We start from the raw sequence: 111961 nt of genomic DNA on the forward strand, positions 1-111961 counted from the left end.
GGGGGGCGGGCCCTCTCGTGTGTGCAGGGGTCCCCGGCCGGCCGGGTGTCACCCGGCCGGACGGTCCTCCCTCAGTGGCTGTGGCCGTGCCCGCCGCCGTGCCCGTGGGTGTGGTGGGCACCCTCGGACTCCTCCTCGGCGGGCTTGTCCACGATCGCCGAGTCGGTCGTCAGGACCATCGAGGCGATCGACGCAGCGTGCGACAGCGCCGCCTTGGTGACCTTGACCGGGTCGATGACGCCCTGGGCAGCCAGGTCGCCGTACTCGCCGGTGGCGGCGTTGAAGCCCTGCCCGGCACCGAGCTCGCGGACGCGGCCGACGACGACCGGCCCCTCGAACCCGGCGTTGGAGGCGATCAGCGCCAGGGGGGTGTCGATGGCCCGGCGGACCGAGCGCGCACCGATCTGCTCGTCACCGGTGAGCGTGAGCTCGTCGATGGCCGCGGCGGCGTGCACCAGCGCGGAGCCACCACCGGGGACGACGCCCTCCTCGACCGCCGCACGGGTCGCGTTGATCGCGTCCTCGATGCGGAACTTCTTCTCCTTCATCTCGACCTCGGTGGCCGCGCCGACCCGGATCACCGCGACGCCGCCGGCCAGCTTCGCCAGCCGCTCCTGCAGCTTCTCGCGGTCCCAGTCGGAGTCGGTTGCCTCGATCTCGTTGCGGATCTGGGCGACCCGGTCGGCGATCGCACCGGAGGTGCCGCCACCGTCGACGATGGTGGTGTCGTCCTTGGTGACGGTGACCCGGCGGACGGTGCCGAGCACCTCGAGGCCGACGGAGTCCAGGGACAGGCCGATGTCCTCGCTGACGACCTGGCCACCGGTGACGACGGCGAGGTCGGTCATGAACGCCTTGCGGCGGTCACCGAAGTACGGGGACTTGACCGCGACGACCTTGATCGTCTTGCGGATGGAGTTGACGACCAGGGTCGACAGCGCCTCACCCTCGACGTCCTCGGCCACGATCAGCAGCGGGCGGCCGCCGGTCGAGAGCACCTTCTCCAGCAGCGGGAGCAGGTCGGACAGCGCGCTGATCTTGCCGCTGACCAGGAGCACGAGGGCGTCCTCGAGCACGGCCTCCATCGACTCGGAGTCGGTGACGAAGTACGGCGAGAGGTAGCCCTTGTCGAACTGCAGGCCCTCGGTGACGTCCAGCTCGGTCGTCATGCCGTTGGCCTCTTCGACGGTGATGACGCCGTCGTTGCCGACCCGCTCCATCGCCTCGCCGATCAGCTCGCCGACCTCGGCGTCCTGGGCGGAGATGGTGGCGACGCCGGCGATGGCCTTGCGGTCGTCGACCGGGATGGCGACGGCGTCCAGCGCGGCGGAGACCGCGTCGACGGCGGCGCGCATGCCGGCGCCCAGCGCCATCGGGTTGGCCCCGGCGGCCACGTTGCGCAGGCCCTCGTGCACCAGGGCCTGGGCCAGCACGGTGGCGGTGGTGGTGCCGTCGCCGGCGACGTCGTTGGTCTTGGTGGCGACGTTCTTGGCCAGCTGCGCGCCGAGGTTCTCGTACGGGTCCTCGAGCTCGATCTCACGGGCGATGGTGACGCCGTCGTTGGTGATCGTCGGCGGACCGAAGTTCTTGTTGATGACCACGTTGCGGCCGCGGGGGCCGAGGGTGACCTTGACGGCGTCGGCGAGCTTGTCGACGCCACGCTCGAGGGCGCGCCGGGCGTCCTCGTCGAACAGGATGATCTTGGCCATTGCCAGACCTCTCTCAGGGTGTCGCGGGGAGTGCGAGGGCAGACGACGACCGCCCCGGGACCCGGTGGATCGGGTCGCCGGGGCGGAAGTGACGTGCTGGAACGGCCTCGTCCCAGGGGCCCGCGGCGTGCGAAGCGCGTCGTGGGGTGGGACGAGGTCCTCTACTTGGTGACGACGGCGAGCAGGTCGCGCGCGGAGAGGACGAGGTAGTCCTCGCCGCCGTAGCGCACCTCGGTGCCGCCGTACTTCGAGTAGATGACCACGTCGCCGACGTTCACGTCGAGCGGGACCCGGTTGCCGTTGTCGTCGACCCGGCCGGGGCCGACCGCGATGACGGTGCCCTCCTGGGGCTTCTCCTTGGCGGTGTCCGGGATGACCAGGCCAGAGGCGGTGGTGGTCTCGGCCTCGTTGGCCTGGACCACGACCCGGTCCTCGAGCGGCTTGATGTTGACCTTGGTAGCGGTCGTCACAGGTGACGCCCCCTTCACTGTCGGACGGGCTTCCGGTGGATGGTGCGGTACTGCGGTGGTGCTGATGCTGTGGCACGGGGGCCGGGCCTGCCGTCGCGGGGGTCAGGCTGCAGCTCGTGTCGATTGGCACTCTACCCACGTGAGTGCCAGCCGCTCAACCGGGGTCACCCGCTCGGCTGGACGGTGGTGCGCCAGGCTGTGCGGGTGTCCAGCGACCTCGAGCCCGCCGACCAGGGCGCGGAGACCGTGCGCCAGCTGCGCTCGCTGGCCACCCCGGCCGGCGCCGCCGCGCTCACCCGGGCCGGGCAGCTGCTGGCCGCCCGCACCGACGCGGTGAGCGCGCTGAGCCGGTTGCGCGCCGAGGTGGGCGTGGAGCTCGCCGGCCCGGCCTGGGGCATCGCCCGGCAGCGCGAGCGCGCCCGGCCGGTGTTCGGCGCCGACGCCGACCGGCTGCTGTTCACCTCCGACGCCCTGGAGCAGGCAGGCCGGCCGGTGCTCGCCGACCGGCGTGCCGCCCGGCTGCTGGCCGGCGGCGCCGCGAGCGTCGTCGACCTGGGGTGCGCCGCCGGCACCGACACGGTCGCGCTCGCGCGGGGCGGCGCCCGGGTGCTCGCCGTCGACCTCGACCCGGTGGCCCGCGAGCTGACCGCGCTCAACACCGCTGCCCTCGGCCTCGCCGACCGGGTGGAGGTGGTGGCCGGGGACGCCGTCGCGCTGGTCGCCGCCGCCGAGGGGGGCCGGGTGGCCGGCTGCGACGCCGCCGTCCTCGACCCCGCCCGGCGCTCCGGCGGGAAGCGCCAGCTCGACCCCGACCGGTGGTCGCCGCCCTGGTCGACGGTGCAGGCCCTGCTGGACGCCGTCCCCACCTGCGCGGTGAAGGTGGCACCGGGGCTCGACCACGACCGGGTGCCGGCCGGGGTCGAGGCCGAGTGGGTGTCGGTCGGCGGCTCGATCGTCGAGGCGCTGCTGTGGGGCCGCGCGCCGTCGACGACCTGGCGGCGGGCGACCGTCGTCTCCCGGGACGGCGCCGTGCACGAGCTGACCGCCGACGCCGACCCCGGCCCGGCCCCCGACGGCCCGGTGCGCGGCTGGCTGCACGAGCCCGACCCGGCCGTCATCCGCTCCGGTCTGGTGTCCCTGGCCGGGCGGGAGCTGGAGGCGGACCTGGTCGACCCGACGATCGCCTACCTGACCTCCGACCGGCCCGGAGACTCCCCCTGGGTCACCTCGTACCCGGTCACCGACGTGCTCCCGTTCAACCTCAAGAAGCTCAAGGCGCTGCTGCGCTCCCGCGGGGTCGGGCGGGTGGTGGTCAAGAAGCGCGGGTCCGCGATCGAGCCGGAGACCCTGGTCCGCCAGCTGCGCGGTCCCGGTGACGGGACGGCGGTCGTCGTCGTCACCCGCGTCGCCGGCGCCCCGACCGTGCTGGTGTGCGGCCCGCCCACCTGAGGGCGGACGTGGCCGTCTCCGTCCTCGGGGGTCAGCGGCTGACGACCTCGATCGGGAGCGAGCTGTCCGCGCCCAGGTCGATCGCCGACGGCGCCACCCCGGCCTCGACCAGCCGGGAGCCGAGCGCGGCGACCATGGCGCCGTTGTCGGTGCACAGCCGGCGGCTGGGCACCCGCAGCACGATGCCGGCGGCGTCGCAGCGTTCCTGGGCCAGCGCCCGCAGCCGGGAGTTGGCCGCGACCCCGCCGCCGATGACCAGGTGGTCGACGCCGTGGTCGCGGCAGGCCCGCACCGCCTTGGCGGTGAGCACGTCGACGACCGCCTCCTGGAAGGACGCCGAGACGTCGGCGACCGGCACCGGCTCCCCCGCCCGCTCGCGCGCCTCCACCCAGCGGGCCACGGCGGTCTTCAGGCCGGAGAAGGAGAAGTCGTAGGGGGCGTCGCGGGGGCCGGTGAGGCCGCGCGGGAACCGGATGGCCGACGGGTCGCCCTCGGCGGCGGCCCGGTCGATCGGCGGACCACCGGGGAAGGGCAGGCCCAGCACCCGGGCGACCTTGTCGAAGGCCTCCCCCGCGGCGTCGTCGACCGTCCGGCCCAGCTCCTGCACGTCCTGGGCGAGGTCGGGCACCAGCAGCAGCGAGCTGTGCCCGCCCGAGACCAGCATCGCGATCGAGGGCTCGGCCAGCCGGCCGTGCTCCAGCTCGTCGACGGCGACGTGCGCGGCCAGGTGGTTGACCCCGTACAGCGGGACGTCGAGCGCCAGCGCGTACGCCTTGGCCGCCGCGACGCCGACCAGCAGCGCACCGGTCAGCCCCGGGCCGGCGGTCACGGCGACCGCGTCGACGTCGGAGGCGGTGACCCCGGCGTCGGCCAGCGCGCGGTGCACCGTGGGGACCATCGCCTCCAGGTGCGCTCGGCTGGCGATCTCGGGGATCACCCCGCCGAAGCGCTCGTGCTCGGCCATGGAGGTCGCGAGCGCGTCGGACAGCAGGGTCCGCCCGCGGACCAGGCCGATGCCGGTCTCGTCGCAGGAGGTCTCGAACCCCAGCACCAGCGGCTGCTCAGCCACGCTTCATCACCACTGCGTCCTCGCCGCTCAACGGGTAGTAGTTCGGCCGGACGCCGATGGGGACGAACCCGCGGCGGGCGTACAGCCCCTGGGTGGCCTCGTCGGTGGCGCGGACCTCCAGCAGCACCACCGGGACGGAACGCCGGTCGGCCTCGGCCAGCAGCGCGTCCAGCAACCGCCCGCCGGTCCCCTCGCCCTGCCGGGAGCCGGTGACCCCGATGGTGGCGATGTGCGCCTCGTCCGGGTAGGCGATCAGCCCGGCGTAGCCCACGACGTCGGTGCCGTCGACGGCCACCAGGTAGTGCCGGGTGTCGGTCATGCCCAGCTCCTCCAGGTACATCGCCCGGGTCCAGGTGTCGGGGGCGAAGAGCTCCTCCTCCAGGACCATGACCGTGCGGAGGTCCTCGCGCGTCATCGGCCGCAGTTCGACCGTCACTGGCTGACCGCCTTGCGGGTCACGTTCGGGACGGCGTCGGGGCGGCGCAGGTACAGCGGCTCCAGCGGCGCCGGCGGGTGGCCGAGCAGCGGGGCGGCGGCGCGGAGCAGCCCGGCGGTGGTGACGTCGGCGGCGGTGACCGGGTGGCCCAACCGCTCGGCGAACCGCGCGTCGCCCACGACCGGGGCGGCGACCGGCGCCTCCTCGGGCCGGTCCACGCCGGGGCCGGTGAGCCGGGCCCCGGCGACGTCGTAGGTGGCCCAGTGGACCTCCTTGCGGCGGGCGTCGGTGACCACCGAGCGGGCGCCGCTGCCGATGGCGTCGAGCGAGCAGACGCCGTGCACCGGCAGACCGCGGGCGTCACCGAACGCCGCCGCGGTGACGATGCCGACCCGCAGGCCGGTGTAGGGGCCCGGGCCCAGCCCGGTGACCACGGCGTCCAGGTCGGCCATCGCGACCCCGGCCTCGGCGAGCACCTCGCGCACCGCCGGGGTGAGCAGCTCGGCGTGCCGGTTGCCCGACTCCACGGCCCGCTCGGCCAGGACCTCGGTCGCGCCGTCGGGCGTCCACCGCGCCACGCCGACGACGAGGGTCGGGGTGGCGGTGTCGAGGGCGAGGACCAGCACGACCGACGAGCCTAGGCGGGTCAGACGCCCTGTCCCTCGGTGTCGGGGTTCTCCAGCCGGAAGAAGGTGCTCGGCCGGCCGTCGGTGTGGTCCTCCTGGTAGATGAAGTTCAGCCGGCGCTCGTCGAAGGTGCGGAACCAGTCGTCCCAGCTGATGTCGACGAGCTGGCCGTTCTGCTCGTCGAAGTGGATCCGCAGCCGCCCCGGACGGCCGTCGTACTCGCTGTTCGGCACGGTCGCCGGCCGGCCGCCGCGCGCCTCGGCCCACTCGCGGATGACCTCGTGGTGGGTGGTGACCAGGCTGCGGCCCTGCCGCTCGGGGTCCTCGTCGGTCGAGGTGATGTTCTGCGAGTACTCCAGGCTCTTGGAGTTCTTGTCCCCGGTGCGCACCTCGCCGCCGTCCGGCCCGGCGCCCAGGTCGTCGTCGGAGGCCGTGTCCGACCCGCCGTCGGTGCTGTCGCTGATCGCGTCGACCAGCTCGCCCTTGTTCTTCGACGAGGGCGCCTTGACGCCCTCCTCTCGCGCCACGTCGCGCAGCTCGTCGACCTTCATGTCCTCGAGCGGCTTGTCGTCGGTCGCCATCGGTTCCTCCTCGGTCGGGGTGGACGTCGACGGACGACTACCCGGACCGACCGGCGGCATGCCGCTCAGTCGTGCGCGATCCGCTGTTCCCAGCCGGGGCCGACGGGCACGAGCCGGGCGGTGCGGACGTCGTCGTCGCGGCGGTCGAGCTCCACGACCAGGTGCTCGTCGGCCAGCTGCTCGGCCAGCCCGTGGCCCCACTCGACGACGGTGACCGCCTCCTCGGCGGTCGCGTCCAGGTCGAGGTCGTCGACGTCGGCCATGCTGCCCAGCCGGTAGGCGTCGACGTGCACCAGGGGCACCCGCCCGCCCCGGTGCACCCGGGCCAGCACGAAGGTCGGCGAGGTGACCGGCCCCCGCACGCCCAGGCCGGCGCCGATGCCCTGGGTCAGCGCCGTCTTGCCCGCCCCCAGCGGACCGGCCAGGACGACGAGGTCGCCGGGGCGCAGCAGGTCGGCCAGCTCGCGGCCGAACGCCTGGGTGTCGGCCACCGTGGGCAGCTCTCGCTCGCGCCTCACAGCGTGCCCGCGATCGTGGCGAGGTCGGCGGCCAGCGCGGCCCGCGGCGCCCCGTTCGGGCCGAAGCGGATCGCCGCCGACGGGTGGTAGGTGACCCACACGGCCCGCCCGTCGACCTCGTGCGGGCGGCCGCGCACCTGGCCGAGCACGGTCCTGGGGCCGAGGAACCACTTCGCCGACGACAGCCCCAGCGCGAGCACCGTGCCGGCGTCGAGCAGCTCCAGCTGGCGGCGCAGCCAGCCGCTGCACCGGGCGACCTCCGGCGTCTTCGGCGTCCGGTTCGCCGGGGGGCGGCACTTGACGATGTTGAGGACGGCGCACTCGGCGCGGTCCAGCCCGGCCTCGGTGAGCAGCTGGTCGAGCAGCGCACCGCTCTTCCCCACGAAGGGCCGGCCGGTCTCGTCCTCGGTCGCACCGGGGGCCTCCCCCACGATCACCAGCCGCGGGCGGCCGGTGGCCGGCACGTCACCGACGACGACGTGCCGGCGGGTGCTGGCCAGCTCGGGGCAGGCCACGCACGAGCGGGCGACGGTGGCCAGCGCGGCCCAGTCGGGGGCGAGGGCGGCGGTGCGGGCGACCTCGTCGGCGGCCGCGTCGAGGCGGGGCGGTCGGGGAGCGGCCACGTGCCCACCCTACGGGCGCTCGGCCCGGCCCGCCCCGACCGCCCGCAGCAGCTCCGACAGGGCCGCGGTGACCTCGTCCGGCCTCTCCAGCAGCACCAGGTGACCGGCGTCCGGGACGACGACGAAGCGCACCGGGCCCGACCCGCCGGCCTCCAGTTGCTCGACGATCCGCTCGCTGTGCGCCTTCGGGATCATCTTGTCCGCGTCGCCGGTGAGCACCAGCGTGGGCACCCGGCGCAGCGGCTCGATCGCCCCGCCGGCGTCGAGGCCGGCGATGGCCGGGTAGAACTCCGCGATCACGTCGACCGGCGTGCCGCCGATCATCGCGTCGACGTACCGGCCCAGCGCCGGGTCGACGTCGGTGGAGGAGAACGACAGCGACCAGGTGGCCGCGGAGACGATGCCCCGGGCCAGCCGGCGGGTGTGCTCGGCGAGCGCGGGACGGCGGCGCATGGTCCACGCGGCGACGGGGATGACCGCGGTGCGCACCCGGGTGAGCAGGTGCGGCAGCCCCAGGTCCAGGTCGGCCAGGTTGCCCGACGACGTGGAGACCAGCGCGACGCCCACCACCCGGCTGCCGAACAGCTCCGGCCGGCGCTGGGCGAGGGCGAGCACCGTCATGCCGCCCATCGAGTGCCCGACCAGCACCACCGGGCCGCGCGGCACCCGGGCGGTGAGCACCGACTCGAGGTCGGCGGCCAGCTGCTCCATCGTCGAGTGGTCGGCCGGCCCGCGGCCCGAGGAGCCGTGGCCGCGCTGGTCGTAGAAGACCAGCCGCGCCCGCGGCCGGTGCCCGTTGGCGGTGGCGAGCTCGGCCCCCAGGTTGCGGCGCTGGAAGGTCCACGAGGCCATCGACAGGGCGTAGCCGTGGACGAGGACGACGGTCAGCGGGGCGTCGGCCGGGCCGACCTCCTCCACCGACAGCGGCACACCGTCGTCGGCGTGCACCACCGCCGTGCGGTCGGCCGGGCGGCTCTGCAGGCCCAGCGGGTCCTGCTCGCGCAGCTCCGCGGCCGGGACGTCGCCCACCTCACGGCCGTCGTCCCCCGCCGCGCCGGCCAGCTGCCCGGCGCGGACCGCCGAGGTGGCCGACCGGGTGACCGCGACCCCGATGGCCGTGCCGGCGGCGGCCAGCCCGACCACGGCGCCGATGAGCCCCGCGGTGCGGCCCAGGTGGTGGTCGGCGAGCGGGTGCCGGGTCATCGCAGGACCCCGGCGGTGCCGACGTGCCGGCGGCGGAAGCGCCCGCCGACGCGGGTCACCAGCTCGTAGTGGATGGTGCCGACCGCGTCGGCCCACTGCTGCGCGGTCGGCTCGCCGTCGGTGCCCGGACCCCACAGCACGACCGGGTCGCCCGGGGCGATCGGGTCCTGGCCCACGTCGAGCACGAACTGGTCCATCGAGACCCGGCCGGCGATGGTGCGCCGGGCCCCGGCCGCGAGCACCGGGGCCACGTTCCCGGCGGCGCGCGGGACACCGTCGGCGTACCCGACCGGCACGAGGGCGAGCGTGGTCTCCCCGCCGGTGGTGTAGCTGTGGCCGTAGGAGACGCCGACCCCACCCGGCACCCGCTTGGTCAGCGCGACCCGCGCCTGCACGGTCATCGCCGGGCGCAGGCCGTGCGCCGCCGGGTCACCGCCCAGCGGGTCCAGGCCGTAGATCGCCACCCCGGGGCGGACGAGGTCGTACCAGGTCTCGGGCAGCGCGACCGTGGCGGCGGAGTTGGCCAGGTGCCGCACGGCGTCGGTCAACCCGGCCGCGCGGGCGAGGGCGACGGCCTCGTCGAACACCCGCACCTGCGCCCCGACCGCGGGCGAGCCCGGGACGTCGGCGGAGGCGAGGTGGCTCCACAGCCCGGAGACGACCACGTCGCCGTCGGCCTGCGCGCGGGCGGCGGCGGCCACCAGCCCGGGCCAGTCGGCCGGGGTGGCGCCCTCGCGGGAGAGGCCGGTGTCGGCGAACAGGTGCACCGACGCCGTCCGGCCGGTGGCCCGGGCGGCCTCGACGACCTCGGCCAGGCCCCACTCCGCGTTGACCGACACCTCGACGTCGGCGGCCAGGGCGGCGGTGAGGTCCTCGCCCGGCCCGTTGAGCCAGGCCAGCACGGGTGCGGTGACCCCACCGGCGCGCAGGGCGAGCGCCTCCTCGACGACGGCGACCCCGAGCCGGTCGGCACCGCCGGCCAGCGCGGCGCGCGCGGCGGGGAGCATGCCGTGCCCGTAGCCGTCGGCCTTGACCACCGCCATCAGCGGCCGGCCCACCCGCTCGCGCAGGACGGCGACGTTGGCCGCGATGGCGTCCAGGTCGACCACCACCTCGGCACGGTGGTCGAGCCCCCGCTGCAGCTGCGTCACGCCGACCACTCTCCCAGAGCCCCGGCGGTCAACGGCGCAGCCGGGCGATCGTCTCCGGCAGGCGGCGGACCAGGTCACCGGCGATCAGCGGACCGCGCTCGGCCGCCAGCTGCCCGGCGCGGCCGTGCAGGTGGGCCGCCGCCGCCGCGGCCTCGGCGGCGGGCAGCCCGGTCGCCAGCAGCGCACCGAGGACGCCGGCGAGCACGTCGCCGGTGCCTGCGGTGGCCAGCCACGGCGTGCCGGTGGCGTTGACGAACGTGCGGCCGGCGGCCTCGGCGACCACGGTGGCGTCGCCCTTGAGCAGCACCGTGCAGCCCAGCTCGGCCGCACCCCGGCGGGCGGCGGCGATCCGGTCGGTGCCCACGTCGCCGAAGATCCGGGCGAACTCGCGGTCGTGCGGGGTGAGGACCGTGGGGGCGCCGCGGTCGTGCACCAGCCCGGGGTGCTGGGAGACCAGGGTCAGCCCGTCGGCGTCCACCACGACCGGCAGGTCGGTGGCCAGCACCTCGGTGAGCACGCTGAGCGCGTCGTCGTCGGTGCCCATGCCGGGCCCGGCCACCCAGGCCTGCACGCGGCCGGCGTCCGCTGGTCGGCCGGAGGTGACGATCGCCTCCGGCCACGCGGCGCGCACGCCCGCGGCCGCGGTGCCCGCGTAGCGGACCAGGCCCGGGCGGGTGCGCAGCGCGGCCCCGGTGCAGAGCACGCCGGCACCGGGGTAGGTGGCGGAGCCCGCGAGGACGCCGACCACGCCGCGGGAGTACTTGTCGTCGCCGGCCGCGGGGGCGTCCAGGTGCGCGGCGACGTCGCCGTCGGTGAGCTGGACGGCGTCCGGCTCCGGCAGCACCGCGCCCAGGCCGATGTCGACCAGGTGCACGGTGCCGGCCAGGCCGCGGCCCGCGCCGACCACCAGTCCGGGCTTGAGCGCACCGAAGGTGACCGTGTGCTGGGCGGCGAAGGCCGCGCCGGGCACCTCGCCGGTGTCGGCCGCGACGCCGCTGGGGACGTCGACGGCGACCAGCAGTCCCGGCCCGGCGGTGGCCCGGGCGACGAGCGCGGCGGCCGCGGGGCGCAGCGGCCCGGTGCCGCCGATCCCGACGATGCCGTCGAGCACGAGGTCGGCCCGCTCGAGCCCGGCGCCCTCGGCGTCCACGACCCGCCCGCCGGCCCGCTGCAGCGCGGCCAGTCCCCCGGCGTGCGCCCGCTCCGGGGACAGCAGGACGGCGCGGACCTGCGCGCCGCGGGCGGCCAACCGGGCGCCGGCCAGCAGCGCGTCACCCCCGTTGTCGCCGGGGCCGACGAGCAGCACCACCCGGGCGCCGGCCACCCGGCCGAGCAGGCCGGCGCAGACCGTGGCCAGACCGGTGGCGGCGCGCTGCATGAGGGTGTCCGGGCGCAGACCGGCCAGCAGCGCCCGCTCGGCGGGCCGCAGCTGCGCTGCGGTGTAGAGCCCGTTCACGACGTCCCCTCGGCGATGACCACGGCCGAGGCGATGCCCCCGTCGTGGCTCAGCGACACGTGCCAGGAGGTGACCCCCAGCTCGGTGGCCCGGCGTGCGACGGTGCCGCGCACCTCGAGGAACGGCCGGCCGCGCTCGCCGACCACCACCTCCGCGTCGTGCCAGTGCAGGTCCCCCGGGGCGCCGAGCGCCTTGGCCAGCGCCTCCTTGGCCGCGAACCGGGCGGCCAGGGACTCCCCGGTGCGCTCGGCCCCCGACGGGGTGCGCTGCTCGGCGGCGGTGAACAGCCGGTCGCGCAGGCCCGGCGTGCGGGTGAGCGAGGCGGCGAACCGCTCGACCGGGCAGACGTCGATGCCGACCCCGATGATCACCCCGCCAGTCTGCCCCGCGACCGGGACCGCCGTCCCCCTGCACCAACGTCTGTCCTCCCTCGACAACGCTGGTGCGGGAGGACAGACGGTGATCAGGTCACCTGATCACCGTCTGCGGCGGACAGGCGGCTACTCGACGGTGACGGACTTGGCCAGGTTGCGGGGCTGGTCGACGTCCAGGCCGCGGGTGTCGGCGATCTCGCAGGCCAGCACCTGCAGCGGCACGGTGGTGACCACCGGGGCCAGCAGCGTGGGCGTGCGCGGCACCCGGATGACGTGGTCGGCGTAGGGCAGCACGTCGTCGTCGCCCTCCTCGGCGATCACGATCGTGCGGGCTCCGCGGGCGCGGACCTCCTGGATGTTGGAGACCACCTTGGCGTGCACCGACCCGCGGCTGCGCGGCGAGGGCACGATCACCACGACCGGGGTGCCCTGGTCGATGAGCGCGATCGAGCCGTGCTTGAGCTCGCCGGCGGCGAAGCCCTCGGCGTGGATGTAGGCCAGCTCCTTGAGCTTGAGCGCGCCCTCGAGGGCGACCGGGTAGCCGACGTGGCGGCCGAGGAACAGCAGCGTGCCCTCCGTCGCCAGCGAACGGCCCAGCTCGCGGACCGGCTCCATCTGCTCCAGCACCCGGGTGACGGCGGCGGGCAGCGCGCGCAGCTCGTCGACGATGGCGGAGACCTCGTCGGCGTACTTGACCCCGCGGACCTGGGCGAGGAACGCGCCGACCAGGTAGCAGGCGACGACCTGGGTGAGGAACCCCTTGGTCGAGGCGACGGCGACCTCGGGGCCGGCGTGGGTGTAGAGGACGGCATCGGACTCGCGCGGGATGGTCGAGCCGTTGGCGTTGCAGATGGCCAGCACGCGGGCCTTCTGCTCCTTGGCGTGCCGCAGCGCCATCAGGGTGTCCATGGTCTCGCCGGACTGGCTGATGACCACGACCAGCGTGGACCGGTCCAGCACCGGGTCGCGGTAGCGGAACTCGCTGGCCAGCTCGACCTCGACCGGGATGCGGGTCCAGTGCTCGATGGCGTACTTGGCGATCAGCCCGGCGTGGTACGCGGTGCCACAGGCGACGACGAACACCTTGTCGACGTCGCGCAGCTCCTGGTCGGACAGGCGCACCTCGTCGAGCACCAGCTCACCGGACTCGCCGAGGCGGCCCAGCAGGGTGTCGGCGATGGCCTGGGGCTGCTCGGCGATCTCCTTGAGCATGAACCAGGGGTAGCCGCCCTTCTCGGCGGCGGCGGCGTCCCAGTCGACGGTGCGCGTGCGCGGCTCGACGACGGTGCCGTCGAAGCCGGTGACGGTGACGCCCCCGGTGCGGTCGAGCAGGACGACCTGGTCCTCCTCGACGTCGAGCGCGGTGCGGGTGTGCCCGATGAACGCGGCGACGTCGGAGCCGAGGAAGTACTCGCCCTCACCGACGCCGACGACCAGCGGGCTGTTGCGGCGGGAGGCGACCAGCCGGTCGGGCTCGGCGGTGTGGGTGGCGACCAGGGTGAAGGCGCCCTCGAGCCGGCGGCTCACCACCCGCATGGCCTCGGCCAGCCGGTCGGGCCCGGCCGGGGTGTCGCGGTAGACGGCGGCCAGCAGGTGGGCGACGACCTCGGTGTCGGTCTCGGAAGCGAACTCGATCCCGGTCGCCTCGATCTCGGCGCGCAGCGGGGCGAAGTTCTCGATGATCCCGTTGTGGATCACCGCCACGGTGCCGTCGGCGGAGACGTGCGGGTGCGCGTTGCGGTCGGTGGGCCCACCGTGGGTGGCCCACCGGGTGTGGCCGATGCCGATGGTCGAGGGCGGGAGCTCCTCCTGGGCCAGCACCTTCTCGAGGTTGGCGAGCTTGCCGGCCTTCTTGGCCGTGCTCAGCCGCCCCTCGGTCAGCAGGGCCACCCCGGCCGAGTCATAGCCCCGGTACTCCAGCCGGCGGAGCCCCTCCAGGACGACGTCCAACGAGTTCTGCGGGCCGACGTACCCCACGATGCCGCACATTCTGGCGACGATACCGCCGCGGACGGCGTACGCCGCTCACCCGGCGGGGGGACGGTGGTCACCCGTCGCCGGTCCGGCCGCCGTGGGGGACGCCCGGACCCGGGCTCAGGAGGCGGCGGCGACGACCGCGGCGAGCCGTGCGGCGACGGCGTCGGCCTGCTCCTGGGTGGGGGCCTCGACCATCACCCGGACCAGCTGCTCGGTGCCCGACGGGCGCAGCAGCACCCGCCCGGTGTCGCCGAGCTCGGCCTCGACCTCGTTCACCGCACGGGCGACCTCGTCGCTCGCGGCGACGGCCAGCCGGTCGGCGACCGGGACGTTGACCAGGATCTGCGGCAGCTTGTGCACCACGGAGGCCAGCTCGGCCAGCGACGCGCCGGTGGCGCTCATCCGCGACAGCAGGGCCAGCCCGGTGAGCAGCCCGTCGCCGGTGGTCGCCCAGTCGAGGAAGACCAGGTGGCCGCTCTGCTCGCCGCCCAGCGACAGCCCGCGGGAGCGGAGCGCCTCGAGCACGTAGCGGTCGCCGACCGCGGTGGTGGCGACGGTGATGCCGGCCTCGCGCATCGTGTGGTGGAAGCCCAGGTTGCTCATCACGGTGGCCACGACGGTCGAGTCGGTGAGGTTGCCGCTCTCGTGCAGGGCGAGGGCACAGATGGCCAGGATCGCGTCGCCGTCGACGACGTCGCCGTCGGCGGTGACCGCCAGGCAGCGGTCGGCGTCGCCGTCGTGGGCGATGCCGATGTCGGCGCCGTGCCGGGCGACGGCGTCCTTCAGCGGACCCAGGTGGGTCGAGCCGATGCCGTCGTTGATGTTCCAGCCGTCGGGCTCACCACCGATGACGTGCACCTGGGCGCCGGCCCGCCGGTACACCTCGGGGGCGCAGCGGGAGGCGGCACCGTGCGCGCAGTCGACGACGACGCGCAGGCCCCGCAGCGGCTGGCGCAGGGCGGAGAGCACGTGGTCGATGTAGTCCTCGGCCGCGCCGGTGAGGTCGCGCACGCGGCCGACCCCACCACCGGTGGGGCGGTGGTCGTCGGGCTCGAGGCCGGCGACCCGCCGTTCGATCGAGGCCTCCAGCGCGTCGGGCAGCTTGTGGCCGCCCCGGCTGAAGAGCTTGATGCCGTTGTCGGGCATCGGGTTGTGGCTGGCCGAGATCATCACGCCGAGGTCGGCGTCCGTGCGCCCGGTCAGGTACGCCACGGCCGGGGTGGGGAGCACCCCGACGCGGAGGACCTCGGCGCCGGCGCTGGCCAGGCCCGCGACCACGGCCGCCTCCAGCATCTCCCCGCTCGCGCGGGGGTCGCGCCCCACGACCGCGACGGGACGCGAGGTCCCGTCGCGGTCGGAGAGCACGCTGGCGGCGGCGCGGGCCACGGACATGGCCAGCTCCGGCGTCAGGTCGGCGTTGGCCCGGCCACGGACGCCGTCGGTTCCGAAGAGGCGTCCCATGGGAGGACGTGCCGCCGGCGCGTCAGCGCTTGGAGTACTGGGGCGCCTTGCGGGCCTTCTTCAGGCCGTACTTCTTCCGCTCGACGACGCGGGGGTCGCGGGTGAGGAAGCCGGCCTTCTTGAGGGCCGGGCGGTCGTCGGCCTCGATCTCGATGAGCGCGCGGGCGATCGCCAGGCGGAGCGCACCGGCCTGACCGGAGACGCCACCACCGTGCAGGATGCCGACGACGTCGTACTGGTCGGCCTTCTCCAGGATCACGAACGGCTCACGGATGAGCTGCTGGTGCACCTTGTTGGGGAAGTAGTTCTCGATGGTGCGGCCGTTGAGCCGGAACTGGCCGGTGCCGGGGAGCAGGCGCACCCGGACGATGGCCTCCTTGCGGCGACCCACCGTCTGGATCGGACGCCCGTCGGCGTCGGTGATGGTCTGGGCGCTGGTCACTGGGACACCTGCTTGATCTCGAAGGGCTGGGGCTGCTGGGCGGCGTGCGGGTGCTCGGGCCCGGCGTAGACCTTGAGCTTGGAGAGCATCTGCCGGCCCAGCGAGTTGTGCGGCAGCATGCCCTTGATCGCCCGCTCGACGGTGCGGTCGGGGCGCGTCTTCAGCTCGTCGCCGACGTTGATCGTCGTCAGGCCGCCCGGGTAGCCGGAGTGCCGGTAGGCGAGCTTCCGGTCGTTCTTGGAGCCGGTCAGCGCCACCTTGCCCGCGTTGACGATGACGACGAAGTCACCGGCGTCCACGTGGGGGGCGAACTGGGGCTTGTGCTTGCCGCGCAGCAGGATCGCGGTCTGGCTGGCGAGTCGACCGAGCACCACGTCGGTGGCGTCGATGACGTGCCAGGCCCGGGTGATGTCACCGGGCTTGGGGGTGTACGTGCGCACGAGGCTCACTGTCCTTCGTCGTCGTCTGGCGGGTGGCTGGTGGGATCGCCTCACCGAGCACGGGAGACTTGGGCTTGTCCGGTCGAGAGACCGGGCCCCGGACACGCGCGCACCAGCCGGCGTCGCGCACCAACCGAGAACAGTACCAGCGAGCTAGGACGCCGGTCCCCGGCCCTGCTGCAGGGGCTGGGGGGCGGCAGGGTCCTCGATCTCGCGCAGCCGACCGGTGCCGACGTCGTAGACCGTGCCCCGGACCTCGGTGGACAGCAGGTACGGCGTCCGGCGGATCACCCGCATCGACTCCCGCACGTCCTCGTCCACGTCGGTGAACGCCTGCGCCACCCACGGCGGCCGGTACCCGGTGGCGCGCTCGACGACGTCGGCCAGGTCGGTGTCGGTCGTCTTCTGCAGACCGCAGTCGGTGTGGTGCACCAGCACCACCGACCGGGTGCCCAGCAGGTGCTGGGAGATGGTCAGCGAGCGCAGGGTGTCCTCGGTGACCACGCCGCCGGCGTTGCGGATGACGTGGGCGTCGCCGACGGCCAGCCCGAGCAGGCCGAACAGCGGCATCCGGGAGTCCATGCAGGCCACGACGGCGACCTTGCGCGCCGGGGCGACCGGGAGCTCCCCGGGGAACTCCGCGAGCCACGCGCCGTTGGCCGCCAGCATCTGGTCGATCTCGCTCATCGCCACCACCCTCTCCTCGCCGTGTGCGGGTGCACGGTAACGCCACGCGCCGTCCGTCCCGGTGCCCCCATCGGTGAGGATGGGGGCGTGCGCACCGTCGAGGAACACCAGGCCGTGGTCGCCGGGCTGCTCGCCCCGCTGCCGGTCGAGGAGGTCGCGCTGGCCGCGGCCGCCGGACGGGTGCTGGCCCGGGACCTGCCGGCGCTGGTCGGGCTGCCCGGGTTCACCAACTCGGCGATGGACGGCTACGCCGCCCGGCACGCCGAGGTCGGCGGGGCCGGTGAGGCCTCCCCCGTGCGGCTGCCGGTGGCCGAGGACGTCCCGGCCGGCCGCACCGACGTCCCGGCCCTGCAGCCGGGCACCGTCCACCGGATCATGACCGGCGCCCCGGTCCCCGCCGGCGCCGACGTGATCGTGCCGGTGGAGCGCACCGACGCGGCCACCGACGTCGTCACGATCACCAGCTCCCCGGCCGCGGGCACGCACCTGCGGCACGCCGGCGAGGACATCCACGCCGGCGAGCTGGCCCTCCCCGCCGGGACGGCGCTGGGCGCCGCGCAGCTCGGGCTGGCCGCGGCCGTGGGGTACGCGACCGTCCCCGTGCGCCGCCGTCCGCGGGTGCTGGTGCTCTCGACCGGCAGCGAGCTGGTCGAGCCCGGCCGGCCGCTGGCGACGGGCCAGATCTACGAGTCCAACTCGGTGCTGCTGGCCGCCGCCGTCACCGAGGCCGGCGGCGAGGCGCGCACGCTGCACTTCGTCCCCGACGACGTGGACCAGTTCATGGCCACGGTGCGCGCCGAGCTGTCCTGGGCCGACGTCCTGGTCACCAGCGGCGGGGTCAGCGCCGGCGCCTACGAGGTGGTCAAGGACGCCTTCCGCGGGCTCGGCACCGTCGAGTTCGGCAAGGTCGCCATGCAGCCCGGCGGCCCGCAGGGCGCCGGCACCGTGGACGGCGTCCCGGTGGTCACCCTGCCGGGCAACCCGGTGAGCTCGTTCGTGTCCTTCGAGGTCTTCGTGCGCCCCGCGCTGCGCCGGGCCCTGGGCCACGCCTCCCCCGACCGGCTGCGCACCACCGCGCGGCTCACCGCCCCCCTGCGCTCCCCCGCCGGACGCCGCCAGTTCCTCCGCGGCCGCTTCGACGGCGCCGTCGTCGACCAGGTCGGTGGTCCCGGCTCGCACCTGGTCGCCCACCTGGCGCGGGCCAACTGCCTGGTCGTCGTCCCCGAGGACGTCACCGAACTCCCCGAGGGCGCGCAGGTCGCCGTCGTCCTGATCGAAGGAGCGCTGCAGTGAGCGAGACCCGACTGACCCACCTCGACGAGTCCGGCGCCGCCCGGATGGTCGACGTGACCGCCAAGGCCGTCACCCCACGGGTCGCCACCGCGGCCGGGCGGGTGCTGGTCAGCCCCGAGGTCGTGGCGCTGCTGCGCGGCGAGGGCGTGCCCAAGGGCGACGCGATCGCCGTGGCCCGGATCGCCGGCATCGCCGGGGCCAAGCGGACGCCGGACCTGGTCCCGCTGTGCCACCCGATCGCCCTGCACGGGGTGACGGTCGACCTCCAGGTGACCGACGAGGCCGTCGAGATCACCGCGACCGCCCGCACCGCCGACCGCACCGGCGTCGAGATGGAGGCGCTCACCTCCGTCGCCGTCGCCGGGCTCACCGTGATCGACATGGTCAAGGCCGTCGACCCGCGGGCCACGGTCACCGACGTCCGGCTGCTGTCGAAGTCCGGCGGCAAGAAGGGCGACTGGGTCCGGTGAGCACCCCGCTGCCCGCCGGGGCCCGCGCCGTGGTCGTGACCGCGTCCAACCGGGCCTCGGCCGGGGTCTACGAGGACCGCAGCGGCCAGGTGCTCGCCGCGGGGCTCCGCGCGATGGGCTTCGACGTCGAGGGTCCGCACGTGCGCCCCGACGACGTCGCCGCGCTCACCGAGGTGTTGCGGGCGGCGGTGGCCGGCGGCGCGGACGTCGTCCTGACCACCGGCGGCACCGGCCTGTCGCCCACCGACGTCACGCCGGAGGCGACCCGGGCCGTGCTCGAGCGGGACGCCCCCGGGCTGGCCGAGGCCGTGCGCCGCTACGGCGAGCCGACGGTGCCGACGGCGGTGCTGTCCCGCGGGGTGGCCGGGACGGCGGGCCGCACGCTGATCGTCAACCTGCCCGGCTCGACCGGCGGGGTGCGCGACGGGCTGGCCGTGCTCGGCCCGCTGCTGCCGCACGTGGTCAGCCAGCTCCGCGGCGGCGACCACACCGGTTGACGGAGTCCCAGGGGTGCGTTCTCCGCGCCCTGGGACTCCACTAGTCGGGCAGGACCAGGCGCTCGGGGTGGGTGTAGACGTTGCAGCCGTCGCCGCGCAGGAACCCGACGAGGGTGACGCCGACCTCCTGGGCCAGCTCCACGGCCAGCGAGCTGGGCGCCGACACCGCGGCCAGCACCGGGACGGCGGCCATCGCGGCCTTCTGCGTCAGCTCGAACGACGACCGGCCGCTGACCATGAGCACGTGCCCGGCCAGGGGCACACGGCCCTCGCGGACGGCGTCGCCGACGACCTTGTCCACCGCGTTGTGCCGGCCGACGTCCTCGCGCAGGGCGACCATCTCCCCGTCGGCGGTGAACAGCCCGGCCGCGTGCAGCCCGCCGGTCTTGTCGAACACCTGCTGGGCGGCGCGCAGCCGGTCCGGTAGCGCGAGCAGCGTCTCCAGGGTCAACCGGGTGTCGTCGGCGGCGACGTCGTAGGCGGTCTTCGTGCGGATGGCGTCGATGCTGGCCTTGCCGCAGACGCCGCAGGAGCTGGTCGTGTAGAAGTTCCGGTCCAGCGCGGTGTCCGGGGCCTCGACGCCGGGCGCCAGGTCGACGTCGACGACGTTGTAGGTGTTGCGCCCCTCGTCGTCCACGGAGTTGCAGTAGCGCAGTCCGGCGATGTCGGCGGCCGAGGAGATGACCCCCTCGGTGGTGAGGAAGCCGTGCACCAGGTCGAAGTCGTCGCCCGGGGTGCGCATGGTGACCGCGAGCGGCGTGCCGTCGAGCCGGATCTCCAGCGGTTCCTCGGAGGCGACCGTGTCCGGTCGCCGGGTGTGCACGTCGCCTCGGATGCGCAGCACCGGGGTGCGGCTGGTCACTCGTCCCACGTGCCCGACGGTACTCACCACTCGCGCCCTACCGTTCCCCGCATGAGCACGCCGCCGCCCTTCGCCGCCGTCGTCCTCGCCGGTGGCCGGTCGGCCCGCCTGGGCGGGCAGCCCAAGCCGCAACTGGACGTCGGCGGGCGCACCATGCTGGCCGCCGTGCTCACCGCGGTCGAGGGCGCCGGGCAGCGCATCGTCGTCGGCCCGCCGCAGCTCGTCCCGGACGGCGTCCTGCTGGTGCGGGAGGCGCCGCCGGGAGGGGGCCCGGTGCCGGCGCTGGCCGCGGGCCTGGCCGCCGTGGCGCCCGGCACCGAGGTGGTCGCCGTGCTCGCGGCCGACCTGCCGTTCGTGACCCGCGACCTGGTCGACGAGCTGCGGGAACGGCTGGACGGCGACGGGGTGCTGGTCGTCGACGAGACCGGCCGCGACCAGCTGCTGCTCGGCGTCTGGCGGACGGCGTCGCTGCGGGCCGCCGCGGCCGGGGCGCGCCCGCACGCGCCGCTGCGCGGCGTCCTGGCCCCGCTGACCGTCACCCGCCACCGCCCGCTCGTGCCCGCCGGGGAGCCGGCACCGTGGACCGACTGCGACACCCCCGCCGAGCTGGCCCGGGCGCGCGCGTCGGCGGCCGGGCGACTGCCGGGGCCGCCCGCCGGGTAGGCGGCGGGCATGCGCGTCGTCATCGCAGGAGCCCATGGACAGATCGCCCGCCGCCTCGGCCGGCTGCTCAGCGGCCGGGGGGACACCGCCGTCGGCATCGTCCGCAACCCCGACCACCGCGCCGACCTGGAGTCCGACGGTGTCGAGCCCGTCGTGCTGGACCTCGAGCAGGCCTCCGTCGCGGACGTCACCGCGGTGGTCGCTGGTGCCGACGCCGTGGTCTTCGCCGCCGGGGGCGGGCCGAACAGCGGCATCGCCCGCAAGGACACCGTCGACCGCGGTGCCGCCGTGCTGCTCGCCGAGGCCGCGGAGGCCGCCGGCGTGCGGCCCTACCTGCTGGTGTCCTCCATCGGCGTCGAGCAGGTCGCCGACGGCGCCACCCCCGAGGGGATGGACGAGGTCTTCGTCGCCTACCTGCGCGCCAAGCTCGCGGCCGAGACCGACGTGCTGTCCCGCGCGGGCCTGTCCCCGATGGTCCTGCGCCCCGGCAGCCTCACCGATGCCCCGGGCACCGGCCGGGTGCGGCTCGAGCACGTCACCGAGCACGGGGAGGTCCCGCGGGACGACGTCGCCGCGGTCCTGCTCGAGCTGCTGGACCACCCGCAGGACGGGCTCGTCGTCGAGCTGCTGGCCGGTGACACCCCGGTCGCGGAGGCGGTCGCCGCCCTCCCCTGACGTGCCCGGCCGCGGGGTCAGCCGGCGGTCGGGTCCGTCGACCGCTTGGCCCGGGTCACCAGCGTGCGGGCGGCCAGCTGCGCGTCGTCCGGGTAGTCGACCCGGACGAGCGTCAGCCCCCCGGCCGGGGCCACCGGGACGTCGTTGGCGCGGCTGGTCAGCGACAGCAGGGACGCCGGCCACCCCGGCTCGCGGCGGCCCTCGCCGACGGCGATGAGCGCGCCGACCAGGCTGCGCACCATCGAGTGGCAGAACGCATCCGCCGACGCGCGGATCTCGATGACCTCGTCGTGCCGGTCGACGTCGAGCTGCAGCAGGGTGCGGATCGTCGTGGCGCCCTCGCGCCGCCGGCAGTACGCCGCGAAGTCCTGCTGTCCGAGCAGGAGGGCGGCGGCGACCCGCATCCGACCGGCGTCGAGCCGGCGGGCCCAGGCGGCGGTGTCGGCGCGCCGCAGCGGCGGGGGGCCGGCCTCGGAGTCGGTCAGCCGGTAGACGTAGTGCCGGGCGAGCGCGGCGAACCGGGCGTCGAAGTCGTCGCTGACCACCCGCACGCCGGTGACGGCGATGTCGGCCGGCAGGACCCCGCGCAGCCGGCGGACCAGCTTGCCGGCGTGCTGCTCCAGCAGCGCCGGTGGCAGGTCGGTGTGCGCGACCTGGCCGGTGGCGTGCACCCCGGCGTCGGTGCGGCCGGCGACGGTCAGGTCGACGTCCCGCCGCAGCACCGTGGCCAGACCCAGCTCCAGCTCGCCCTGGACGGTGCGCTGGCCGGGCTGGCGGGCCCAGCCGTGCAGCGCCGTCCCGTCGTAGGAGATGTCCAGGCGGACGCGGACGAGCCCGCCACCGGTGTCGGTGGCGGGCTCGTCGGCGTTCGGGTGCTCCACGGAGCGGACCGTCAGGAGACGGTCGAGGTCACTTGGGGTCGACCTCGGGCTCGCCACCGGGGGCCTGACGGCCCGCGGTCGCGGCGTCGCCGAGCTCGGCGGCCTCGACCTCGGCGGCGGCCGCGTTCGCGACCTCCGGCGACAGGGTCGGGTCGTCGACGACAGCGGCGTTCTCGGCGGTGGGCTGCGGGGTGACGTCGCCGTCGTCCTGCCGCTCGCCGTCGGGGTTGTAGACGTCGGTGACGATCTCCTCGGCGTCCTCGAGGCCCTCGGCCCCACTGACGACGGCCGGGCTGGTGTCGCCGCCCGGGCCGGTGGTCACGTCGGTGTCGACGAGACCGGGCTCGGTGGCGTCGGCGGTGACCTCACCGGAGGCTGCCGCAGCACCGGCGCCGGAGGCGAACCGGCTGCCGCGGGCGCGCTCGGCCTCGCCGACGGCCTGCTGCGCGACGGTCTGACCCTCGACCAGCTCGATGATCGCCATCGGCGCGTTGTCGCCCTTGCGGGGACCGACCTTGACGATGCGGGTGTAACCGCCCGGACGGTCCGCGAAGCGCGGGCCGATCTCGGCGAAGAGGTGGTGGACGACGGACTTGTCACGGATCGTCGTCATCACCTGACGACGGGCGTGCAGGTCGCCGCGCTTGGCGAAGGTGATGAGCTTCTCGGCCAGCGGGCGCAGCCGCTTGGCCTTGGTCTCCGTGGTGGTGATCCGGCCGTGCTCGAACAGCGAGGTGGCCAGGTTGGCCAGCATCAGCCGCTCGTGCGCGGGGGACCCGCCGAGACGAGGGCCCTTGGTGGGGGTGGGCATGTCGGTCCTTCCTCAGGCCGCCGGGAGTGTCCCTGCGCGCCGCGCGTTCACTGATGGGTGGTGCTCCGGTGCCGGCGGTGCCGGAACCGGCGGGACCCTGCCGCCCCGGGGGCGGCAGGGTCCGTCTGTCAGAGCTGCTCGGTCTCCTGGAAGGAGGTCTCGTCGAACTGCGCCGGGTCGCCGTAGGCGGCGTCGCCCTGGTAGGCGTCGGTCTCGTAGCCCTCGTCGTAGCTCTCCACCGAGGTGGGGACGAACCCGGGCGGGCTGTCCTTCAGGGCGAGGCCCATGGCGGCCAGCTTGAGCTTGACCTCGTCGATCGACTTCGCGCCGAAGTTGCGGATGTCGAGCAGGTCGGCCTCCGAGCGGGTGACGAGCTCACCGACGGTGTGCACGCCCTCGCGCTTGAGGCAGTTGTAGGACCGGACGGTGAGGTCCATGTCCTCGATCGGCATCGAGAAGTTCGCGATGTCGGCGGCCTCGGCCGGGCTGGGCCCGACCTCGATGCCCTCGGCGTCGACGTTCAGCTCGCGCAGCAGACCGAACAGCTCCACCAGGGTGGAGCCGGCGCTGGCGATGGCGTCGCGGGGCTCCATCGACGGCTTGGTCTCGACGTCGACCACGAGGCGGTCGAAGTCGGTGCGCTGCTCGACGCGGGTGGCCTCGACGGCGTAGGTCACCTTGAGCACCGGGGAGTAGATCGAGTCGACGGGGATGCGACCGATCTCCTGGCCGGGCTGCTTGTTCTGGGTGGCCGGCACGTAACCACGCCCGCGCTCGACGACCAGCTCGACCTCGAGGCGGCCCTTGGCGTTCAGCGTCGCGATGTGCAGCTCGGGGTTGTGCACCTCGACACCGGCCGGGGGCGCGATGTCGGCGGCGGTGACCTCACCCGGGCCCTGCTTGCGCAGGTACATGGTCACCGGCTCGTCGGAGTCGGAGCTGACCACGAGGCCCTTGAGGTTCAGGATGATCTCGGTGACGTCCTCCTTGACGCCCGGCACGGTGGTGAACTCGTGCAGGGTGCCCTCGATGCGGATGCTGGTGACAGCAGCGCCGGGGATCGAGGACAGCAGGGTGCGACGCAGCGAGTTGCCGAGGGTGTAGCCGAAGCCGGGCTCGAGCGGCTCGATGACGAACCGGGAGCGCTGGGCGTCGATGGTCTCCTCGGTGAGGGTCGGACGCTGTGCGATGAGCATGGTGGTTCTCCTTCGTGTCCTCCGGCGACCGCCATATGACGCCGTGAGGGAGGTGGTGCCGGCGGGGCGGACATCGGTCCACCCGCTCCGCCGTGGTGCACCCCGTCCCCGTCGCGAACTCGCGACGGGGACGGGGACGGGGACGGGCTGCTTACTTGGAGTAGAGCTCCACGATCAGCTGCTCCTGGACCGGGGTGTCGATCACCTGGCGCGCCGGGATGCTGTGGACCAGCACCTTCAGCTGCGAGGAGATGACCTCCAGCCACGGCGGGACCGGACGGGAGCCGGCCTTCGCCTGGGCGAGCTGGAACGGGACCATCTCGGTGGACTTGGCGGCCACCTCGAGGATGTCGTTCGCGGTCACCCGGTAGGACGGGATGTCGACCTTGCGGCCGTTGACCTTGATGTGGCCGTGGCGCACCAGCTGACGGGCCATGTCACGGGACTCGGCGAAGCCGGCCCGGTAGACCACGTTGTCCAGGCGCGACTCGAGGATCTGCAGGAGGACCTCACCGGTCTTGCCCTGCTTCTTGTTGGCCTCTTCGTAGTAGCCACGGAACTGCTTCTCCAGCACGCCGTAGATGCGGCGGGCCTTCTGCTTCTCACGCAGCTGGAGCAGGTACTCGCTGTCCTTGCTGCGGCCACGACCGTGCTCACCCGGCGGGTAGGGCCGGATCTCGATCGGGCACTTCGGGGACTCGCACTTGCTGCCCTTGAGGAACAGCTTCATCTTCTCGCGCCTGCACAGACGGCAGTCGGCTCCGGTGTAACGGGCCACGTCAAATACTCCTAGATCGTCTCGTCAGTGACCGGTCAGACCCGGCGGCGCTTCTTGGGCCGGCAGCCGTTGTGCGGCTGCGGCGTCACGTCCTGGATCTGCCCGACCTCGAGGCCGGTGGCCTGAAGGGAACGGATCGCGGTCTCGCGACCCGAGCCGGGGCCCTTCACGAAGACGTCGACCTTGCGCATCCCGTGCTCCTGGGCCTTGCGCGCGGCGCTCTCGGCAGCCATCTGCGCCGCGAACGGCGTGGACTTGCGCGAGCCCTTGAACCCGACGTGGCCGGCCGAGGCCCAGCTGATCACGTTGCCCGTGGGGTCGGTGATCGACACGATCGTGTTGTTGAAGGTGCTCTTGATGTGCGCCGCGCCGTGAGCGACGTTCTTCTTCTCCTTGCGGCGCACCTTCTTGGTGCCAGCTGCCGCGCGAGCCCTGGGAGGCATCTCTCTCCGGTCTGAGTCTGTGTTCGTGGCCTGGTCGCCTCCCCCGCCGTGGCGAGGGAGGCGGTCGTGCTCAGGCGCACCGTCGGTCCGGCCCTACGGACCAACGACGGTGCGCCGACGTGCTGGGATCAGCGGGCCTTCTTCTTGCCCGCGATGGTCTTGCGCGGGCCCTTGCTCGAGCGCGCGTTCGTCTTCGTGCGCTGCCCGTGCACCGGCAGGCCGCGGCGGTGCCGCAGGCCCTGGTAGCAACCGATCTCCACCTTCCGGCGGATGTCGGCGGCCACCTCACGGCGCAGGTCACCCTCGACGCGGAAGTGCTCGTCGATGTAGTCGCGCAGCTTGAGCAGGTCCTCGTCGGTCAGGTCCTTGGCGCGCAGGTCCGGGCTGACGCCCGTCGCGGCCAGGGTCGCCTTGGCCGAGGTCGGCCCGATCCCGTAGATGTAGGTGAGCGCGACCTCCATCCGCTTCTCGCGGGGAAGGTCAACGCCAGCAAGTCGAGCCATTGTCCGGTACTCCCTCAGCCCTGGCGCTGCTTGTGCCGGGCGTTCTCGCAGATGACCATGACCCGGCCGTGCCGGCGGATCACCTTGCACTTGTCACAGATCTTCTTCACCGACGGCTGGACCTTCACCGGTGCCGCCCTCATTCCTGTAGATCGTGGCCGGTCCGCAGGCGTCGGTGGACGCCGGACCGGCGGGGGTCACTTGTAGCGGTAGACGATGCGGCCGCGGGTCAGGTCGTAGGGCGACAGCTCCACGACCACGCGGTCCTCGGGCAGGATGCGGATGTAGTGCTGCCGCATCTTGCCGCTGATGTGGGCGAGCACTCGGTGCCCGTTCTGCAGTTCGACCCGGAACATCGCGTTGGGCAGCGGCTCGACGACGCGACCCTCGACCTCGATGGCCCCGTCCTTCTTTGCCACGCCTACACGGCCTCCTCGTTCGATCGGACTGCATTCGCCCATGCCGCAGCGGCAGGGCGGTGGTTCTGGGTTCGGTGCAGCGCGCAGACCCGGGTTCTCCAGGGGCTGGGCGCGGTGGTGCGGGCGATCTCGCAGAGGGCGTCCGTCAGCGTACGGCCACAGCACGACGACGGGCGGCGCGAACGCCAACGGTCACTGTACTCCCTGGGCGGCCCGGGCTCCAACCCGGTCCAGGGTGACGCTGACCCCTGCCGTCAGGAGCGTGGTGTCACGCCGAACGGCGCGAGACCCGCGACGCCGCCGTCCTCCGCGGTGAGGACCCAGGGACCCTCCGGGGTGATCGCCACGCTGTGCTCGAAGTGCGCGGCGCGCGACCCGTCCTTGGTCACCACGGTCCAGCCGTCGTCGAGCTCGGCGGTCGCCGGGTCGCCCACGGTGACCATGGGCTCGATCGCCAGGGCCAGGCCGGGCACGAGCTTGGGCCCGCGGCCGGCGCGGCCGTAGTTGAGCACGTGCGGGTCCTGGTGCATCTCGGTGCCGATGCCGTGGCCGCCGTAGTGGTCGACGATGCCGTACCGGTGCGGGTGCGCGGTGATCGACTGCTCGACCGCGGCGCTGATGTCGGTCAGCCGGCCACCGGCGATCGCGCGGGCCAGCCCCGCCCACATGGAGCGCTCCGTCACCTCGATCAGCTCCAGGTCCTCGGCGCGCGCGGTGCCCACGGTGAGCGTCACGGCGGAGTCGCTGTGCCAGCCGTCGAGCACGGCGCCGCAGTCGATGGAGATGTTGTCGCCGTCGGCCAGGACCCGGTCCGGGGACGGGATCCCGTGCACGACCTCGTCGTTGACCGACGCGCAGATGGTGCCGGTGAAGCCGTGGTAACCCAGGAAGTTGGGCACCGCGCCCCGGGACCGGATGTGGTCCTCGGCGATGGCGTCGAGCTCACCGGTGGTGACACCGGGGGCCACGGCGGCCTTGACCGCCGCGATGGCCCCGGCCGTCACCAGGCCCGAGGCCCGCATGAGCTCGATCTCGTGCGGTGTCTTGATCTGGATCATGCGTCCACTCCACTTCGCCAGCACGGGCAGGCGTGCCAGGAGGGCGGCGCCACGGTCACCGTGCACCTCGCCCCCGCTTCCTCAGCTCGCGGCCGGGGCCCCGGCAGCGCCGTCGTCGGTGAAGCCGAGCGCCGTCAGCGCGCGATCGGTGACCTCGTCGATCTCGCCGATCGCGTCGATCTGGCTCAGCAGCCCGGCCTGACGGTAGAACCCCGACAGTGGCGCGGTCTGTTCCCGGTAGACCTCCAGGCGGTGCCGGACGGTCTCGGGCTTGTCGTCGTCACGCTGGACCCACTCGCCGTCGACGAGCATCCGGCGGCCCGAGAGCCGGCGCACCAGCTCGTCCTCGTCGACCACGAGCTCGAGGCAGCGGTCGAGCTGGTGCCCGAGCTCGGCCAGCGAGTCGCGCAGCTGCTCGGCCTGGGCGATGGTGCGCGGGAACCCGTCGAGCAGGAAGCCCGCCTTGGCGTCGGGCTCGGCCAGCCGGTCGGTCACCATCGCCACGGTGATCTCGTCGGGAACGAGGTCCCCGGCGTCCATGTACGCCTTGGCCTGCCGGCCGAGCTCGGTGCGCCCGCTGACGTTCGCCCGGAAGATGTCTCCGGTGGAGATCGCGGGGACCGACATGCGGCCGGCGATGATCTGAGCCTGGGTGCCCTTGCCTGCTCCGGGAGGGCCCAGCAACACGACGCGCACTAGCGGAGGAACCCTTCGTAGCTGCGCTGGTTGAGCTGTGTCTCGATCTGCTTGACCGTCTCCAAGCCCACTCCCACCATGATCAGCACCGCGGTCCCGCCGAACGGGAAGTTCTGGTTGTTCCCCGGCTCGGTGATCGAGAGGAACAGGTTGGGCAGCACGGCCACCAGTCCCAGGTAGATCGACCCGGGCAGGGTGATGCGCGACAGCACGTACTGCAGGTACTCCGCGGTGGGACGTCCGGGACGGATGCCGGGGATGAAGCCGCCGTAGCGCTTCATGTCGTCGGCCCGTTCCTCGGGGTTGAACGTGATCGAGACGTAGAAGTACGTGAAGAACACGATGAGCGCGAAGTAGATCGCGATGTGCACCGGGCTGCTCTGGTTGATCACGTAGTTTTCGAAGAACCGGCGCACCGGGCCGCTGGTGTCGCCCTGGAGCTGGCTGACCAGCTGCGGCAGGTAGAGCAGCGACGAGGCGAAGATGACCGGGATGACGCCGGCCTGGTTGACCTTCAGCGGCAGGTAGGTCGAGGTGCCGCCGTACATGCGCCGCCCGACCATGCGCTTGGCGTACTGGACCGGGATGCGTCGCTGGGCCTGCTCGACGTAGACGACCGTGCCGATGATCAGGACCGCGAAGACGCAGACGATCGTGAACACGGCCGCGCCGCGGGTCTGCAGGATGGACCCGCCCTCGGCCGGGATGCGCGCCGCGATCGAGGTGAAGATCAACAACGACATGCCGTTGCCGATCCCCTTCTCGGTGAGCAGCTCGCCCAGCCACATGATCACGGCGGTGCCGGCGGTCAGCGTCACGACGAGCACCACCGTCGTCCAGACCGAGTCGGACGGGATGATGTCCTGACCGCAGTTGGGGAACAGCTGGCCGCTGCGGGCCAGGGCGATGATGCCGGTGCTCTGCAGCACGGCGAGCGCGATGGTCAGGTAGCGGGTGTACTGGGTCAGCTTCGCCTGACCCGACTGCCCTTCCTTCTTCAGCTGCTCGAACCGTGGGATGACCACCACCAGCAGCTGCACGATGATGCTCGCGGTGATGTACGGCATGATGCCGAGCGCGAACACCGACAGCCGCAGCAGCGCGCCACCGGAGAACAGGTTGACCAGCGAGTAGACGTCACGCTGGTCGGAGGCGTTGGCCTGCTCCAGGCAGCTGTTGATCGCCTCGATCGAGACGCCCGGCCCGGGCACGCTGGCGCCCAGCCGGTAGACCGCGATCAACGCCAGGGAGAACAGCAGCTTGCGCCGGAGATCTGGCGTCCGGAACGCAGCGGCGAACGCCTGCAGCACGTGCCCTCCCCAAGTCGGTTCATCGAGGCTATCAACAACGGAGCGGCCCTCCGGCCCCCCACCGCTGTCGCTCTCGCGGTGGGGCCGGGCGGACGGGCCGGTAACAGCAGAAGGCCCCTCCGCCGTCCGCCACGAGCTGGCTCGCGGCGGTCGGCGGAGGGGGCCTCCCTCAGAGCGGGGTGGTGCTGCCCCCGGCAGCGCCGCTCTTCTCCTCGGCGGACTTGGAGAAGGCGTGCGCCTGCACGTCGACCTTCACCCCGCCGAGCTCGCCGGCGCCCAGGACCTTGATCGGCTGGCCGCGCCGGACGGCGCCGGCGTCAGCCAGCGTGTCCGGGTCGACACGGCCGCCCTGCGGGAACAGGGAGGCGATCCGGTCCAGGTTGACGACCTGGAAGACGACCTTGTTGTTGTTCTTGAAGCCCGAGAGCTTCGGCAGCCGCATGAAGAGGGGGGTCTGGCCACCCTCGAACCGTGCAGAGACCTGCACGCGGGCGCCGGAGCCCTTGGTGCCGCGACCGGCGGTCTTGCCCTTGGAGCCCTCACCACGACCCAGGCGGGTCTTCTTGGTGTGGGCGCCGGGGGCCGGACGCAGGTGGTGGACCTTGAGAGTCATGACGTTCCCCTGCTCAGACGATCTCTTCGACGGTGACCAGGTGCGGCACCGTCGCGACCATCCCGCGGATCTCGGGACGGTCCTCCTGGACGACCGAGTCGCTGATCCGCTTGAGCCCGAGCGAACGCAGCGTCTGACGCTGGTTGGGCTTGGTGCCGATCGCCGACTTGATCTGGGTGACCTTCAGCTGAGCCATGTCAGACCCCCTGTCCGGCCCGGGCGCGCAGCATGGCGGCCGGGGCGACGTCCTCCAGGGGCAGACCGCGGCGGGCCGCGATCTCCTCGGGACGGACGAGGTCCTTCAGCGCCTGCATGGTCGCGTGGACGATGTTGATCGGGTTGGAGGACCCGAGGCTCTTGGAGAGCACGTCGTGGATGCCGGCGCACTCGAGCACGGCGCGCACCGGACCACCGGCGATCACACCGGTACCGGGGCTGGCGGGCTTGAGCAGCACCACACCGGCCGCGGCCTCACCCTGCACCGGGTGCGGGATGGTGGCGGCGATGCGGGGCACCTTGTAGAAGTGCTTCTTGGCCTCCTCGACGCCCTTGGCGATCGCCGCGGGCACCTCCTTGGCCTTGCCGTAGCCGACACCCACGGTGCCGTCGCCGTCGCCGACGATCACCAGCGCGGTGAAGCTGAAGCGCCGGCCGCCCTTGACGACCTTGGACACGCGGTTGATCGCGACCACGCGCTCGATGAACTGGCTCTTCTCGACGGGGCCGCCGGGGCCACGCCCGCCGTCCCGGCGGTCACGCCGGTCGTTGCCGCCGCCGCTGTTGCCGCCGGCGCCGGGGCCACCCGTACCGCCGGCGCCACCGCCGCGTCGCTGGGGTCCTGGCATCAGACGTCCCTCTCGATCGTGTTCGAAGTCGTGGAAGTGGTGCGCATCAGAAGTCCAACCCACCCTCGCGGGCGCCGTCGGCCAGCGCGGCGATGCGGCCGGCGTACCGGTTGCCACCGCGGTCGAAGACGACGGCGGCGATCCCGGCGGCCTTGGCGCGCTCGGCCACCAGGGCACCGACCCGACGGGCCAGGGCGCTCTTGTCGCCCTCGACGCCCTTCAGGCTGGCGTCCATGGTCGAGGCGCTGGCCAGGGTGCGACCGACGGTGTCGTCGACGACCTGGACGTGGATGTGCCGGCTGCTGCGCTTGACGACCAGACGGGGACGCTCCGGCGTGCCGCCGACGCGCTTGCGCAGGCGGTTGTGCCGGCGCAGCCGCGAGACGCGGCGCGCGGTGCTGATGTCGGTCCCGACGGGCTTGTGCACCCGGGGGCCCTTCGCGGTGTTCGCTGCAGTGGTCATCACTTGCCCGTCTTCCCGACCTTGCGCTTGACGACCTCGCCCTGGTACCGCACGCCCTTGCCCTTGTACGGGTCGGGCTTGCGGATCTTGCGGATCTTGGCGGAGACCTCGCCGACCTGCTGCTTGTCGATGCCGCTGACGCGCAGGCGGGTGGGGGCCTCGACGGTGAAGGAGATCCCCTCGGGGGCCTTCACGACGACCGGGTGGCTGAAGCCCAGCGCGAACTCGAGGTCCGCACCACGGGCCGCCACGCGGTAACCCACGCCGACGATCTCCAGGGTCTTGTCGTACCCCTGGGTGACGCCGGTGATCATGTTGGCGATGAGGGTGCGGGAGAGGCCGTGCAGGGCACGGCTCTCGCGCTGGTCGTCGGGACGCTGCACCTGCAGCGTGCCGTCCTCACCGCGCTCGACGGTGATGGGAGCGGCCACCGTGTGGCTCAGCTTCCCCTTCGGGCCCGAGACGTTGACCGTGCGCCCGTCGATGGCGACGTCAACCCCACTGGGCACCGGAATCGGGAGTCGTCCGATCCGTGACATGTCTGAGTCTCCTCTTACCAGACGTAGGCGAGGACTTCCCCACCCACGCCCTTCTTGTTCGCCTGCTTGTCGGTCAGCAGTCCGGTGGAGGTGGAGATGATCGCCACCCCGAGGCCGCCGAGGACCTTCGGCAGGGAGGTCGACTTCGCGTAGACCCGCAGGCCGGGCTTGGACACCCGGCGGATGCCGGCGATGCTGCGCTCACGGTTGGGGCCGTACTTGAGGGAGACCACGAGCTCCTTGCGGACGTGGCCGTCCACCTCGACGTCATTGACGGTCCAGCCGCCGATGTAACCCTCCTTCTGGAGGATCTCGGCGACGTGCGTCTTCAGCTTCGACGACGGCATCGCAGCTGTGTCGTGGTACGCCTGGTTGGCGTTCCGCAGCCGCGTGAGCATGTCCGCGATCGGGTCGGTCATCGTCATGTGTCGGTCGTGCCTCTCTCACCGCGGTTCCGCACGCGCTGGGTCACGGGGACTTGGCGCAGGGCCTTCGGCGATCGGTGGTGCGTCTTCAGGTGACCGGTTGGTCGGTGGTGCAGAGCCGTGCCGGCCCCGTCCCAGGGCGGTGCCCTGGGACGGGGGACGTCACCAGCTGGACTTGGTCACGCCCGGCAGCTCGCCGGCGTGGGCCATCTCGCGGACGCAGATCCGGCACAGGCCGAACTTGCGAAAGACCGCGTGCGGACGACCGCACCGCTGGCAGCGGGTGTAACCGCGCACCTTGAACTTCGGGGTGCGGGCTGCCTTGTTGACAAGAGCCTTCTTGGCCATATCTGTGTCTCCCGGGACTTCTACGCAGACCGCGTCAGCGGGTCGCGTTGACGACGGTCTGGCCGGCGAAGGGGAAGCCGAGCAGCGTGAGCAGCTCGCGACCCTCCTCGTCATTGGTGGCGGTGGTCACCAGGGTGATGTCCATGCCGCGGGGACGGTCGATCTTGTCGACGTCGATCTCGCGGAACATCGACTGCTCGGTCAGACCGAACGTGTAGTTGCCGTGCCCGTCGAACTGCTTCGGGTTCAGGCCACGGAAGTCGCGGATGCGGGGCAGGGCCAGCGAGAGCAGCCGGTCCAGGAACTCCCACATGCGGTCGCCGCGCAGGGTGACCTTGGCGCCGATGGGCATGCCCTCGCGCAGCTTGAACTGGGCGATGGACTTGCGGGCCCGGACGACGGCCGGCTTCTGGCCGGTGATGGCGGTGAGGTCGCGGACCGCGCCGTCCATCAGCTTCGCGTCGCGGGTGGCCTCGCCGACGCCCATGTTGACCACGATCTTGACCAGACCGGGGATCTGCATGACGTTGCTGTAGCCGAACTCCGACATCAGGGCCGGTGCGATCTCCTCGCGGTACCGGGCCAGCATGCGGGGCAGTTCACGCGTGGGTGCGCTCATGATCAGAGGTCCTTACCGGTGCGCCGGGAGACCCGGATGTTGCGGCCGTCTTCGTCCTTGCGGTACCCGACGCGGGTGGGGTTGCCCTCGGAGTCGACGACCATCACGTTGCTCACGTGGATGGCGGCCTCCTGGGTCACGATCCCGCCGGACTGGGCGCCGCGCTGGTTGCTGCTGACCCGGGTGTGCTTCTTGACCCGGCCGATGCCCTCGACCAGGACCTTCGACGTCTTGGGGAAGGCGGCGATGACGCGGCCCTTGGCACCCTTGTCCTTGCCGGACAGGACGACGACGGAGTCGCCCTTCTTGACCTTCATCGACGGGGTCTTCCCCTTGCTCTGCTGAGCCATGATCACAGCACCTCCGGCGCGAGCGAGATGATCCGCATGAAGCGCTTGTCACGCAGCTCGCGGCCCACGGGGCCGAAGATGCGGGTACCGCGCGGGTCGCCGCTGTCGCGGATGATGACCGCGGCGTTCTCGTCGAAGCGGATGTAGGAGCCGTCGGGACGACGACGCTCCTTCACCGTGCGCACGACGACGGCCTTGACGACGTCGCCCTTCTTCACGCCTGCGCCGGGCAGCGCGTCCTTCACGGTGGCGACGATGACGTCACCGATGCCCGCGTAGCGTCGACCCGACCCACCGAGAACCCGGATGCACAAGATCTCCTTGGCCCCGGTGTTGTCGGCGACTCGCAGTCGCGACTCCTGCTGGATCACTACCTGCTCCTGTGTCTCAGTGTCGACAGCCGGACCGGATCGGTGAACCGGCTGTCCGGCGCCCATGTGCGGACGCACCGGCAGCGATCGCCGCCGGTGCGTCCGTTCACGGGTGCCGGGATGTGGCGCGCACCCGGAGGGCGCGCCAGTCGTCCAGGGTACTCCCTGCTCACCGACCTGGGGAGGTCGGTGGTCAGCTGCTTACTTGGCCTTCTCCACGACCGACACCAGACGCCACCGCTTGGTGGCGGAGGTGGGGCGCGTCTCCATGATCTGCACCCGGTCGCCGATGCCGGCGCTGTTCTGCTCGTCGTGCGCCTTCAGCTTGCTGGTACGGCGCAGGACCTTGCCGTACAGCCCGTGCTTCACGCGGTCTTCGACCTCGACGACGATGGTCTTCTCCATCTTGTCGCTGACGACGAGCCCCTCGCGGACCTTGCGGTCCGCGCGCTCGACCGGTGCGTTGCTGGCCTCGCTCATGCCACACCCTCGTTCGGGGCGACCGAGAGACCCAGCTCGCGCTCGCGCATGATCGTGTAGATCCGGGCGATGTCGCGGCGGACGGTCTGCAGTCGCCGGTTGTTGTCCAGCTGGCCGGTGGCCACCTGGAACCGCAGGTTGAACAGCTCTTCACGCGACTCGCGCAGCCGGGTGGCCAGCTCGTCGACGGAGAGCTCGCGCAGCTCGGGCGCAGTGAGACCGGCGGCCATCACGCCTCTCCTTCTCGCGAGATGAAGCGGCACTTCATCGGGAGCTTGTGGATCGCACGCCGCATCGCCTCACGGGCGATCGGCTCGTCGACACCGGACAGCTCGAACATGATCCGGCCCGGCTTGACGTTGGCCACCCACCACTCGGGCGAGCCCTTGCCGGAACCCATGCGGGTCTCGGCCGGCTTCTTGGTCAGCGGACGGTCCGGGTAGATCGAGATCCACACCTTGCCGCCACGCTTGATGTGGCGGGTCATGGCGATACGAGCGGACTCGATCTGCCGGTTCGTCACGTACGCCGGCTCCAGGGCCTGGATGGCGAAGTCACCGAAGTTGATCTCGGTGCCGCCCTTGGCCTTGCCCGAACGGTCCGGGTGGTGCTGCTTGCGGTGCTTGACCCGACGGGGGATCAGCATGATCAGGCCTCCGTGTTCTCGGCACCGGCGGCCTGAGCCACCGCGGTGCCCTCGGCGCCGGCAGCCTCGCCGACGCTCTGCTCGGGAGCGACCTCGCCGGAGGTGGCAGCCACGGCGGTGACCGTGGTGTCCTCCACCGGGCCGGTGCCCTCGGCGGCCGCGCGACCGGCCTCGGTGCCGCCGGCGGTGGTGCCCGACGAACCCGACCGGCGCTGCGGGCGCTGGGCCCGCTCGCGGCGCTGCTGACGCTGGGCGAGGGCCTCGAGGGCCTCCCGCTCGGCGCGCGAGCCACTGGCGTCGCCCTTGTAGATCCAGACCTTCACACCGATGCGGCCGAAGGTCGTGCGGGCCTCGTAGATGCCGTAGTCGATGTTCGCCCGGAGGGTGTGCAGCGGCACGCGACCCTCGCGGTAGAACTCCGACCGGCTCATCTCGGTACCGCCCAGGCGACCGGAGCACTGCACCCGGATGCCCTTGACCTGCGGGCTGCGCTGCGCGGACTGCATCGCCTTGCGCATCGCACGACGGAAGCTGACCCGGCTGGACAGCTGCTCGGCGACACCCTGGGCGACCAGCTGCGCGTCGGACTCGGGGTTCTTGACCTCGAGGATGTTCAGCTGGACCTGCTTGCCGGTGAGCTTCTCGAGCTCACCGCGGATGCGGTCGGCCTCCGCGCCGCGGCGGCCGATGACGATGCCCGGCCGGGCGGTGTGGATGTCCACGCGGACGCGGTCACGGGTGCGCTCGATCTCCACCTTCGAGATGCCGGCGCGCTCCATGCCCTTGCCCATGAGCTTGCGGATGGCCACGTCTTCCTTGACGTAGTCCGCGTACAGCTTGTCCGCGTACCACCGGGACTTGTAGTCGGTGGTGATGCCGAGCCGGAACCCGTGCGGGTTGACCTTCTGACCCACTAGCGGGTCCCTCCCCTCGTGTTGCTGGTCTGCTGCGTGGCCGGGCCGGACTGCCCGGTCTCGCGCCGTGCCTTGCGAGACCGCAGGGCGAGCTCGGCGCTCGAGCTCACCTCGGAGACCTCGACGGTGATGTGGCTGGTCCGCTTGTTGATGCGGAACGCCCGGCCCTGGGCCCGCGGACGGATCCGCTTGAGCGTGGGGCCCTCGTCGACGAACGCGGCGCTCACGACGAGCGCAGCAGGGTCGAGGCGGAGGTTGTGCTCGGCGTTCGCGACGGCGCTGGCGACGACCTTGGCCACCGGCTCGCTCGCGGTCTGCGGGGCGAAGCGCAGCAGCGCCAGCGCCTCGTCGGTGGGCAGGTAACGGATCATGTCCACCACCCGCCGCGCCTTCATCGGGGTGACACGGACGAACCGGGCGGTGGCCCGGGCGACCGGCGTCTCCTGTCCCAACTGGGAAGTCATCTGATGTCTTCTCTCTACCTGGTCAACCGCGCCGCGAGCGACGGTCGTCCTTGATGTGCCCACGGAAGGTGCGCGTGGGCGCGAACTCGCCGAGCTTGTGCCCGACCATCGCCTCGGTGACGAACACCGGGACGTGCTTGCGGCCGTCGTGCACGGCGATCGTGTGCCCGAGCATGTCGGGGATGATCGTCGAACGCCGCGACCAGGTGCGGATGACGTTCTTGGTGCCCTTGTCGTTCTGGACGTCCACCTTGGCGAGCAGGTGGTCGTCGACGAACGGGCCCTTCTTCAGGCTGCGTGGCATGTCTGTCGGCTCCTCTACCCGCTCAGCGCTTCTTGTTGGTGCGCCGGCGGCGCACGATCAGGGCATCACTGGCCTTGCGCTTGCGCGTGCGGCCCTCCGGCTTGCCCTTCGGGTTGACCGGGTGCCGGCCACCGGAGGTCTTGCCCTCACCACCACCGTGCGGGTGGTCGACGGGGTTCATCGCGACACCGCGGACGGTCGGGCGCTTGCCCTTCCACCGCATGCGGCCGGCCTTGCCCCAGTTGATGTTCGACTGCTCGGCGTTGCCGACCTCACCGATGGTGGCGCGGCAGCGGACGTCGACGTTGCGGATCTCACCGGAGGGCATGCGCAGCTGCGCGAATCGACCCTCACGGGCGACCAGCTGGACGCTCGTGCCGGCCGAACGGGCGATCTTCGCGCCGCCACCGGGCCGCAGCTCGATGGCGTGGATGACCGTGCCGACCGGGATGTTGCGCAGCGGCAGGTTGTTGCCCGGCTTGATGTCGGCCGCGGGGCCGCACTCGACGGTGTCGCCCTGCTTCAGCTTCGCCGGGGCGATGATGTAGCGCTTCTCCCCGTCGGCGAAGTGCAGCAGCGCGATGCGCGAGGTGCGGTTCGGGTCGTACTCGATGTGCGCGACCTTGGCCGGCACGCCGTCCTTGTCCGCCCGGCGGAAGTCGATCAGCCGGTAGGCGCGCTTGTGCCCGCCGCCCTGGTGCCGAGCCGTCACACGTCCGTGGACGTTGCGACCGCCCCGACCGTGCAGCGGCCGGACCAGCGACTTCTCGGGGTGGTCGCGGGTGACCTCGGCGAAGTCGGCGACCGACGAGCCGCGGCGGCCCGGCGTCGTCGGCTTGTACTTACGGATGGCCATGGTTCCTCAGAGTCCTCTGGTCCGATCGGTGGTCCGGGGCCGTCAGGCGCCCGGGCCCCCGAAGAGCTCGATGCGGTCGCCGGGGGCCACGGAGACGATGGCGCGCTTGGTGTCCTTGCGCTTGCCCATCAGAGCGCCCTTGGAGCGCTTCCTCTTCCCCTGACGGTTGATCGTGTTGACGGCGAGGACCTTCACGTTGAAGACCTGCTGCACAGCGATCTTGATCTGGGTCTTGTTGGCGTCGGGACGCACGATGAACGTGTACTTGTTCTCGTCGAGGAGCCCGTAGCTCTTCTCGGAGATCACCGGGGACAGCAGGACGTCCCGGGGGTCGCGGACGCTCATGCCTTCTCCTCAGTGTCATCGGTGCTGACGTCGGCCCGAGCGGCCTCGGCCGGCGTGGTCACGTCGGCGACCGGCACGGTGGTGGTCGCCTGGGCGACCGGCGTGGGGTCGACCGGGGACTCCCCCAGGTCGAGGTCCGTGGTGCCCTCGCCCTCGATGGAGGGGATGGCACCCGGGATGCTCGGCGTGGTCAGGTCGGGCAGCTCCACGGAGGCACCGTCCTTGCCACCCCGGGCCGGCCCGGAGACGAACTCGGCCAGTGCGACCTCGGTGAAGACGACCTCGTCGGCCACCAGCACGTCGTAGGTGTTGAGCTGACCGGCCTCGATCAGGTGCACGCGGGGGACGTTGCGCAGGCTGACCCAGTTCAGGACGTCCTCGCGGTCGAGGACGACCAGCACGCGCTTGGCGGTGCTGATGGAGTCCAGGACCTTCAGCGCGGCCTTGGTCGACGGGGCGTCGCCCTCGACGAAGGCGGTGACCACGTGCACGCGGTCCTCGCGGGCCCGGTCGGAGAGGGCACCGCGCAGCGCGGCGGCCTTCATCTTCTTGGGCGTGCGCTGGTCGTAGTCGCGCGGCTTGGGGCCGTGCGAGATGCCACCGCCGGAGAACTGCGGCGCCCGCAACGAGCCCTGACGGGCGCGGCCGGTGCCCTTCTGCCGGTACGGCTTGGCACCGGTGCCGCTGACCTCGGCGCGGGTCTTGGTCGAGTGCGTGCCCTGGCGGGCCGCGGCCAGCTGGGCCACGACGACCTGGTGCATGAGGGAGACGTTGGCGTTGGCATCGAAGAGCGCACCGGGGAGCGTGACGCTCCCGGAGGTCTCCCCCGCCGGCGTGCGGACCGGGACCTGACGGTCGGTCCGCGCCTGCGCCTTGGACTCGGCGATCGACTGGCTCACTTGGTGTCACTCCCCACGGGCCCGCCCTTGACCGCAGAGCGGACGAGGAGGAGCCCACCACGCGGACCGGGGACGGCGCCCTTGATGAGCACCAGCCCGTTCTCCGCATCGACCTTGTGGACCTTCAGCGACTGGGTGGTCGTGGTGACGTGACCCATGCGCCCGGCCATGCGCACGCCCTTGAAGACGCGACCCGGGGTCGAGGCCCCGCCGATCGAGCCCGGCGCGCGGTGCTTGCGGTGCGTGCCGTGTCCGGCGCCCAGGCCCTTGAACCCGTGGCGCTTCATGACACCGGCAGTTCCCTTGCCCTTGCTGGTACCGGTGACGTCGACCTTGGTGACGTCGGAGAGGACCTCGACGGTCAGCTCCTGGCCCACCGTGTAGTCGGAGGCGTCCTCGGTGCGCAGCTCGACCAGGTGCCGTCGCGGCGTGACGCCCGCCTTGGCGAAGTGCCCACCCTCGGGCTTGTTCACCTTGCGGGGGTCGATCGCGCCGAAGCCGAGCTGGACGGCGGAGTAGCCGTCCTTCTCAGGCGTGCGGACCTGCGTGACCACGCACGGGCCCGCCTTGACGACGGTCACCGGCACGATGCGGTTGTTCTCGTCGAAGACCTGGGTCATCCCCAGCTTCTCGCCGAGGAGACCACGGAATGTGCTCGCCATGTCTGGAAACAGCCCTTACTGGATGTTGACGTCGACGGAGGCCGGCAGGTCGATGCGCATGAGCGCGTCGACCGTCTTCGGCGTCGGGTCGAGGATGTCGATGAGCCGCTTGTGCGTACGCATCTCGAAGTGCTCGCGCGAGTCCTTGTACTTGTGCGGCGAGCGGATGACGCAGTACACGTTCTTCTCCGTCGGCAGCGGCACGGGGCCGACGACGCGCGCACCGGTCTTCGTCACCGTCTCGACGATGCGACGAGCCGAGGCATCGATCGCCTCGTGGTCGTAGGCCTTCAGCCGGATGCGGATCTTCTGTCCCGCCATCGGTTGTCTTCGCTCCTGCCGATCGGTTGTGAAAGTTCGTGTGGGTCTGCTGACCCTGGGTCGGGTGTCCCGACCCGGCTGACGGGCGGCGGCCGGTCCGGCCGCCGCCCGTCAGGGTGTCACTTGTTGATCTTGACGACCCGGCCGGCGCCGACGGTGCGGCCACCCTCACGGATGGCGAAACGCAGGCCCTCCTCCATGGCGATCGGCTGGATCAGCTCGACCGACATCTCGGTGTTGTCACCGGGCATGACCATCTCGGTGCCGGCGGGCAGGGTCACCACGCCGGTCACGTCCGTGGTCCGGAAGTAGAACTGGGGACGGTAGTTGTTGAAGAACGGCGTGTGACGGCCGCCCTCGTCCTTCGAGAGGATGTAGACGGAGCCCTCGAAGTTCGTGTGCGGGGTGATCGAACCCGGCTTCACGACGACCTGGCCGCGCTCGACGTCCTCGCGCTTGATGCCGCGCAGGAGCAGCCCGACGTTGTCGCCGGCCTGGCCCTGGTCGAGCAGCTTGCGGAACATCTCGACGCCGGTGACCGTGGTCTTGGTCGAGGTCGGGCGGATGCCGACGATCTCGATCTCCTCGGACACCTTGACGATGCCGCGCTCCACGCGACCGGTGACGACGGTGCCGCGACCAGTGATGGTGAAGACGTCCTCGACGGGCATGAGGAACGGCTTGTCGATCTCACGCTCGGGCTCGGGGATCGCCGAGTCGACGGCGTTCATGAGCTCCATGAGCTTGTCGCCCCACTCGGCGTCGCCCTCGAGGGCCTTCAGCGCGGAGACGCGGACCACGGGGACGTCGTCGCCCGGGAACTCGTACTCGCTGAGGAGCTCACGGACCTCCAGCTCGACGAGCTCGAGGATCTCCTCGTCGTCGACCATGTCGGACTTGTTGAGCGCCACGACGATGTAGGGGACACCGACCTGGCGGGCCAGGAGCACGTGCTCCTTGGTCTGCGGCATCGGGCCGTCGGTGGCCGCGACCACCAGGATGGCGCCGTCCATCTGCGCCGCACCGGTGATCATGTTCTTGATGTAGTCGGCGTGCCCGGGGCAGTCGACGTGCGCGTAGTGGCGGTTCTCGGTCTGGTACTCGACGTGAGCGATCGAGATCGTGATGCCGCGGGCCTTCTCCTCGGGCGCCTTGTCGATCTGGTCGAACGCAGACGCCTCGTTGAGGTCCGGGTACTTGTCGTGCAGGACCTTGGTGATCGCCGCGGTCAGCGTCGTCTTGCCGTGGTCGATGTGCCCGATGGTGCCGATGTTGACGTGCGGCTTGGTCCGCTCGAACTTGGCCTTGGCCACTGGGATCCTCTCTCCGTGTCTTCGCAGTCGTGCGCGTGTCTGGGGGTGCGGGCGGTACTACCGGCCGCGGGTCGTCAGACCCGCGGCCGGCGGGGGGTCATTCGCCTGTCGCCTTGGCGATGATCTCCTTGGCGACGTTGGCAGGAACCTCAGCGTAGGTGTCGAACACCATGGTGTAGCTCGCCCGTCCCTGGGTGCGGCTGCGCAGGTCGCCCACGTAGCCGAACATCTCCGACAGCGGGACCAGTGCCTTGACGACTCGGGCGCCGGAGCGCTCCTCCATCGCCTGGATGGTGCCGCGGCGGGAGTTCAGGTCGCCGATGACGTCGCCCATGTTGTCCTCGGGCGTGACGACCTCGACCGCCATGAGCGGCTCCAGCAGGGCCGGGCTGGCCTTGCGTGCCGCCTCCTTGAAGGCGATCGAACCGGCGATCTTGAAGGCCATCTCCGAGGAGTCGACCTCGTGGTACTGGCCGTCGAGCAGGGAGGCCTTGACGCCCACCATCGGGTAGCCGGCGAGCACGCCGTACTGCATGGCGTCCTGCATGCCCTGGTCGACCGAGGGGATGTACTCCTTCGGGATGCGACCACCCGTGACCTTGTTCTCGAACTCGTAGGTCGCCGAGTCGGCGCTCATCTCGAGCGGCTCGATGGCGATCTGCACCTTCGCGAACTGGCCGGAGCCACCCGTCTGCTTCTTGTGCGTGTAGTCGTAGCGCTCGACGGCCTTGCGGATCGTCTCGCGGTAGGCCACCTGCGGCTTGCCGACGTTCGCCTCGACGTTGAACTCACGCCGCATGCGGTCGACCAGGATCTCCAGGTGCAGCTCGCCCATGCCGGAGATGACCGTCTGACCGGTCTCCTCGTCGAGGCGGACCTGGAACGTCGGGTCCTCCTCGGCCAGCTTCTGGATGGCCGTGCCCAGCTTCTCCTGGTCGCTCTTGGTCTTCGGCTCGATGGCCACCGAGATGACCGGGGCCGGGAAGGTCATCGACTCGAGGATGACCGGCTTCTGCGGGTCGCAGAGCGTGTCGCCCGTGGTCGTGCCCTTCAGACCGTTGACGGCGACGATCTCGCCGGCACCCACGCCGGCGCGCTCCTCGCGCTTGTTGGCGTGCATCTGGTAGATCTTGCCGACCCGCTCCTTGCGGTCCTTGGTGCTGTTCAGCACCGGGGAGCCCGCGTCGAGCTTGCCCGAGTAGACCCGGACGTAGGTCAGCTTGCCGAGGTGCTGGTCGGTCTGGATCTTGAAGGCCAGCGCCGAGAACGGCTCGTCCTCGTCGGCGTGCCGCAGGACCTCGGTCTCGCCGTCGAGCGCGGTGCCGACGATGGCCTCGATGTCCAGCGGGCTGGGCAGGTAGTCCACGACGGCGTCGAGCAGGGGCTGGACGCCCTTGTTCTTGAACGCGGTGCCGGTGAGGACCGGGTTCACCTGGCCGGCGATGGTGGCCTTGCGGATGGCGGCCTTGAGCCGGTCCGTGGCGATCTCCTCGCCACCCAGGTAGTCCTCCATCAGCGAGTCGTCGAAGTCCGCGATGTTCTCGAGGAGCTTCTCGCGGTACTCGGCGGCCTGGTCGGCCAGCTCGGCGGGGATGTCCTCGACGGCGTAGTCCTCGCCCATCTTGGTCTCACCGCGCCAGGTGAGGGCCTTCATCTGGACCAGGTCGACGACGCCGATGAAGTCGGCCTCGGCACCGATCGGGAGCTGCAGGACCAGCGCGTTGGCGTTGAGCCGCTCCACCATCATGTCGACGCAGCGGAAGAAGTCCGCGCCGGTGCGGTCGAGCTTGTTGACGAAGCACATGCGCGGGACGCTGTACTTCTCCGCCTGCCGCCAGACCTGCTCGGTCTGCGGCTCGACACCGGCGACACCGTCGTAGACCGCGACCGCACCGTCGAGCACGCGCAGGGACCGCTCCACCTCGACGGTGAAGTCGACGTGCCCCGGGGTGTCGATGATGTTGATGTCGTGACCGTTCCAGGTGCACTTCGTCGCGGCCGACGTGATGGTGATGCCGCGCTCCTGCTCCTGCTCCATCCAGTCCATCGTGGCAGCGCCGTCGTGGACTTCACCGATCTTGTAGTTGATACCGGTGTAGAAGAGGATCCGCTCGGTCGTCGTCGTCTTGCCGGCGTCGATGTGCGCCATGATCCCGATGTTGCGGGTCTTGGCGAGTTGGGCCTGGTTCTGGGCCATTACGTCACTCCTCTTCTTTCTCGTCCGTGCACGGTGTCCGGGGGTCGCCCGTGATCACCGCGGGCAGCGGCTGCTGATGGACCGTCGTCACCAGCGGTAGTGCGCGAAGGCCTTGTTCGACTCGGCCATCTTGTGGGTGTCCTCGCGACGCTTCACCGCGGCACCGAGGCCGTTGCTGGCGTCCAGGAGCTCGTTCATGAGCCGCTCGGTCATCGTCTTCTCGCGACGGGCGCGGCTGTACTGGATGAGCCAGCGCAGGCCGAGCGTCGTGCTGCGGGAGGGACGGACCTCGATCGGCACCTGGTAGGTGGCGCCACCGACACGGCGGCTGCGGACCTCCAGGGCGGGCTTGACGTTGTCCAGCGCGCGCTTGAGCACCACGACCGGGTCGGTGTCGCCCTTGGCGCGGACGCCCTCGAGGGCGCCGTAGACGATCGCCTCGGCGACCGAGCGCTTGCCGTCGATCAGCACCTTGTTCACCAGCTGGGTCACCAGCGGCGACTGGTACACCGGGTCGGCGACGAGCGGGCGCTTCGGCGCGGGGCCCTTGCGAGGCATTAGCTCTTCTCCTTCTTCGCGCCGTACTTGCTGCGCGCCTGCTTGCGGCCACGGACGCCCTGGGTGTCCAGCGAGCCGCGGATGATCTTGTAACGAACGCCGGGGAGGTCCTTCACGCGACCACCGCGCACGAGCACCATCGAGTGCTCCTGCAGGTTGTGCCCGACACCCGGGATGTACGCGGTCACCTCGACGCCACTGGTGAGCCGGACGCGGGCGACCTTGCGCAGCGCGGAGTTCGGCTTCTTCGGGGTCGTCGTGTAGACGCGGGTGCACACCCCGCGGCGCTGAGGAGAGCTCTTCAACGCCGGGGTCTTGGTCTTCTCGACCTTGTCCTCGCGGCCCTTGCGGACCAGCTGGTTGATCGTGGGCATGGGTGGCCTGGATCTCCTACCTGCGCTGGGTCGTGCTGTGGATGTGATGCGGTGCTCGATGCGTGCCCGGTCTCCCGGCCGTTCGGGGCCGGCTGACCCGTCGTCCGGCCCCCGCGGTCGGGCGTGTCGCCCTTCCCGGGAACCGGCCGACTGACTCGACCGGACTCCGCACTCCTCGTCCGGCACCGGCCACCCCGCTTCGCAGCGGCCCCGCCGTCAGGCGGGAGGTGACCCCCGGCGGTCTGTCGATCCGGGGACCGACGGACGCTCAGGTGCACGACGAACAGGAGCAGGCCCAGTCATCCTGGGCACAGCTGACCACAGTACCCGGCCCCTTCGACCCGGTCAAAGCCGGGTCGACATGTGGGCCGTGCCGCAGGGTCGCTGCTCTGCCCGGTGCCAACCGCCGGTGACGGTGGCCCATTCCCGGCGCCCCCGGGCAGGCGCGAGGCCTGCCCGGGACCGTACACCCGACGGGCCGGCACGTCCCGGATCCGGCGCCCGGCCCGGCACGGTCCCACCACGCCCGCCGGCCGCTCGCGTCGCTCCTGTCGGTGGTCGGCCCTACGGTCGGTCGCGAACCGCTCACGTCCCGCTGCTGCCCGGAGGTACCTCGTGCTCCCCGACTCCGCCCGTGAACTCAAGGCACGACTGTCCCGGCGCCTCAGCGAGACACCACCCGGCGGGGTGGTCGCCAGCTCCGTCGGCGGCGCGACCGGCTGGAGCGGCGTCGCCCTGGGCCTGCGCCCGGTGGCACCGGACCAGGTGCACCTGGCGATCCGGCTCATCGACCAGCGGGACGCCGAGGTCGTCCTTGCTGGGCTGGGCGAGGCCGCGCTGGAGGAGGTCGACGTCCGGGTCATCGGGCCGGTGCACCTGTTGTCGTCCCCGGCGGACCCTGCTTCCCCGGACCGGCTGCAGCGCCGGGTCCGGCCGTTGCGCCCGGGGCTGTCGGTCAGCCACGAGGACGTCACCGCCGGCACGCTGGGCGGCTTCGTGCGCCGTCCGGGCACCGACGGCCTGCTGGTGCTCAGCAACAGCCACGTGCTGGCCGACAGCGGCGCGGCCGCACCCGGCGACGCGGTGCGACAGCCCGGCGTGGCCGACGGGGGCACGCCGGCCGACCGCATCGGCAGCCTCGCGGACTTCGTTGCCTTCACCGACGAGCCCGGCAACCTGGTCGACGCCGCGGTCGCCGCCCTGGACGCGGACGTCACCGCCGACCCGACCGCGTACCCCGGCGGGGCGCTGCGGGCCCAGGTGGCCGCTCCTGACGACGTCGACCCCGACGAGCTGGTGGAGAAGGTGGGGCGCACGACCGGCCACACCCGGGGCCGGGTCACCGCCGTGGAGGTCGACGGGGTGGGCGTGCAGTACGACGAGGGCGTGTACACGTTCGACGACCAGATCGAGATCGAGGGGCTCACCGGTGGGTTCAGCGCCGGCGGGGACAGCGGGTCGGTCATCTGGCGCAGCCGCGACCGGGCGCCGCTGGGTCTGTTGTTCGCCGGCTCGACCGTGGGCGGCAGCGCGGGGGGCGGCGTCACCTTCGCCAACCCGCTGGCGACCGTGCTCCACCGGCTGGGGGTCGACTGGTACGCCGGCTGACCCCTGCGGGCGGCCGCGACGACGACGGACCTGGGCAGGGAGCCTCCGCGGGGGCACCATGGGGGCATGACCGACCGCGCCTCCGCCCGGGCCGCCAAGAGCACGCTGGCCGCCCGGTTGTCGGCCGACCCCGCCGTCGCCGGTGTCGGGCTGGCGCGCCAGGACGCCGACTACGTCGTCCGGGTGGACCTGACCGAGGCCGACGCCGACGGCCGGGTGCCGCGGGACGTCGACGGCGTCCGCGTCGTCACCCACGTCGTGGGCACCGTCCGCGCCCTGTAGGCGCTCCGCTCCCCCGCCGCCGGACCGGTGCGGGAGCCGGGCGCCCGTTAGCCTCCGGCCATGCGGATCGGGATCCAGGCCAGCTACGCCGGGGACTTCAGCCAGACGGCGGAGGAGGTCCGCGACCTCGAGGTTGCCGGTCTCGACGTCGTCAGCGTGGCGGAGGTCTACACCTTCGACGCGGTGAGCCAGCTGGGCTACCTGGCCGCGGTGACCGAGCGGGTGGAGCTGATGAGCGGCATCCTGCCGATCTACAGCCGCACCCCGGCCCTGATGGCGATGACCGCGGCCGGCCTGGACCACGTCTCCGGCGGCCGCTTCACCCTGGGGCTCGGCGCCTCGGGCCCGCAGGTGGTCGAGGGCTGGCACGGGGTCCCCTACGACGCCCCGCTGCAGCGCACCCGCGAGATCGTCGAGATCTGCCGCCAGGTGTGGCGCCGGGAGCGACTGGTCCACGAGGGCCCCAAGTACAACGTGCCCCTGCCCGCCGACCAGGGCACCGGGTTGGGCAAGCCGCTGAAGCTGATCAACACCCCGGTGCGCGAGCGGGTACCGGTGCTGCTCGCCGCGCTGGGGCCGAAGAACGTCGAGCTGGCCGCCGAGATCGCCGAGGGCTGGGAGCCGATCCTCTTCCACCCCGAGCGGGCGGCCGAGGTCTGGGGCGCCCCGCTGGCCGCCGGCCGGGCCCGGCGCGACCCGGCGCTGGGCGACCTGGACGTGGTCGTCGGCGTGCCGGTGGCCGTCGGCGAGGACGTCGACCACCTCGTCGACGCGGTGCGCCCGGGGATCGCCCTCTACGTGGGCGGCATGGGCGCCAAGGGCCGCAACTTCTACAACGACCTGGCCCGCCGGTACGGCTACGGGGCCGAGGCGGAGACCATCCAGGACCTGTACCTGGCCGGCCGGACGGCGGAGGCGGCTGCGGCGGTGCCCGAGGAGCTGGTCCGGGCGACGTCCCTCATCGGCCCGGAGTCACACGTCGCCGAGCGGGTCGCCGCCTTCGCCGACGCCGGCGTCACCACCCTCGTGCTCCAGCCGCTGGACGACAGCCGGGCAGGACGTCTGCGCACCGTCGAGACCATGCGCCGCCTGGCGGGCTGACCCGCCGACGGCCCCGTGGACCCCGGTCGTTGCGTCACGTGACGGCCGGAGACGCAGAGAGGGCCCCGCCGACGCGCGTCGACGGGGCCCTCTCTCACTCACTCAGCGCGTCAGCGCCAGTCGTACTCCTCGAGCCGGACTGCCTCGCCCGTGCCCTGACCGAAGACGTCGGGGCTGTAGTACTGCCCGTCGTCGTAGCCGGCCATGGTGTAGACCGCGGCCCGCGCCTCCTCGGTCGGCTCGACCGTGATGTTGCGGTAGCGGCTGATCCCGGTACCGGCCGGGATCAGCTTGCCGATGATCACGTTCTCCTTGAGCCCGAGCAGGCTGTCGCTCTTGCCCTGGATCGCGGCGTCGGTGAGCACCTTGGTCGTCTCCTGGAAGGAGGCGGCCGACAGCCACGACTCCGTCGCCAGCGACGCCTTGGTGATCCCCATCAGGACCGGACGCGCCGAGGCCGGCTCGCCACCCTCGGAGACGACCCGACGGTTCTCGGTCTCGAACAGGGTCCGCTCGACCAGCGCACCGGGCAGGAACTCCGTCGCGCCCGAGTCGATGATGGTCACCCGCTTCAGCATCTGGCGGATGATCACCTCGATGTGCTTGTCGTGGATCGACACACCCTGGCTGCGGTAGACCTCCTGGACCTCGCGGACGAGGTGCAGCTGCACCTCGCGCGGGCCCATGATCCGCAGGACCTCGTGCGGGTCGACGGCACCCTCGGTCAGCTGCTCGCCGACCTCGACGTGACCGCCGTCCTCCACGCGGAGCCGCGAACGGCGCGACATCTTCTCGTAGACGACCTCGTCGGAGCCGTCGTCCGGGGTGATGGTGAGCTTGCGGAACTGCTCGCCGTCCTCGATCCGGACGGTGCCGGCGAGCTCGGCGATCGGGGCCTTGCCCTTGGGGACACGGGCCTCGAAGAGCTCGACCACACGCGGCAGACCGTGCGTGATGTCGGCACCGGCCACACCACCGGTGTGGAAGGTGCGCATCGTCAGCTGCGTGCCGGGCTCGCCGATCGACTGGGCGGCGATGATGCCGACCGCCTCGCCGACGTCCACCAGCTTGCCGGAGGCCAGCGACCGCCCGTAGCAGGTGGCGCAGGTGCCCAGCAGCGACTCACAGGTGAGCACGCAGCGGACCTTGACCTCGGCGACACCGGCGTCGACCAGCTGGGCGATGAGGACGTCGCCCAGGTCGGCGTTGGCCGGCGCGATGAGCGTGCCGTCCTCGGCGACCACGTCGGCGGCCAGCGCACGTGCGTACACGCTGGTCTCGACGTGCGCGTCCCGGGTGACCTTGCCGTCGACCAGGGTGCCGATCGGCATGATCACGCCGCGCTCGGTGCCGCAGTCCTCCTCGCGGATGATGACGTCCTGCGAGACGTCGACCAGCCGGCGGGTGAGGTAACCGGAGTCAGCGGTGCGCAGCGCGGTGTCGGCCAGGCCCTTGCGGGCGCCGTGCGTGGAGATGAAGTACTCCAGCACCGACAGACCCTCCCGGAAGTTCGCCTTGATCGGCCGCGGGATGATCTCGCCCTTCGGGTTGGCCACCAGGCCACGCATGCCGGCGATCTGGCTGATCTGCATCATGTTGCCTCGGGCACCCGAGTTGACCATGACCCAGACCGGGTTGGTGGTCGGGAAGTTGTCGACCATCGCCTGGCTGACCTCGGCCCGCGCGCGGGTCCAGATCTCGATGAGCTCGGAACGACGCTCGGCGTCGGTGATGACGCCGCGCTCGTACTGGCGCTCGATCTTGCGGGCCTCGTCCTCGTGACGCTCGAGGATGTCGGCCTTCACCGGCGGGGTGACGACGTCGTCGATGGCGATCGTGACGCCCGAGCGGGTCGCCCAGCGGAAGCCGGCCGACTTGAGGGCGTCCAGCGTCGCGGCCACCTGCACCTTGGGGTAGCGCTCGGCGAGGTCGTTGACGATCGCGCCCAGCGCCTTCTTCGGCACCTGGTAGTTGACGAAGGGGTAGTCCTCCGGCAGGGCCTCGTTGAACAGGACCCGGCCCAGGCTGGTCGAGATGAGCGCGGGCGTGCCCGGCTCCCAGCCCTCGGGGGCCTCCCACGCGTCGTTCGGGCCGTTGTCGACGCCGAAGACCTCGGGCAGGCGCATGGTGACCCGCTCCTGCAGGCCCAGCGTGCCCTGGTCGAACGCCATGATCGCCTCGGCGGTCGTGGAGTAGGACTTCGGACGCTCGCCCTCGGGCACCTCGACCGACGCCGACAGCGTGGTCAGGTGGTACAGACCCAGCACCATGTCCTGGGTCGGCGCGGTGATCGGGCGACCGTCGGCCGGGCTCAGGATGTTGTTGCTGGACAGCATGAGGATGCGGGCCTCGGCCTGCGCCTCGGCCGACAGCGGCAGGTGCACCGCCATCTGGTCGCCGTCGAAGTCCGCGTTGAACGCGGTGCAGACCAGCGGGTGGATCTGGATGGCCTTGCCCTCGACCAGCTGGGGCTCGAACGCCTGGATGCCCAGGCGGTGCAGCGTCGGTGCACGGTTCAGCAGCACCGGGTGCTCGGTGATGACCTCCTCGAGCACGTCCCAGACGACCGGCCGCGCGCGCTCCACCATCCGCTTGGCGGACTTGATGTTCTGCGCGTGGTTGAGGTCGACCAGCCGCTTCATGACGAAGGGCTTGAACAGCTCCAGGGCCATCTGCTTGGGCAGACCGCACTGGTGCAGCTTGAGCTGCGGGCCGACGACGATGACCGAACGGCCGGAGTAGTCGACGCGCTTGCCCAGCAGGTTCTGGCGGAACCGGCCCTGCTTGCCCTTGAGCAGGTCGCTCAGGGACTTCAGCGGGCGGTTGCCGGGACCGGTGACCGGGCGGCCGCGGCGACCGTTGTCGAACAGCGCGTCCACGGACTCCTGGAGCATCCGCTTCTCGTTGTTGACGATGATCTCCGGCGCACCCAGGTCGAGCAGGCGCTTGAGCCGGTTGTTGCGGTTGATCACCCGGCGGTACAGGTCGTTCATGTCGCTGGTGGCGAAGCGGCCACCGTCGAGCTGCACCATCGGGCGCAGGTCCGGCGGGATGACCGGGACGCAGTCCAGCACCATGCCCATGGGCGAGTTCTGGGTCTGCTGGAACGCCGCGACGACCTTCAGCCGCTTGAGCGCGCGCAGCTTGCGCTGGCCCTTGCCGCTGCGGATGGTCTCGCGGAGGGAGACGGCCTCGGCGTCCAGGTCGAAGCCGGCGAGCAGCTTCTGCAGCGCCGCGGCGCCCATGCCGCCCTCGAAGTACTCACCGAAGCGGTCGCGCAGCTCGCGGTAGAGGCCCTCGTCGGCGATGAGCTGCTTGACCTCGAGCTTGCGGAAGGTGTCCATCACCTCGTCGAGGCGGTCGATCTCCCGCTGGGCCCGGTCGCGCAGCTGGCGCATCTCGCGCTCGCCGCCCTCGCGCACCTTGCGGCGCACGTCGGACTTGGCGCCCTCGGCCTCGAGCTCGGCGAGGTCGGCCTCCAGCTTCTGCTGGCGGGCCTCCACGTCGGCGTCGCGACGCCCCTCGAGGTTGGACTTCTCGGCGCTGATCTCGGCCTCGACGGTCGGCAGGTCGCGGTGACGCGCCTCGTCGTCGACGGACGTGATCATGTACGCCGCGAAGTAGATGATCTTCTCGAGGTCCTTGGGGGCCAGGTCGAGCAGGTAGCCCAGCCGCGAGGGCACGCCCTTGAAGAACCAGATGTGGGTGACCGGGGCGGCCAGCTCGATGTGGCCCATCCGCTCACGACGCACCTTGGCGCGCGTGACCTCGACGCCGCAGCGCTCGCAGATGATGCCCTTGAAGCGCACGCGCTTGTACTTGCCGCAGTAGCACTCCCAGTCCCGGGTGGGACCGAAGATCTTCTCGCAGAAGAGACCGTCCTTCTCCGGGCGGAGGGTGCGGTAGTTGATGGTCTCGGGCTTCTTCACCTCGCCGTGCGACCACTGGCGGATGTCGTCTCCGCTGGCCAGGCCGATGCGCAGTTCGTCGAAGAAGTTGACGTCGAGCACTCTGTGACCCCCTTCAGGGGCTAGTTACTGCAATCTCTGCTGTTTGCCGGAGTCGCCGGCCGGCCCCGCTCGGGGCCGGCCGGCGGCCGATCAGACGTCCTCGACGGACGACGGCTCGCGGCGGCTGAGGTCGATGCCCAGCTCCTCCGCGGCCCGGAAGACCTCGTCGTCGGTGTCGCGCAGCTCGATCGCGTTGCCGTCGCTGGAGAGGACCTCCACGTTCAGGCAGAGCGACTGGAGCTCCTTGAGCAACACCTTGAACGACTCGGGGATGCCCGGCTCGGGGATGTTCTCGCCCTTGACGATGGCCTCGTACACCTTCACGCGGCCGAGGATGTCGTCGGACTTGATGGTGAGCAGCTCCTGCAGCGCGTACGCGGCGCCATAGGCCTGCATCGCCCAGCACTCCATCTCACCGAAGCGCTGGCCACCGAACTGCGCCTTACCACCCAGCGGCTGCTGCGTGATCATCGAGTACGGGCCGGTCGAACGGGCGTGGATCTTGTCGTCGACCAGGTGCAGCAGCTTCAGGATGTAGACGTAGCCCACGGCGATCGGCTCGGGGTAGGGCTCCCCGGACCGGCCGTCGAACAGCCGGGCCTTGCCGGTCTCCTTGACCATCCGCTCGCCGTCCCGGTTCGGGGTCGTCGAGCCGAGCAGGCCGATGAGCTCCTCCTCGCGGGCACCGTCGAACACCGGCGTGGCGGTCCGGGTGCCGGGAGCGGCCTGCCGTGCGGCGCCGGGGATCTTGGCGGCCCACTCCGGGGTGCCCTCGACCTGCCAGCCCTGCTTGGCGATCCACCCGAGGTGCATCTCCAGCACCTGGCCGACGTTCATCCGGCCGGGCACGCCCAGCGGGTTGAGCACGATGTCGACCGGGGTGCCGTCCTCCAGGAACGGCATGTCCTCCTGCGGGAGGATCTTGGAGATGACGCCCTTGTTGCCGTGGCGGCCGGCCAGCTTGTCGCCGTCGCTGATCTTGCGCATCTGGGCCACGTAGACCCGGATGAGCTCGTTCACGCCGGCGGGCAGCTCGTCGCCGTCCTCGCGGGAGAACACGCGGACGCCGATGACCTTGCCGGACTCACCGTGCTTGACCTTCAGCGACGTGTCGCGGACCTCGCGGGCCTTCTCACCGAAGATCGCGCGCAGCAGCCGCTCCTCGGGGGTCAGCTCGGTCTCGCCCTTGGGCGTGACCTTGCCGACGAGGATGTCGCCGGGGACGACCTCGGCACCGATCCGGATGATCCCGCGCTCGTCGAGGTCGGCGAGGACCTCCTCGGAGACGTTCGGGATGTCCCGGGTGATCTCCTCGGCGCCCAGCTTGGTGTCACGGGCGTCGACCTCGAACTCCTCGATGTGGATCGAGGACAGGACGTCGTCCTGCACGAGGCGCTGCGACAGGATGATCGCGTCCTCGTAGTTGTGGCCCTCCCAGGGCATGAAGGCGACGAGCAGGTTCTTGCCCAGCGCCATCTCGCCCTCGTCGGTGCAGGGACCGTCGGCGATGACCTGACCGGCCTCGACCCGCTGGCCCTCCTCGACCACCGGGTTCTGGTTGATCGAGGTGCCCTGGTTCGAGCGCTGGAACTTCAGCAGCCGGTAGGTCTGCCGGGTCCCGTCGTCGGCCATGACGGTGACGTAGTCGGCGGTGGAGTCCTCGACCACACCGGCCTTCTCGGCCACCACGACGTCACCGGCGTCGACGGCGGCGTGCAGCTCCATGCCGGTGCCGACCAGCGGGGCCTCGCTGCGCAGCAGCGGGACGGCCTGACGCTGCATGTTCGCGCCCATCAGGGCGCGGTTGGCGTCGTCGTGCTCGAGGAACGGGATCATCGCCGTCGCGACCGACGTCATCTGACGCGGCGAGACGTCCATGTAGTCGACGTTCTCCGGCGCGAGGTCGGTGGTCTCGCCGCCCTTGGTGCGGACCAGGACCAGGTCCTCGGCGAACCGGTTGTTGGCGTCCAGCGGCGAGTTGGCCTGGGCGACGACGAACCGGTCCTCCTCGTCCGCGGTGAGGTAGTCGATCTGGTCGGTGACGGTGCCGTTCTCGACCTTGCGGTACGGCGTCTCGATGAAGCCGAAGGGGTTCACCCGCGCGAAGGAGGACAGCGAGCCGATCAGGCCGATGTTCGGGCCCTCAGGGGTCTCGATCGGGCACATCCGGCCGTAGTGGCTGGGGTGCACGTCGCGGACCTCCATGCCGGCGCGCTCACGGGACAGACCACCCGGGCCCAGCGCCGACAGGCGGCGCTTGTGGGTCAGGCCCGCGAGCGGGTTGGTCTGGTCCATGAACTGCGACAGCTGGCTGGTGCCGAAGAACTCCTTGATGGAGGCGACGACCGGCCGGATGTTGATCAGGGTCTGCGGCGTGATCGCCTCGACGTCCTGGGTCGTCATCCGCTCGCGGACCACGCGCTCCATGCGGGAGAGGCCGACCCGGATCTGGTTCTGGATCAGCTCGCCCACGGTGCGCAGCCGGCGGTTGCCGAAGTGGTCGATGTCGTCGACGTCGAAGTCGGGCTCGCCGGCGTGCAGGCGGACCACGTACTCGATGGTGGCGACGATGTCGTCCTCGGTCAGCGTCGAGGTGCCCTGGGCGACCTCCACCTGGAGCTTCTTGTTCACCTTGTAGCGGCCGACCTTCGCGAGGTCGTAGCGCTTGGGGTTGAAGAAGAGGTTCTCCAGCAGCGCCTGCGCGGACTCACGCGTCGGCGGCTCGCCCGGGCGCAGCTTGCGGTAGATGTCCAGCAGCGCCTCGTCCTGGCCGGCGATGTGGTCCTTCTCCAGCGTGGCCAGCATCGTGGGCGACCACTGGAAGTGCTCGCGGATGCGGTCCTCGGTCCAGCCGAGGGCCTTGAGCAGCACGCTGACCGGCTGGCGGCGCTTGCGGTCGATGCGGACACCGACGGTGTCGCGCTTGTCGACGTCGAACTCCAGCCACGCACCGCGGCTGGGGATGACCTTGGCGCTGTAGACGTCCTTGTCCGACGTCTTGTCCAGGGTCTTGTCGAAGTAGACGCCCGGCGACCGGACCAGCTGGGAGACGACGACGCGCTCGGTGCCGTTGATGACGAACGTGCCCTTGCTCGTCATGACCGGGAAGTCGCCCATGAACACCGTCTGGCTCTTGATCTCGCCGGTGGTGTTGTTCATGAACTCGGCGGTGACGAACAGCGGCGCCGCGTAGGTCATGTCCTTGTCCTTGCACTCCTCGAGGGACGCCTTGACGTCCTCGAAGCGCGGGTTGGAGAAGGACAGCGACATGGACCCGCTGAAGTCCTCGATCGGGGAGATCTCCTCGAGGATCTCCGCGAGACCGCCGATCGCGTCGGCCTGCTCCTCGGGGGCGAGGGTGGCCTTCCACGCGGGGCTGCCGACCAGCCACTCGAAGGAGGCGGTCTGCAGGGCGAGCAGATCCGGCACCTCGAGGGGCTCGTGGATCTTGGCGAACGAGACGCGGAGCGGGGCGCCGGGGATCTTGACCTGGTCGGCGCCGCCGGTGCGGGGACCGGCCTGGACGTCGACCGGGGTGGTCTGGGTGGTGCCGGGATCGGTGCTGGTGCCGGGGGTGGTGCTGGTGGGGCGAGAGCCTGCCAAGATGCGTCCTTCCAAGGACCTCACGACGTGCGGGCGGGTGCTTTTCGTCCTGGGTCGTCGTCGGTATCGGCGGGGCTGACCGCTTCGGCTGGTACACCGTCGGGTGGGTCGGCGAGGTGACCGGGCGGACGCCGTCCGGATGGGCGGCGGACGTGGGCCGGACACCCCTGGTGACCCGGCTCGGCGGGGCGGGCAGTCAGAGGGCAGCGCAACAGGAGACCCTACCCCTGCTGAGCGCCGCTGTCCACGTCGGCCGCCGCTGCGGGCGGTGCCCCACCCGTGCGGGGCACCGCGGCGGGGCCGCCGGTGGCCGGGCCCGTGCGGCCGCGACGTCCTGGGAGTGCTCTCGGACACCGATGATGCCAGCGCCCCGGCCCGGGGCCAGCCGCCACGCCGGGCGCGGGACGGCGCCACCGGCGGTCCCCGGCGTGTCCCGGGCGGGCCCCCGGACGCGGACAGGGGCCGCTCCACCGGAGTGGAACGGCCCCTGTCGTCAGGTGCGGGTGGTGCTACCCGGCGAGCGCCGGGGTCCCGGCGGCCGAGGCCACCGGGAGGGGGGTCACTTGACGGTGACGGTGGCGCCGGCGCCCTCGAGAGCGGCCTTGGCCTTCTCGGCGGCGTCCTTGGCGACCTTCTCCAGGACGGGCTTGGGGGCGTTGTCGACCAGGTCCTTGGCCTCCTTGAGGCCGAGGGACGTGAGGCCGCGCACCTCCTTGATGACCTGGATCTTCTTGTCGCCGGCAGCCTCGAGGATGACGTCGAACTCGTCCTGCTCGGCAGCGGCCTCGGGAGCGGCACCGCCACCGGCGGGGCCGGCAGCAGCGACGGCGACGGGGGCAGCGGCGGTGACGTCGAAGGTCTCTTCGAACTGCTTCACGAAGTCAGACAGCTCCAGGAGCGTCATCTCCTTGAAGGCGTCGAGCAGCTCGTCGGCGGAAAGCTTGGCCATGGTGTCTCCTAGGGGGTTCAGTCGGTGCTGACCGCGGTGTCCGCGGCAGCATCGGTCGTGTCGGGGGTGGTGTCAGCAGCAGCGGTGTCGTCGGCGGCAGGGGCCTCGGCGGCGGGCAGGCTCTCGCCGGCCGCCTCCTTCTTCTCCTGCAGCGCGGCGGCGAGCCGGGCGACCTGCGACAGCGGGGCCTGGAACAGCCCGGCGGCCTTGGTCAGGTTGCCCTTCATGGCGCCGGCCAGCTTGGCCAGCAGGACCTCACGGGGCTCGACGTCGGCGAGGCGCGCGACCTCGGCTGCGTCGACCGTGCGGCCCTCGACCACGCCGCCCTTGATGACCAGGAGCGGGTTGGTCCGCGAGAAGTCGCGGATGGCCTTCGCCGCCTCGACCGGGTCGCCCTCGATGAAGGCGATCGCGGTGGGGCCGGTGAGCAGCGGGGCGAGGTCGGAGTGACCGACCGCGTCCGCCGCCCGCTTCGTCAGGGTGTTCTTGACGACGGCGTAGCTGCTGCCCGCACCGAGGTCACGGCGCAGCTTGGTCAGCTGCGCCACGGTGAGCCCGCGGTACTCGGTGAGCACGGCCGCACTCGAGTTCTGGAACCGCTCGGTGATCTCCTCGATCACCGCGGCCTTCGCCTGCGTGGGCATGGGCCTCCTCTCGTCTGTCGGGCGACCACCGGCGGAGCGCACTGCGGGTGATCGGGCCCGGAGACGAGGAACGCCCCGGCGCAGGGCGCACGGGGCGAGGGACGGGCCGCGGATGCGGGCGCTGAGCCCGTGCCACGACGCGTTCGTCGAGCCGTCCACCTGCGCAGGACGTCCGGAGTCCGGACCTTCGATCACACGCGGACGTGCGACGACCAGCGGTCTTGGGGGGAACAGCGGCAAGAGTACACGGGCCCGGGGACCGGCGGCCACCGGCCCGGGAACGCCGAACGGCGCCGCCCCTCAGGGACGGCGCCGTTCGGTCGGCCCCCTGCAGGGGCCCGCCACGAGCTAGCGAGTGGCGGGGGGCAGGGGGTCCTTCATCAGGCGTTGACCTCGTCGACGGTCAGGTTGCGCGTGCGGTTGGGGTCGACCGGGATGCCCGGGCCCATGGTGGTGGAGACGGTGACCTTCTTCAGGTACCGGCCCTTGGCCGCGGACGGCTTGGCGCGGAGCACCTCGTCGAGGGCGGCGGCGTAGTTCTCCACCAGCTTGGTCTCGTCGAAGGAGGCCTTGCCGATCACCAGGTGCAGGTTGGCCTGCTTGTCGACGCGAAAGTTGATCTTCCCGCCCTTGATGTCGTTGACGGCCTTGGTGACGTCGGGGGTCACCGTGCCGGTCTTCGGGTTCGGCATCAGGCCACGGGGGCCGAGGATGCGGGCGATCCGGCCGACCTTGGCCATCTGGTCGGGGGTGGCGATCGCGGCGTCGAAGTCCAGGAAGCCGCCCTGGATGCGCTCGATCAGGTCCTCGGCACCCACGACGTCGGCGCCGGCGGCGGTGGCCTCGGCGGCCTTGTCGCCGGTCGCGAAGACGATGACGCGGGCGGTCTTGCCGGTGCCGTGGGGCAGGTTGACGGTGCCGCGCACCATCTGGTCGGCCTTGCGGGGGTCGACGCCGAGACGGATCGCGACCTCGACGGTCGCGTCGTACTTGGTGGTCGAGGTCTGCTTGGCCAGACCGGCGGCCTGGAGCGGGCTGTACAGCGTCTCCTGGTCGACCAGCTCTGCGGCCTTGCGGTAGTTCTTGCCGTGCTTCGCCATGGTGGTGCTCCTCTCCCCCGCTACCGGGGGTCCTGTGGTGAACGGGCCGGCGAGGCCCTCCCACTACTGCTGGGTCGTGCGGGCCTCTCGCAGGGCCCCGCCGCGAGCTCGCTCGTGGTGGGGGGCGAGAGGGTCCTTCACTTGACCGTGATGCCCATCGACCGGGCGGTGCCGGCGATGATCTTCTCGGCCTGCTCGAGGTCGTTGGCGTTGAGGTCTTCCATCTTCACGGTGGCGATCTCGCGGACCTGGTCACGGGTGACCGTGGCGACCTTGGTCTTGTGCGGCTCGCCCGAGCCCTTCTCCACACCGGCGGCCTTCAGCAGCATGCGGGCTGCCGGGGGCGTCTTGGTGATGAAGGTGAAGGACCGGTCCTCGAAGACCGAGATCTCGACGGGGACGATGTCGCCGCGCTGCGCCTCGGTGGCCGCGTTGTAGGCCTTGCAGAACTCCATGATGTTGACGCCGTGCTGGCCGAGCGCCGGACCCACGGGCGGCGCGGGGGTGGCCGCGCCGGCCTTGATCTGGAGCTTGATGACCGCGGTCAACCGCTTCCTGGGGGGCATGACTTCCTTCTCAGTTGTAGACGTGGAACGGTTCGGCCCCCTCGTGGGGTCCCACCCCGAGCTCGCGAGGGGTGGGGGGCGAGGGGGTCCTCCTTCAGATCTTGGAGACCTGCGTGAAGGACAGCTCGACCGGGGTCTCGCGGCCGAAGATCGAGACCAGCACCTGCAGCTTCTGCTGCTCGGGGTTGATCTCGTTGATGGTGGCCGGCAGCGTCGCGAACGGGCCGTCCATGACGGTGACGGACTCGCCGACCTCGAACTCGGCGACGGCGGCGGGGCTGGCGGCGGGAGCCGCCTCGGTCGCGGCGGCCGACGTCTCCGGGATGGCGGTGACCAGGAGGTTGACGACCTCGTCGATGCTCAGCGGGGAGGGCTTGGAGGTCGCGCCGACGAAGCCGGTGACGCCGGGGGTGTTGCGCACCGCGCCCCACGACTCGTCGTTGAGGTCCATCCGGACGAGCAGGTACCCGGGCAGCTTCTTGCGGCTGACCTGGGTCCGCTTGCCGTTCTTGATCTCGGTGACCTCCTCGGTGGGCACCTCGATCTGGAAGATGTAGTCCTCCATGTCCAGCGACGTGATCCGGGACTCGAGGTTGGTCTTCACCTTGTTCTCGTAGCCCGCGTAGGAGTGGATCACGTACCAGTCGCCGAACTGGCCCTTCAGCGTGCTGCGCAGCGCCTCGGCCGGGTCCTGCTCCTCGGCCACCGCGGTCTCGAGGGCGTCGGTCACCAGCGGCTCGTGGTCGGGCGCCGGCTCGGCCGTCGGGTCGCCGACCAGGGCGTCGTCGACGGAGCCGCGGCTGCTGTTGGCGTTGCCCGAGACGGGCGCGTCGCCCATCGGGTTGTCCGCGGTCAGGTCCGGGCTGTCGAGCGCCCCCTCGACGGCGCCGGTCTGGCGGACGCCGGACTCGCTGTCGGGGAGGACGTCGGCGTCCTCGGTGTCGGTGTCCTGGTCGGCGGTGTCGACCGATCCCTCGGCGGACCCGGTGCTGTCGTCGGTGCCCGTCTCGAGGTCGGTGCTGCCGCGCACGTCGAACCGGGCGTCGTCGAGGTCGATGGCCTCGACGGCGCTGTCGGTCTCGAAGGGCTCACGGGGGTCGGTCACAGGGTCTCTTCCTTCTGGAGGGCGGTGCAGTCGCTGGGGGCGGTCAGCCGAAGACGGCGAGCACGCCCTGCGCGAAGAGGATGTCGAGGCCGGCCACCAGGGCGACCATGAACGCCACGAAGATGATCACGACGGTCGTGTAGGTGATGAGCTCCTTGCGACCGGGCCAGATGACCTTGCGCAGCTCGGCGACGACCTCGCGGAGGAAGCGGCCGATGCTGCGCTTGCGACGCAGCTCCGCGGCACGGGCCCGCTCGGCCTCGGCCCGCGAGCGGGTGCCCGCAGCGGTGGCCCCACCCTCGGTCCGGTTCGCCGGCCGGGTGGCCGCACGACCGCGACGCCGGGTCGGTGCGACCGTCTTGTCCTCGTCGTGCTCGGCCTCGTCCGCGATCTCCGCCTCGGCCGCCTCGAGCTCCGCGGCGTCGTCGACACCGGGGGCGTCGGCGTCCAGCGGGTCGACGCCGGGCTGCTCGGCGTCGGGCCGGGTCGGCTCGCCGTCCTTGTCGCTCACAGCGCCTCGCTCACGTCGGTCGGGCTCTCTTCGGTCGGTCGGACGGTGGCAGGGGTGACAGGACTTGAACCTGCAGCCTGCGGTTTTGGAGACCGCTGCTCTGCCAATTGAGCTACACCCCTAGGGGAGGAACGGGCCCGCGTGCGGCGCGATCCGTGCTGCGTGACGCTCCCCGGGAGGAGCCCCCGGGGCACGCCGGTGGCGGGGTCCGACTGGCCCCAGCGGTCGAGTGTACGGGACCGCCTCCCGGGACGGCGAACACGCCCGTCGGCGCCCTCACCGGGGCAGGTCGTCGGGGTCCAGCGCACCCGCCTCCTCGAGCACGGTCAGCGCGGCGGGCAGGCCGGCCAGGGCGTCGGCCACGTCGGCGGGCGTGGCGGTCGTCCAGGCGGCCGCGTCGACGTAGCAGCGCAGCGCCGCGTCGAAGGCCGCCGCGCCGACCCGCTCCCGGGCGGTGAGCAGCATCGCCGCACCCTTGCCGTAGACCGCCCGGACGTAGCTGCGGTCGTCGGGGAAGTCGGCCATCGAGCCGCCGACGTCCCCCTCGGCCGCCAGCGCCCCGGCCACCTGCGCCGCCGGCGGCTCACGGGTGACCGACTCGGCGTAGCTGGCGAAGGACTCGTCCAGCCACGGGTCGCGGAACTGGTCGTCGCCGACCATCCCGTAGAACCACATGTGCGCCACCTCGTGCACCAGCACCTGCTCGTCGGCGCTGGCCAGCAGGACCGAGGACGGGTACTCGATCCCGCCGCCGAGGTCCGGCAGCCACGGCACGGTCAGGGTGGCGTACGGGAACGGGCCGAACCGCCCGCTGAGCGTCTCGACCGCCGCGGCGGTCACCCGGGCCAGCCGGGCCGGGTCCCGGCCGGCGCCGGGCAGCACGCCGGCGGTCACCCGGACGCCGTCCACGTCGGTGTCGGCGGTGGTGAACACCCCGGCGGCCACGCTGACGTCGCGCGCGACGGGTTCGTGCGAGGTCCAGGTGCGCCGGCCGTCGCGGGCCCGGGTCGGCTCGCCCTGGTCACCGGTCATCAGCACGGTGAGCTCGGCCGGCGCCTCCACCGAGACCGTGGTGTCGCTGACCGGGCTGCTCGTGGTCTCCCCGGTGAGGGCGGTGAACGGGTTCCGCGCCCAGCCCACCCCCGGCTCCCAGGCCAGCAGCGGCGCCCCGCTGCCCCACCAGGAGACGTCGGGCGCGGTGCCGAGCCGCTCGAAGCCACCCCCGCCGAGCCGGAGCGTGAAGTCCAGAGCCACCTCGGTGGACTCCCCGGCCGCCAGGGTGCGGGTGAGGGCGAGGACGTACCGGCCGCCCGGGTCGCCCGCCCCGGCGCCCTCGTACCCGCTCCCGGCGACGTCGGCCCCGCGGACGGCGTCGACGGTCAGCCGGTTGCCGCGCGTGGTGGCGTCCGGCCCGTTGGGGACCAGCCGGAACACCAGCTCGGCCGTGGGCAGGTCCGGGGTGAAGACGACGGTCTCGGTGCCGGTGACCGTCCGCCGGTCGTCGGCCAGGGAGAACGCGAGGTCGACGACCGGCCGGTCCGGGTCGGGGGACGCCCGGCCAGTGGCGCACCCAGCCGGTGACGACGCGGCGGCCGGGGACCCGGGGGCGGCGCCCTGCCCGGTGCACCCGGTTGCGCCCAGGAGCAGCACGGCGAGGGCCAGCGGGGTCAGGCGCCGGCGCATCGTGGTCCGCCGGGCGGGGCTCAGGCCAGCGCGACGACGGCGCGGGCCAGGGACAGGACCTTCTCGCCGCCGCTGGTGACCGTCAGGTCGACCCGCACCCGGCCGTCGTCCAGCAGGGCGGCGACCCGGCCGCGCACGGTGAGCTCCGCGCCGTCGGCGTCGTCGGGGACGACCACCGGCCTGCTGAAGCGCACGGAGTACTCGACGACCGCCCCCGGGTCACCCGCCCAGGCGGTGACGGCGCGGGCGGCGAGGCCGGCGGTGAGCATGCCGTGGGCGATGACGCCGGGCAGGCCGACCTCGCGGGCGACCCGCTCGTTCCAGTGGATGACGTTGAGGTCACCGGAGGCGCCGGCGTAGCGCACCAGGTCGGCGCGGGTGACGCGGGAGACCTGCTCGGGCAGCTCGGTGCCGACCTCGACGCCGACCGGGCGGGGGCTCATGCCGCGCCCCGGGCGACGAGCATGGAGTGGGTGGTGCAGACCGGCTCGCCGTCCTCGGTGGCCAGGTCGACCCGGGTGGTGAGCATGTCGTTGCCGGCCACCGTGCGCACCGCGTCGATCGTGGCGGTGGCGACGAGCCGGTCACCGGCCCGGATCGGGCGGTGGTGGGTGAACCGCTGCTCGCCGTGCACGACCCGGCTGTAGTCGATGCCGACCTCGGGGTCCTCGACCACGACGTTGCCGGCACCCAGGCTCAGCACGATGGCGAAGGTGGGCGGGGCGATCACGTCGGGGTGACCGAGGGCGCGTGCGGCCGCGGCGTCCCGGTAGACCGGGTCGGGGTCGCCGAGCGCGGTGGCGAACTCGGCGATCTTCTCCCGCCCGACCTCGTAGACGGCAGAGGGCGGGTAGCTGCGCCCGACCAGTCCTGCGTCCAGCGCCATGCTCCCGCCCTCTCCCCTACGACCGTGCGGTCAGCGCGTCTCGCGGTGGACCGTGTGCTTCCGGTCGGTCGGGCAGTACTTCTTCAGCTCGATCCGGTCGGGGTCGTTCCGCCGGTTCTTGCGGGTGATGTAGTTGCGGTTCTTGCACTCCTGGCAGGCCAGGGTGATCTTCGGACGGACGTCTGTGGCTGCCATGGGTGCATCCTCGCCTTGTCGGTGGTCGAGAGGTCTCGACGCTCTTCGGGTCGTGCCCGTGTCCGGCAGGGGCCGGACACGACGACGGACCCCGGCTGGCGGGGTCCGTCAGGAGTAGCGGTGACCGGACTTGAACCGGTGACACAACGATTATGAGCCGTTTGCTCTACCAGGCTGAGCTACACCGCCGGGTGACCGCACGGCCCGGGTCTCGCGACTGGACCGGTGGTCAGAACTCGATCCTACGAGCCCCTTTACGGAATCGAACCGTAGACCTTCTCCTTACCATGGAGACGCTCTGCCGACTGAGCTAAAGGGGCGTTGCTCGGAAGCGATGGAGACTCTACCAAGTCGCTGTGGGCGACTCGGCGGCCCCCCTCGACCGCGCTCGAAGACTGTAACAGGCACCCCGCGCGGCCCTGCCGGGAGGCTCGCCGGGGACCCGCGGACGACGTGCTCGGCGGTCAGGTCCGCACGAACAGCCGCCGGTGGGTGGCGCCCGGCGGCGCCGACCGCACCCCGGTCCGGGCCAGCAGCCAGCCCTCCAGCCGGTCCTCCGGCAGCGGCCGGCTCACCAGGAAGCCCTGCAGCTTGTCGCAGCCCATCTGGGCCAGCAGGTCGCGGGTGACCTCGTCCTCGACACCCTCGGCGACCACCCGCAGGCCCAGGTTGTGCGCCAGCTCGACGATCGAGCGGGCGATGAACGACTCGTTCTGGCTGGTCGACATGCCCAGCACGAAGGACTTGTCGATCTTCAGCTCGTCGATGGGCAGCAGCCGCAGCTGGGACAGCGACGAGTAGCCGGTGCCGAAGTCGTCCATCGACAGCCGCAGCCCCAGCGCGTGCAGGTCGGCCAGGACGGTGCTGTTGCGCACCGTGTCGTCGACGACGCTGCCCTCGGTGAGCTCGAGGGTGAGCAGCTCACCCGGGACGCCGTGCTCGCGCAGGGCGCTGCGGATGCGGTCGACGAGGTCGGGCTCGACCAGGCAGCGCGCGGACAGGTTCACGGCCACCGAGAGCGCGATGTCCTGGTCCAGCCAGCGGCGGCACCGGTCGAGCGCCAGCCCCAGCACGTGGTCGGTCAGCAGACCGATCCGGCCGATCTGCTCGGCCAGGCTGATGAAGTCCTCGGGCGGGATGTCGCCGTAGCGCGGGTGGTGCCAGCGGACCAGCGTCTCGACCGAGACGATGTCGGCGGTGCGGCTGTCGATGATCGGCTGGAAGACGACGCTGATCTGCCCCTCGGCCATCGCGGTCTCCAGCTCGGTGCCCAGCTGCAGCCGGCGCAGGCTCTGCTGGTCGAGCACCGGGTGGTACGTGGCGACCCCGGCGGAGGTGTGCGCGGCCAGCAGGGCGACGTCGGCGCGCTGGATGAGCGTGCCGGCGTCCGAGCCGTGCACCGGCGCGGCGGCCACCCCGATGGTGAGCGAGACCTCCAGGTCCAGGCCGGCGACGCGCGCCCGGGTCGAGGCGGCCTCGCGCAGCCGGCGGGCAGCCCGCTCGGTGGCCTGCAGGGAGAGTCCGGGCAGCAGGACGGCGAACTGGCCACCCTCCATCCGGGCGACGACGGCCTGCGGCGGGGCGTGCTCGCGCAGCAGTCCCGCGGTGACCAGGAGCAGCTCGTCGCTGGCCGCGTGGCCGAGGGTGTCGGTGACGTCGGTGTAGCCGTCCAGCGCGGCGAGCACCAGCCCGGCACGGGCGTCGGCGGGGTCGGCGGCGAGCAGCGCGTCGATCTCGGCGGCCAGCCGCTGCCGGTTGGGCAGCCCGGTCAGCCGGTCGTGGTCGGCGTCGTGCCGGATCTGGCTGAGCAGCTGCTGCTGGCGGATCGCGGCGTTGACGTGGGTGAGCATCGACTCCAGCGCACCGCGGTCGCCGTCGCCGAAGGTGACGACGTCGCTGCGCCGGTCGCAGACCTCCAGGTAGCCCGGCTCACCAGCCGCGGTGGTCACCGGCGCGCCGAGCACCTCGCGGGCGCCCCGCCGGGTCAGGGCGGCGGCCTCGGCCTCGTCCGCGCGCGCCAGCGACGTGAGCACCGGCCGGCCGGTCTCCCGGGTCACCGCCCGGCGGCGGAGGAGGTCGTCGGGGTCGCCCGGGCCGTCGTACCAGCTGAGGTCGCCGTCGGCGCTGTCGACGACCAGCTGGGGCCCGTCGTCGAGGTAGGGCGGGAGCCAGAGCGCCACCCGGTCGGCGTTGAGGAGCTCGCGGACGGCGCGGACGATGTCGCGCGTGCCCGCCTCGTCCGGGGTCACCAACTCGACCCGACGGGCGAAGTCGTAGACCTGCTGGACGGTCGCCCGGTCACGACGGGCCCGCGCCGACTGCCGGAAGATGGCGACGAAGGAGAGGACGAGCGGGACGATGAGCGCCCACGTCCACGAGGTCTGGCGGGTGAGCAGCAGGGCGATGACCCCGACGACCACACTGAGCGGGCCGAGCGCGAGATTGGGCGCCGCAGCCAGCGGCAGCTTCCACCCGGGCCAGCCGTCGGTCAGCGCCACGGCGTAGCTGACCCCGACCATGCTGACCAGCCCGGTGGCCAGCACGGCCAGCACGAGCGACAACCAGCTGACCGGCTCCTCGATCCGGAGCGGCGGCATCACCGACAGCACCGCCAGCGCGACGCACACCTCCGCGACGGACAGCGCGATGTTGAAGACGATCTTCGGTGGTGGCCAGTGCTGCCACAGCAGCACCGCGACGACCGCGACGGCTCGGGCGGCGGCGGTCCAGAACCCACCGACCTCGACCAGACCGACGACGACGGCCACCTCGGTGGGCGACAAGGAGATGGTCTGGTCACGGAACTCGACGTCGAACTGGACGGACTCGGTGAACAGCAGACCGACCAGGAGCAGGCCCACCGCCCACAGCTCAGGCGTGGACCACGAACCCGGCAGCGTGACCGCAGCCAGCACGGCCGCGACGGCCGCACCCGACAGGGCGATCGTCCACGGTCGCGCGGAGAGGGTGGCCCCCTTGTGCTCGGGGGCGCCGGACTGGGACAACGTGGGCCTGTCTGTGGGAGGCGGCTCTCGGTCGAAAGGTAACAGCGACCACCTCCCTCCAGGGCGTTTCGAGGGCACCCTCCCACCAACGGGTGCCCTCGTCACCGCCTCGAGGTCAGCGACCCCACTTCCAGTTGCGGCCCCACTTCCAGTTCTGGGCGGCAGCAGCGGCGGAGACGGAGGAGGTGAGGGCGACAGACATGGGGATCTCCTGGAAGAGGACAGCCGACGGGAGGCGCGGCAGCCGCCCACGCGGGGGCAGAGCGTCGTCCGGCACAGACCGCAATGGGGAGATTGCAAGGTGTCACCCACACGGGGCAAGCGTTGACTCCACCGGGTGAAGCGCGTCGAGTGTGTCGCTACTCACGGTAGGTGAACATTCGGTCTACGTCAGTGACCCGGCCGCGCAGCCGGCCCCTCACTGCGCTCCTCGGGCTCCAGCAGGTCGCCGTGCACGTCCTCCCACTGGTCCAGGACGGACGTCCCCGGCGGCGCCGGGCGGCCGAGCACCGCGGTCGTGCGGGCGAAGCCGGCCTCCGCCGCCCCGCCGACGTCCGGCGACCCGGCGCCGTCCGCCGCGAGCACGGCCCCGGCCCACCGGCGGGCGTCCCAGGCCGCGTAGCTGGCGCCCCTGTCCGGGCCGATGTCGACGGTCCCGTCGAAACCGAGCCACTCCTGGGCGGCCCCGGCCAGCTCCCCCACCACCTCACCGGGGAGTCCACGGACCAGCGTGGTCGGCCCGGTCACCGCCATGGTCCAGAGGACCTCCCGGTCGACGGCCCGCTCGTGCTCCCTGCTCCAGGCCAGCACGTGGCCGATGCGCTGCCCGTACTCCTCCACGGCGACGAAGCCGCCCGCCACCTGCCCGGCCGCCGGTCCGGGCGGGCCGGCGGCGAGCGCGGCGCGCACGGCGGCGCCGACGGTCCGCACCCGGTCGTCATCGGCCAGCAGGTGGCCCAGGCCGCGCAGCGCCGTGTCGGTCGCGGGGTCCACTCCCCCGTCGCCCGGGCCGGTGGCCGCGCCGAGCACCGGCAGGACGACCTCGACCTGGCCCGCCACCAGGTCCGCGACCGCCCCGCCGACCGCCGTGAGCGTGGCGCCGTCGACCAGCACGAGCTCCGCCGTGCCGGGGCGCAGGCCCTGCCCCAGCGCGTGCAGCACCGACGCGGCGACCTGCGGAGCGCCCGGCGCCCGGGCGGCCAGGCCGACCACCTGCGCCAGGTCGCCGGCGCCGGCCGGCCACTGCCGGGCGAGCAGCCCCGTCCACTCCTCCGGCCCGGCCAGCAGTGCCGCCGCTGCGGCCGGGTCGCCCGCCGCGGCCAGCACCGACAGCGCCGCGGCCACCGGGTCGGCGCGGGTCGCAGTCGTGCGCTGCACCGCGGTCGCGCCCTGCGCCCTCTCCCGGGCGAGCACCTGCCGTCCCCAGCCGGCGGCCAGCGCTGCGCCGCTCCCCGCCCGCCCGCCGGCGGCCAGCGCGGTGAGGACGACGCCCATCCCGACCGCGGCGACGTCGGGCGTGCCGTCGTCGCTGGCCGGGTCGACCCGGACGGCACCCAGCACCTCGGCCGCCCGGCTCCCCGATCCCGCCGCACCGGCCGCAGCGGCGAGGAGCCCGGCCAGCGGCTCCTGCTCCGCCGGGACCGACCGGCCGCCCAGGACGGTGAGCAGCCAGGCCACACCGTCCTCGCCGAGCCGGCCCAGCAGCGCGTCGGCGAAGACGGGGGCCGAGGCGTGGGCGGTCCAGCGGCGGGCCGCGGCGTCGAGCTCCTCGGCCGTGCCCGGGCCTCCGAGGTCGCGGGCGGCCTCGACGCCCAGGGCCGTCAGCGCGCCGTCGCCCCAGCCGGGCAGCACCCCGGCCAGCCGCAGGGTGACCCGCTCGACGTCCCCGGGCACGGCCCTGCCGCCGAACGGGGCGCTCAGCGAGCCCAGGGCCGCCGCGGCCCGCGCGGCGTCGTCGGCCAGGTCGTCGAGCAGGGCGGCGTGCTGAGCACCCCGCGCGGCGTCGTCCCGCTCGACCTCGGTCACCACCGCGGCGGCCGTCGACGGGGCGGGCCCCGGGGCGGCGGCGAGCACGGTGGACAGCCGGGCCGTGGCCACGGCGAACTGGTGCCGCTGCTCCTCGCGCAGCGACGCCACGCGAGCCAGGACCGACGACCACAGCTCCGCGTGGCCGCCCAGCCGCGCCGCTGCGGCGGTCAGCGCGTCGTGCAGGTCGGCGGCCACCGCTCCGGCGGCGGCGATCTCGGCGGCCGCTGCGTCGGCGTCCGCCCCCTGCCAGCCCGGGACCGCGCTGGCGGGCTCCAGCAGGTGCACCGTGAGCCCGGCCGAGAACCCGGCGGAGGTCAGCTGGTCGACCACGGCGCCGAGCGCCTCTCGTGACCCGGGCGGGTCCGGCAGCGGCACCGGCGGGGGCAGCACCGTGCTCACGCGGGCACCCCGGACCCGCGCGCCGGCAGCAGCGAGCCGTCCAGGTGCAGCCAGGAGTCCGCGGCGGCGGCCACGGCGCCACCCAGCCAGGACAGCTCACCGGCCAGGCAGCCGCCCGCGGTGCGCACCGTCTCGGTGAACCCGAGCACCGCACCGCCCAGCGGACCACCGACCGGCTGCGGCTCGACCGCGGCACCGACCTGGACCGCGCGGACGGACGCACCGTCGAGCACGCCGGCCAGCGCGTACAGCTCCACGGGGAGGACCTCGATCGCCATGACCGGGGAGTCTGCGGCCTGCCGGCGCGCCGCCCCGGACGTCGTCCACAGGGTGGGGCCCGGACCGACACCGGATGCCGCCCGTCGTCCACACCGTCCACAGCCGCTGTCCACAACCGGTGGACGACGCGGACCCGGCGCCGGGCAGGCCCTATCCTCCCGGGCGTGCGACCGAGCCGGCCCGACCCCGAGGCGGGGTCCTCGCTGCCCTTCGTGCTGGTCTGCTGGCTGGTGGCGGCGCTGATGGTGCTGGGCGGGATCGCGGCCTCCGACGCCTTCCTGGAGCAGCAGGAGGTGCAGTCGATCTGCGACGGCGCCGCCCTGGCCGCGGCCGACCAGGCCGACGAGGCGGCGGTGTACGCCCGCGGGGTCGGCGACCAGCTGCCGCTGACCCGGGCCGCCGCCGAGACCGCGGTCGCCGACCAGCTCGCCGACGCCGGCACCACCCTGGACTCCTGGTCCGTGGAGACCGACGGCGCCGAGGTGACCGTGCGCTGCACCCGGTCGGTGCACATCGCCTTCGACCGGGTCTTCCTGGGCGGCCGCGCGCTGGAGCGCACCGCCGTGGCCAGCGCCCGCGCCCCGACGGTCCCGTGAACGAGGACGGCCCCCGACCGTGAGGTCGGGGGCCGTCGCACCGGGTGTGGCGGGTGAAGGATTCGAACCTTCGTAGGCTAAGCCGACGGATTTACAGTCCGCTCCCATTGGCCACTCGGGCAACCCGCCGCTGTGCTGGTGCCGGATGAGCTTACAAGACGGTGGACGGCGGTCGGGGAGGTCCCCGGTCGAGCCCGCTCCACCAGGTGCGCGAGAGGAGACAGTCATGGCCGATGCGTCCTTCGACGTGGTCAGCAAGGTCGACCGGCAGGAGGTCGACAACGCCCTCAACCAGGCGGCCAAGGAGCTCTCGCAGCGGTTCGACTTCCGCGGCGTGAACGCCACCATCGCCTGGGCCGGCGAGGAGGGTGTCGCGCTGCAGGCCGACACCGAGGAGCGCGTGGTCGCCGCGCTCGAGGTTTTCCGCGAGAAGCTGGTCAAGCGCGGCATCTCGATGAAGGCGCTGGACGCCGGCGACCCGCAGTCCTCCGGCCGGGTCTACAAGATCTCGGCGACGATCAAGCAGGGCATCGCCTCGGACAAGGCCAAGGAGATCGCCAAGGCCATCCGCGACGAGGGCCCCAAGGGCGTGCAGGCGCAGATCCAGGGCGACCAGCTGCGGGTCAGCGGCAAGAAGCGCGACGACCTGCAGGCGGTCCAGCAGCTGCTCAAGGGCAAGGACTTCGAGATCGCCCTGCAGTTCGACAACTACCGCTGAGGCGCTCCAGGAGGACCCCCGCCGCGACGGGGGTCCTCCTAGCGGTCGAGCTCCCGGGCCATCTGCTGCAGCCGGGCGATCCGCTCGGCCATCGGCGGGTGGGTGGCGAACATCGACGCCATGCCCTGCCCGCGGAACGGGTTGGCGATCATCAGATGGCTCTGGGTGACCAGCCTGTCGTCCTGCGGCAGCGGCCGGGCGGCCACGCCGCGCTCGAGCTTGCTCAGGGCACTGGCCAGTGCCAGCGGGTCGTGCGACAGCTGGGCACCGGAGGCGTCGGCCTGGTACTCGCGGCTGCGGCTGACCGCCATCTGCACCAGGCCGGCGGCGAGCGGCCCCAGGAACACCAGCAGCAACCCGCCGAGCGCACCCCCACCCCCGCCCTCGCGGTCGTCGGGACGGCCGCCGAAGAACGAGGCGAACATCGCCATGTGCGCGAGGTAGGTGATCGCGGTGGCCATCGCGCCGGCGACCGAGCTGATCAGGATGTCGCGGTTGTAGACGTGCGAGAGCTCGTGGGCCAGCACCGCGCGCAGCTCGCGGCGGTCGAGCAGCTCCAGGATCCCCTGGGTGCAGCAGACCGCGGCGTTGCGCGGGTTGCGGCCGGTGGCGAAGGCGTTGGGCTGCGCGGTCGGGCTCACGTAGAGCCGCGGCATCGGCTGGCGGGCCTCGGTGGCCAGCTCGCGGACGATGGCGTAGATCTGCGGCGCCTGCGTCTCGGTGACCGGGAACGCCCGCATCGACCGCAGCGCCAGCGACGCGGAGTTGAAGTACGCCCAGCCGTTGACGCCCAGGGCGATCAGCAGGGCGATGAACAGCCCCGTCCGGCCGCCGACCAGGGCCCCGGCGGCCAGGATCAACCCGGCCATCAGGCCGAGGAGGACCGCCGTCTTGAGGCCGTTGTTCCACCGTTGCACGCCCGGTAGAACGCCCCCCGGGTGAGACCCGTTCCCCGCGCTGGCTGTGAGCTCGCCGGGCCAGGACAGCCTGTCCTGTGTGCCTTGCCTCACGTTGGGCGCACCGGGATCCCGGTGCCGCCACCCGCACGTAACCTGAGCGGTCGGAGGTACCTCACACATGACTGGCACCAACCCCGGAATCACGCCCGCGGCGAGCGGCGTTGCCCCCGGCATGCACACCGCAGCCGATGCCGAGTTCCATGCTGCCGAGACCCACACCGCCACCGGCGGCCTGGTCAAGGACGTGGTGGCCCTCGACCGCGTCGTGATCCGGCTGGCCGGCGACTCCGGCGACGGCATGCAGCTGACCGGCAACCGCTTCACCAGCGAGACGGCGGCCTTCGGCAACGACCTGAAGACGCTGCCGAACTTCCCCGCCGAGATCCGGGCGCCAACGGGCACCCTGCCGGGCGTCAGCTCCTTCCAGCTGCACTTCGCCGACCACGGTGTGATGACCCCGGGCGACGCCCCCGACGTCCTCGTCGTGATGAACCCGGCGGCGCTGAAGGCCAACCTGATGGACCTGCCCGGCGGTGGCCTGCTGATCGCGGACTCCGACGAGTTCACCCCGCGCAACCTCGCCAAGGTCGGCTACGCCACCAACCCGCTGGAGGACGGCTCCCTCGAGGGCTGGCAGCTGGTCAGCGTGCCGCTGACGTCGATGACCACCGCGGCGCTCGCCGACTCGGGCCTGGGCAAGAAGGAGGCCGAGCGGAGCAAGAACATGTTCACCCTCGGCCTGCTGTCGTGGATGTACCACCGGCCCACCGAGGGCACGGTGCGCTTCCTCGAGCGCCAGTTCCGCCGCAAGCCGCTGATCGCCGCGGCCAACATCGCCGCGTTCCGGGCCGGGTTCAACTACGGCGAGACCACCGAGGCCTTCGCGGTCTCCTACGAGATCAAGCCCGCCCCGATGGAGCCGGGCCGCTACCGCAACATCTCCGGCAACCAGGCGCTCTCCCTGGGCCTGGTCGCGGCCGGGCAGCTGTCGGGTCTGCCGGTCTTCCTCGGCGCGTACCCGATCACCCCGGCCAGCGACATCCTGCACGAGCTGAGCAAGCACAAGGCGCTGGGCGTGCGCACGTTCCAGGCCGAGGACGAGATCGCCGGCATCGGCGCGGCGCTGGGCGCCTCCTTCGGTGGCGCGCTGGGCATCACCACGACCTCCGGTCCCGGCGTCGCACTCAAGGCCGAGACGATCGGCCTGGCGGTCATGACCGAGCTGCCGCTGGTGATCGTCGACGTCCAGCGCGGTGGCCCCTCGACCGGCCTGCCCACCAAGACCGAGCAGTCGGACCTCCTCCAGGCGCTCTACGGGCGCAACGGCGAGGCGCCGGTGCCGGTCATCGCCCCGCGCTCCCCCGGCGACTGCTTCGACGCCGCCGTCGAGGCCGCCCGGATCGCGCTGACCTACCGCACACCGGTGATCCTGCTGTCCGACGGCTACCTGGCCAACGGCGCCGAGCCGTGGGCGGTGCCGACCCGGGACGAGCTGCCCGACCTGCGCCCGGTCTTCGCGACCGAGCCCAACGGCGAGGACGGCGAGTTCCTGCCCTACCTGCGCGACCCCGAGACGCTGGCCCGCGCCTGGGCCGTGCCGGGCACCGCCGGCCTGCAGCACCGCATCGGCGGGCTGGAGAAGGCCGACCGGACCGGCAACATCTCCTACGACGCCGACAACCACGACTTCATGGTCCGGACCCGCCAGGCCAAGATCGACGGCATCGCCGCCTCGATCCCGGCGACCGAGGTCGACGACCCGGACGGCGACGCGCGGGTCGCGGTGATCGGCTGGGGCTCGACGTACGGGCCGATCGGCGCCGCCTGCCGCCGGATCCGCGCCTCGGGCCGGTCGATCGCCCAGGTGCACCTGCGGCACCTCAACCCACTGCCGGCCGACCTGGGCGAGATCCTGGCCCGCTACGACCGCGTGGTCTGCCCGGAGATGAACCTCGGCCAGCTGGCCATGGTGCTGCGGGCGGAGTACCTGGTCGACGTGCACAGCCACACCCAGGTGCGCGGGCTGCCCTTCCGGGCCGCCGAGCTCGCCGCCGTCCTGCAGGACGTCATCGACGGCACCCCCGCCGGGACGACGTCCGAGACCGCCGACCGCACCGACACCACCATCCTGGACACCCCTGCCCCGACGGGAGCAGCACTGTGACGGCCCTCGACCACACCTCTGCGCACGTGCACGACCTCGGCATGCCCGGCAACCCGATCTCGGCGGCCATCGCCGCCTCGGTCGAGGTGTCGGGTGAGAAGAACGCCGCCCTCAAGGCCAAGGACCTCAAGACCGACCAGGAGGTGCGCTGGTGCCCCGGCTGCGGTGACTACGTCATCCTCAACGCCGTCCAGAGCTTCCTGCCCAGCCTCGGCATCGCCCGCGAGGACATGGTCATCGTCTCCGGCATCGGGTGCTCGAGCCGCTTCCCGTACTACATGAACACCTACGGGATGCACTCGATCCACGGCCGCGCCCCGGCCATCGCCACGGGCCTGGCCGCCTCCCGCCCCGACCTGTCGGTGTGGGTCGTGACCGGTGACGGCGACGCGCTGTCGATCGGCGGCAACCACCTGATCCACACGCTGCGCCGCAACGTGAACCTGACGATCCTGCTGTTCAACAACCGGATCTACGGGCTCACCAAGGGCCAGTACTCGCCCACCTCCGAGGTCGGCAAGGTCACCAAGTCCACGCCGATGGGCTCGATCGACGCCCCGTTCAACCCAGTGAGCCTCGCCCTGGGCGCGGACGCGACGTTCGTGGGCCGGGCGATGGACTCCGACCGCAAGGGGCTCACCGAGGTGCTGCGGCAGGCCGCCGAGCACCAGGGCACCTCGCTGGTGGAGATCTACCAGAACTGCAACATCTTCAACGACGGCGCCTTCGAGCTGCTCAAGGACCCGGCGACCGGCCCGATGTGGACCATCCCGCTGGTGCACGGCGAGCCGCTGGTGTTCGGCCCGGGGGGCGCCTCCTGCGTCGTCCGCGACGACTTCGGCGGCCTGCGAATCGCCGAGACCAACCAGGTCGACGCCTCGCAGATCGTGGTGCACGACGCGCACCGCGAGGACCCGTCCTACGCGTTCGCGCTGTCCCGGCTCTCCAGCCAGGACCTGCGCTACTCCCCGATGGGCGTCTTCCGGTCGGTGGCCAAGCCCACCTACGACCGGATGATGACCGACCAGCTCGAGGACGCCGCGGCCCAGTCTAGCGCCACGCTGGACGACCTGCTCGCCGGCAACGACAGCTGGACCGTCAGCGCCTGACGCCGGCACGTCGAACGCCCGTGGCCCAGGACCCTCGTGGTCCTGGGCCACGGGCGTTCACGGCTCCTGCAGCACCGCGGGGAGCGCCGGCAGGGCGGCGGTCAGCTCCGCCCGGGTCGGGGCGGCCCAGCCGAGCACCACCCCGGCCGGGCCGTGCCCGCCGATCCGGTGGCGGGACAGCGGGTCCAGCAAGAGCCCCCGCGTCGCGGCCCCGGCCAGCACCGCCGCCTCGGTGGCGTCGTCGGGCAGCGGGACGACGACGTGCGCGCCGGCCTCGTCGCCGAGCACCCGCTGCCCGGCGGCGGCGACCGCGGCGAGGACGTCGTCCCGGCGGGCGTGCAGCTCGCGCCGCAGCCGGCGCAGGTGCCGGGACAGGTCGCCGGACGCCGCCAGGGCCGCCACCACCCGCTGCCCGGCGCGCGCGGGGCGGGTGCCGGTGGCGGTGCGGCGGGCCAGCAGCGCGTCCCGCACGTCGGGTGGGGCGACCAGCCAGCCCACCCCCAGCGTCGGGCTGAGCACCTTGCTGGTGGTGCCGAGGTGGACGACGACGTCGGGGGCGAGCGCGGCCAGCAGCGGCAGCGGCGCCACGTCGTAGCGCAGCTCGCCGTCGTAGTCGTCCTCGACCACCAGGAACCCCTCGGCGCGGGCGCGGGCGACCAGCGCCGTCCGGCGGGGCGCGGCGAGCCGGCCGCCGAGCGGGAACTGGTGGGCCGGCGTGCAGTAGACCGCGGCCAGCCCGGCGGGCACCTCGTCGACGACCAGGCCGTCGTCGTCGACCCGCAGCGGCACGACCTCGGCGCCCGCGTCGCGCAGCGCCCCGACGGCCCGCCCGTAGCCGGGGTCCTCGACTCCGACCCGGGCGCCGGGTGGCAGCAGCCGGGCCAGCTCGCCGACGGCGGCCGAGGTGCCCGCGGTGGCGACGACCTCGTCGCCGGTGGCGGGCAGCCCACGGTGGCGCAGCAGGTGCTCGGCGACGGCGGCGCGGTAGGCCGGCGCGCCGGCCGCGCTCGTCACGGCGTCGGGTGGCTCGTCACCGGCGGCCCGCCAGGCACGGCGCCAGACGGCCCGGTCGAGCACCTCCAGGCAGGGCGCTCCGGGCCGCAGGTCGGTGCCCGTCGCCGGTGGGTCGGGGACACGGACGGGGCGGCCCGCCGGCACCGACGGACCGGGCGCACCGACGACGAACGTGCCGGCCCCCCGCCGCCCGGCGACCCAGCCCTCGGCCAGCAACTGGTCGTAGGCGGCTGCGGTGACGGTGCGGCTGACGCCCAGCTCCGTGGCCAGCTGCCGGGTGGAGGGCAGCCGGTCACCGGCCCGCAGGCTGCCCTGCGCGGTCACCGCCCGCAGCGCGTCGGCCAGCTGGACCGCAAGCGGCACCCGCGAGGCGCGGTCCAGCGGCAGCGGCGGGACGTCGACCACGAGCGGCTCCTGACGACGAAGTGGCCTGCCAGGATGCCAGCCCGGTGGCTCTTCGGGGAGGCCACCGACCGGGTGATGATCACCGGGTGACCGCACCGCTCTCCCCCACCGACCGCAGCACCGTGCGCCGGGGCGCGCGGCGGGCCCGTACCGACCGGGCCGAGCTGTACGCCGTGCTCGACGCCGGCCTGGTCGGCCACCTCGGCGTCGTGCTCGACGGCGCACCCGTCGTCCTGCCGACCGGGTACGGCCGCGTCGACGACACGCTGTACCTGCACGGCTCGACCGGGGCGGCCACGCTGCGGGCGGCTGCGACGGGCGCACCGGTCTGCCTCACCGTGACCCACGTCGACGGCGTCGTCTACGCCCGCTCGTCGTTCCACCACTCGATGAACTACCGCTGCGCGGTCGTGCACGGCGTGGCCCGCACGGTCACCGACCCCGGCGAGCGCGAGCGCGGGCTGGCCGCCCTGACCGAGCAGCTGGCCCCCGGGTCCTGGACCGCCACCCGCCGTCCCGACCGGAAGGAGCTCGCCGCCACCGCCGTCCTGGCGCTGGACCTCGCCGAGGCCAGCGTCAAGGTGCGCACCGGCCCGCCCGGCGACGACGACCGCGACCTGGACGCGCCGGTGTGGGGCGGGGTCCTGCCGGTGCGCACGGTGTTCGGCGCGCCGGAGCCCGACCCGCTGCTGCCGGCCGGCGTGCCGGTCCCGGCGCGGGTGCGGGACCGGGTCAACCCTGCGGGGTGACCCGCAGCAGCTGGTCCTCGCCGTCGCCGTTGTCGGTGGTGACGTACAGCGCGCCGTCGTCGCCCTGGACCGGCGAGCGCACCCGGCCGTAGGAGTCCTCCAGCTCGGGGACGCGGAACTGCTCGACCAGCGTTCCGTCGGCGTCGATGCGCAACGCGAGCACCCCGGTGTCCTTCTGCACGCCCAGCAACAGGACGCCGTCGTAGGCGCCCCACTGCGGGCCGGACAGGAACCCACCGCCACTGGCGGCGATGGTCGGGTCACCCGAGGACCACACCGCGGGGATCGCACCGGGCAGGCCGAGGTCGGTCATCGGCACGCTCTCGTCGTAGTCGCCGCCCTCCCCCGCGGGGTGCCAGCCGTAGTTGCCGCCGGCGACGGACCGGTTCACCTCGTCGTCGCGGTCACTGCCCTGCTCCACGCTGAAGACCGTCCCGGTGCCGGGCTGGACGGCGAGGCCCTGCACGTTGCGGTGGCCGTAGCTCCAGATCAGCCGGGTGGCCGGGTCGGGTGAGTCGAGGAACGGGTTGCCGGCCGCGGGCCCACCGGTGCGCGGGTCGATGCGCAGCACCTTGCCGGCCAGGGTCGTCAGGTCCTGCGGGTTGCTGCCGACGGCGTTGTCGCCGGTGCCCACCAGCAGCTGGCCGGTGGGGTCGAAGCGCGGGCGGCAGCCGCCGTGCCGGCCGGTGGACTCGTTGACCGGGATGCCGCCCAGCAGCGGGTCGGCGACGCGGGTGGCCGTCGTCCACTGCTCGTCGACGGTCCAGGCGACCACCTGGATCTCCGCGCCGTCGTCGGTCTCGACGCCCTGGCAGGTGTAGAACCGCCGGTCCCGGTCGAACGCGGGGTCGAGCGTGAGCCCCATCAGCCCGGTCTCGCCGTCGGCGAACAGGTCGTCGAACGGCGCGTCCAGCTCGCGCACCGTCCCGTCGGGGAGCACCGCGGTGAACCCGCCGCCGCGCTCGTCGAGCAGCAGCGTGCCGTCGGGGGCGCGGGCGACGTCCCAGGGGTGGTCGAGGCCGTCGGCGAGGACGTCGACGGTCAGCGCGGGCACGCCCGGTGCGGAGGAGGCGGCGGCGTCCGGGACCTCGGTGGCCGCCTCCTCGCCCTGCTCACCGGGTGCGGTGCTGCACCCGGCGAGGAGGAGGACGGCGGACAGCGCGAGGAGCCGGGGACGGTTCACCGGCCCCAGGATGCCCCGGGTTCAGGACGTGCGGGTGACCACGTAGGTGCACAGCGCGGACAGCGCCTCGCGCACCGGCCCCTCGGGCACGGCGTCGAGCCGGGCGCGGGCCCGGTCGGCGTAGTCGTTGAGCACCGCGGTCGCCCGGGCGAGCGACGCCGAGGAGCGCAGCAGCGCCAGCGCCTCGGCGTGCTCGGCGTCGTCGACCACGGGGCCGGCGACCAGCTCGCGCAGCCGCGCCTCGGCCGGGTCGTCGCCGGCGAGGGCGAAGAGCACCGGCAGGGTGGCGATGCCCTCGCGGAGGTCGGTGCCGGGCAGCTTGCCCGACGTCCCGCCCTCGCTGACGATGTCGATGAGGTCGTCGGAGAGCTGGAAGGCGACCCCGACCTCCTCCCCGAACGCGGTGAGGGCGGTGACCAGCTCGGCGGGGGCGCCGGCGAAGGTGGCGCCGAAGCGGGCCGAGGTGGCCACCAGCGAGCCGGTCTTGTCGGCCAGCACGCCCAGGTAGTGGTCGATGCGGTCCTCGCCGGGGCCGGCGCCGACGGTCTCGCGCAACTGGCCGGTGACCAGCCGCTCGAAGGTCTTGGCCTGTACCCGGACGGCCTCGGGGCCCAGGTCCGCGAGCAGGTCCGAGGCCCGGGCGAAGAGGAAGTCGCCGGTCAGGATCGCGACGCTGTTGGTCCAGCGGCTGTTGGCGCTGGGGGCGCCGCGGCGGACGGAGGCCTCGTCCATGACGTCGTCGTGGTACAGCGTGGCCAGGTGGGTCAGCTCACAGACGACGGCGGCGGCGACCACCTCGTCGGCCACCTCGCCGTCGGGCCCGGCGTCGCCCAGCTGGGCGGCCAGCAGCGCCAGCATCGGGCGGAAGCGCTTGCCGCCGGCGGCCATCAGGTGGCCGGCGGCCTCGCTGACGAAGGAGTGGTCGCTGGCCACCGCGGTCACCAGCGCGGACTCGACCCGCAGCAGCGCGGCGGACAGCGCGAGGCCGAGCTCGCCCTCGGGCAGCCAGGGGCCGATCGTCGAGGGCGGGGTCGAGGGCCGGTGCCACAGCTGGGTGTCCCGCTGGGTCTCGCTCCCGCCGCCCCGTGCGCTGGTGGTGCCGGCTCCGGTCATCGTCCGCTGAAGATACTCACCCACCGGCCCGGCCCCCGACCCGACCACCTCTCAGCCGGTGAGGACTGCCGCAGACCGGGCCAGGTCCAGCACCGCGCCCGGCAACAGGCCCAGCAGCAGCGTCGCCGCGGCTGTGACGGCCAGCACGACGGTGGTGGGCAGCCCCGGCACGCCGACCGTCGGGCCCTCGGGTGCGGGCTCGGCGAAGTACATGAGCACGACCACCCGCAGGTAGAAGAACGCCGCCACCGCGCTGGCCACCAGGGCGACCACGGCCAGCGGCCAGGCACCGGCCTCGATCGCCGCCCGGAAGACGGCGAACTTGCCGGTGAACCCGCTGGTGAGCGGCAGCCCGGCCAGGGCGAGCAGGAAGAAGGCCATGAGCGCGGCGACCACCGGCGACCGCTGCGCGAGCCCGGCCCACGCGCTCAGCCGGCCGGCCTCCCCGTCGCCGTCCCGGACCAGGGTCAGCAGCCCGAACGCGCCGAGCGTGGTGAGCCCGTAGGCGAGCAGGTAGAACATCGTCGCGGCCAGCCCGGAGCCGCCGATCCCGAGGACGCCGGTGAGCAGGAAGCCGGCGTGCGCGATCGAGGAGTACGCCAGCATCCGCTTGAGGTCGGTCTGGGTGAGGCCGAGCACGGCACCGACGACCATCGACACGATCGCCAGCGTGTAGAGCAGCGGCCGCCAGGTGTCGGCCGCGTCGCCGAACCCGACGTAAAGCAGCCGGAGCACCGCACCGAACGCGGCGACCTTGGTGGCCGAGGCCATGAAGGCGGTCACCGCGGTGGGGGCACCCTGGTAGACGTCCGGCGTCCAGGTGTGGAAGGGCGCGACGCCGGCCTTGAACATCAGCCCGACCACCAGCAGCGCGAGGCCGAGCAGCAGCAGCGGCTCGCTGCCGGTCTCGGCGGAGACCGCGCCGATGTCGGCCAGCCGGATGCTGCCGGTGGCGCCGTAGACCAGCGCCAGCCCGTAGAGGAAGAACGCCGAGGCGAACGCCCCGAGCAGGAAGTACTTGACCGCCGCCTCCTGCGACAGCAGCCGCCGGCGGCGGGCCAGCCCGGCCATGAGGTACAGCGGCAGGCTGAGCACCTCGAGCGCGACGAACATGAGCAGCAGGTCGTTGGCGGCGGTGAACAGCATCATGCCGCCGACGGCGAAGGAGGCCAGCGGGTACACCTCGGTCTGCACCCGCGGCGAGGTGGCCAGCTCGCGGTCGCGCACCGTGCCGGCCGGCACCGCCGCGGCGGCGACGAACGCCGAGCGGGCCGGGTCGAGGGCGCGCTCGCTGAACAGCAGGACCGACAGCGCCCCGAGCGCGGCGATGGTGCCCTGCAGGAACAGCGCCGCCCCGTCGACGGCGAGCGCGCCGGCGGCGGTGACCTCCTCGGCCCCGGCCAGCAGCACGGTGCTGACGAGCGCGCCGAGCATGCCCACGAGCGCCAGCGCCACCTGCGTGCGGTGCCGGACGGCGCGCGGCGCGAACGCCTCGACCAGCACGCCGGCCGCGGCGGCGCCCAGGACGAACAGCAGCGGCGCCAGCGCGGCGTAGGACAGGTCCGGTGCGGCGATCTCGGGCATCAGCGGGCTCCTCCGAGGTCGGCCAGGGTGGCCTCGACGGCCGGGGTGACCAGGTCGATCAGCGGCTGCGGGTACACGCCCAGCACCACGACCAGGGCCACCAGCGGCGCGACGACGGCGGTCTCGAGCCGGGTGAGGTCCCGCACCCGCGTCCGCGCCGCGACGGCGGTCGCGCCCCCGCCGACCGGCGCAGGCTCCTCGGCCGGCGGCGGGCCGTGCAGGGTGCGCTGGACCAGCAGCAGCACGTAGAGCGCGGCGAGCACGATCCCGGCGGTGGCGACGATGGTGAACACCGGCCGCTCCGGGAAGGCACCGATGAGCACCAGGAACTCCCCGACGAAGCTGCCCGTGCCCGGCAGCGCCAGCGAGGCGAGCCCGGCGACCAGGAAGACCCCGGCCAGCACCGGCGCGGTCGCGGCCAGGCCACCGGCGTCGGCGATCCGCCGGGAGCCGGTGCGGGCGATCACCATGCCGACCACCACGAACAGCAGGCCGGTGGCGATGCCGTGGTTGACCATGTAGACCACCGCGCCGGTGGCCGCCTCGGTGGTGAAGGCGAAGATGCCCAGCGCGATGAAGCCGAAGTGCGCGATCGAGGTGTAGGACACCAGCCGCTTGAGGTCGCTCTGGCCCACCGCGAGCAGCGCGGCGTAGAGGACGCCGGCCACCGCGAGCACCAGCACCCACGGCGCGAGGTCGCGGGAGGCGTCGGGGAACAGCGGCAGGCAGTAGCGCAGGAAGCCGTAGGTGCCGACCTTGTCCAGCACCCCGACCAGCAGCACCGAGCCCGCGATCGGGGCCTCGGCGCCGGCGTCGGGCAGCCAGGTGTGGAAGGGCACCAGCGGTGACTTGATCGCGAAGGCCAGGAAGAAGCCGGCGAACAGCAGCTTCTGCACGCCCGGGTCGATGTCGAGCTGCCGCAGCGCGTCGAAGGCGAAGGTGCCCTCGCCGAGTGCGGAGTCGCTGACCACGTACAGCCCGATGACGGCGGCGAGCATGACCAGCCCGCCGAGCAGGCTGTAGACGAAGAACTTCACCGCCGCGTACTGCCGGCCCGGCCCGCCGAAGCTGCCGATCAGGAAGTACATCGGGACGAGCATCGCCTCGAAGAACACGTAGAACAGGAAGACGTCGGTGGCGGCGAAGACCCCCACGAGCGTCGCCTCCAGCAGCAGCAGCCAGGCCCAGAACGCCCGCATCGACGCACGTGCCGGCGCGGTGTCCCGCCAGGAGGCGCCGACCACCACGGGCACCAGCACGCCGGTCAGCAGCAGCATCACCAGCGCGATGCCGTCGACGCCGAGGGCGAAGCTGACCCCGAAGTCGGGGATCCAGGCGACGGAGCTGGTGTGCTGGAACCGCTCGCCGCCCGGGTCGAAGGAGGCGGTCGCCCCGACGGCGAGGAGCAGCACGAGCAGGCCGACCGCCAGCGTCACCGTCCGGGCCAGCGCCTCACGGGCCGGCGGCAGGGCGGCGACCACCGCCGCCCCGACGGCCGGGACGGCGATCATCAGCAGCAGCCACGGGACGTCGGTCACCGGGTCCTCCCTCGGTCGGTCATCCGGTCGCCGCTCATCCCGTCGTCCCGGCGAGCAGGGCCCCGGCCACCAGCACCGCGCCGCCGAGGACGCCCAGGGCGTAGCTGCGCACGAAGCCGGTCTGCAGCCGGCCCAGCCGGGACGAGGAGCCGCCCAGCCCGGCCGCGGTGGCGTTGACCAGGCCGTCGACGCCGCGGGCGTCCAGCCACACCAGCGCCCGGGTCAGCCAGGTGCCCGGCCGCATGATCAGCGCCTCGTTGACCGCGTCGGCGTACAGCCCGCGGCGGGCGGCGGTGACCAGCGGCGACACCCGGACCGGCGCGGTGGTCGGCACCTCGCGCCGTCCGACGACCAGCCAGGCGGTCAGCGCCCCGGCGGCCACCACCGCGGTGACCACGAGCGAGACCAGCGCCGGGGCGACCACGTGCGCGGCCTCGGCGGGCTCGCCGAACACCGGCTCGAGCCAGTCGGTGAGCGGGAAGACCTGCACCAGCAGGAACCCGGCGGCCACCGAGCCGACGGCGAGCACCACCATCGGCGCGGTCATCACCGTCGGCGACTCGTGCGGGTGCACACCCTCCCGCCACCGCGCCTTCCCGAAGAAGGTCATCAGCATCAGCCGGGTCATGTAGAACGCGGTCAGCCCGGCGCCGAGGACGGCAACCCCGCCGAGCAGCCAGCCCGACCAGCCGCCGCGGTCCAGCGCCGCCTCGATGATGGCGTCCTTGGTCCAGTAGCCGGACAGGAACGGGAAGCCGATCAGCGCGAGGTAGCCCACCCCGAAGGTCACGAAGGTGACCGGCAGCTTCCCGGCCAGCCCGCCGAAGCGGCGCATGTCGGTCTCGTCGCCCATCGCGTGCATCACCGAGCCGGCCCCGAGGAACAGCCCGGCCTTGAAGAAGCCGTGGGTGAGCAGGTGCGCGATGCCGGCGGCGTAGCCGGCCGGGCCGAGCCCGACGGCCAGGAACATGTAGCCGATCTGGCTGACCGTGGAGTACGCCAGCACCTTCTTGACGTCGTCGAACGCGCAGCCCACCACGGCGCCGATCAGCAGGGTGAGCGCGCCGATCACCAGGACGACGGTGCGGGCGGTGGGCGTCGCGTCGTACAGCGGCGCCGACCGGGCGATCAGGTACACGCCGGCGGTGACCATGGTGGCGGCGTGGATCAGCGCCGAGACCGGGGTCGGACCCTCCATGGCGTCGGGCAGCCACGCCTGCAGCGGGAACTGCCCGGACTTGCCGCACGCCCCGAGCAGCAGGAGCAGCCCGATCGCGGTGACCGTGCCCCCGGCGAGCAGACCGACCGAGCCGAACACACCCGCGTAGGACGTCGTCCCGAGCTGGGCGAACATCACGAAGACCGCCAGCGCCAGGCCGACGTCGCCGACCCGGTTCATCAGGAAGGCCTTCTTCGCCGCCGTCGCGGCGGCCGGGCGGGTGTGCCAGAAGGCGATGAGCAGGTAGGACGCCAGGCCCACGCCCTCCCAGCCGACGTAGAGGGCGACGTAGCTGTTGCCCAGCACCAGCAGCAGCATCGCGGCGACGAACAGGTTGAGGTAGGCGAAGAACCGGCGGCGGGCCGGGTCGTGCGCCATGTAGCCGATCGAGTAGACGTGGATGAGCGCGCCGACGCCGGTGATGAGCAGGACGAACACCGCCGACAGCGGGTCGAGCAGCAGCCCGGCCTGTACGTCGAGGTCGCCGGTGGAGATGAAGGTGAACAGGTCGACGCTCACCGACCGCTCGTCGAGCCCGGCGAGCTGCACGGTGCACAGCACGGCGAGGACGAAGGCGGCGGCGACGGTGCCGGTGGCCAGCAGGTGGCCCCAGCGGTCGGTGCGCCGGCCGCCGAGCAGCAGGACGGCGGCGCCGGCCAGCGGCAGGGCGATCAGCAGCCAGGAGGCGTCCAGGAGAGCGGGGACGGGGTCCATCGCCGGCTCAGTACTTCAGCAGGTTGACGTCGTCGACCGAGGCCGAGCGGCGGGTGCGGTAGACGCTCATGATGATCGCCAGCCCCACGACGACCTCGGCCGCGGCGACCACCATGACGAAGAAGGCGATGACCTGCCCGTCGAGGCTGCCGGTGGAGCGGGCGAAGGTGACCAGGGTCAGGTTCACCGAGTTGAGCATCAGCTCGACGCACATGAACACGACGATGGCGTTGCGGCGCACCAGCACCCCGACGGCGCCGACGGTGAACAGCACCGCGGCGAGCACCAGGTAGTTCGCGATGGTCACAGCTCCCTCCTCCGGGACGTGCCGATCGAGGGCAGCTCGTCGACGACCTGCGGCTCCACGCCGGTGCTGGCGCTGGCCGGCGACGGGCTGCCGTCGGGCAGCCGGCCGGGCGCGGCGATGGAGTTGGCCCGGGCGTAGACCCCGGGCCCGGGCAGCGTCTGCGGGTGGTCGCCGGTGAGGAAGCGGGCCCGCGACAGCTCCTTCTGCGAGGGCCGGCTGCCGGGGTCGCGCTCGACGTGGGCCAGCACCATCGCCCCGACCGCGGCGGTGATCAGCAGCGCGCTCGTGACCTCGAAGGCCAGCAGGTACCGGGTGAACAGCAGCTCGGCGATGCCCTGGACGTTGCCGTTCGCTGCGCCGTCCCCCAGGCCCTGCGGGACGACGTCGGTGGTCGCGCGGGCGATCCCGGCGCCGACCAGCCCGGCGAAGCCGATGCCGAGCACGATCGCAGCCACCCGCTGACCGCGCAGGGTCTCCACGACCGAGTCGGAGGTGTCGCGGCCGACCAGCATGAGGACGAAGAGGAACAGGATCATGACCGCGCCGGTGTAGACGATGATCTGCACCGCGCCCAGGAACGGCGCCCCCTGGACGACGTAGAAGACGCCCAGCACCAGCATCGTGTTGACCAGCCACAGCGCGGAGTGGACGGCGTTGCGCGAGAGCACCGTGCCCAGCGCCCCGGCCAGCGCGACCGGCCCGAGCACCCAGAAGACGACGGCCTCGCCGGTGCCCAGCTGCGCGCCGGTGTCCGCGGCGTCGGCCAGCACGCTCATGCCGGCGCCCCCGCGTCCCGGACGTAGTAGTCGCGCTCGTCGTCACCCAGCCGCATCGGGTGCGGTGGCTGCTCCATGCCCGGCAGCAGCGGGGCCAGCAGCTGCTCCTTGGTGTAGATCAGCGACTGCCGGTCGTCGTCGGCCAGCTCGAAGTCGTTGCTCATGGTCAGCGAGCGGGTCGGGCAGGCCTCGATGCACAGCCCGCAGAAGATGCAGCGCAGGTAGTTGATCTGGTACACCGCGCCGTACCGCTCGCCCGGCGAGAATCGGGCCTCCTCGGTGTTGTCCCCGCCCTGCACGTAGATGGCGTCGGCCGGGCAGGCCCACGCGCACAGCTCGCAGCCCACGCACTTCTCCAGGCCGTCGGGGTGCCGGTTGAGCACGTGCCGGCCGTGGTAGCGCGGCTTGGTCTGCTTGGGCACCTCCGGGTACTCCTCGGTGGTCACCTTCGCGAACATCGCGGCGAAGGTGACGCCGAAGCCCTGCGCCGGTCCGGGCAGTCGTGACGTGCGCTTGGCCGGCGCCCCGGTCTCCGCCGGGCGGGCGACCTCGGTGCCGGGCTGCTGGTCAGACATCGACGTCCTCCTCACGGGCGGGCGCGGGCGCGCCGGCGCCGACGGGTTCACGGGTGCGCAGCCGCGGGGACGGCGGCACGACCAGGTCCAGCGGGGGCACCGGGAACCCGCCGGCGGCGCTCGCGCTGCCGCGGGGCGGGAGGACCTCGGCGCCGGTGGGCTGCAGCGCCCCGGCCGCGGCGGCCCGGGCGCCGAGCCGGGTGTCGCGGTTGCGGCGGCGGGAGGCGATCAGCAGCCCGGCGATCACCAGCAGCGCGAGCGGCACGCCCACGAGGACCGCGACGACGCCGCCGTCCAGGCCGGCCTCGCGGGAGACGGTGCGCATCGTGGCGACGACCAGGATCCAGACCAGTGCGGTGGGCACCAGGACCTTCCACCCGAACCGCATGAACTGGTCGTAGCGGAGCCGGGGCAGCGTGCCGCGCAGCCAGATGAAGACGAACAGCGCGGCGACGACCTTGCCGAAGAACCACAGCAGCGGCCACCAGCCGGTGTTGGCGCCGTCCCAGACCGAGATCGGCCACGGCGCCCGCCAGCCGCCGAGGAAGAGGGTCGCGGCCAGCGCGGAGACGGTGACCATGTTGACGTACTCGGCGAGGAAGAAGAGCGCGAACTTCAGCGACGAGTACTCGGTGTGGAAGCCGCCGACGAGCTCGCTCTCGGCCTCGGGGAGGTCGAACGGCGCCCGGTTGGTCTCGCCCACCACCGCGATCACGTAGATGACGAAGGACACCGGCAGCAGGACGGCGAACCAGCCCGGACCGTTGCCGGTGCCGCCGAACAGCGACGTCCCGTCGGCTTGGGCGGCGACGATCTCCGAGGTCGACATCGACCCGGCGTAGAGGAACACCGCCACGATCGACAGGCCCATGGCGATCTCGTAGCTGACCATCTGCGCGGCGCTCCGCAGCCCGCCCAGCAGCGGGTAGGTGGAGCCGGACGCCCAGCCGGCGAGCACGATGCCGTAGACGCCCATCGCCGAGCAGGCCAGCACGATGAGCACCCCGATGGGGGCGTCGGTGAGCTGGAGCGGGGTGCGCTCGCCGAAGATGCTCACCGTCGGGCCGAGCGGGATCACCGAGAAGGCCAGGAACGCCGGGATGGTGGCGATGACCGGGGCCAGGAAGTACACCGGCTTGTCGGCCAGCGCCGGCATGACGTCCTCCTTGAACGCCAGCTTCAGCCCGTCGGCAAGGCTCTGCAGGTAGCCGCGCGGGCCGACCCGGTTGGGGCCGGTGCGCTGCTGCATGCGGGCGACGACCTTGCGCTCGAAGACGATCGCGAACAGCGTCATCGCGACCAGCACGCCGAAGATCCCGACGATCTTGACCAACACGATCCACCACACGTCGGAGCCGAAGTCGGCCAGCGTGGGCTGGTCGGCGCTGGCCACGACGTCGGTCACGGCGCTCATGCCGCACCGCCGCTCAGGGCGACGACGGCGCCCGGCCGCAGGCCCGACCCCATCGGCAGCCAGACGACGTCCTCGGGCAGGTCGGCCAGCTGCAGCGGCAGCGTGACCGATCCGGCGACGGTGAGCGGGTCGCCCTCGGCCAGGCCCAGCCGGGTCGCGGTGGCCGCGGCGAGCCGGGCGACCGGGAGGCGGGCGGTGCCGGCCAGCGCGGGTTCGTCGCGCAACAGCGTGCCGCCGTCGAGCAGCTGCCGCCAGGAGGCGAGCACCGCCTGGCCCGGCGCGAGCCGCGGTGCCGGCGGCGGGACGACGTCCGGTCCGGGCAGCGGCGCCTGGGTCGTGCCGCCGAGGGCGACCAGCTCACGGCGCGCCGCGTCGACGGTGGGCAGCCCGAGGTCGACGCCCAGGTGCTCGGCGACGCCGTGCAGCACGCGAGCGTCGGTCAGCTGACCGGTGCCGTGCAGGGTGGCGTCGAAGGGGCGCACCCGGCCCTCCCAGTCCAGGTAGGCACCGGCCTTCTCCGGTGCCGCGGCGACGGGCAGGACGACGTCGGCGTGCACGGTGACCGCGCTCGGGAAGAGCTCCAGGCTGACGACGAACCGGGCGGCGGCCAGCGCCTGCCCGGCGAGGGCGGGGTCGGGCAGGTCGGCGGGGTCGACGCCACCGACGAGGAGCCCGCCCAGGTCGCCGTCCCGCGCGGCGGTGAGGATGCCGGTGAGGTCGCGGCCGGGGAGGGCGGGCAGCTGCACGCCCCAGAGGTGCTGGACCTCCACCCGGTCGGCCACGCTGGTCAGGGCGCGACCGCCCGGGAGCAGCCCGGGCAGGGCACCGGCCTCGACCGCGCCGCGCTCGCCGGCCCGCCGCGGCACCCAGGCGACCCGGGCTCCGGTCGCCCGGGCGAGCGCGGCCACGGCGGTGAACCCGCCCGGCACCTCGGCCAGCCGCTCCCCCACCAGGACGACGGCGCCGGGTCGCCGCAGCGCCTCGTCGCCGGCGAGGCCGGCGAGGGTGCGGGGCTCGTCGCCCGGCACGGTGGTCAGCACCGTCGCCTGCAGCTTGGTGGCCGCGGGGGTGGTGAACGGCGCGACGTCCAGGACCCGCTGGCCGTGCTGGCGGACCGCGCGGCGCAGCCGCAGGAAGACGATCGGCGACTCCTCCTCCGGCTCGAACGCGACCAGCAGCACGGTCGGCGCGGCGGTCAGCTCGTCGTAGGTGACCGCGCCCGCGCCGGGGGCGGTGCCGGCGACGGTGCTGGCCAGGAAGGCCAGCTCCTCGGCCGAGTGCGCGCGGGCCCGGGCGTCGACGTCGTCGGTGCCGAGCGCGACCCGGGCGAACTTCGCGTAGGCGTAGGCGTCCTCGACGGTCAGCCGGCCGCCGGGCAGCACGCCGACCCCGCCGGCCGCCCGCGCCGCCGCCAGCCCCGCGGCCGCCGCGGCCCACGCCTCGGGCCAGGAGGCGGGGACCAGCTCGCCGTCGCGCCGGACCAGCGGCGTGGTCAGCCGCTCGGTGCTGGCGGCGTAGCGGAAGGCGTAGCGGCCCTTGTCACAGGTCCACTCCTCGTTCACCGCGGGGTCCTCGCCGGCCAGCCGGCGGGTGACCTCGCCGCGCCGGTAGTCGGTGCGCTGGGCGCAGCCGCTGGCGCAGTGCTCGCAGACGCTGGGCTCGCTGCGCAGGTCGAACGGGCGGGAGCGGAACCGGTAGGTGGAGCTGGTGAGCGCGCCGACCGGGCAGATCTGGGTGGTGTTGCCGGAGAAGTAGGAGGAGAACGGCTCGTCGTCGGCGATCGCGACCTGCTCCAGCGCGCCGCGCTCGAACAGCTCGATGAACGGGTCGCCGGCGACCTGCTGGCTGAACCGGGTGCACCGGGCGCAGAGCACGCAGCGCTCGCGGTCCAGCAGCACCAGCGGGCTGATCGGCAGCGGCTTGGGGTAGGTGCGCTTGACCTCGACGAACCGGCTCTCGGTGCGGCCGTTGCTCATCGCCTGGTTCTGCAGCGGGCACTCCCCGCCCTTGTCGCAGACCGGGCAGTCGAGCGGGTGGTTGGCCAGCAGCAGCTCCATCGTGCCCTGCTGCGCCTTGTCCGCGACCGGGCTGGACAGCTGGGTGTGCACCTCCATGTCCGGCGTCACCGGGGTGGTGCAGGAGGCGACCGGCTTGCGCTGCCCGGCGACCTCGACCAGGCACTGCCGGCAGGCGCCGACCGGCTCGAGCAGCGGGTGGTCGCAGAACCGCGGGATCTGGACGCCGATCTGCTCGGCGGCCCGGATGATCAGCGTGCCCTTGGCGACCGCGACCGGGAAGCCGTCGATGGTGCAGTGGACGGCGTCGGGTGGGGTGTGCGGGCCGGGGACGGCCGGCGGCGTGGCGGGCGCGGGGCCGGGGACGGTGGTGGTCATGCCATCGCCACTTCCAGCCGCAGGGACCGGCCGAGACGGACCTGTTCGTCCGGGGGCAGCAGGGCGACGTAGTCGTCGCGGAAGTACTTCATGGAGCTGGCGATGCAGCTGGTCGCGCCGTCGCCGAGCGCGCAGAACGACCGGCCGAGGATGTTGTCGGCGATGTCGGTGAGCAGGTCGAGGTCGGTGGCCCGGCCCTGCCCGCGCACCAGCCGCTCCAGCACCTGGACCAGCCAGTAGGTGCCCTCCCGGCACGGGGTGCACTTGCCGCAGCTCTCGTGCGCGTAGAACTCGGTGAACCGCAGCGTCGCCTCGACGATCGAGTCGGTCTCGTCGAACACCATCAGCGCGGTGGTGCCGAGCATGGAGCCGGCCTTGCCGACGGAGTCGAAGTCCAGCGGGACGTCGAGGTGCTCCGGGGTGAAGTAGGGGGTGGAGCTGCCGCCCGGCGTCCAGAACTTCAGCTCGTGGCCGGGCCGCACGCCGCCGGCCATCGCCAGCAGCTCGCGCATCGTCGTCCCCATCGGGGCCTCGTACTGGCCGGGGCGCACGACCCGGCCCGACAGCGAGTAGATCTTCGGGCCGGGGCTCTTCTCCGGGCCGAAGCGCTTGAACCACTCGGCCCCGCCGCGGACGACGTAGGGCACGGTCGCCAGCGTCTCGACGTTGTTGATCACCGTCGGCGAGCCGTACAGCCCGGCCACGGCGGGGAACGGCGGCTTGAGCCGGGGCTGGCCGCGGTAGCCCTCCAGCGACTCCAGCAGCGCGGTCTCCTCGCCGCAGATGTAGGCGCCCGCACCCGCGTGCACGACCAGCTCGAGGTCGAAGCCCGAGCCCAGGACGTCGGTGCCGAGGTAGCCCGCCGCGTGGGCCTCCTGCACGGCGGCGACCAGCCGGCGGTGGGCGTGCACGGCCTCGCCGCGGACGTAGATGACGGCGAAGTGCGAGCGGATCGCGTACGCGGCGATGACGACGCCCTCGATCAGCGAGTGCGGGTCGGCCATCATCAGCGGCACGTCCTTGCAGGTGCCGGGCTCGCCCTCGTCGGCGTTGACCACCAGGTACTTGGGTGCGGCGGCCGGGCCGGTCGGGGTCTCGCCCGGCTTGGGCTGCGGGATGAAGCTCCACTTCATGCCGGTCGGGAAGCCGGCACCGCCGCGGCCGCGCAGGCCGGAGTCCTTGACCAGCGCGACCAGGTCGTCGGGCGTCATCGCCAGCGCCTGCCGGAGCGCGGTGTACCCGTCGAGGCGTTCGTAGGTCTCCAGCGTCCAGGAGCGGTCAGCGTCGAAGCGCCGGGTGAGCACCGGGGTCAGGGGCATCTCAGGCCTCCCGTTCGATGGAGCTGTTGGTCCCGGCGCCAGGGCCGGACGGCGGGGTGTCGGTGCCCTCGGCGCCGCGCTCGGCGGGCTGCCGGCCGGCGGGCTCGGGGGCGTCGGGGTGGTGCTGCTCGGCCCCGGCCCGCTCGGCCGGGTTGTCCGCCGCGGCGACCGCGGTGTCGGCGGCCTGCTCGGCCGGGGTCTCCCCCGCCGTCCCGCCCGGCGTGACGTCGGGCTCCGGGGCGGCGTCCGGCTCGGCGGTGCCGTACGGGGGTGCCTGCTCGCCGCGCTCGGCGGCCAGCCGGACGCCCACCAGCGTCGGGACGCCGGCCGAGGGTGCGTCCACCGCCGCCCGCGCGGTCGCGGCGTCGGGGTGCTGGGAGAAGCCCGCGAGCTGGCGGGAGACGCCGCGGAAGTCGGTCAGCGGCGCGCCCCGGGTGGGCGGCGGCTTCTCGCCCATCCGCAGCGCGGTCACCAGCGTGCGGACGGACTCGACGTCCTGCTGGTCGTAGAACTCGTAGTCGACCGTGACCACGGGCGCGTGGTCGCACGCGGCCAGGCACTCGGCGTGCTCGAGGGTGATCGACCCGTCGGCGGTGGTCTGGTCGTGGCCGACGCCGAGGTCGGCCGACAGCGCGTCGTAGATGCGCTGCCCGCCCAGGACGGCGCACAGGGTGTTGGTGCAGACGCTGACCAGGTGCTCGCCGGTCGGGTGCCGCTTGAACATCGTGTAGAAGGTCGAGACCGCGCTGACCTCGGCCTTCGTGAGCCCGAGGAGCCGGGCGCAGAAGGCGGTGCCCTCGGGCGAGACGTACCCCTGCACCGACTGGACCAGGTGCAGCATCGGCAGCAGCGCCGACCGCTCCTGCGGGTAGCGGGCCATCAGCTCGCGGGCCTCGGCCTCGGTCTGCGCGGTCAGCGGCGGCAGGTCCGCGACGTGCGCGCTCGGGCCTGCGTCCAACCCGGTGGTGGCCTCGGCCTCACGCGAGGACCCCAGCGCGGTCACCGGTCCACCCCGCCCATGACCGGGTCGATCGAGGCGATCGCGGCGATGACGTCGGCGATCATCCCGCCCTCGCTCATCGCCGCCGTGGCCTGCAGGTTCGTGAAGCTGGGGTCGCGGACGTGCACCCGGAACGGGCGGGTGCCCCCGTCGCTGACCACGTGGTAGCCGAGCTCGCCGCGGGGCGACTCGATGGCCTGGTAGACCTGCCCGGCCGGCACCCGGAAGCCCTCGGTCACCAGCTTGAAGTGGTGGATCAGGGCCTCCATCGACTGGCCCATGATGTGCCGCACGTGGTCCAGGGAGTTGCCCAGGCCGTCGGCGCCCAGCGACAGCTGCGCGGGCCAGGCGATCTTCTTGTCCTCGACCATCACCGGGCCGGGCTCCAGCCGGTCGACGGCCTGGCCGACGATCTTCAGCGACTCGCCCATCTCGGCGACCCGCACCAGGTAGCGGCCCCAGGCGTCGGCGGTGTCGGCGGTGGGCACCTCGAAGTCGTAGGTCTCGTAGCCGCAGTAGGGCTCGACCTTCCGCAGGTCCCAGGGCAGCCCGGCGGCGCGCAGCACCGGGCCGGTGACGCCGAGGGCCAGGCAGCCGGTGACGTCGAGGTGGCCGACGTCCTTGAGCCGGCGCTGCCAGATCGGCTGGCCGGTGAGCAGCCGGTGCATCCCGGCGATCCGCTCGGGCAGCACGGTGAGCAGCTCGCGGATGCGGGTCTCGACGCCGGCGGGGAGGTCCTGGGCCAGGCCACCGGGGCGGACGTAGGCGTGGTTCATCCGCAGCCCGGTGATCTCCTCGAGCACGTCGAGCACCAGCTCGCGCTCGCGGAAGCCGTTGGTCATGCCGGTGAGCGCGCCCATCTCCATGCCGAAGGTGGCCAGCCCGACCAGGTGCGAGGCGATCCGGTTGAGCTCCATGACCAGCACCCGGATGGTCTGCGCCCGCTGCGGCACCTCGATGCCCAGCAGCTTCTCCACGGCCAGGCAGTAGGCGGTCTCGTTGAACAGCGGGGCCAGGTAGTCCATCCGCGTGACGAGCGTCGTCCCCTGGGTCCAGGTGCGGTACTCCGTCGTCTTCTCGATGCCGGTGTGCAGGTAGCCGATGACGACGCGGGCCTTGGTCACCGTCTCGCCCTCGAGGTCGAGGACCAGGCGCAGGACGCCGTGGGTGGAGGGGTGCTGCGGGCCCATGTTGACGACGAGCCGCTCCTCCTCGTGCGGGTCGGCGCCGAAGGTCTGGTCCCAGTCGCCGCCGGTGACCGTGTAGACCCGGCCCTCGGTGGTCTGGCGGGAGCCGGCGTACGGGTCGCTGGTCGTGGTCATCGGTAGCTCCGGCGCTCGTCGGGCGGCGGGATCTGGGCGCCCTTGTACTCGACCGGGACGCCGCCGAGGGGGTAGTCCTTGCGCTGGGGGTGGCCGTCCCAGTCGTCGGGCATCAAGATCCGGGTGAGCGCCGGGTGGCCGTCGAAGAGGACGCCGAACATGTCCCACACCTCCCGCTCGTGCCAGTCCGCCGTCGGGTAGGTGCCGGTGACCGACGGGACGTGGGCGTCCTCGGCGGTGACCGCGACCTCCAGCCGGATGCGGCGGCGGTAGGTCATCGAGGTCAGGTGGTAGACGACGTGCAGCCGCGGGCGGTCGGGGGTGGCCGCCGGGCCGCCGGAGTCGAGGTAGTCGACGCCGGAGACGCTGCTGCACAGCTCGAAGCGCAGCGCCTCGTCGTCCCGCAGGGCGCGCACGAGGGTGAGCAGGTGCTCACGGAGGACGAAGTAGGTGATCTCGCCGCGGTCGACCAGCACCCGCGGGACGGCGGCGGCGAAGGTCGCCTCGCCGACGGCGTCGATGAGCGCGTCGGTGACCTCGTCGAACCAGCCGCCGTAGGGGCGGTCGGTGGAGTGCAGCGCGACCGCCCCGCCGGGCTCGACCCGCACCAGGCCGCCGAAGCCGGAGGTGTCGCCGCTGCCGGTGACCCCGAAGGCGCCCCGGCGGAACCCGTCGGTCATCGCTCCGCTCCGGGGAGCAGCAGAGCGTGCCCGCCGCGCTGCTCGCTGGCGAACTGGCCGGTGCGGCCGGCGGCGGCCGCGGCCTCGTAGGCGCGGCGCTTCTCCGGGTCGACGCGGACACTGGAGGGCATCGCCAGGTGCAGGTCGGGTGCGGTGCCGTCGGCCCGGGCGGCGGCCTGCTGCGCGGCCCGCTTCGCGCCGAGCGGCTCGTGCTGGATCTTGGTGTGCAGCTTGAGGATGGCGTCGGTGAGCATCTCCGGCCGCGGCGGGCAGCCGGGCAGGTACATGTCCACCGGGACGACGTGGTCGACGCCCTGGACGATCGCGTAGTTGTTGAACATGCCGCCGGAGCTGGCGCAGACGCCCATCGCGAGCACCCAGCGCGGCTCGGGCATCTGGTCGTAGATCTGGCGCAGGACCGGCGCCATCTTCTGGCTGACCCGCCCGGCGACGATCATGAGGTCGGCCTGCCGCGGCGAGGCGCGGAAGACCTCCATGCCGAACCGGGCCAGGTCGTAGCGGCCGGCGCCCGACGCCATCATCTCGATGGCGCAGCAGGCCAGGCCGAAGGTGGCCGGCCACAGCGAGGACTTGCGGGTCCAGTTGACCAGCTTCTCGACGCTGGTGAGCAGGACGCCGGACGGCAGCTTCTCCTCGAGACCCATGTCAGCCCCTCACTCCCACTCGAGCCCGCCGCGGCGCCACACGTAGGCGTAGGCGATGAAGACGGTGCCGATGAAGACGGCCATCTCGACCAGGCCGAAGAGGCCGAGGGAGTCGTTGGCGACGGCCCAGGGGTAGAGGAAGACGATCTCGATGTCGAAGACGATGAACAACATCGCGGTCAGGTAGTACTTGACCGGGAAGCGGCCGCCGGTGAGCGGCTGGTCGACCGGCTCGATGCCGCACTCGTAGGCCTCGAGCTTGGCGCGGTTGTAGCGGCGCGGGCCGATGTACGGCGCGACCGCGACCGAGAAGAGCGCGAAGGCGGCGGCCAGGGCGAACAGGCCGACGAGCGGGACGTAGTTCGACAGCATCAGGCGCGCTCCCCGCCCGCGGGGGTCGGCGGCGGACCAGCCGCCGGCCGACCGCCGCGGGGTGTGCACCTCGTTGTGCAGACCACCGGACGACCTCTCCTCCGCACCCGGCGGACCGGGTGCGGCGCTTGTGAACTACTTCACAAAGTCGAGCGATCGGAGCCTATCGCCGCCGGAGTCCGGCGCACCAGACCTTTCGTGACACATTTCACAAACGGGTGACGGTGGCGCGTTGAGCTGGGCGTTCAGGGTCAGCCGGGCACCCCACCGGGTGCCGGCGGGGGCGCGATCGGATCGGTCGGGCTGGGTGTCGGCACCGGCGCCGGCGACGGCGGCGCGACCGGGTCCATGGGCGACGGGGACGGCGAGGGTGGCTGGGCGCGGGTGGCGGCGGGATCGTCATGCCCGCAGCCAGCTCCCGTACGCGGCTCGGTGACACCGCTCACGACGCTGTCCGCTCAGGGCGTGACCGGGGTGGGTGCGCTGCCCCGAACGCCGGGACGACGCCGCCGGCATGCCAGTGAGCGCGCGGCGGCGCTGCGCCCGGTGGACGGGTGTCAGAAGGGCGGCGGGTCGTCGGGGCTGAGCCGGGCGCCGCTGGTGACCAGCCGGCGGCTGAGGAACCGCTGTCCGGCACGCAGCCGTAGCCCCGGCGGGTGGGTCGTGCGGGTGACGCCGCTCGGGGTCGTGACGGCGAGGACACCGTCGGCGGTCATGGTGAACCGCCAGCCGGGGGCGTGGGTCTTGAGCCGGTGGTGCCGGCGGCACAGGCAGCAGAGGTTGGCGCAGTCGGTGGTGCCGCCGGCGGCGTGGGCGTGCACGTGGTCGAGGTCGGTGCGTGCGGCGGGCCGGCGGCAGCCGGGATGGCGGCAGGTGCGGTCCCGGGCGTGCAGGAACCGGCGTTGAGCCGGGGTGGGTGTGTAACGGTCGACCGGCGGTGGCCGGTGCAGCACCGGGCAATCGCAGGTACCGCCTGGGTGGTCGGTGCAGCCTCGGCGGACCAGGCGCTGCAGTTCCGGCCGGGTGAGCGTTGCCCGCAGGGCACCGGTGACCGGGTCGACCAGCGAGATGTCCAGCGACCCGCCGGTCGGGGCCTGCAGACCACCGGGGCACAGCGCGTCGAGTTGCTCGAGCAGGTCGCGCAGCTGCTGGTGGGTGATCGGCGCACCGTCGACCGAGGCGGCGTCCTCGTCGGTCGGCACCGCGGCTGCTCGGGGTGGGGTGTCGTCGTGAACAGTCGGGCGACCGCCCATCGCCGGCAGCGGCGCGATCACCTGCAGGTGCGCGGTCACCGGCGCCCGGCTGCTGTCCCACGGCCGCAGGATCAGGTCGCTGAGCACCATCGCCCGCAACTGGCCGATCGACCGCTCGTCGCCGTCGTCCTTGGCCATTCGCGCGCAGGTGTCCACGGTCTCCCGGCAGGCCGCGGCGACCGGGGTGGGCAGGTCGGCGATCAGCTCGGACATCCCGTCACCGACCGGTCGCACCCGCACATCGGCAGCCCGGTCGGCCTTCTTCCGCCGTCGGTCGGCGGCAGCGACGTCCACGGCGATGAGTGCTGCAGCGGTGCGCTCGCGCAGGCGCACCGGGGTCTCCCCCGCCTGCGCCCACGCCAGGGCCTGCGCCTCCACCTCGGCCACCACCGCCGGCTCGACCGGGCCACCGGCAGACTGCGACTGCCCGGCCAGCGCCCGCACGATCGCGTTCGCCCGCGGCTCGTCGACCAGCCCGTCGGCCAGCGCCGCCCACGTCGCGGTCAGCTCGCGCACCAGCGCCAGCGACCGCTCGGCCAGCCCCGTCGCCGCGCCCAGTGAGATGCCCTTCAGCAACGCCAGCTCGTCGACCAGGAACTCGCTCACTCCTACTGCCACGCGGGCCGGGCCCCAACCCTCCACCCCGTGACCGGGCTGGTCGTCGGTCAGGTCGGTCTGCGCCGGGCGGCGGGCAGCGAGCTCGGCCACCAGCACCGCCTCGTACGCGGCCAGCTGCGCCCGGCCGTCGGCGACCGCACGCATCTCCCGCACCAGCTCGTCCTCCGAGCACAGCTCCGGCGCCAGCACCTCCGACAAGCGCGTACGGCGCCGCGTCACCCCCGGCGGAGGTGGCGCCCAGGCAGGCAGGGACTCGGCACGGTCAACGACCGTCAGCCCCACCCCGTACCCGCCTCCGAACATGCCCCCACGCTAGCCATGGGGTACGACAGTTCCCGCAGGTCGAGGGCGCGATCGCGCAGACGCGAGGCACTCGTCGAACGCCCGACCGGGGTACGCCAGCGCCCTCCCAGCCGGACGTCGGTGGACCCGTCACCCTCGGAGCGGGCAGGGTCGGCGGCGTGCAGCCGCCCCCGCTCGACGAGCCCCTCGTCCGCCGGCTGGTCGCCGCGCAGTTCCCGCAGTGGTCCGGACTCCCCGTCGTCCGGGTCGAGCCGGGCGGCTGGGACAACCGCACCTTCCGGCTGGGCGACGAGCTGCTGGTCCGCCTCCCCAGCGCCGCCGAGTACGCCGAGGCGGTCGCCAAGGAGCAGCGCTGGCTGCGGGTCATGGCGCCCCGGCTCCCTCAGCCGGTCCCTCTCCCGCTGGCGCACGGCAGGCCCGGCGAGGGCTTCCCGTGGCCGTGGTCGGTGTACCGCTGGCTCGACGGCGAGGACGCCGCCACCGCACCGGTGCACGACCTGACCGCGCTCGCCGAGGACCTGGCCGGCTTCCTGCGCGCGCTGCAGGCAGTCGACCCCGCCGGCGGGCCGGCCCCGGGCGTCCACAACTGGTTCCGCGGCGCACCGCTGTCCCACTACGACGGCGAGACCCGGCAGGCCCTCGACACACTCCGCGACACGGTCGACGTCCGCGCGGCCACCGCCGTCTGGGAGACCGCGCTGGCGAGCACCTGGCCGCACCCACCCCGCTGGTCCCACGGCGACGTGGCCGTCGGCAACCTCCTCGTCCGCGACGGCCGGCTCGCCGGCGTCGTCGACTTCGGCACCTGCGGCGTCGGTGACCCCGCCTGCGACCTGGTCATCGCCTGGACGCTCTTCGACGGCGCGAGCCGGACGGCGTTCCGCGACGGCCTCGACCTGGACGACGACACCTGGGACCGCGCCCGCGGCTGGGCACTCTGGAAGGCGCTCGTGGTCCGGGCGGGGACCTCCGGCACCACCGCCGCCGAGCAGCGGCACACCGAGCGCGTGCTGCGGGAGCTGCTCGGCTAGCGCTTGACGCCGCGGTGCAGCGCGACGACGCCGCCGGTCAGGTTGCGCCACTCGACGCCGGACCACCCGGCGGCCTGCAGCCAGGTGGCCAGCTCCGGCTGCGCGGGCCACGCCCGGATCGACTCCGCCAGGTAGACGTAGGCCTCGGGGTTGCTGCTCACCGCCCGGGCGATCGTCGGCAGCGCCCGCATCAGGTACTCGGTGTAGACGGTGCGGAAGGGCCGCCAGACGGGACTGGAGAACTCACAGACCACCAGCGTGCCGCCGGGCCGGGTGACCCGGGAGAACTCCCGCAGCGCCGCCTCGGGGTCGGCGACGTTGCGCAGCCCGAAGGAGATGACGACGCCGTCGACGCTCTCGTCGGCCAGCGGCAGCGCCATCGCGTCGCCGGCGACCTTGGGCACGTCCCGCGACGCCCCGGCCCACAACATGCCCTGGGAGAAGTCGCAGGCGATCGCCCGCACGCCCCCGGCCGCGAGCTCGACGGTGGAGACCGCGGTCCCGGCCGCGACGTCGAGCACGGTGGCGCCGGGTCGGGCGCCGAGCGCCTCCCGGGTGGCCCGCCGCCACCCGGCGTCCAGGCCACCGGAGAGCACCGTGTTGGTGAGGTCGTAGCGCCCCGCGACCCGGTCGAACATCGCGGCGACCTCCGCCGGCCGCTTGTCCAGCCCGGCCCGCACCCCCGCTGCCCCTGCTCGTCCACCGGTCGCCACGTCGGCGACGCTACCCGGGAGCCTCCTACCCTGGAGCGGTGACCACGACCGCCGCGAGCACCGCTGCGGTGACCACGACCCCCCTGGGCGCCCGTCGCACCCCGCTGCTGACGCTGCTGCCCGCCGAGGGCGCGCTGGCCTGGGTCCGCCGCGGCGAGGGCCTGGTCGGCTGGGGCGAGGCCGACCGGCTGGAGGTCGGCGGCCCCAGCGCGCTGCGCGACGCGGCCGAGTGGTGGGCCGACCGGTGCGCCCGCACGGCGGTCAGCGACCCCCTCGGCGTCCCCGGGTCCGGGCCGGTCGTCTTCGGGTCGGTCGCCTTCGACCCGGCAGCCGGGACGTCGGTGTTCGTCGTCCCGGAGGTCGTGGTGGGCCGCCGCGGCGGGGCGACCTGGGTGACGGTCACCGGCGAGGACCCCGACGCGGTCGTCGAGACCTCCGAGCAGCACGCGGCCACCTCCATCGGCCGGCTCGCCTACGCCGACGGCGCGCTGGACCCGGTCGCCTGGTGCGGCGCGGTCGCGGCCGCCGTGGCCCGGATCGAGGCCGGCGAGCTGGACAAGGTGGTGCTGGCCCGCGACCTGCTGGTGTCCGCCGACCGCCCGCTCGACCCCCGCCGGCTGCTGTTGCGGCTGGCCGAGCGGTTCCCCGACACCTGGACCTTCGCCGTCGACGGCCTGCTGGGCGCCACCCCCGAGCTGCTGCTGCGCCGCACCGGCCGGGAGATCGACTCCCGGGTGCTGGCCGGCACCGCCCCGCGCGGCGCCGGCGACGAGGACGACCGGCTCGCCGCCGGCCTCGAGTCCTCGGCCAAGGACCACGCCGAGCACGCCTACGCCGTCGACTCCCTGGCCGACGCGCTGCGCCCCTACGTCGAGGAGCTGCACGTCCCCGAGCGGCCCGACGTGCTGACCCTGCCCAACGTCCGGCACCTGGCCAGCGACGTGCACGGGCGCCAGCGGGACGGCGACCCGACCGGGCTGCTGGAGCTGGTCGGGGCCGTGCACCCGACCGCCGCGGTCTGCGGCAGCCCCACGCCGGCCGCCGCCCGGGTCATCGGCGAGCTGGAGGGCATGGACCGCGGCCGCTACGCCGGCCCCGTCGGCTGGCTGGACTCCCGCGGCGACGGCGAGTTCGGGCTGGCGCTGCGCTGCGCCCAGCTGACCGGGGCCGACGGCGGCCGGCAGGCGCGGCTGTTCGCCGGCTGCGGCATCGTCGCCGGCTCCGACCCGATCGCCGAGCTCGCCGAGACGCAGGCCAAGCTCGCCGCCTTCCAGGCCGCGCTCGAGGACTGACCCGCCCCCCGTCCGGGGGTACCGGAACCGATCGGGCTGGAGCAGCGGCGCCGAGCTGCCGACACCTCCCGGGACGACATCCGTCGACCGGAGGGACACCCTGGGCATGAGCACGACAGCGACCACGCGTGGACGGGCGACCGTCGGCGGCTGGCTGCTCGTCGCCGCCGTCCTGGTCCTCGTCCCCTCATTCACGCCCGAGTCGCTGTTCGCCGAGACGACCTACGTGCTGGTCAGCGGCGGGGCGGCCGCCGCCGCCTGGCTCGCCGCGCGACGGCGCACCCCCGGGGGAGGCGCCCGCCGGCTGGCGACCGCCCTCACCCTCAACGCCGTCGGCGACCTGGTGTGGCAGCTGGAGGACTGGCTGACCGGCAGCACTCCGGACGTGTCCCTGGCCGACGTCGCCTACCTGGCGAGCTACGTCGCCCTCGGCGCCGCGCTGATCGGCCACGCCCGGTGCGGGGCGACCACCGCGCGGGACCGTCAGCACGCCCTGCTGGACTCCGCCGCCGTCCTGGTCGCGGCGCTGCTGCTGGTGTGGCAGGCCTCGATCGGCACCACCCTGGCCGACGACTCGCTCCCGCTGTCCAGCAAGGTGGTGCTGGCCGCCTACCCGGTGCTCGACGTGCTGGCCCTCGGCCTGGTCGTCCGCGCGGTCGTGCTGCGCGCCCGGCTGGACCTGCAGGCGCTGCTTCTCGCGGTCGGTGCCGCCGCCTGGGCGGCCTCGGACCTGGGCTGGCTCCTGCTGGCCTCCGCGGACGAGGTCGACGACTGGCTCAGCGCCGGCTGGCTGGCCGGCGCGCTGGCCCTCAGCGCCGCGGTCCGGGCACCCTGGCCCACCCGGCCGGAGCAGCCGGCCACCGACGCGGTCATCGGGCACTGGCGGATCACCTGCGCGTTCCTGCCGCTGCTGGTGCCGGGCGTCGTCGAGTTCGACGCGTGGCTCACCGGTGGGGACGTCCACCCGCTGCCCGGGCTGCTGGCCAGCGTGCTCCTCACCGCCCTGGTCGTCGTCCGGGCGCAGCGGCTGCTGGCTGACGCCGCCCGGTCACGCGCCGACGTCCGGTCCCTGGCGCGCCGGTACGAGACGCTGGCCTTGAACTCCTCCGACGCCATGGCCGTCGTCGACCCCACCGGGGTGCTGACCACCGATTCCGCGTCGCTGGCCGAGCTGCTCGGCCAGCCCGGGGAGGCCGGCCGGTCGCTCCCGGTGCTGCTGAGCAGCCTGGGCATCGACCCCGCCGACGTGCACGCCGTCCTGGCCCGGGCCACCGCGGTGCCCGGCGAGCCGATCGAGCTCGAGCTGCGCGGCGGGCACCCCACCGGCGGTGTGGTCTGGCTCGGCGGCCGGGCCGTCGACCTGCGGACCGATCCCGACGTCGAGGGCGTCGCCGTCAACCTCTACGACATCACCGGCCGCAAGCTGGCCGAGGCCGAGCTCGCCCACCAGGCGTTCTACGACGGCCTCACCGGGCTGGCCAACCGCGCGCTGTTCCTCGACCACACCGAGCAGGCGCTGCGCCGGGCCGGACGCAGCGGGCACCCGCCGATCGTGCTGTGCCTGGACCTCGACGGCTTCAAGGACGTCAACGACAGCCTCGGCCACCTGGCCGGCGACGAGCTGCTGTGCACGATCGCCCGTCGGCTGCTGGGCACGGTGCGCTCGGCGGACACCGTCGCCCGGCTCGGCGGCGACGAGTTCGCCGTCCTGCTCGACGACACCCGTGGCGGCGTGCCGCTGGCGTCCGCGCTGGCCGAGCGGCTGCTGGAGGTCATCGGCGAGCCGGTCGAGCTCGGGGGGCACCGGGTGCGCGTCGCCGCCAGCATCGGCATCGTCGCCGCCGAGGCCGACGCCACCCCGCTGTCGATGTTCCGCGACGCCGACATCGCCATGTACCGGGCCAAGGCCGCCGGCCGCGCCCAGTGGGTGGTGTTCGACCCGGGCATGCGGGCGACCGCGCTGCAGCGGATCGAGCTCGCGCGCGAGCTCGCCGGCGCCCTGTCGGCCGGGCAGCTCCGACTGGTCTACCAGCCGGTGGTCGACCTGCAGACCGAGTGCGTCGTCGGCTTCGAGGCGCTGCTGCGCTGGCAGCACCCCACACTCGGGGCGATCGGGCCGGACCGGTTCGTCCCGCTCGCCGAGGACGCCGGCTCCATCGTCCCGATCGGCCGCTGGGTGCTGGCCGAGGCCACCCGCACCGCGGCGCGCTGGCAGCGGGCACACCCCTCGGGGACGCCGCTGTCGATGGCGGTCAACGTCTCCGCGCGGCAGCTGGCCGACGGCACCCTGCTCGCCGACGTCGCCGAGGCCGTGGTCAGCAGCGGCATCACGCCGTCCTCGCTGGTCCTGGAGGTGACCGAGACGGCGCTGGTCACCGACCCCGACGCGGTGGCCGAGCAGCTGCTGGCGCTGCGCGCCCTGGGCGTGCGCCTGGCGCTGGACGACTTCGGCACCGGCTACTCCTCGCTGAGCTACCTGCGCCAGTTCCCGGTCGACGTGCTCAAGATCGACCGCTCCTTCGTCGACCTCCTCGACGGCTCGGCCGAGGACGCCGCCATCGTCCACGGCCTGGTGCAGCTGGGCCGCACCCTGCAGCTGGAGGTCGTCGCCGAGGGCGTCGAGACCGTGGCGCAGCGGGACCGGCTGCGCGCCGAGCGCTGCCAGCTCGCCCAGGGGTGGCTGTTCGCCCCCGCGCTGGAGACCGACGAGGCGGAACGGCTGCTGCTGTCCCGTGCGGTGCCGACCCGCGGACCGCTCACCCAGAGCTGAGGACCGGTCAGCCCAGCGCCTCGACGGCGGCCTCGCGCAGCCGGGTGGACAGCGCCGCCTCGGCGGCGGCGTCGGTGCGGACGACGACCACCCGCGGCCCACCGGCGCCCAGCGCGGCCACCAGCTGCGCCGGGTCGCTGACCGCGGTCGCCGCCCAGCCCAGCGCCCGGGCCACGGCCACCAGGTCCCGGCCGTGCGGGGTGCCGAACACCCGGCGGTAGTGGGTCGCGTGCTGCGGCTGCCCCGGCTCGAGGGTGCCGAAGATGCCGCCGCCGTCGTTGTCGGGCACGACGACGGTGAGGTCCGGCCGCTGCTCCCCCGCCCCGGGCAGCAACCCGGTCAGGTCGTGCAGGAACGTCAGGTCGCCCATGAGCGCGAACGCCGGGCCACCGCCGGCCCCCTGGTGCGCCAGCGCCGCGCCCACCGCGGTGGAGATCGTGCCGTCGATGCCGGCCACGCCGCGGTTGGCCAGCACGGTGAGCCCCGGCCGCGGGACCGCGAGCCGGTCGACGTCGCGCACCGGCGTGGACGAGCCGAGCACCAGCAGCGCACCGGCCGGCAGGGTGGCCACCAGGTCACGGGCAAGCCGCGCCGCGGTCAGCCCCCGCCCCGCGGCGTCGTCGAGCTGGGCGTCGACCGCCCGGCCGACCCGCTGGGCCGCCGCCGCCCACTCCGCCGCCCAGCCCCCGGCCACCGAGCCCGCTCCCGGCCGCACGCCCGGGTCACGCAGCGCCAGCCCCGGGTCCAGCTGTGCGCTGCCGACGACGGCGGTGCGCCGCGCCGGGTCGGCCCAGCGCGGCGAGGGTGCATAAGTCTGCACCACCACGGCCGGGTCGGCGAGCAGCGCGTTGACCGGCCGGGACAGCGTCGGGCGCCCCACCACGACCACCCGGTCGGGCCGGTGCGCGGCCAGCCACGCCGGCGCCCCCAGCAGCAGGGCCGGACCGCGCAGCGCGCCCGCGGCACCCCAGGCACCGCTGCTGGGCTCGGCCAGCACCGGCCACCCGCGCTGGTCGGCGACGACGGTGGCGGCCCGGCCGACCGCGGTCGGTGCGTCGCCGGCCACCAGCAGGGTGCGGCTGGTCGCCGTCGGGTCGACGCCGGGGAACGGCGCGCTGCGCGGCCCGGCCGCACCCTCGGCCACGGTCCACGGCTCGCCGTCCGGACGTCCGGCGAACTCCCCCGCCGGCGGCGCCGGCCGGCTGTCGGGGCCGGCGTCGTCGGGCATCAGCGGCTCGCGCAGCGCCAGGTTCAGGTGCACCGGGCCCGGGTCGCCGGACAGCTCGCCGCGCGCCACCAGCAGCGCCTTGGCCACGACCGAGCGCCAGTAGCGGTTCTGCGCGGCCTCCCGGCCCTGCTCGGGTGCGCCGACGTCCAGCGCCCAGCGCACCGCGCCGCCATACAGCCCGACCTGGTCGATCGTCTGGTTGGCGCCGGTGGCGCGCAGCTCCGGCGGCCGGTCGGCGGTGAGCGCCAGCAGCGGCACGCCGCTCTCGTGGGCCTCCAGCACCGCGGCGTGCAGGTGCGCGGTCGCCGTCCCGGAGGTGGTGAGCACCGGCACCGGGCGGCCGCCGGCCTTGGCCAGCCCGAGCGCGAGGAACGACGCCGTCCGCTCGTCGATCCGCACGTGCAGCCGCAGCCGGCCGGCCGCCTCCGCGTCGGCCAGGGCGACGGCCACCGGCGCGGACCGGGAGCCCGGGGACAGCACGGCGTCGGTGACGCCGCCGCGGACCAGCTCGTCGACGAGGACCCGGGCGAAGGCGGTGGAGGGGTTCACGCCCGCACCGCCGCCAGCCGGGCGAGCCACCGCTGTGCGGTGCCGGGGTCGGCGGCGGTCTCGGCGAGCCGGTCGGGGGCCACGGCGCGCACCGGCAGCGCCCCGTCCACCGGCAGCAGCGGGTCGGTGCTGACGTCGTCGGTGAACAGCGCCACGGTGGCCAGCCCACAGGCGAAGGGCAGCTCGGGCAGCGCGGCGGCCAGCGCCACACCGGCCGCGATGCCCACCGAGCTCTCCAGCGCCGACGAGACGACGCACGGCAGCCCGTGCGCCTCGGCGACCTCGAGCGCGGCGCGGACGCCGCCCAGCGGCTGCACCTTCAGGACCACGACGTCGGCGGCCTCGCGCAGGTCGACCCGGCGCGGGTCGGCGGCGCGGCGCACGACCTCGTCGGCGGCGATCCGGACGTCGACCCGGCGGCGCAGCTGCGCCAGCTCCGCCACCGTCGCGCACGGCTGCTCGACGTACTCCAGGCCGGAGCGGTCCAGCGCCGTGATCCGCCGGACGGCGGTGTCGACGTCCCAGGCGGTGTTGGCGTCGACCCGGATGGCGCCGCCGGGGCCGAGCGCGTCGCGGACGGCCTCGACCCGGGCCTCGTCCTCGCCGGGGTCCTGGCCGGGCTCGGCGACCTTGACCTTGGCGGTGCGGCAGCCCGAGGCGGTGACGATCGCGTGCGCCCGCTCCGGGCCCACCGCGGGGACGGTCACGTTCACCGGCACGCTCGCCCGCAGCGGCGCGGGCCAGCCGAGGACCGCGGCCTCGGCGGCGGCGGCCCACCAGCGGCGGCTCTCGGCGACGTCGTAGTCCCAGAACGGGGAGAACTCGCCCCAGCCGGCCGGGCCGTGCAGCAGCACGCCGTCGCGGACGTCGATGCCGCGGAAGCGGGTGCGCAGCGGCACCCGGTAGACGTGGGTGCCCAGGTCCGTCGGCGCGGGCACGGGAGCGGGGACCACGGCCACAGCCTAGGCGCGCCACACCGGGCCTCCCGGCGGTGTGCGCCGGTGCCGTGCACCCGGTTGGCCTACCGTTCCCCCCGGCCGCCCACGGCCGGCCGCGGGCACGACCGCCGGCGGTCCCGTGCACGTCGACGCACCCGGAGGTCGCAGTGGCAGCTCGGACCGGGCCCACGCCCGCCGTGGACCGCTCGCCGCGCTACCCCGGCGGCCCGGCGCGGTGCGGGGTGCGTGGCTGCGGCTGCGAGGACCCGCGGCAGCTGCTCAACGCCGCCAACGCCGTCACCGTGCTGCGGACACTGGCCTCCCTGGGCCTGGTGATCGGCGCGGCCGCCGCGCACTCGTGGCCGCTGCTGCTGGCCGCCTACCTCACCTACTGGATCGGCGACTCCGCCGACGGCAACATCGCCCGGTTCCAGCACCAGGAGACCCGGTTCGGCGCGTACTTCGACGTCATCTGCGACCGCGTCAACTGCGTCAGCTGCGCCGTGGTGTTCCTGCAGTTCGTGGACGCGCCCTGGCCGATCGCGGTGTTCCTCTTCCAGTTCGGCGTCGTGGACCTGCCGCTGACGCTGCTGCCGATGCGCTGGCCGGTGCTCTCGCCCAACTACTTCCACCTGATCGACCGGCTGGCCTACACGCTGAACTGGCACGTCGTCGCCAAGGTCACCAACACCACGCTGCTGATCACCCTGCTCGTCGTGCTGCCCGACCAGCAGTGGATCGCCCTGGTCGCCGCCTCGACCGTGCTGGTCATCAAGATCTGGTCGCTGGGCCGGGTGCTGCGGCTGACCGTGCCGAAGGACACCCCGCACGTGCCCCAGGGGATGCCCGCCGGTGCCTGAGCGCCGTGCCTGACGCCGGCACGATCGGCCTGATCGCGCTCGGCCTGCTCGTCGGCGCGGTCTCGGCGGTCACGCCGTTCCTGCCGGTCGAGGCCTACGTCATCGGCCTGGCGGTGCAGGACACCCGGACCGTCGCCGTCGCCGGCGCCGTCGCCGCCGCGGTGGGGCAGACCGTGGGCAAGGTGCTGCTGTTCTCCGCCGCCCGCGGCGCCACCAGCTCGAAGTGGCTCACCCGGCTGCGCGAGCGCGGCGCCAGGGAGGCCGCCGAGATCGCCGCCGCCGAGGAGGCCGGCGAGCAGCCGCCGGGCGGGCCGGTCAAGCGCGCGCTCCGACCGGTGGGCCGGTGGCTCGCGCGGGTCAACGCCCTCGGCGTCCGGCTGCTGTCGGGGCGCTGGGGACCGGCGGTCGTCTTCCTGTCCGGCTCGGTCGGCATCCCGCCGCTGCTGGCGATCGCCTTCTACGCCGGGACGTCGCGGATGAGCCTGAAGGCGTTCGTCGTCACCTGCCTGCTCGGCCGGGCCGTCCGCTTCGTGACGCTCGCCCTGGTGCCCGACCTGTTCTGAGCTGCGCCGGCCGGGCCGTAGCCTGGCTCCTCGTGGTGGTCCCGAGCGCGCGGCAGCTGGCCCTGGTGGCCGCGCCCCCTCCCGAGGCCGCCGGCAGCGCGCTGACCGCGGTGTGGCCCGCCCTGCGTCGCGCCCTGGACGGCGGCGGTCCGCTTGCCGTGCTGCCCGCCGGGGCCGGCCCCGCCGACGCCGCCCGGGCGCTGCTGCGGCCCGACGAGCCGCTCGAGCCGGGCACCGACCTGGTCGTGGTCACCTCCGGCTCCACCGGCGGCGGGCGCGGCGTCCTGCTCTCCGCGGCCGCGCTGCGCGCCTCGGCCACCGCTACCCTCGACCGGCTGGGCGGCGCGGGCAGTTGGCTGCTGGCGCTGCCCACCTCGGCCGTCGGCGGGCTGCAGGTGCTCGTCCGCAGCGCCCTGGCCGGCCGGGAGCCCGCCGTCCTGGCCCGCGGGGAACGGCTGGCCGACGCCGTCGCCCGGCTGCCGGAGGGCGACCGGCGCTACACCTCGCTCGTGCCCACCCAGCTGCGCCGGTACCTGGCCGAGGAGCCCGACGTCCTGGCGTCGTTCGCCGCGGTGCTGGTCGGCGGCGCGGCCACCGACCCGGCCCTGCTCGACCGGGCGCGGGCGGCCGGGGTGCAGGTGCGCACCACCTACGGGATGAGCGAGACCGCCGGCGGCTGCGTCTACGACGGCGTCCCGCTGGACGGCGTCTCGGTGCGCGTCACCGAGGGCGTGCAGCTCGCCGGACCGGTGCTCGCGCACGGCTACCGGCTGGACCCGGCGGCCACGGCGGCGGCGTTCCGCGACGGCTGGTTCGCCACCCGGGACGCCGGGTCGCTGGCCCCCGACGGCGTGCTCACCGTGCACGGCCGGCTCGACGACGTGGTGATCAGCGGCGGGGTCAACGTCTCGCCGCAGGCCGTGGAGGCGGTGCTGCGCGAGCACCCGACGGTCGCCGACGCCGTCGTCACCGGCCTGCCCGACCCCGAGTGGGGCCAGCGGGTGGTCGCCGCGGTCGTGCCCGCGCCCGGCGCCGTCCCCGACCTCACCGTCCTGCGGCCGTGGGTGGCCGCCCGGCTCGGCCCCGCCGCCGCCCCCCGCGCGCTGACCGTGATCGCCGCCGTCCCGACCCTGCACACCGGCAAGCCCGACCGCCGGTCCGTCACCGAGCTCGTCCGAGGAGACCTGTAGTGGCCACCCCCGCCCAGTGGCTGGAGGGTGCCCGTCCCCGCACCCTGCCCGCCGCGCTCGCCCCCGTCCTCGTCGGCAGCGGGGTCGCCGCCGCCCTCGACGGGTTCCGCCTCGGCCCGGCGCTGCTGGCCCTCGTCGTCGCGCTGGCCCTGCAGGTCGGCGTGAACTACGCCAACGACCACTCCGACGGCAAGCGCGGCACCGACGCCGTCCGGGTCGGGCCGATGCGGCTGGTCGGCTCGGGGGCGGCGACCCCGCAGCAGGTGCTGGTCGCCGCGATGCTCGCCTTCGCCGTCGCGGGGCTGGCCGGCCTGGCGCTGGCCGCGGTCTCGAGCTGGTGGATGGTCGCCGTCGGCGCGGTGTCGATCGTGGCCGCCTGGACCTACACCGGCGGGCCGGTCCCCTACGGCTACCGGGCGCTCGGCGAGGTGTTCGTCTTCGTGTTCTTCGGCCTGGTCGCCGTCGTCGGGACGACGTTCGGCCAGACCCGGTCGCTCGACGGTCTGGCCTTCGCCGCGGCCGTCCCGATCGGGCTGCTGTCGGTGGCGCTGCTGGTGGTCAACAACCTGCGCGACGTGCACGGGGACGCCGCCGTGGGCAAGCGGACCCTCGCGGTGCTGCTCGGCGAGGCCCGCACCCGGATCGCCTACACCGGCCTGCTGGTGGTGGCGTTCGCCTGCATCGTGGCGATCGGCGTCGAGCGGCCCTGGGCGCTGCTCGGGCTGCTGACCGCGCCGCTGGCCGTGCCGCCGGTGCGCACCGTGCTCGGCGGTGGCCGGGGCCCGGTGCTGATCGGCTCGCTCAAGGCCACCGGTCAGCTGACCCTGGCCACCGGCGTCCTGCTGGCCCTCGGCCTCGCCCTCAGTTGAAGCCCCCCTCGCAGGCTCGCGGTGGCGCCCTGCGACGGGGCCGTCAGTCCAGGTGCTCGCCGCGCAGTTCGGTGCGCAGGCGCTCCTTCTGCTCGGCGCGGGCCACCAGGGCGGTCGTCAGCCGGGTGCGCACGGGGGCGAGCACCAGGTAGGCGACCGGCATGGCCAGCAGCACGCCGAAGAGGAAGCCCGGGGTGCCCGGCAGGCCGAGCACCCACAGCAGTGCGATCAGCGCGGCGGCGATGGCCAGCCGGCCCAGGGTGTAGACGACCAGCCACTTCGCCACCTGCGGCTTCTCCCCCGGCGTCACCGGGACGGGTGCGGCCTCGGCCGGCTTGATCGGTTCAGCCATGACGGCCCTCCCACTTGGTCGACAGGACGACGGTCGTCCGGGTGCGCGCGACGCCCCTGATCCGGTTCAACGCGCTGATGGTGTCCTCGAGTGCCCGGATGTCGGGCACGCGGACCTTGAGCACGTAGCCCTCGCTGCCGGCGACCCGCCAGCAGTCCTCGACCGACGGCAGCTCGGCCAGCGCCTGCTCTAGGCCGGTGTCGTCGACCTGGTCGCTCTCGATCACCCCGACCAGCGCGGTGACGCCCAGGCCCACCGCGGCGGGGTCGACGACCGCCTGGTAGCCGGTGATGACGCCGGCGGCCTCGAGCTTGCCGACGCGCTCGTGCACCGAGGGAGCCGAGAGCCCGACCTGGCGGGCGAGCTCGGCGTAGCTGGCCCGGCCGTTGGCCCGCAGCAGCGCGACCAGCTGCTCGTCCACCGCGTCGATGTCGGCCTCCGGGTGCTCGGGGCGCCCGCCGGCGCGCAGATGTGTGCCTCGCGCCCGGACGGGCACCAGATCCCCACCCCCGAGTATCGCCACGGTCGTACATTGGGGGAGACGAGGGGGGTGGCCAGGTGGTCTTCCTGGTTCTGATGGTGATCGCGGTGGTCGCGGTCGTGCTGGTGATGCGTGCGGGTGCTGCTCCGGGCGGGGGCGGGTCCGGCGGCACCGGACGCCCGAACCGGGGTCCACGGCCCCGGCCGCAGGGGCCGACCCGGCCGATCGCGCCCGACGACGACCCCGAGTTCCTCCGGGAGCTCGACCGCCGTACCCGCCGGGACGACGGCAGCCTCAGCTAGTCGCCGGTCCCGTACACAGCACGAGCCGTCAGCCCACCGGGCTGACGGCTCGTGCTGTCCGGGGCCCTCGTTCAGGCCGCGGTGCTGTCCTGTCGCGGCGTGCCGCCGAACAGCCGGCGCCAGCCACCGCGGCGGCGGACCGGGCGGTCGCCCGCCGCGGCGGACGCGTCGCCGTCGCGGGACGGCCAGCCGAGTCCGGTGCCGTCGGCCGGGTCGCCGGGCCAGCCGAGGCCGCCCGTCCCGTCCGCGCCCACCGGCACCAGCCCGGGAGCGTGCCGCGGTTCGGCCGGCTCCACCACCACGGGCCGCTGCGCCAGCGCAGCCGCCACGATCGGGTCGACGCCGGCTCCGTCGTCAGCTGAGTGCTTACCCACCGTGGACAACACCGCCTTCAGTCATGTCGCCAGGATGGCACGATCCGCACAGCTGCGGACCCCCGGCGACGTACCGAGCGGTCTCGTTTCACCCGAAGGTGACTGCCCGTGAGGTGATCGCCTCACCCGGCAGTGGTCAGACGCCGCCGTAGCTGTGCAGCCCCGTGGACACGAAGTTCACGTACAGCAGGTTGAAGACCATGACGGCCAGGCCCACGACGTTGATCCAGGCCGAGGGGCGGCCGCGCCAGCCCGACGTCGTCCGGGCGTGCAGGTAGGCGGCGTAGACGACCCACGCGATGAACGCCCAGGTCTCCTTCGGGTCCCAGCCCCAGAACCGGCCCCAGGCGCTCTCGGCCCAGATCGCCCCGGCGATGACGGCGAAGGTCCAGATCGGGAAGCCGAAGACGGCGGTGCGGTGCGCGGTCCGGTCGAGCACGGCGGCCGAGGGCAGCCGGTCCAGCAGCGACGGCGCCATGACCGCGCCGGAGGCCGCACGCTCGTCGCGGCGGCTGCGCACCAGGTACAGCACGCTGACGATGCCGCTGACGAAGAAGATGCCGAAACCCAGCGTCGCGGTGCTGACGTGCACGGCCAGCCACCAGGAGCGCAACGCGGCCACCAGCGGGCCGGCCTCGACGTAGAGGACCATGCGGATCAGGGCCAGGGACACCACGACCGGGCCCATGACGAAGACGCCGATGTGCCGCAGCTCCGGGGCGCGCACCGCCAGCACCAGGTAGGCCAGGACGGCGACGAGCACGACCACGGTCGAGAACTCGTACATGTTGCCCCAGGGCAGCCGGTCGGCCGCCATGCCGCGGGTCACCAGGGACGCGGCGTGGGCGAGCAGCCCCAGGCCGGTCAGCAGCATGCCGACCGCGCCGAGCCGGCGGGCCCGGGTGGGCTCCGCGGCCGGGCCGGCGGCGGACGAGCCCTCGACGGGCGCGCCGGCACCCACGAGCTGGCGGGTGCGGGCCGGGCGGCCGAAGGCCAGCTCGGCGCAGAACGCGATCACCGCCAGCGAGTACACGACCACCGTGATCGTGAAGAACGTGTCGGACAACCTGGCGAGCGACTCGTCGATCACGACGGCGGATCCTCCTGGGAGAGCGGGCGTGCGGCGGCCGGGGCCTGGCCCGCCCGGGTGGTCAGCGCGGCACCGACGTCGTCGGTGAGCGCGGTGAAACGGGGCCCGGTGTCGGCGCTGCCCCGGGTCAGCGAGCCGATGGCCAGCACGGTACCCCCGCCGTCGGGGTCCGGGACGACGCGGGCGAAGACCCGCTCGCGGCGCACCAGCAGCATGCCGAGCAGGCCGACGAGCACGGCGATCGCCGCCCCGAGGACCCACACCTGGCCCGGGTCGTGGGACACCTGGACGGCGGCGAACTCCTTGAAGCCGCTGAAGGTGACCACGGTGCCGTCGGGCAGGGTCATCGACTCCCCCACGGCGAGGTTGGCCCGGGCGACCTCGGTCAGCGCGCCGCGGTCGATGACGTCCTGGTCGAGGGAGTAGACCGACTGCGGGAGCCCGGAGTCCAGGCCCAGGTAGCCGGTGTAGACGATCGCGGCCACCTGTGGGTTCAACGGGCGCGGGTCGACCGAGGTGAGCAGCCCCACGCCCGACTGCAGCGCCGCGGTGGGGGCGAAGAAGCCCTCGACGGCCAGCTGGTCGGTGCGGCCGGCGCCCAGGTCGGGCACCTTGAGCACGCCCTGGCTGAGCATCGTGCCCTGGTCGGTGGGGAGGAAGGGGGCCGACAGGTCGGTGAGCGCGGTCCCGTCGGGCAGCGTGATGCTGAACTGCGGGGTGTAGCCGTGGCCGGTCACGTAGACCCGGTCACCGTTCGTGCGCAGCGGGTCGTTGACCCCGATCGTGGTGGTGACCGGCTCCCCGCCGTCGACGTCGTAGCTGATGTCGGCGGTGTAGGAGGCGGCCGTCAGGTCCTGCTCGTACTGCGCCTCGAAGTCCTCGAGGTCGACGCACAGCGGCGTGAGGTCGGCGCCGTCCACCAGCGGGCCGGACGAGTAGGTGTCGTACTGCTGGAACGAGTTGCAGAACCCCTGGCCCTCGGTGACCAGGATGCTGCCCTCGTAGCCCCACATCTTGCCGCCGGCCAGGCCCAGCAGCAGGGCCAGCAGCGACAGGTGGAACAGCACGTTGCCGGTCTCGCGGAGGTACCCCTTCTCGGCCGACAGCTCCGGGCCGGTGCGGCCCTCGCGGCGCACCACCCGGAAGCGGCGGACCCGCAGCTCCTCCTCCACCACGTCGAGGGCGGCCGGGCCGGCCAGCGGGGTGGTGA

Annotated in this window: 114 protein-coding genes, 4 tRNA genes and 4 pseudogenes (1 of these 122 only partly in view); 22 read left to right on the forward strand and 100 right to left on the reverse strand. The window is 73.3% G+C overall.

Translation table 11 applies throughout. From position 1 onward, the window contains the following. Positions 1 to 71: 71 nt before the first annotated feature. Positions 72 to 1709 carry a chaperonin GroEL gene (gene groL, locus ACGBYP_RS07505; protein WP_411582645.1) on the reverse strand — a complete coding sequence of 546 codons (1638 nt, stop codon included), beginning with the start codon at positions 1707 to 1709 and terminating at the stop codon, positions 72 to 74. Between the two features lie 161 nt (positions 1710 to 1870). Further along, the gene (groES, locus tag ACGBYP_RS07510; protein ID WP_411582646.1) at positions 1871 to 2179 is read right to left on the reverse strand and encodes a co-chaperone GroES; all 309 of its coding nucleotides are present in this window, start codon (positions 2177 to 2179) and stop codon (positions 1871 to 1873) included. Between the two features lie 204 nt (positions 2180 to 2383). Between groES and ACGBYP_RS07515 the strand changes: the two genes are divergently transcribed. Next, entirely contained in the window at positions 2384 to 3628 is a 1245-nt protein-coding gene (locus ACGBYP_RS07515; RefSeq protein ID WP_411582647.1) for a class I SAM-dependent methyltransferase, read from the forward strand. A 31-nt stretch (positions 3629 to 3659) separates the two neighbouring features. On the opposite strand, the gene tsaD is transcribed toward ACGBYP_RS07515, so the two are convergent. The 15 genes from tsaD to ACGBYP_RS07590 all read right to left on the reverse strand — a co-directional run bounded on the left by tsaD (position 3660) and on the right by ACGBYP_RS07590 (position 16672). Next, positions 3660 to 4697, reverse strand: coding sequence for a tRNA (adenosine(37)-N6)-threonylcarbamoyltransferase complex transferase subunit TsaD (gene tsaD, locus ACGBYP_RS07520; protein ID WP_411582648.1), 1038 nt, complete (start codon positions 4695 to 4697; stop codon positions 3660 to 3662). Further along, on the reverse strand, positions 4690 to 5112 hold the full coding sequence (gene rimI, locus ACGBYP_RS07525; protein WP_411582649.1) for a ribosomal protein S18-alanine N-acetyltransferase: 423 nt from the start codon (positions 5110 to 5112) through the stop codon (positions 4690 to 4692). Before rimI ends, tsaD begins: the two co-directional genes overlap by 8 nt. A 17-nt stretch (positions 5113 to 5129) precedes the next feature. Further along, positions 5130 to 5759 carry a tRNA (adenosine(37)-N6)-threonylcarbamoyltransferase complex dimerization subunit type 1 TsaB gene (gene tsaB, locus ACGBYP_RS07530; protein WP_411582651.1) on the reverse strand — a complete coding sequence of 210 codons (630 nt, stop codon included), beginning with the start codon at positions 5757 to 5759 and terminating at the stop codon, positions 5130 to 5132. 20 nt (positions 5760 to 5779) lie between these two features. Then, positions 5780 to 6340: a Rho termination factor N-terminal domain-containing protein gene (locus ACGBYP_RS07535; protein WP_411582653.1), complete on the reverse strand. Its 561-nt coding sequence runs from the start codon at positions 6338 to 6340 to the stop codon at positions 5780 to 5782. 65 nt (positions 6341 to 6405) lie between these two features. Next, on the reverse strand, positions 6406 to 6858 hold the full coding sequence (gene tsaE / locus ACGBYP_RS07540) for a tRNA (adenosine(37)-N6)-threonylcarbamoyltransferase complex ATPase subunit type 1 TsaE (RefSeq protein ID WP_411582655.1): 453 nt from the start codon (positions 6856 to 6858) through the stop codon (positions 6406 to 6408). After that, on the reverse strand, positions 6855 to 7481 hold the full coding sequence (locus tag ACGBYP_RS07545; RefSeq protein WP_411582656.1) for a uracil-DNA glycosylase: 627 nt from the start codon (positions 7479 to 7481) through the stop codon (positions 6855 to 6857). The genes tsaE and ACGBYP_RS07545 overlap by 4 nt, the downstream gene beginning before the upstream one ends. Before the next feature lie 9 nt (positions 7482 to 7490). Beyond that, positions 7491 to 8684, reverse strand: coding sequence for an alpha/beta fold hydrolase (locus tag ACGBYP_RS07550; RefSeq protein ID WP_411582658.1), 1194 nt, complete (start codon positions 8682 to 8684; stop codon positions 7491 to 7493). Beyond that, a complete protein-coding gene (gene alr, locus ACGBYP_RS07555; protein ID WP_411582660.1) occupies positions 8681 to 9835 on the reverse strand; it encodes an alanine racemase in 1155 nt (384 codons plus the stop codon). The genes ACGBYP_RS07550 and alr overlap by 4 nt, the downstream gene beginning before the upstream one ends. A 28-nt stretch (positions 9836 to 9863) precedes the next feature. Beyond that, positions 9864 to 11291 carry an NAD(P)H-hydrate dehydratase gene (locus tag ACGBYP_RS07560; RefSeq protein WP_411582662.1) on the reverse strand — a complete coding sequence of 476 codons (1428 nt, stop codon included), beginning with the start codon at positions 11289 to 11291 and terminating at the stop codon, positions 9864 to 9866. Beyond that, positions 11288 to 11662: a holo-ACP synthase gene (locus ACGBYP_RS07565; RefSeq protein WP_411582664.1), complete on the reverse strand. Its 375-nt coding sequence runs from the start codon at positions 11660 to 11662 to the stop codon at positions 11288 to 11290. Before ACGBYP_RS07565 ends, ACGBYP_RS07560 begins: the two co-directional genes overlap by 4 nt. A gap of 129 nt (positions 11663 to 11791) precedes the next feature. Next, positions 11792 to 13654, reverse strand: coding sequence for a glutamine--fructose-6-phosphate transaminase (isomerizing) (gene glmS, locus ACGBYP_RS07570; protein ID WP_411582666.1), 1863 nt, complete (start codon positions 13652 to 13654; stop codon positions 11792 to 11794). Between the two features lie 105 nt (positions 13655 to 13759). Continuing rightward, positions 13760 to 15103: a phosphoglucosamine mutase gene (gene glmM, locus ACGBYP_RS07575; protein ID WP_411582668.1), complete on the reverse strand. Its 1344-nt coding sequence runs from the start codon at positions 15101 to 15103 to the stop codon at positions 13760 to 13762. Positions 15104 to 15125: 22 nt separating this feature from the next. Then, a complete protein-coding gene (gene rpsI / locus ACGBYP_RS07580) occupies positions 15126 to 15545 on the reverse strand; it encodes a 30S ribosomal protein S9 (RefSeq protein ID WP_411582670.1) in 420 nt (139 codons plus the stop codon). Beyond that, a complete protein-coding gene (gene rplM / locus ACGBYP_RS07585) occupies positions 15542 to 15985 on the reverse strand; it encodes a 50S ribosomal protein L13 (protein ID WP_237496094.1) in 444 nt (147 codons plus the stop codon). Before rplM ends, rpsI begins: the two co-directional genes overlap by 4 nt. 153 nt (positions 15986 to 16138) lie before the next feature. Next, complete coding sequence (locus ACGBYP_RS07590; RefSeq protein WP_411582672.1) at positions 16139 to 16672, reverse strand: beta-class carbonic anhydrase; 534 nt, start codon at positions 16670 to 16672, stop codon at positions 16139 to 16141. Between the two features lie 87 nt (positions 16673 to 16759). Here ACGBYP_RS07590 and glp point away from each other — a divergent pair, with 87 nt between their 5' ends. The 3 genes from glp to ACGBYP_RS07605 are packed head-to-tail and all read left to right on the forward strand — an operon-like array spanning position 16760 to position 18932. Further along, entirely contained in the window at positions 16760 to 17965 is a 1206-nt protein-coding gene (gene glp, locus ACGBYP_RS07595; protein ID WP_411582674.1) for a gephyrin-like molybdotransferase Glp, read from the forward strand. Next, positions 17962 to 18435, forward strand: a complete 474-nt coding sequence (gene moaC, locus ACGBYP_RS07600) for a cyclic pyranopterin monophosphate synthase MoaC (RefSeq protein WP_411582676.1) — start codon at positions 17962 to 17964, stop codon at positions 18433 to 18435. The genes glp and moaC overlap by 4 nt, the downstream gene beginning before the upstream one ends. Next, positions 18432 to 18932 carry a molybdenum cofactor biosynthesis protein B gene (locus ACGBYP_RS07605; protein ID WP_411582678.1) on the forward strand — a complete coding sequence of 167 codons (501 nt, stop codon included), beginning with the start codon at positions 18432 to 18434 and terminating at the stop codon, positions 18930 to 18932. The genes moaC and ACGBYP_RS07605 overlap by 4 nt, the downstream gene beginning before the upstream one ends. Before the next feature lie 40 nt (positions 18933 to 18972). Here ACGBYP_RS07605 and fdhD read toward each other — a convergent pair whose 3' ends face one another. Next, positions 18973 to 19803: a formate dehydrogenase accessory sulfurtransferase FdhD gene (fdhD, locus tag ACGBYP_RS07610; protein ID WP_411582680.1), complete on the reverse strand. Its 831-nt coding sequence runs from the start codon at positions 19801 to 19803 to the stop codon at positions 18973 to 18975. A gap of 42 nt (positions 19804 to 19845) precedes the next feature. On the opposite strand from fdhD, the gene ACGBYP_RS07615 reads away from it, so the two are divergent. Beyond that, the gene (locus ACGBYP_RS07615) at positions 19846 to 20457 is read left to right on the forward strand and encodes a molybdenum cofactor guanylyltransferase (RefSeq protein WP_411582682.1); all 612 of its coding nucleotides are present in this window, start codon (positions 19846 to 19848) and stop codon (positions 20455 to 20457) included. A 9-nt stretch (positions 20458 to 20466) separates the two neighbouring features. Next, positions 20467 to 21132 (forward strand): NAD(P)H-binding protein, encoded by a 666-nt coding sequence (locus ACGBYP_RS07620; protein WP_411582684.1) that lies wholly within the window; start codon positions 20467 to 20469, stop codon positions 21130 to 21132. Between the two features lie 17 nt (positions 21133 to 21149). On the opposite strand, the gene truA is transcribed toward ACGBYP_RS07620, so the two are convergent. The 36 genes and pseudogenes from truA to rpsL form a co-directional block, all read right to left on the reverse strand. Then, positions 21150 to 22013, reverse strand: a complete 864-nt coding sequence (gene truA / locus ACGBYP_RS07625; protein ID WP_411582686.1) for a tRNA pseudouridine(38-40) synthase TruA — start codon at positions 22011 to 22013, stop codon at positions 21150 to 21152. Between the two features lie 463 nt (positions 22014 to 22476). Then, positions 22477 to 22824 (reverse strand): annotated as a pseudogene (gene rplQ, locus ACGBYP_RS07630) (50S ribosomal protein L17); the annotation flags it as partial. Between the two features lie 128 nt (positions 22825 to 22952). Beyond that, a complete protein-coding gene (locus ACGBYP_RS07635) occupies positions 22953 to 24020 on the reverse strand; it encodes a DNA-directed RNA polymerase subunit alpha (protein WP_411582688.1) in 1068 nt (355 codons plus the stop codon). A 151-nt stretch (positions 24021 to 24171) separates the two neighbouring features. Beyond that, entirely contained in the window at positions 24172 to 24798 is a 627-nt protein-coding gene (gene rpsD, locus ACGBYP_RS07640; protein WP_411582690.1) for a 30S ribosomal protein S4, read from the reverse strand. A 35-nt stretch (positions 24799 to 24833) separates the two neighbouring features. Further along, complete coding sequence (gene rpsK / locus ACGBYP_RS07645) at positions 24834 to 25241, reverse strand: 30S ribosomal protein S11 (protein WP_163612630.1); 408 nt, start codon at positions 25239 to 25241, stop codon at positions 24834 to 24836. Positions 25242 to 25369: 128 nt separating this feature from the next. Then, the gene (gene rpsM / locus ACGBYP_RS07650) at positions 25370 to 25744 is read right to left on the reverse strand and encodes a 30S ribosomal protein S13 (RefSeq protein WP_411582692.1); all 375 of its coding nucleotides are present in this window, start codon (positions 25742 to 25744) and stop codon (positions 25370 to 25372) included. Positions 25745 to 25758: 14 nt separating this feature from the next. Then, complete coding sequence (rpmJ, locus tag ACGBYP_RS07655) at positions 25759 to 25872, reverse strand: 50S ribosomal protein L36 (protein WP_014742835.1); 114 nt, start codon at positions 25870 to 25872, stop codon at positions 25759 to 25761. Between the two features lie 69 nt (positions 25873 to 25941). Further along, positions 25942 to 26163, reverse strand: coding sequence for a translation initiation factor IF-1 (gene infA / locus ACGBYP_RS07660; RefSeq protein WP_012950459.1), 222 nt, complete (start codon positions 26161 to 26163; stop codon positions 25942 to 25944). A gap of 254 nt (positions 26164 to 26417) precedes the next feature. Next, the gene (gene map, locus ACGBYP_RS07665; RefSeq protein ID WP_411582696.1) at positions 26418 to 27221 is read right to left on the reverse strand and encodes a type I methionyl aminopeptidase; all 804 of its coding nucleotides are present in this window, start codon (positions 27219 to 27221) and stop codon (positions 26418 to 26420) included. An 81-nt stretch (positions 27222 to 27302) separates the two neighbouring features. Then, entirely contained in the window at positions 27303 to 27917 is a 615-nt protein-coding gene (locus ACGBYP_RS07670; RefSeq protein ID WP_411582698.1) for an adenylate kinase, read from the reverse strand. Then, complete coding sequence (secY, locus tag ACGBYP_RS07675) at positions 27917 to 29227, reverse strand: preprotein translocase subunit SecY (protein WP_411582699.1); 1311 nt, start codon at positions 29225 to 29227, stop codon at positions 27917 to 27919. The genes ACGBYP_RS07670 and secY overlap by 1 nt, the downstream gene beginning before the upstream one ends. Before the next feature lie 169 nt (positions 29228 to 29396). After that, a complete protein-coding gene (gene rplO, locus ACGBYP_RS07680; RefSeq protein WP_411582701.1) occupies positions 29397 to 29840 on the reverse strand; it encodes a 50S ribosomal protein L15 in 444 nt (147 codons plus the stop codon). Between the two features lie 13 nt (positions 29841 to 29853). Beyond that, positions 29854 to 30036, reverse strand: coding sequence for a 50S ribosomal protein L30 (gene rpmD, locus ACGBYP_RS07685; protein ID WP_014742840.1), 183 nt, complete (start codon positions 30034 to 30036; stop codon positions 29854 to 29856). A 1-nt stretch (position 30037) separates the two neighbouring features. Next, positions 30038 to 30685 carry a 30S ribosomal protein S5 gene (rpsE, locus tag ACGBYP_RS07690; RefSeq protein ID WP_411582703.1) on the reverse strand — a complete coding sequence of 216 codons (648 nt, stop codon included), beginning with the start codon at positions 30683 to 30685 and terminating at the stop codon, positions 30038 to 30040. 46 nt (positions 30686 to 30731) lie between these two features. After that, a complete protein-coding gene (gene rplR, locus ACGBYP_RS07695; protein ID WP_163612623.1) occupies positions 30732 to 31148 on the reverse strand; it encodes a 50S ribosomal protein L18 in 417 nt (138 codons plus the stop codon). Continuing rightward, positions 31148 to 31687 (reverse strand): 50S ribosomal protein L6, encoded by a 540-nt coding sequence (gene rplF, locus ACGBYP_RS07700; protein ID WP_163612622.1) that lies wholly within the window; start codon positions 31685 to 31687, stop codon positions 31148 to 31150. Before rplF ends, rplR begins: the two co-directional genes overlap by 1 nt. A 14-nt stretch (positions 31688 to 31701) precedes the next feature. Beyond that, positions 31702 to 32112, reverse strand: a complete 411-nt coding sequence (gene rpsH, locus ACGBYP_RS07705) for a 30S ribosomal protein S8 (RefSeq protein WP_163612621.1) — start codon at positions 32110 to 32112, stop codon at positions 31702 to 31704. Positions 32113 to 32274: 162 nt separating this feature from the next. After that, positions 32275 to 32460, reverse strand: coding sequence for a type Z 30S ribosomal protein S14 (locus tag ACGBYP_RS07710; protein ID WP_014742845.1), 186 nt, complete (start codon positions 32458 to 32460; stop codon positions 32275 to 32277). Positions 32461 to 32494: 34 nt separating this feature from the next. Continuing rightward, entirely contained in the window at positions 32495 to 33079 is a 585-nt protein-coding gene (gene rplE, locus ACGBYP_RS07715) for a 50S ribosomal protein L5 (protein WP_411582707.1), read from the reverse strand. Positions 33080 to 33081: 2 nt separating this feature from the next. After that, entirely contained in the window at positions 33082 to 33396 is a 315-nt protein-coding gene (rplX, locus tag ACGBYP_RS07720; RefSeq protein WP_269174824.1) for a 50S ribosomal protein L24, read from the reverse strand. Between the two features lie 35 nt (positions 33397 to 33431). After that, a complete protein-coding gene (gene rplN / locus ACGBYP_RS07725; protein WP_029433456.1) occupies positions 33432 to 33800 on the reverse strand; it encodes a 50S ribosomal protein L14 in 369 nt (122 codons plus the stop codon). Between the two features lie 201 nt (positions 33801 to 34001). Next, positions 34002 to 34280, reverse strand: a complete 279-nt coding sequence (gene rpsQ / locus ACGBYP_RS07730; RefSeq protein ID WP_411582709.1) for a 30S ribosomal protein S17 — start codon at positions 34278 to 34280, stop codon at positions 34002 to 34004. Beyond that, positions 34277 to 34510 (reverse strand): 50S ribosomal protein L29, encoded by a 234-nt coding sequence (rpmC, locus tag ACGBYP_RS07735; protein ID WP_091061857.1) that lies wholly within the window; start codon positions 34508 to 34510, stop codon positions 34277 to 34279. The genes rpsQ and rpmC overlap by 4 nt, the downstream gene beginning before the upstream one ends. Beyond that, the gene (gene rplP, locus ACGBYP_RS07740) at positions 34510 to 34926 is read right to left on the reverse strand and encodes a 50S ribosomal protein L16 (RefSeq protein WP_411582711.1); all 417 of its coding nucleotides are present in this window, start codon (positions 34924 to 34926) and stop codon (positions 34510 to 34512) included. Before rplP ends, rpmC begins: the two co-directional genes overlap by 1 nt. Before the next feature lie 2 nt (positions 34927 to 34928). After that, positions 34929 to 35840: a 30S ribosomal protein S3 gene (gene rpsC, locus ACGBYP_RS07745; RefSeq protein WP_237496114.1), complete on the reverse strand. Its 912-nt coding sequence runs from the start codon at positions 35838 to 35840 to the stop codon at positions 34929 to 34931. Between the two features lie 110 nt (positions 35841 to 35950). Beyond that, a pseudogene (gene rplV, locus ACGBYP_RS07750) lies at positions 35951 to 36304 on the reverse strand (50S ribosomal protein L22); the annotation flags it as partial. A gap of 22 nt (positions 36305 to 36326) precedes the next feature. Beyond that, the gene (gene rpsS / locus ACGBYP_RS07755; RefSeq protein WP_237496115.1) at positions 36327 to 36608 is read right to left on the reverse strand and encodes a 30S ribosomal protein S19; all 282 of its coding nucleotides are present in this window, start codon (positions 36606 to 36608) and stop codon (positions 36327 to 36329) included. 22 nt (positions 36609 to 36630) lie between these two features. Continuing rightward, positions 36631 to 37464 carry a 50S ribosomal protein L2 gene (gene rplB, locus ACGBYP_RS07760; RefSeq protein ID WP_036334274.1) on the reverse strand — a complete coding sequence of 278 codons (834 nt, stop codon included), beginning with the start codon at positions 37462 to 37464 and terminating at the stop codon, positions 36631 to 36633. Positions 37465 to 37506: 42 nt separating this feature from the next. After that, the gene (gene rplW, locus ACGBYP_RS07765; RefSeq protein ID WP_163612613.1) at positions 37507 to 37809 is read right to left on the reverse strand and encodes a 50S ribosomal protein L23; all 303 of its coding nucleotides are present in this window, start codon (positions 37807 to 37809) and stop codon (positions 37507 to 37509) included. Continuing rightward, complete coding sequence (gene rplD, locus ACGBYP_RS07770; RefSeq protein ID WP_411582714.1) at positions 37806 to 38708, reverse strand: 50S ribosomal protein L4; 903 nt, start codon at positions 38706 to 38708, stop codon at positions 37806 to 37808. Before rplD ends, rplW begins: the two co-directional genes overlap by 4 nt. Further along, positions 38705 to 39370: a 50S ribosomal protein L3 gene (gene rplC, locus ACGBYP_RS07775; protein ID WP_411582716.1), complete on the reverse strand. Its 666-nt coding sequence runs from the start codon at positions 39368 to 39370 to the stop codon at positions 38705 to 38707. The genes rplD and rplC overlap by 4 nt, the downstream gene beginning before the upstream one ends. Before the next feature lie 15 nt (positions 39371 to 39385). After that, the gene (gene rpsJ / locus ACGBYP_RS07780) at positions 39386 to 39691 is read right to left on the reverse strand and encodes a 30S ribosomal protein S10 (protein WP_012950483.1); all 306 of its coding nucleotides are present in this window, start codon (positions 39689 to 39691) and stop codon (positions 39386 to 39388) included. Between the two features lie 119 nt (positions 39692 to 39810). Beyond that, positions 39811 to 41004 (reverse strand): elongation factor Tu, encoded by a 1194-nt coding sequence (gene tuf / locus ACGBYP_RS07785; protein WP_411582718.1) that lies wholly within the window; start codon positions 41002 to 41004, stop codon positions 39811 to 39813. 97 nt (positions 41005 to 41101) lie between these two features. After that, positions 41102 to 43201 carry an elongation factor G gene (gene fusA, locus ACGBYP_RS07790; RefSeq protein ID WP_411582720.1) on the reverse strand — a complete coding sequence of 700 codons (2100 nt, stop codon included), beginning with the start codon at positions 43199 to 43201 and terminating at the stop codon, positions 41102 to 41104. 87 nt (positions 43202 to 43288) lie between these two features. Then, positions 43289 to 43759 (reverse strand): 30S ribosomal protein S7, encoded by a 471-nt coding sequence (gene rpsG, locus ACGBYP_RS07795; RefSeq protein WP_269174778.1) that lies wholly within the window; start codon positions 43757 to 43759, stop codon positions 43289 to 43291. After that, positions 43759 to 44133 (reverse strand): 30S ribosomal protein S12, encoded by a 375-nt coding sequence (gene rpsL, locus ACGBYP_RS07800; RefSeq protein WP_163612608.1) that lies wholly within the window; start codon positions 44131 to 44133, stop codon positions 43759 to 43761. Before rpsL ends, rpsG begins: the two co-directional genes overlap by 1 nt. Positions 44134 to 44748: 615 nt before the next feature. Between rpsL and ACGBYP_RS07805 the strand changes: the two genes are divergently transcribed. The 3 genes from ACGBYP_RS07805 to ACGBYP_RS07815 all read left to right on the forward strand — a co-directional run bounded on the left by ACGBYP_RS07805 (position 44749) and on the right by ACGBYP_RS07815 (position 47124). Beyond that, positions 44749 to 45741: a hypothetical protein gene (locus ACGBYP_RS07805; RefSeq protein ID WP_411582723.1), complete on the forward strand. Its 993-nt coding sequence runs from the start codon at positions 44749 to 44751 to the stop codon at positions 45739 to 45741. Between the two features lie 66 nt (positions 45742 to 45807). After that, the gene (locus tag ACGBYP_RS07810) at positions 45808 to 46023 is read left to right on the forward strand and encodes a hypothetical protein (protein WP_411582725.1); all 216 of its coding nucleotides are present in this window, start codon (positions 45808 to 45810) and stop codon (positions 46021 to 46023) included. Positions 46024 to 46083: 60 nt separating this feature from the next. Continuing rightward, on the forward strand, positions 46084 to 47124 hold the full coding sequence (locus tag ACGBYP_RS07815; protein WP_411582727.1) for an LLM class F420-dependent oxidoreductase: 1041 nt from the start codon (positions 46084 to 46086) through the stop codon (positions 47122 to 47124). A 110-nt stretch (positions 47125 to 47234) separates the two neighbouring features. On the opposite strand, the gene ACGBYP_RS07820 is transcribed toward ACGBYP_RS07815, so the two are convergent. From ACGBYP_RS07820 to ACGBYP_RS07905, 18 genes and pseudogenes are all read right to left on the reverse strand, one after another. Beyond that, on the reverse strand, positions 47235 to 51134 hold the full coding sequence (locus ACGBYP_RS07820; RefSeq protein ID WP_411582729.1) for a DNA-directed RNA polymerase subunit beta': 3900 nt from the start codon (positions 51132 to 51134) through the stop codon (positions 47235 to 47237). Between the two features lie 90 nt (positions 51135 to 51224). Next, on the reverse strand, positions 51225 to 54617 hold the full coding sequence (gene rpoB / locus ACGBYP_RS07825) for a DNA-directed RNA polymerase subunit beta (RefSeq protein ID WP_411583690.1): 3393 nt from the start codon (positions 54615 to 54617) through the stop codon (positions 51225 to 51227). 679 nt (positions 54618 to 55296) lie between these two features. Next, positions 55297 to 55686, reverse strand: coding sequence for a 50S ribosomal protein L7/L12 (rplL, locus tag ACGBYP_RS07830; RefSeq protein ID WP_411582731.1), 390 nt, complete (start codon positions 55684 to 55686; stop codon positions 55297 to 55299). A 125-nt stretch (positions 55687 to 55811) separates the two neighbouring features. Next, a pseudogene (rplJ, locus tag ACGBYP_RS07835) lies at positions 55812 to 56330 on the reverse strand (50S ribosomal protein L10); the annotation flags it as partial. 380 nt (positions 56331 to 56710) lie between these two features. Beyond that, a complete protein-coding gene (gene rplA / locus ACGBYP_RS07840; RefSeq protein WP_411582732.1) occupies positions 56711 to 57430 on the reverse strand; it encodes a 50S ribosomal protein L1 in 720 nt (239 codons plus the stop codon). A 137-nt stretch (positions 57431 to 57567) separates the two neighbouring features. Then, the gene (gene rplK / locus ACGBYP_RS07845) at positions 57568 to 57996 is read right to left on the reverse strand and encodes a 50S ribosomal protein L11 (protein WP_411582734.1); all 429 of its coding nucleotides are present in this window, start codon (positions 57994 to 57996) and stop codon (positions 57568 to 57570) included. A gap of 94 nt (positions 57997 to 58090) precedes the next feature. Beyond that, a complete protein-coding gene (nusG, locus tag ACGBYP_RS07850; RefSeq protein ID WP_411582736.1) occupies positions 58091 to 59101 on the reverse strand; it encodes a transcription termination/antitermination protein NusG in 1011 nt (336 codons plus the stop codon). A 43-nt stretch (positions 59102 to 59144) separates the two neighbouring features. Then, complete coding sequence (secE, locus tag ACGBYP_RS07855; RefSeq protein WP_411582738.1) at positions 59145 to 59612, reverse strand: preprotein translocase subunit SecE; 468 nt, start codon at positions 59610 to 59612, stop codon at positions 59145 to 59147. Positions 59613 to 59658: 46 nt separating this feature from the next. Next, a tRNA-Trp gene (locus ACGBYP_RS07860) sits at positions 59659 to 59734 on the reverse strand. Between the two features lie 154 nt (positions 59735 to 59888). Next, on the reverse strand, positions 59889 to 61295 hold the full coding sequence (locus ACGBYP_RS07865) for a M1 family aminopeptidase (protein ID WP_411582740.1): 1407 nt from the start codon (positions 61293 to 61295) through the stop codon (positions 59889 to 59891). A 20-nt stretch (positions 61296 to 61315) separates the two neighbouring features. Next, positions 61316 to 61738: a MaoC family dehydratase gene (locus ACGBYP_RS07870; protein WP_411582742.1), complete on the reverse strand. Its 423-nt coding sequence runs from the start codon at positions 61736 to 61738 to the stop codon at positions 61316 to 61318. Then, complete coding sequence (locus ACGBYP_RS07875) at positions 61735 to 62181, reverse strand: MaoC family dehydratase N-terminal domain-containing protein (RefSeq protein ID WP_411582744.1); 447 nt, start codon at positions 62179 to 62181, stop codon at positions 61735 to 61737. The genes ACGBYP_RS07870 and ACGBYP_RS07875 overlap by 4 nt, the downstream gene beginning before the upstream one ends. A 30-nt stretch (positions 62182 to 62211) precedes the next feature. Next, positions 62212 to 62376 (reverse strand): 50S ribosomal protein L33, encoded by a 165-nt coding sequence (rpmG, locus tag ACGBYP_RS07880; RefSeq protein WP_014742879.1) that lies wholly within the window; start codon positions 62374 to 62376, stop codon positions 62212 to 62214. Positions 62377 to 62491: 115 nt separating this feature from the next. Continuing rightward, positions 62492 to 62565, reverse strand: a tRNA-Met gene (locus tag ACGBYP_RS07885). A gap of 58 nt (positions 62566 to 62623) precedes the next feature. Next, a tRNA-Thr gene (locus ACGBYP_RS07890) sits at positions 62624 to 62696 on the reverse strand. A gap of 144 nt (positions 62697 to 62840) precedes the next feature. Further along, positions 62841 to 65381, reverse strand: coding sequence for a putative bifunctional diguanylate cyclase/phosphodiesterase (locus ACGBYP_RS07895; RefSeq protein WP_411582746.1), 2541 nt, complete (start codon positions 65379 to 65381; stop codon positions 62841 to 62843). A 390-nt stretch (positions 65382 to 65771) separates the two neighbouring features. Next, positions 65772 to 67808: a hypothetical protein gene (locus tag ACGBYP_RS07900; protein ID WP_411582748.1), complete on the reverse strand. Its 2037-nt coding sequence runs from the start codon at positions 67806 to 67808 to the stop codon at positions 65772 to 65774. Continuing rightward, positions 67805 to 68086: a hypothetical protein gene (locus ACGBYP_RS07905; protein WP_411582750.1), complete on the reverse strand. Its 282-nt coding sequence runs from the start codon at positions 68084 to 68086 to the stop codon at positions 67805 to 67807. Before ACGBYP_RS07905 ends, ACGBYP_RS07900 begins: the two co-directional genes overlap by 4 nt. Before the next feature lie 165 nt (positions 68087 to 68251). Between ACGBYP_RS07905 and ACGBYP_RS07910 the strand changes: the two genes are divergently transcribed. Then, a complete protein-coding gene (locus ACGBYP_RS07910) occupies positions 68252 to 68683 on the forward strand; it encodes a pilus assembly protein TadG-related protein (RefSeq protein ID WP_411582752.1) in 432 nt (143 codons plus the stop codon). A gap of 47 nt (positions 68684 to 68730) precedes the next feature. On the opposite strand, the gene ACGBYP_RS07915 is transcribed toward ACGBYP_RS07910, so the two are convergent. Continuing rightward, positions 68731 to 68812, reverse strand: a tRNA-Tyr gene (locus ACGBYP_RS07915). 97 nt (positions 68813 to 68909) lie between these two features. On the opposite strand from ACGBYP_RS07915, the gene ACGBYP_RS07920 reads away from it, so the two are divergent. Next, positions 68910 to 69401, forward strand: a complete 492-nt coding sequence (locus tag ACGBYP_RS07920; RefSeq protein ID WP_411582754.1) for a YajQ family cyclic di-GMP-binding protein — start codon at positions 68910 to 68912, stop codon at positions 69399 to 69401. Positions 69402 to 69439: 38 nt separating this feature from the next. Here ACGBYP_RS07920 and htpX read toward each other — a convergent pair whose 3' ends face one another. Continuing rightward, the gene (htpX, locus tag ACGBYP_RS07925; RefSeq protein ID WP_411582755.1) at positions 69440 to 70318 is read right to left on the reverse strand and encodes a zinc metalloprotease HtpX; all 879 of its coding nucleotides are present in this window, start codon (positions 70316 to 70318) and stop codon (positions 69440 to 69442) included. A gap of 214 nt (positions 70319 to 70532) precedes the next feature. On the opposite strand from htpX, the gene ACGBYP_RS07930 reads away from it, so the two are divergent. Both ACGBYP_RS07930 and ACGBYP_RS07935 read left to right on the forward strand, forming a co-directional pair. Beyond that, on the forward strand, positions 70533 to 72524 hold the full coding sequence (locus ACGBYP_RS07930; protein ID WP_411582757.1) for a 2-oxoacid:acceptor oxidoreductase subunit alpha: 1992 nt from the start codon (positions 70533 to 70535) through the stop codon (positions 72522 to 72524). Further along, the gene (locus ACGBYP_RS07935; RefSeq protein WP_411582759.1) at positions 72521 to 73633 is read left to right on the forward strand and encodes a 2-oxoacid:ferredoxin oxidoreductase subunit beta; all 1113 of its coding nucleotides are present in this window, start codon (positions 72521 to 72523) and stop codon (positions 73631 to 73633) included. Before ACGBYP_RS07930 ends, ACGBYP_RS07935 begins: the two co-directional genes overlap by 4 nt. Before the next feature lie 57 nt (positions 73634 to 73690). Here ACGBYP_RS07935 and ACGBYP_RS07940 read toward each other — a convergent pair whose 3' ends face one another. Further along, positions 73691 to 75052, reverse strand: coding sequence for a PLP-dependent aminotransferase family protein (locus tag ACGBYP_RS07940; protein ID WP_411582761.1), 1362 nt, complete (start codon positions 75050 to 75052; stop codon positions 73691 to 73693). Positions 75053 to 75138: 86 nt separating this feature from the next. On the opposite strand from ACGBYP_RS07940, the gene ACGBYP_RS07945 reads away from it, so the two are divergent. After that, positions 75139 to 75801 (forward strand): pyridoxamine 5'-phosphate oxidase family protein, encoded by a 663-nt coding sequence (locus ACGBYP_RS07945; protein WP_411582763.1) that lies wholly within the window; start codon positions 75139 to 75141, stop codon positions 75799 to 75801. Here ACGBYP_RS07945 and ACGBYP_RS07950 read toward each other — a convergent pair. The 17 genes and pseudogenes from ACGBYP_RS07950 to ACGBYP_RS08030 all read right to left on the reverse strand — a co-directional run bounded on the left by ACGBYP_RS07950 (position 75785) and on the right by ACGBYP_RS08030 (position 96044). Beyond that, positions 75785 to 76984, reverse strand: a complete 1200-nt coding sequence (locus tag ACGBYP_RS07950) for a PQQ-dependent sugar dehydrogenase (RefSeq protein ID WP_411582765.1) — start codon at positions 76982 to 76984, stop codon at positions 75785 to 75787. The genes ACGBYP_RS07945 and ACGBYP_RS07950 overlap by 17 nt on opposite strands. Positions 76985 to 77005: 21 nt before the next feature. Then, on the reverse strand, positions 77006 to 78097 hold the full coding sequence (locus ACGBYP_RS07955) for a polyprenyl synthetase family protein (RefSeq protein WP_411582767.1): 1092 nt from the start codon (positions 78095 to 78097) through the stop codon (positions 77006 to 77008). A 51-nt stretch (positions 78098 to 78148) separates the two neighbouring features. Continuing rightward, positions 78149 to 79681 (reverse strand): NADH-quinone oxidoreductase subunit NuoN, encoded by a 1533-nt coding sequence (nuoN, locus tag ACGBYP_RS07960; RefSeq protein WP_411582769.1) that lies wholly within the window; start codon positions 79679 to 79681, stop codon positions 78149 to 78151. Next, a complete protein-coding gene (locus ACGBYP_RS07965; protein ID WP_411582771.1) occupies positions 79681 to 81219 on the reverse strand; it encodes an NADH-quinone oxidoreductase subunit M in 1539 nt (512 codons plus the stop codon). Before ACGBYP_RS07965 ends, nuoN begins: the two co-directional genes overlap by 1 nt. A gap of 34 nt (positions 81220 to 81253) precedes the next feature. Further along, complete coding sequence (gene nuoL / locus ACGBYP_RS07970) at positions 81254 to 83152, reverse strand: NADH-quinone oxidoreductase subunit L (RefSeq protein ID WP_411582773.1); 1899 nt, start codon at positions 83150 to 83152, stop codon at positions 81254 to 81256. A gap of 7 nt (positions 83153 to 83159) precedes the next feature. After that, on the reverse strand, positions 83160 to 83459 hold the full coding sequence (gene nuoK, locus ACGBYP_RS07975; RefSeq protein WP_269174746.1) for an NADH-quinone oxidoreductase subunit NuoK: 300 nt from the start codon (positions 83457 to 83459) through the stop codon (positions 83160 to 83162). Then, the gene (locus ACGBYP_RS07980; RefSeq protein WP_411582775.1) at positions 83456 to 84235 is read right to left on the reverse strand and encodes an NADH-quinone oxidoreductase subunit J; all 780 of its coding nucleotides are present in this window, start codon (positions 84233 to 84235) and stop codon (positions 83456 to 83458) included. Before ACGBYP_RS07980 ends, nuoK begins: the two co-directional genes overlap by 4 nt. Continuing rightward, the gene (gene nuoI / locus ACGBYP_RS07985; protein ID WP_411582777.1) at positions 84232 to 84810 is read right to left on the reverse strand and encodes an NADH-quinone oxidoreductase subunit NuoI; all 579 of its coding nucleotides are present in this window, start codon (positions 84808 to 84810) and stop codon (positions 84232 to 84234) included. The genes ACGBYP_RS07980 and nuoI overlap by 4 nt, the downstream gene beginning before the upstream one ends. Beyond that, the gene (nuoH, locus tag ACGBYP_RS07990; protein ID WP_411582779.1) at positions 84803 to 86224 is read right to left on the reverse strand and encodes an NADH-quinone oxidoreductase subunit NuoH; all 1422 of its coding nucleotides are present in this window, start codon (positions 86222 to 86224) and stop codon (positions 84803 to 84805) included. Before nuoH ends, nuoI begins: the two co-directional genes overlap by 8 nt. Beyond that, the gene (locus ACGBYP_RS07995) at positions 86221 to 88617 is read right to left on the reverse strand and encodes an NADH-quinone oxidoreductase subunit G (RefSeq protein ID WP_411582781.1); all 2397 of its coding nucleotides are present in this window, start codon (positions 88615 to 88617) and stop codon (positions 86221 to 86223) included. The genes nuoH and ACGBYP_RS07995 overlap by 4 nt, the downstream gene beginning before the upstream one ends. After that, complete coding sequence (gene nuoF / locus ACGBYP_RS08000; RefSeq protein ID WP_411582783.1) at positions 88614 to 89936, reverse strand: NADH-quinone oxidoreductase subunit NuoF; 1323 nt, start codon at positions 89934 to 89936, stop codon at positions 88614 to 88616. Before nuoF ends, ACGBYP_RS07995 begins: the two co-directional genes overlap by 4 nt. A 1-nt stretch (position 89937) precedes the next feature. Continuing rightward, positions 89938 to 90939, reverse strand: coding sequence for an NADH-quinone oxidoreductase subunit NuoE (gene nuoE / locus ACGBYP_RS08005; RefSeq protein ID WP_411582785.1), 1002 nt, complete (start codon positions 90937 to 90939; stop codon positions 89938 to 89940). Further along, entirely contained in the window at positions 90936 to 92258 is a 1323-nt protein-coding gene (locus tag ACGBYP_RS08010) for an NADH-quinone oxidoreductase subunit D (RefSeq protein ID WP_411582787.1), read from the reverse strand. Before ACGBYP_RS08010 ends, nuoE begins: the two co-directional genes overlap by 4 nt. After that, entirely contained in the window at positions 92255 to 92938 is a 684-nt protein-coding gene (locus ACGBYP_RS08015; protein ID WP_411582789.1) for an NADH-quinone oxidoreductase subunit C, read from the reverse strand. The genes ACGBYP_RS08010 and ACGBYP_RS08015 overlap by 4 nt, the downstream gene beginning before the upstream one ends. Before the next feature lie 161 nt (positions 92939 to 93099). Continuing rightward, a pseudogene (locus ACGBYP_RS08020) lies at positions 93100 to 93603 on the reverse strand (NuoB/complex I 20 kDa subunit family protein); the annotation flags it as partial. A 9-nt stretch (positions 93604 to 93612) separates the two neighbouring features. Continuing rightward, the gene (locus ACGBYP_RS08025; protein ID WP_411582791.1) at positions 93613 to 93975 is read right to left on the reverse strand and encodes an NADH-quinone oxidoreductase subunit A; all 363 of its coding nucleotides are present in this window, start codon (positions 93973 to 93975) and stop codon (positions 93613 to 93615) included. Between the two features lie 557 nt (positions 93976 to 94532). Beyond that, on the reverse strand, positions 94533 to 96044 hold the full coding sequence (locus ACGBYP_RS08030; protein WP_411582793.1) for an HNH endonuclease: 1512 nt from the start codon (positions 96042 to 96044) through the stop codon (positions 94533 to 94535). 263 nt (positions 96045 to 96307) lie between these two features. Here ACGBYP_RS08030 and ACGBYP_RS08035 point away from each other — a divergent pair, with 263 nt between their 5' ends. Next, entirely contained in the window at positions 96308 to 97180 is an 873-nt protein-coding gene (locus ACGBYP_RS08035) for an aminoglycoside phosphotransferase family protein (protein WP_411582795.1), read from the forward strand. Here ACGBYP_RS08035 and ACGBYP_RS08040 read toward each other — a convergent pair. Then, a complete protein-coding gene (locus ACGBYP_RS08040; RefSeq protein ID WP_411582797.1) occupies positions 97177 to 97893 on the reverse strand; it encodes a demethylmenaquinone methyltransferase in 717 nt (238 codons plus the stop codon). The two genes, ACGBYP_RS08035 and ACGBYP_RS08040, sit on opposite strands and share 4 nt — an antisense overlap. 38 nt (positions 97894 to 97931) lie before the next feature. Between ACGBYP_RS08040 and ACGBYP_RS08045 the strand changes: the two genes are divergently transcribed. Together ACGBYP_RS08045 and ACGBYP_RS08050 are read left to right on the forward strand one after the other, a co-directional pair. Continuing rightward, positions 97932 to 99185 (forward strand): isochorismate synthase MenF, encoded by a 1254-nt coding sequence (locus ACGBYP_RS08045; RefSeq protein ID WP_411582799.1) that lies wholly within the window; start codon positions 97932 to 97934, stop codon positions 99183 to 99185. Between the two features lie 106 nt (positions 99186 to 99291). After that, entirely contained in the window at positions 99292 to 101955 is a 2664-nt protein-coding gene (locus tag ACGBYP_RS08050) for a putative bifunctional diguanylate cyclase/phosphodiesterase (protein ID WP_411582800.1), read from the forward strand. A gap of 7 nt (positions 101956 to 101962) precedes the next feature. Here ACGBYP_RS08050 and menD read toward each other — a convergent pair whose 3' ends face one another. Next, complete coding sequence (gene menD / locus ACGBYP_RS08055) at positions 101963 to 103732, reverse strand: 2-succinyl-5-enolpyruvyl-6-hydroxy-3-cyclohexene-1-carboxylic-acid synthase (RefSeq protein WP_411582802.1); 1770 nt, start codon at positions 103730 to 103732, stop codon at positions 101963 to 101965. Continuing rightward, positions 103729 to 104685 (reverse strand): o-succinylbenzoate synthase, encoded by a 957-nt coding sequence (locus tag ACGBYP_RS08060; RefSeq protein ID WP_411582804.1) that lies wholly within the window; start codon positions 104683 to 104685, stop codon positions 103729 to 103731. Before ACGBYP_RS08060 ends, menD begins: the two co-directional genes overlap by 4 nt. Before the next feature lie 152 nt (positions 104686 to 104837). On the opposite strand from ACGBYP_RS08060, the gene ACGBYP_RS08065 reads away from it, so the two are divergent. Genes ACGBYP_RS08065 through ACGBYP_RS08080 form a run of 4 tightly spaced genes read left to right on the forward strand, consistent with a single transcriptional unit; the run spans position 104838 to position 108152 of the window. Continuing rightward, positions 104838 to 105530 (forward strand): CDP-alcohol phosphatidyltransferase family protein, encoded by a 693-nt coding sequence (locus tag ACGBYP_RS08065; RefSeq protein ID WP_411582806.1) that lies wholly within the window; start codon positions 104838 to 104840, stop codon positions 105528 to 105530. A 5-nt stretch (positions 105531 to 105535) separates the two neighbouring features. Next, positions 105536 to 106093, forward strand: a complete 558-nt coding sequence (locus tag ACGBYP_RS08070) for a hypothetical protein (protein ID WP_411582808.1) — start codon at positions 105536 to 105538, stop codon at positions 106091 to 106093. A 32-nt stretch (positions 106094 to 106125) separates the two neighbouring features. Further along, complete coding sequence (menE, locus tag ACGBYP_RS08075) at positions 106126 to 107283, forward strand: o-succinylbenzoate--CoA ligase (RefSeq protein WP_411582810.1); 1158 nt, start codon at positions 106126 to 106128, stop codon at positions 107281 to 107283. Next, positions 107283 to 108152, forward strand: coding sequence for a 1,4-dihydroxy-2-naphthoate polyprenyltransferase (locus ACGBYP_RS08080; protein WP_411582812.1), 870 nt, complete (start codon positions 107283 to 107285; stop codon positions 108150 to 108152). The genes menE and ACGBYP_RS08080 overlap by 1 nt, the downstream gene beginning before the upstream one ends. Positions 108153 to 108195: 43 nt before the next feature. Here the strand turns inward: ACGBYP_RS08080 and ACGBYP_RS08085 are convergent, their stop codons facing one another. Both ACGBYP_RS08085 and ACGBYP_RS08090 read right to left on the reverse strand, forming a co-directional pair. Beyond that, positions 108196 to 108504, reverse strand: a complete 309-nt coding sequence (locus tag ACGBYP_RS08085; RefSeq protein WP_411582814.1) for a DUF4229 domain-containing protein — start codon at positions 108502 to 108504, stop codon at positions 108196 to 108198. Continuing rightward, the gene (locus tag ACGBYP_RS08090; RefSeq protein WP_411583692.1) at positions 108497 to 108925 is read right to left on the reverse strand and encodes an Lrp/AsnC family transcriptional regulator; all 429 of its coding nucleotides are present in this window, start codon (positions 108923 to 108925) and stop codon (positions 108497 to 108499) included. Before ACGBYP_RS08090 ends, ACGBYP_RS08085 begins: the two co-directional genes overlap by 8 nt. Positions 108926 to 109062: 137 nt before the next feature. On the opposite strand from ACGBYP_RS08090, the gene ACGBYP_RS08095 reads away from it, so the two are divergent. Further along, on the forward strand, positions 109063 to 109287 hold the full coding sequence (locus ACGBYP_RS08095; protein ID WP_411582816.1) for a hypothetical protein: 225 nt from the start codon (positions 109063 to 109065) through the stop codon (positions 109285 to 109287). Between the two features lie 71 nt (positions 109288 to 109358). Here ACGBYP_RS08095 and ACGBYP_RS08100 read toward each other — a convergent pair whose 3' ends face one another. The 3 genes from ACGBYP_RS08100 to ACGBYP_RS08110 all read right to left on the reverse strand — a co-directional run. After that, positions 109359 to 109661 carry a hypothetical protein gene (locus ACGBYP_RS08100; protein WP_411582818.1) on the reverse strand — a complete coding sequence of 101 codons (303 nt, stop codon included), beginning with the start codon at positions 109659 to 109661 and terminating at the stop codon, positions 109359 to 109361. Between the two features lie 136 nt (positions 109662 to 109797). Continuing rightward, positions 109798 to 110751, reverse strand: coding sequence for a c-type cytochrome biogenesis protein CcsB (ccsB, locus tag ACGBYP_RS08105; protein WP_411582820.1), 954 nt, complete (start codon positions 110749 to 110751; stop codon positions 109798 to 109800). Then, positions 110748 to 111961 carry the 3' portion of a cytochrome c biogenesis protein ResB gene (locus ACGBYP_RS08110; protein WP_411582822.1) on the reverse strand. The gene runs 427 nt beyond the window's last position, so only the last 1214 of its 1641 coding nucleotides appear in the window; its start codon lies off the right edge, out of view; the stop codon is at positions 110748 to 110750. Before ACGBYP_RS08110 ends, ccsB begins: the two co-directional genes overlap by 4 nt.

Source organism: Modestobacter sp. SSW1-42 (assembly GCF_046635825.1).
GTDB lineage: Bacteria > Actinomycetota > Actinomycetes > Mycobacteriales > Geodermatophilaceae > Modestobacter.

Bases quoted from the DNA above. Each gene is read 5' to 3' on its own strand.
- rplF (WP_163612622.1), bottom strand. From the start codon at position 31,687: ATGTCACGGATCGGACGACTCCCGATTCCGGTGCCCAGTGGGGTTGAC.
- ACGBYP_RS07955 (WP_411582767.1), bottom strand. From the start codon at position 78,097: ATGACCGGAGCCGGCACCACCAGCGCACGGGGCGGCGGGAGCGAGACC.
- rpsH (WP_163612621.1), bottom strand. From the start codon at position 32,112: ATGACGATGACCGACCCGATCGCGGACATGCTCACGCGGCTGCGGAAC.
- ACGBYP_RS08050 (WP_411582800.1), top strand. From the start codon at position 99,292: ATGAGCACGACAGCGACCACGCGTGGACGGGCGACCGTCGGCGGCTGG.
- rimI (WP_411582649.1), bottom strand. From the start codon at position 5,112: ATGACGCGCGAGGACCTCCGCACGGTCATGGTCCTGGAGGAGGAGCTC.
- ACGBYP_RS08025 (WP_411582791.1), bottom strand. From the start codon at position 93,975: ATGCTGTCGAACTACGTCCCGCTCGTCGGCCTGTTCGCCCTGGCCGCC.
- rplC (WP_411582716.1), bottom strand. From the start codon at position 39,370: ATGGCGAGCACATTCCGTGGTCTCCTCGGCGAGAAGCTGGGGATGACC.
- glmM (WP_411582668.1), bottom strand. From the start codon at position 15,103: ATGGGACGCCTCTTCGGAACCGACGGCGTCCGTGGCCGGGCCAACGCC.
- ACGBYP_RS08015 (WP_411582789.1), bottom strand. From the start codon at position 92,938: ATGACCGACGGGTTCCGCCGGGGCGCCTTCGGGGTCACCGGCAGCGGC.
- rplO (WP_411582701.1), bottom strand. From the start codon at position 29,840: ATGACTCTCAAGGTCCACCACCTGCGTCCGGCCCCCGGCGCCCACACC.
- rplB (WP_036334274.1), bottom strand. From the start codon at position 37,464: ATGGCCATCCGTAAGTACAAGCCGACGACGCCGGGCCGCCGCGGCTCG.
- nuoN (WP_411582769.1), bottom strand. From the start codon at position 79,681: ATGCCCGAGATCGCCGCACCGGACCTGTCCTACGCCGCGCTGGCGCCG.
- nuoL (WP_411582773.1), bottom strand. From the start codon at position 83,152: ATGGACCCCGTCCCCGCTCTCCTGGACGCCTCCTGGCTGCTGATCGCC.
- rpsG (WP_269174778.1), bottom strand. From the start codon at position 43,759: ATGCCTCGCAAGGGCCCCGCGCCGAAGCGCCCGCTCGTCGCCGACCCG.
- ACGBYP_RS07620 (WP_411582684.1), top strand. From the start codon at position 20,467: ATGCGCGTCGTCATCGCAGGAGCCCATGGACAGATCGCCCGCCGCCTC.
- rpsM (WP_411582692.1), bottom strand. From the start codon at position 25,744: ATGGCTCGACTTGCTGGCGTTGACCTTCCCCGCGAGAAGCGGATGGAG.
- ACGBYP_RS07995 (WP_411582781.1), bottom strand. From the start codon at position 88,617: ATGACCACCACCGTCCCCGGCCCCGCGCCCGCCACGCCGCCGGCCGTC.
- rpsJ (WP_012950483.1), bottom strand. From the start codon at position 39,691: ATGGCGGGACAGAAGATCCGCATCCGGCTGAAGGCCTACGACCACGAG.
- ACGBYP_RS08085 (WP_411582814.1), bottom strand. From the start codon at position 108,504: ATGGCTGAACCGATCAAGCCGGCCGAGGCCGCACCCGTCCCGGTGACG.
- ACGBYP_RS07590 (WP_411582672.1), bottom strand. From the start codon at position 16,672: ATGAGCGAGATCGACCAGATGCTGGCGGCCAACGGCGCGTGGCTCGCG.
- nuoI (WP_411582777.1), bottom strand. From the start codon at position 84,810: ATGTCTGACCAGCAGCCCGGCACCGAGGTCGCCCGCCCGGCGGAGACC.
- rpsQ (WP_411582709.1), bottom strand. From the start codon at position 34,280: ATGAGCGAGGCCAGCAACGCACCGGTCGAGCGCGCGGACCGCAAGGTC.
- ACGBYP_RS07815 (WP_411582727.1), top strand. From the start codon at position 46,084: ATGCGGATCGGGATCCAGGCCAGCTACGCCGGGGACTTCAGCCAGACG.
- rpsE (WP_411582703.1), bottom strand. From the start codon at position 30,685: ATGCCAGGACCCCAGCGACGCGGCGGTGGCGCCGGCGGTACGGGTGGC.
- ACGBYP_RS07920 (WP_411582754.1), top strand. From the start codon at position 68,910: ATGGCCGATGCGTCCTTCGACGTGGTCAGCAAGGTCGACCGGCAGGAG.
- ACGBYP_RS07875 (WP_411582744.1), bottom strand. From the start codon at position 62,181: ATGGCGCTGGACGCAGGACTGGTCGGGCGCAGCTACCCGCCCTCTGCC.
- rpmG (WP_014742879.1), bottom strand. From the start codon at position 62,376: ATGGCAGCCACAGACGTCCGTCCGAAGATCACCCTGGCCTGCCAGGAG.
- ACGBYP_RS07635 (WP_411582688.1), bottom strand. From the start codon at position 24,020: ATGCTCATCGCACAGCGTCCGACCCTCACCGAGGAGACCATCGACGCC.
- rpsK (WP_163612630.1), bottom strand. From the start codon at position 25,241: ATGCCTCCCAGGGCTCGCGCGGCAGCTGGCACCAAGAAGGTGCGCCGC.
- rplW (WP_163612613.1), bottom strand. From the start codon at position 37,809: ATGAGCGTCCGCGACCCCCGGGACGTCCTGCTGTCCCCGGTGATCTCC.
- rpsL (WP_163612608.1), bottom strand. From the start codon at position 44,133: ATGCCCACGATCAACCAGCTGGTCCGCAAGGGCCGCGAGGACAAGGTC.
- ACGBYP_RS07550 (WP_411582658.1), bottom strand. From the start codon at position 8,684: ATGACCCGGCACCCGCTCGCCGACCACCACCTGGGCCGCACCGCGGGG.
- fusA (WP_411582720.1), bottom strand. From the start codon at position 43,201: ATGGCCCAGAACCAGGCCCAACTCGCCAAGACCCGCAACATCGGGATC.
- rpsS (WP_237496115.1), bottom strand. From the start codon at position 36,608: ATGCCACGCAGCCTGAAGAAGGGCCCGTTCGTCGACGACCACCTGCTC.
- groL (WP_411582645.1), bottom strand. From the start codon at position 1,709: ATGGCCAAGATCATCCTGTTCGACGAGGACGCCCGGCGCGCCCTCGAG.
- rpmC (WP_091061857.1), bottom strand. From the start codon at position 34,510: ATGGCCGCCGGTCTCACTGCGCCCGAGCTGCGCGAGCTCTCCGTCGAC.
- ACGBYP_RS07810 (WP_411582725.1), top strand. From the start codon at position 45,808: ATGACCGACCGCGCCTCCGCCCGGGCCGCCAAGAGCACGCTGGCCGCC.
- rplK (WP_411582734.1), bottom strand. From the start codon at position 57,996: ATGCCCCCCAGGAAGCGGTTGACCGCGGTCATCAAGCTCCAGATCAAG.
- rplL (WP_411582731.1), bottom strand. From the start codon at position 55,686: ATGGCCAAGCTTTCCGCCGACGAGCTGCTCGACGCCTTCAAGGAGATG.
- ACGBYP_RS07710 (WP_014742845.1), bottom strand. From the start codon at position 32,460: ATGGCCAAGAAGGCTCTTGTCAACAAGGCAGCCCGCACCCCGAAGTTC.
- nuoF (WP_411582783.1), bottom strand. From the start codon at position 89,936: ATGCCCCTGACCCCGGTGCTCACCCGGCGCTTCGACGCTGACCGCTCC.
- rplX (WP_269174824.1), bottom strand. From the start codon at position 33,396: ATGAAGGTCAAGAAGGGCGACTCCGTCGTCGTCCTGTCCGGCAAGGAC.
- ACGBYP_RS07930 (WP_411582757.1), top strand. From the start codon at position 70,533: ATGCACACCGCAGCCGATGCCGAGTTCCATGCTGCCGAGACCCACACC.
- ACGBYP_RS07870 (WP_411582742.1), bottom strand. From the start codon at position 61,738: ATGAGCCCCCGCCCGGTCGGCGTCGAGGTCGGCACCGAGCTGCCCGAG.
- rplR (WP_163612623.1), bottom strand. From the start codon at position 31,148: ATGACCACTGCAGCGAACACCGCGAAGGGCCCCCGGGTGCACAAGCCC.
- nuoH (WP_411582779.1), bottom strand. From the start codon at position 86,224: ATGAGCGCCGTGACCGACGTCGTGGCCAGCGCCGACCAGCCCACGCTG.
- glmS (WP_411582666.1), bottom strand. From the start codon at position 13,654: ATGTGCGGCATCGTGGGGTACGTCGGCCCGCAGAACTCGTTGGACGTC.
- rplE (WP_411582707.1), bottom strand. From the start codon at position 33,079: ATGAGCGCACCCACGCGTGAACTGCCCCGCATGCTGGCCCGGTACCGC.
- ACGBYP_RS07905 (WP_411582750.1), bottom strand. From the start codon at position 68,086: ATGGCGATCGAGGTCCTCCCCGTGGAGCTGTACGCGCTGGCCGGCGTG.
- ACGBYP_RS07615 (WP_411582682.1), top strand. From the start codon at position 19,846: ATGAGCACGCCGCCGCCCTTCGCCGCCGTCGTCCTCGCCGGTGGCCGG.
- ACGBYP_RS07865 (WP_411582740.1), bottom strand. From the start codon at position 61,295: ATGCGCCGGCGCCTGACCCCGCTGGCCCTCGCCGTGCTGCTCCTGGGC.
- rplP (WP_411582711.1), bottom strand. From the start codon at position 34,926: ATGCTGATCCCCCGTCGGGTCAAGCACCGCAAGCAGCACCACCCGGAC.
- rplA (WP_411582732.1), bottom strand. From the start codon at position 57,430: ATGGCGAAGCACGGCAAGAACTACCGCAAGGCCGCAGAGCTGGTCGAC.
- ACGBYP_RS07980 (WP_411582775.1), bottom strand. From the start codon at position 84,235: ATGAGCGTGCTGGCCGACGCCGCGGACACCGGCGCGCAGCTGGGCACC.
- map (WP_411582696.1), bottom strand. From the start codon at position 27,221: ATGATCCAGATCAAGACACCGCACGAGATCGAGCTCATGCGGGCCTCG.
- rpmD (WP_014742840.1), bottom strand. From the start codon at position 30,036: ATGGCTCAGCTGAAGGTCACCCAGATCAAGTCGGCGATCGGCACCAAG.
- ACGBYP_RS07535 (WP_411582653.1), bottom strand. From the start codon at position 6,340: ATGGCGACCGACGACAAGCCGCTCGAGGACATGAAGGTCGACGAGCTG.
- ACGBYP_RS08010 (WP_411582787.1), bottom strand. From the start codon at position 92,258: ATGACCACGACCAGCGACCCGTACGCCGGCTCCCGCCAGACCACCGAG.